99 protein-coding genes (2 of these 99 cut by a window edge) are annotated in these 113,211 nt (G+C 71.0%); 64 read left to right on the top strand and 35 right to left on the bottom strand.

Annotated features, from left to right (window positions below; genetic code table 11):
- Together ACFQU3_RS23670 and ACFQU3_RS23665 are read left to right on the top strand one after the other, a co-directional pair.
- On the top strand, positions 1-1,421 hold the 3' portion of the coding sequence (locus ACFQU3_RS23670; protein WP_385914400.1) for a TIM barrel protein. It extends 451 nt beyond the left edge of the window; the window shows 1,421 of its 1,872 coding nt (coding positions 452-1,872); its start codon lies off the left edge, out of view; it ends in the stop codon at positions 1,419-1,421.
- 184 nt (positions 1,422-1,605) lie between these two features.
- Complete coding sequence (locus tag ACFQU3_RS23665) at positions 1,606-2,886, top strand: glycoside hydrolase family 27 protein (RefSeq protein WP_385914397.1); 1,281 nt, start codon at positions 1,606-1,608, stop codon at positions 2,884-2,886.
- Positions 2,887-2,923: 37 nt separating this feature from the next.
- Here ACFQU3_RS23665 and ACFQU3_RS23660 read toward each other — a convergent pair whose 3' ends face one another.
- Positions 2,924-4,123, bottom strand: a complete 1,200-nt coding sequence (locus ACFQU3_RS23660) for an ROK family protein (RefSeq protein ID WP_385914394.1) — start codon at positions 4,121-4,123, stop codon at positions 2,924-2,926.
- A gap of 335 nt (positions 4,124-4,458) precedes the next feature.
- Here ACFQU3_RS23660 and ACFQU3_RS23655 point away from each other — a divergent pair, with 335 nt between their 5' ends.
- The 6 genes from ACFQU3_RS23655 (at position 4,459) to ACFQU3_RS23630 (ending at position 14,107) form a co-directional block, all read left to right on the top strand.
- Positions 4,459-5,760: an ABC transporter substrate-binding protein gene (locus tag ACFQU3_RS23655; protein WP_385914391.1), complete on the top strand. Its 1,302-nt coding sequence runs from the start codon at positions 4,459-4,461 to the stop codon at positions 5,758-5,760.
- A 4-nt stretch (positions 5,761-5,764) separates the two neighbouring features.
- A complete protein-coding gene (locus tag ACFQU3_RS23650) occupies positions 5,765-6,736 on the top strand; it encodes a carbohydrate ABC transporter permease (protein WP_385914389.1) in 972 nt (323 codons plus the stop codon).
- Positions 6,736-7,653 (top strand): carbohydrate ABC transporter permease, encoded by a 918-nt coding sequence (locus tag ACFQU3_RS23645; protein WP_385914386.1) that lies wholly within the window; start codon positions 6,736-6,738, stop codon positions 7,651-7,653. The genes ACFQU3_RS23650 and ACFQU3_RS23645 overlap by 1 nt, the downstream gene beginning before the upstream one ends.
- A 23-nt stretch (positions 7,654-7,676) precedes the next feature.
- A complete protein-coding gene (locus ACFQU3_RS23640; protein ID WP_385914384.1) occupies positions 7,677-10,409 on the top strand; it encodes a beta-galactosidase in 2,733 nt (910 codons plus the stop codon).
- 48 nt (positions 10,410-10,457) lie between these two features.
- The gene (locus ACFQU3_RS23635) at positions 10,458-12,254 is read left to right on the top strand and encodes a beta-galactosidase family protein (RefSeq protein ID WP_385914382.1); all 1,797 of its coding nucleotides are present in this window, start codon (positions 10,458-10,460) and stop codon (positions 12,252-12,254) included.
- A 131-nt stretch (positions 12,255-12,385) separates the two neighbouring features.
- The gene (locus ACFQU3_RS23630) at positions 12,386-14,107 is read left to right on the top strand and encodes a thiamine pyrophosphate-dependent enzyme (protein WP_385914379.1); all 1,722 of its coding nucleotides are present in this window, start codon (positions 12,386-12,388) and stop codon (positions 14,105-14,107) included.
- Between the two features lie 74 nt (positions 14,108-14,181).
- Here ACFQU3_RS23630 and ACFQU3_RS23625 read toward each other — a convergent pair whose 3' ends face one another.
- From ACFQU3_RS23625 to ACFQU3_RS23610, 4 genes are all read right to left on the bottom strand, one after another.
- Positions 14,182-14,925 (bottom strand): SDR family oxidoreductase, encoded by a 744-nt coding sequence (locus ACFQU3_RS23625; protein ID WP_385914376.1) that lies wholly within the window; start codon positions 14,923-14,925, stop codon positions 14,182-14,184.
- Positions 14,926-14,996: 71 nt separating this feature from the next.
- The gene (locus tag ACFQU3_RS23620; RefSeq protein WP_385914373.1) at positions 14,997-15,812 is read right to left on the bottom strand and encodes a carbohydrate ABC transporter permease; all 816 of its coding nucleotides are present in this window, start codon (positions 15,810-15,812) and stop codon (positions 14,997-14,999) included.
- Complete coding sequence (locus tag ACFQU3_RS23615) at positions 15,809-16,759, bottom strand: carbohydrate ABC transporter permease (RefSeq protein WP_385914372.1); 951 nt, start codon at positions 16,757-16,759, stop codon at positions 15,809-15,811. Before ACFQU3_RS23615 ends, ACFQU3_RS23620 begins: the two co-directional genes overlap by 4 nt.
- Positions 16,760-16,925: 166 nt before the next feature.
- On the bottom strand, positions 16,926-18,284 hold the full coding sequence (locus ACFQU3_RS23610) for an ABC transporter substrate-binding protein (protein WP_385914370.1): 1,359 nt from the start codon (positions 18,282-18,284) through the stop codon (positions 16,926-16,928).
- Positions 18,285-18,613: 329 nt separating this feature from the next.
- On the opposite strand from ACFQU3_RS23610, the gene ACFQU3_RS23605 reads away from it, so the two are divergent.
- Both ACFQU3_RS23605 and ACFQU3_RS23600 read left to right on the top strand, forming a co-directional pair.
- The gene (locus ACFQU3_RS23605) at positions 18,614-19,594 is read left to right on the top strand and encodes an AraC family transcriptional regulator (RefSeq protein WP_385914368.1); all 981 of its coding nucleotides are present in this window, start codon (positions 18,614-18,616) and stop codon (positions 19,592-19,594) included.
- 239 nt (positions 19,595-19,833) lie between these two features.
- On the top strand, positions 19,834-21,816 hold the full coding sequence (locus ACFQU3_RS23600; RefSeq protein WP_385914366.1) for a glycoside hydrolase family 43 protein: 1,983 nt from the start codon (positions 19,834-19,836) through the stop codon (positions 21,814-21,816).
- Between the two features lie 59 nt (positions 21,817-21,875).
- Here the strand turns inward: ACFQU3_RS23600 and ACFQU3_RS23595 are convergent, their stop codons facing one another.
- From ACFQU3_RS23595 to ACFQU3_RS23585, 3 genes are read right to left on the bottom strand one after another with little or no spacing between them, the layout of a single operon-like run.
- Entirely contained in the window at positions 21,876-22,727 is an 852-nt protein-coding gene (locus ACFQU3_RS23595) for a sugar phosphate isomerase/epimerase family protein (protein ID WP_385914364.1), read from the bottom strand.
- Positions 22,724-23,884, bottom strand: coding sequence for a dihydrodipicolinate synthase family protein (locus ACFQU3_RS23590; RefSeq protein ID WP_385914362.1), 1,161 nt, complete (start codon positions 23,882-23,884; stop codon positions 22,724-22,726). Before ACFQU3_RS23590 ends, ACFQU3_RS23595 begins: the two co-directional genes overlap by 4 nt.
- A complete protein-coding gene (locus ACFQU3_RS23585; protein ID WP_385914360.1) occupies positions 23,881-25,029 on the bottom strand; it encodes a Gfo/Idh/MocA family protein in 1,149 nt (382 codons plus the stop codon). The genes ACFQU3_RS23590 and ACFQU3_RS23585 overlap by 4 nt, the downstream gene beginning before the upstream one ends.
- A 15-nt stretch (positions 25,030-25,044) precedes the next feature.
- Here ACFQU3_RS23585 and ACFQU3_RS23580 point away from each other — a divergent pair, with 15 nt between their 5' ends.
- The 3 genes from ACFQU3_RS23580 (at position 25,045) to ACFQU3_RS23570 (ending at position 29,191) form a co-directional block, all read left to right on the top strand.
- Positions 25,045-25,911 carry a sugar phosphate isomerase/epimerase family protein gene (locus ACFQU3_RS23580; protein WP_385914358.1) on the top strand — a complete coding sequence of 289 codons (867 nt, stop codon included), beginning with the start codon at positions 25,045-25,047 and terminating at the stop codon, positions 25,909-25,911.
- A gap of 55 nt (positions 25,912-25,966) precedes the next feature.
- Positions 25,967-27,076, top strand: a complete 1,110-nt coding sequence (locus ACFQU3_RS23575) for a substrate-binding domain-containing protein (RefSeq protein WP_385914356.1) — start codon at positions 25,967-25,969, stop codon at positions 27,074-27,076.
- A 108-nt stretch (positions 27,077-27,184) separates the two neighbouring features.
- Positions 27,185-29,191: a DUF2264 domain-containing protein gene (locus ACFQU3_RS23570; RefSeq protein ID WP_385914354.1), complete on the top strand. Its 2,007-nt coding sequence runs from the start codon at positions 27,185-27,187 to the stop codon at positions 29,189-29,191.
- A gap of 17 nt (positions 29,192-29,208) precedes the next feature.
- Here ACFQU3_RS23570 and ACFQU3_RS23565 read toward each other — a convergent pair whose 3' ends face one another.
- From ACFQU3_RS23565 to ACFQU3_RS23555, 3 genes are read right to left on the bottom strand one after another with little or no spacing between them, the layout of a single operon-like run.
- On the bottom strand, positions 29,209-29,907 hold the full coding sequence (locus ACFQU3_RS23565) for a GAF and ANTAR domain-containing protein (RefSeq protein ID WP_385914352.1): 699 nt from the start codon (positions 29,905-29,907) through the stop codon (positions 29,209-29,211).
- A gap of 52 nt (positions 29,908-29,959) precedes the next feature.
- Positions 29,960-30,703 (bottom strand): ANTAR domain-containing protein, encoded by a 744-nt coding sequence (locus ACFQU3_RS23560; protein ID WP_385914350.1) that lies wholly within the window; start codon positions 30,701-30,703, stop codon positions 29,960-29,962.
- A 22-nt stretch (positions 30,704-30,725) separates the two neighbouring features.
- A complete protein-coding gene (locus ACFQU3_RS23555) occupies positions 30,726-31,034 on the bottom strand; it encodes a hypothetical protein (protein WP_385914348.1) in 309 nt (102 codons plus the stop codon).
- A gap of 193 nt (positions 31,035-31,227) precedes the next feature.
- Here ACFQU3_RS23555 and ACFQU3_RS23550 point away from each other — a divergent pair, with 193 nt between their 5' ends.
- From ACFQU3_RS23550 to ACFQU3_RS23535, 4 genes are all read left to right on the top strand, one after another.
- Positions 31,228-31,866 (top strand): hypothetical protein, encoded by a 639-nt coding sequence (locus tag ACFQU3_RS23550; RefSeq protein ID WP_385914346.1) that lies wholly within the window; start codon positions 31,228-31,230, stop codon positions 31,864-31,866.
- A 120-nt stretch (positions 31,867-31,986) separates the two neighbouring features.
- A complete protein-coding gene (locus ACFQU3_RS23545; RefSeq protein WP_385914344.1) occupies positions 31,987-32,436 on the top strand; it encodes a hemerythrin domain-containing protein in 450 nt (149 codons plus the stop codon).
- 151 nt (positions 32,437-32,587) lie between these two features.
- Complete coding sequence (locus ACFQU3_RS23540; RefSeq protein WP_385914342.1) at positions 32,588-34,996, top strand: molybdopterin oxidoreductase family protein; 2,409 nt, start codon at positions 32,588-32,590, stop codon at positions 34,994-34,996.
- A complete protein-coding gene (locus ACFQU3_RS23535) occupies positions 34,993-35,475 on the top strand; it encodes a hypothetical protein (RefSeq protein WP_385914340.1) in 483 nt (160 codons plus the stop codon). The genes ACFQU3_RS23540 and ACFQU3_RS23535 overlap by 4 nt, the downstream gene beginning before the upstream one ends.
- Positions 35,476-35,531: 56 nt before the next feature.
- Here ACFQU3_RS23535 and ACFQU3_RS23530 read toward each other — a convergent pair whose 3' ends face one another.
- Together ACFQU3_RS23530 and ACFQU3_RS23525 are read right to left on the bottom strand one after the other, a co-directional pair.
- On the bottom strand, positions 35,532-36,029 hold the full coding sequence (locus tag ACFQU3_RS23530; protein WP_385914338.1) for a hemerythrin domain-containing protein: 498 nt from the start codon (positions 36,027-36,029) through the stop codon (positions 35,532-35,534).
- Between the two features lie 107 nt (positions 36,030-36,136).
- A complete protein-coding gene (locus tag ACFQU3_RS23525; RefSeq protein WP_385914336.1) occupies positions 36,137-36,931 on the bottom strand; it encodes an SDR family oxidoreductase in 795 nt (264 codons plus the stop codon).
- A 224-nt stretch (positions 36,932-37,155) separates the two neighbouring features.
- Here ACFQU3_RS23525 and ACFQU3_RS23520 point away from each other — a divergent pair, with 224 nt between their 5' ends.
- The 4 genes from ACFQU3_RS23520 (at position 37,156) to ACFQU3_RS23505 (ending at position 39,773) form a co-directional block, all read left to right on the top strand.
- Positions 37,156-37,971 carry a hypothetical protein gene (locus ACFQU3_RS23520; protein WP_385914334.1) on the top strand — a complete coding sequence of 272 codons (816 nt, stop codon included), beginning with the start codon at positions 37,156-37,158 and terminating at the stop codon, positions 37,969-37,971.
- Positions 37,971-38,549: a phage holin family protein gene (locus ACFQU3_RS23515; RefSeq protein WP_385914332.1), complete on the top strand. Its 579-nt coding sequence runs from the start codon at positions 37,971-37,973 to the stop codon at positions 38,547-38,549. The genes ACFQU3_RS23520 and ACFQU3_RS23515 overlap by 1 nt, the downstream gene beginning before the upstream one ends.
- Positions 38,546-39,154 carry a DUF3618 domain-containing protein gene (locus ACFQU3_RS23510; RefSeq protein ID WP_385914330.1) on the top strand — a complete coding sequence of 203 codons (609 nt, stop codon included), beginning with the start codon at positions 38,546-38,548 and terminating at the stop codon, positions 39,152-39,154. The genes ACFQU3_RS23515 and ACFQU3_RS23510 overlap by 4 nt, the downstream gene beginning before the upstream one ends.
- Before the next feature lie 112 nt (positions 39,155-39,266).
- The gene (locus tag ACFQU3_RS23505) at positions 39,267-39,773 is read left to right on the top strand and encodes a DUF4383 domain-containing protein (RefSeq protein ID WP_385914328.1); all 507 of its coding nucleotides are present in this window, start codon (positions 39,267-39,269) and stop codon (positions 39,771-39,773) included.
- A gap of 112 nt (positions 39,774-39,885) precedes the next feature.
- On the opposite strand, the gene ACFQU3_RS23500 is transcribed toward ACFQU3_RS23505, so the two are convergent.
- Complete coding sequence (locus ACFQU3_RS23500) at positions 39,886-40,302, bottom strand: CBS domain-containing protein (RefSeq protein WP_385914326.1); 417 nt, start codon at positions 40,300-40,302, stop codon at positions 39,886-39,888.
- An 81-nt stretch (positions 40,303-40,383) separates the two neighbouring features.
- The gene (locus ACFQU3_RS23495; protein ID WP_385914324.1) at positions 40,384-40,692 is read right to left on the bottom strand and encodes a hypothetical protein; all 309 of its coding nucleotides are present in this window, start codon (positions 40,690-40,692) and stop codon (positions 40,384-40,386) included.
- Between the two features lie 144 nt (positions 40,693-40,836).
- Between ACFQU3_RS23495 and ACFQU3_RS23490 the strand changes: the two genes are divergently transcribed.
- The 5 genes from ACFQU3_RS23490 (at position 40,837) to ACFQU3_RS23470 (ending at position 45,766) form a co-directional block, all read left to right on the top strand.
- The gene (locus ACFQU3_RS23490; protein ID WP_385914322.1) at positions 40,837-41,664 is read left to right on the top strand and encodes a histidine phosphatase family protein; all 828 of its coding nucleotides are present in this window, start codon (positions 40,837-40,839) and stop codon (positions 41,662-41,664) included.
- Between the two features lie 7 nt (positions 41,665-41,671).
- Positions 41,672-42,568, top strand: a complete 897-nt coding sequence (locus tag ACFQU3_RS23485) for an NAD(P)H-hydrate dehydratase (protein ID WP_385914320.1) — start codon at positions 41,672-41,674, stop codon at positions 42,566-42,568.
- Between the two features lie 212 nt (positions 42,569-42,780).
- Positions 42,781-43,581, top strand: coding sequence for a GAF and ANTAR domain-containing protein (locus tag ACFQU3_RS23480; protein ID WP_385914318.1), 801 nt, complete (start codon positions 42,781-42,783; stop codon positions 43,579-43,581).
- 143 nt (positions 43,582-43,724) lie between these two features.
- Positions 43,725-45,323: a phytoene desaturase family protein gene (locus ACFQU3_RS23475; protein ID WP_385914316.1), complete on the top strand. Its 1,599-nt coding sequence runs from the start codon at positions 43,725-43,727 to the stop codon at positions 45,321-45,323.
- Positions 45,320-45,766: an SRPBCC family protein gene (locus ACFQU3_RS23470; protein ID WP_385914314.1), complete on the top strand. Its 447-nt coding sequence runs from the start codon at positions 45,320-45,322 to the stop codon at positions 45,764-45,766. The genes ACFQU3_RS23475 and ACFQU3_RS23470 overlap by 4 nt, the downstream gene beginning before the upstream one ends.
- Positions 45,767-45,835: 69 nt before the next feature.
- Here the strand turns inward: ACFQU3_RS23470 and ACFQU3_RS23465 are convergent, their stop codons facing one another.
- On the bottom strand, positions 45,836-46,075 hold the full coding sequence (locus ACFQU3_RS23465; RefSeq protein ID WP_385914312.1) for a hypothetical protein: 240 nt from the start codon (positions 46,073-46,075) through the stop codon (positions 45,836-45,838).
- 180 nt (positions 46,076-46,255) lie between these two features.
- On the opposite strand from ACFQU3_RS23465, the gene ACFQU3_RS23460 reads away from it, so the two are divergent.
- From ACFQU3_RS23460 to ssuE, 11 genes are all read left to right on the top strand, one after another.
- Positions 46,256-46,720 (top strand): SRPBCC domain-containing protein, encoded by a 465-nt coding sequence (locus ACFQU3_RS23460; protein ID WP_385914310.1) that lies wholly within the window; start codon positions 46,256-46,258, stop codon positions 46,718-46,720.
- The gene (locus tag ACFQU3_RS23455) at positions 46,717-47,049 is read left to right on the top strand and encodes an ArsR/SmtB family transcription factor (RefSeq protein ID WP_385914308.1); all 333 of its coding nucleotides are present in this window, start codon (positions 46,717-46,719) and stop codon (positions 47,047-47,049) included. Before ACFQU3_RS23460 ends, ACFQU3_RS23455 begins: the two co-directional genes overlap by 4 nt.
- 51 nt (positions 47,050-47,100) lie before the next feature.
- Positions 47,101-47,556, top strand: coding sequence for an SRPBCC domain-containing protein (locus tag ACFQU3_RS23450; protein ID WP_385914306.1), 456 nt, complete (start codon positions 47,101-47,103; stop codon positions 47,554-47,556).
- A 96-nt stretch (positions 47,557-47,652) separates the two neighbouring features.
- On the top strand, positions 47,653-47,862 hold the full coding sequence (locus ACFQU3_RS23445; protein WP_385914304.1) for a dodecin: 210 nt from the start codon (positions 47,653-47,655) through the stop codon (positions 47,860-47,862).
- Positions 47,863-48,304: 442 nt separating this feature from the next.
- The gene (locus tag ACFQU3_RS23440; protein ID WP_385914302.1) at positions 48,305-49,390 is read left to right on the top strand and encodes an ABC transporter substrate-binding protein; all 1,086 of its coding nucleotides are present in this window, start codon (positions 48,305-48,307) and stop codon (positions 49,388-49,390) included.
- On the top strand, positions 49,387-50,253 hold the full coding sequence (locus tag ACFQU3_RS23435; protein ID WP_385914300.1) for an ABC transporter permease: 867 nt from the start codon (positions 49,387-49,389) through the stop codon (positions 50,251-50,253). The genes ACFQU3_RS23440 and ACFQU3_RS23435 overlap by 4 nt, the downstream gene beginning before the upstream one ends.
- Complete coding sequence (locus tag ACFQU3_RS23430) at positions 50,229-51,023, top strand: ABC transporter ATP-binding protein (RefSeq protein ID WP_385914298.1); 795 nt, start codon at positions 50,229-50,231, stop codon at positions 51,021-51,023. The genes ACFQU3_RS23435 and ACFQU3_RS23430 overlap by 25 nt, the downstream gene beginning before the upstream one ends.
- Positions 51,020-52,381 carry an LLM class flavin-dependent oxidoreductase gene (locus ACFQU3_RS23425; RefSeq protein WP_385914296.1) on the top strand — a complete coding sequence of 454 codons (1,362 nt, stop codon included), beginning with the start codon at positions 51,020-51,022 and terminating at the stop codon, positions 52,379-52,381. The genes ACFQU3_RS23430 and ACFQU3_RS23425 overlap by 4 nt, the downstream gene beginning before the upstream one ends.
- Positions 52,378-53,742 carry an LLM class flavin-dependent oxidoreductase gene (locus ACFQU3_RS23420; RefSeq protein WP_385914294.1) on the top strand — a complete coding sequence of 455 codons (1,365 nt, stop codon included), beginning with the start codon at positions 52,378-52,380 and terminating at the stop codon, positions 53,740-53,742. Before ACFQU3_RS23425 ends, ACFQU3_RS23420 begins: the two co-directional genes overlap by 4 nt.
- Positions 53,739-54,782, top strand: coding sequence for an aldo/keto reductase (locus tag ACFQU3_RS23415; RefSeq protein ID WP_385914292.1), 1,044 nt, complete (start codon positions 53,739-53,741; stop codon positions 54,780-54,782). Before ACFQU3_RS23420 ends, ACFQU3_RS23415 begins: the two co-directional genes overlap by 4 nt.
- 23 nt (positions 54,783-54,805) lie before the next feature.
- Positions 54,806-55,360, top strand: coding sequence for an NADPH-dependent FMN reductase (ssuE, locus tag ACFQU3_RS23410; protein ID WP_385914290.1), 555 nt, complete (start codon positions 54,806-54,808; stop codon positions 55,358-55,360).
- A 268-nt stretch (positions 55,361-55,628) separates the two neighbouring features.
- Here ssuE and ACFQU3_RS23405 read toward each other — a convergent pair whose 3' ends face one another.
- Positions 55,629-56,201, bottom strand: a complete 573-nt coding sequence (locus tag ACFQU3_RS23405) for a TetR/AcrR family transcriptional regulator (RefSeq protein ID WP_385914288.1) — start codon at positions 56,199-56,201, stop codon at positions 55,629-55,631.
- A gap of 223 nt (positions 56,202-56,424) precedes the next feature.
- Between ACFQU3_RS23405 and ACFQU3_RS23400 the strand changes: the two genes are divergently transcribed.
- Both ACFQU3_RS23400 and ACFQU3_RS23395 read left to right on the top strand, forming a co-directional pair.
- Positions 56,425-58,611, top strand: a complete 2,187-nt coding sequence (locus ACFQU3_RS23400) for an MMPL family transporter (protein ID WP_385914286.1) — start codon at positions 56,425-56,427, stop codon at positions 58,609-58,611.
- Between the two features lie 228 nt (positions 58,612-58,839).
- A complete protein-coding gene (locus ACFQU3_RS23395; RefSeq protein WP_385914284.1) occupies positions 58,840-59,685 on the top strand; it encodes an aldo/keto reductase in 846 nt (281 codons plus the stop codon).
- 39 nt (positions 59,686-59,724) lie between these two features.
- Here the strand turns inward: ACFQU3_RS23395 and ACFQU3_RS23390 are convergent, their stop codons facing one another.
- The 3 genes from ACFQU3_RS23390 to ACFQU3_RS23380 form a co-directional block, all read right to left on the bottom strand.
- Positions 59,725-61,398: an LCP family protein gene (locus ACFQU3_RS23390; protein ID WP_385914282.1), complete on the bottom strand. Its 1,674-nt coding sequence runs from the start codon at positions 61,396-61,398 to the stop codon at positions 59,725-59,727.
- Between the two features lie 399 nt (positions 61,399-61,797).
- A complete protein-coding gene (locus ACFQU3_RS23385; RefSeq protein ID WP_385914280.1) occupies positions 61,798-63,213 on the bottom strand; it encodes a cation:proton antiporter in 1,416 nt (471 codons plus the stop codon).
- 335 nt (positions 63,214-63,548) lie between these two features.
- The gene (locus tag ACFQU3_RS23380) at positions 63,549-64,361 is read right to left on the bottom strand and encodes a sigma-70 family RNA polymerase sigma factor (RefSeq protein WP_385914278.1); all 813 of its coding nucleotides are present in this window, start codon (positions 64,359-64,361) and stop codon (positions 63,549-63,551) included.
- 196 nt (positions 64,362-64,557) lie between these two features.
- On the opposite strand from ACFQU3_RS23380, the gene ACFQU3_RS23375 reads away from it, so the two are divergent.
- The 4 genes from ACFQU3_RS23375 (at position 64,558) to ACFQU3_RS23360 (ending at position 67,433) form a co-directional block, all read left to right on the top strand.
- Complete coding sequence (locus tag ACFQU3_RS23375) at positions 64,558-64,965, top strand: hypothetical protein (RefSeq protein WP_385914276.1); 408 nt, start codon at positions 64,558-64,560, stop codon at positions 64,963-64,965.
- 81 nt (positions 64,966-65,046) lie between these two features.
- Positions 65,047-65,742: a DUF6766 family protein gene (locus ACFQU3_RS23370; RefSeq protein ID WP_385914275.1), complete on the top strand. Its 696-nt coding sequence runs from the start codon at positions 65,047-65,049 to the stop codon at positions 65,740-65,742.
- Between the two features lie 129 nt (positions 65,743-65,871).
- Positions 65,872-66,774, top strand: a complete 903-nt coding sequence (locus ACFQU3_RS23365) for an SDR family oxidoreductase (protein ID WP_385914273.1) — start codon at positions 65,872-65,874, stop codon at positions 66,772-66,774.
- 2 nt (positions 66,775-66,776) lie between these two features.
- Positions 66,777-67,433, top strand: coding sequence for a UdgX family uracil-DNA binding protein (locus tag ACFQU3_RS23360; RefSeq protein ID WP_385914271.1), 657 nt, complete (start codon positions 66,777-66,779; stop codon positions 67,431-67,433).
- Between the two features lie 16 nt (positions 67,434-67,449).
- Here ACFQU3_RS23360 and ACFQU3_RS23355 read toward each other — a convergent pair whose 3' ends face one another.
- A complete protein-coding gene (locus ACFQU3_RS23355) occupies positions 67,450-68,631 on the bottom strand; it encodes a zinc-dependent alcohol dehydrogenase (protein ID WP_385914269.1) in 1,182 nt (393 codons plus the stop codon).
- Positions 68,632-68,702: 71 nt separating this feature from the next.
- Between ACFQU3_RS23355 and ACFQU3_RS23350 the strand changes: the two genes are divergently transcribed.
- The 3 genes from ACFQU3_RS23350 (at position 68,703) to ACFQU3_RS23340 (ending at position 70,581) form a co-directional block, all read left to right on the top strand.
- Complete coding sequence (locus ACFQU3_RS23350; protein WP_385914267.1) at positions 68,703-69,689, top strand: SDR family NAD(P)-dependent oxidoreductase; 987 nt, start codon at positions 68,703-68,705, stop codon at positions 69,687-69,689.
- 93 nt (positions 69,690-69,782) lie between these two features.
- Positions 69,783-70,052, top strand: coding sequence for a Rho termination factor N-terminal domain-containing protein (locus ACFQU3_RS23345; protein ID WP_385914265.1), 270 nt, complete (start codon positions 69,783-69,785; stop codon positions 70,050-70,052).
- 55 nt (positions 70,053-70,107) lie between these two features.
- Positions 70,108-70,581 (top strand): VOC family protein, encoded by a 474-nt coding sequence (locus ACFQU3_RS23340; protein WP_385914263.1) that lies wholly within the window; start codon positions 70,108-70,110, stop codon positions 70,579-70,581.
- Here the strand turns inward: ACFQU3_RS23340 and ACFQU3_RS23335 are convergent.
- The 6 genes from ACFQU3_RS23335 to ACFQU3_RS23310 form a co-directional block, all read right to left on the bottom strand.
- Positions 70,533-72,215 (bottom strand): alpha-amylase family protein, encoded by a 1,683-nt coding sequence (locus ACFQU3_RS23335; protein ID WP_385914261.1) that lies wholly within the window; start codon positions 72,213-72,215, stop codon positions 70,533-70,535. The two genes, ACFQU3_RS23340 and ACFQU3_RS23335, sit on opposite strands and share 49 nt — an antisense overlap.
- Complete coding sequence (locus ACFQU3_RS23330) at positions 72,127-73,224, bottom strand: TIGR03885 family FMN-dependent LLM class oxidoreductase (protein ID WP_385914259.1); 1,098 nt, start codon at positions 73,222-73,224, stop codon at positions 72,127-72,129. The genes ACFQU3_RS23335 and ACFQU3_RS23330 overlap by 89 nt, the downstream gene beginning before the upstream one ends.
- A gap of 150 nt (positions 73,225-73,374) precedes the next feature.
- Entirely contained in the window at positions 73,375-74,388 is a 1,014-nt protein-coding gene (locus tag ACFQU3_RS23325; RefSeq protein ID WP_385914257.1) for an SGNH/GDSL hydrolase family protein, read from the bottom strand.
- A complete protein-coding gene (locus ACFQU3_RS23320) occupies positions 74,381-75,496 on the bottom strand; it encodes an alpha/beta hydrolase (protein ID WP_385914255.1) in 1,116 nt (371 codons plus the stop codon). Before ACFQU3_RS23320 ends, ACFQU3_RS23325 begins: the two co-directional genes overlap by 8 nt.
- Positions 75,487-78,828, bottom strand: a complete 3,342-nt coding sequence (gene lysX, locus ACFQU3_RS23315; RefSeq protein WP_385914253.1) for a bifunctional lysylphosphatidylglycerol synthetase/lysine--tRNA ligase LysX — start codon at positions 78,826-78,828, stop codon at positions 75,487-75,489. The genes ACFQU3_RS23320 and lysX overlap by 10 nt, the downstream gene beginning before the upstream one ends.
- A gap of 131 nt (positions 78,829-78,959) precedes the next feature.
- The gene (locus tag ACFQU3_RS23310; RefSeq protein WP_385914251.1) at positions 78,960-79,553 is read right to left on the bottom strand and encodes a TetR/AcrR family transcriptional regulator; all 594 of its coding nucleotides are present in this window, start codon (positions 79,551-79,553) and stop codon (positions 78,960-78,962) included.
- Positions 79,554-79,625: 72 nt separating this feature from the next.
- Here ACFQU3_RS23310 and ACFQU3_RS23305 point away from each other — a divergent pair, with 72 nt between their 5' ends.
- Positions 79,626-80,186: an NADPH-dependent FMN reductase gene (locus ACFQU3_RS23305; RefSeq protein WP_385914250.1), complete on the top strand. Its 561-nt coding sequence runs from the start codon at positions 79,626-79,628 to the stop codon at positions 80,184-80,186.
- Positions 80,187-80,271: 85 nt separating this feature from the next.
- On the opposite strand, the gene ACFQU3_RS23300 is transcribed toward ACFQU3_RS23305, so the two are convergent.
- Entirely contained in the window at positions 80,272-80,745 is a 474-nt protein-coding gene (locus tag ACFQU3_RS23300; protein WP_385914248.1) for a MarR family winged helix-turn-helix transcriptional regulator, read from the bottom strand.
- A gap of 72 nt (positions 80,746-80,817) precedes the next feature.
- Between ACFQU3_RS23300 and ACFQU3_RS23295 the strand changes: the two genes are divergently transcribed.
- Both ACFQU3_RS23295 and ACFQU3_RS23290 read left to right on the top strand, forming a co-directional pair.
- Positions 80,818-81,015, top strand: a complete 198-nt coding sequence (locus tag ACFQU3_RS23295; RefSeq protein WP_385914246.1) for a hypothetical protein — start codon at positions 80,818-80,820, stop codon at positions 81,013-81,015.
- Positions 81,016-81,120: 105 nt separating this feature from the next.
- The gene (locus ACFQU3_RS23290; RefSeq protein ID WP_385914245.1) at positions 81,121-81,447 is read left to right on the top strand and encodes a hypothetical protein; all 327 of its coding nucleotides are present in this window, start codon (positions 81,121-81,123) and stop codon (positions 81,445-81,447) included.
- 21 nt (positions 81,448-81,468) lie between these two features.
- Here the strand turns inward: ACFQU3_RS23290 and ACFQU3_RS23285 are convergent, their stop codons facing one another.
- From ACFQU3_RS23285 to ACFQU3_RS23275, 3 genes are all read right to left on the bottom strand, one after another.
- The gene (locus ACFQU3_RS23285; RefSeq protein WP_385914243.1) at positions 81,469-82,470 is read right to left on the bottom strand and encodes an aldose epimerase family protein; all 1,002 of its coding nucleotides are present in this window, start codon (positions 82,468-82,470) and stop codon (positions 81,469-81,471) included.
- A 102-nt stretch (positions 82,471-82,572) separates the two neighbouring features.
- A complete protein-coding gene (locus ACFQU3_RS23280) occupies positions 82,573-84,045 on the bottom strand; it encodes a family 43 glycosylhydrolase (protein WP_385914241.1) in 1,473 nt (490 codons plus the stop codon).
- A gap of 8 nt (positions 84,046-84,053) precedes the next feature.
- On the bottom strand, positions 84,054-86,606 hold the full coding sequence (locus ACFQU3_RS23275) for an alpha-L-arabinofuranosidase C-terminal domain-containing protein (protein WP_385914239.1): 2,553 nt from the start codon (positions 86,604-86,606) through the stop codon (positions 84,054-84,056).
- 279 nt (positions 86,607-86,885) lie between these two features.
- Here ACFQU3_RS23275 and ACFQU3_RS23270 point away from each other — a divergent pair, with 279 nt between their 5' ends.
- The 12 genes from ACFQU3_RS23270 (at position 86,886) to ACFQU3_RS23215 (ending at position 102,551) form a co-directional block, all read left to right on the top strand.
- The gene (locus ACFQU3_RS23270) at positions 86,886-87,881 is read left to right on the top strand and encodes an ABC transporter substrate-binding protein (RefSeq protein WP_385914238.1); all 996 of its coding nucleotides are present in this window, start codon (positions 86,886-86,888) and stop codon (positions 87,879-87,881) included.
- Between the two features lie 128 nt (positions 87,882-88,009).
- A complete protein-coding gene (locus ACFQU3_RS23265) occupies positions 88,010-89,632 on the top strand; it encodes a sugar ABC transporter ATP-binding protein (protein WP_385914236.1) in 1,623 nt (540 codons plus the stop codon).
- Positions 89,629-90,801 (top strand): ABC transporter permease, encoded by a 1,173-nt coding sequence (locus tag ACFQU3_RS23260; protein WP_385914234.1) that lies wholly within the window; start codon positions 89,629-89,631, stop codon positions 90,799-90,801. The genes ACFQU3_RS23265 and ACFQU3_RS23260 overlap by 4 nt, the downstream gene beginning before the upstream one ends.
- Positions 90,798-91,802 (top strand): galactofuranose ABC transporter, permease protein YjfF, encoded by a 1,005-nt coding sequence (gene yjfF, locus ACFQU3_RS23255; protein ID WP_385914232.1) that lies wholly within the window; start codon positions 90,798-90,800, stop codon positions 91,800-91,802. Before ACFQU3_RS23260 ends, yjfF begins: the two co-directional genes overlap by 4 nt.
- The gene (locus ACFQU3_RS23250; RefSeq protein WP_385914230.1) at positions 91,799-92,830 is read left to right on the top strand and encodes a LacI family DNA-binding transcriptional regulator; all 1,032 of its coding nucleotides are present in this window, start codon (positions 91,799-91,801) and stop codon (positions 92,828-92,830) included. The genes yjfF and ACFQU3_RS23250 overlap by 4 nt, the downstream gene beginning before the upstream one ends.
- A complete protein-coding gene (gene araB / locus ACFQU3_RS23245; protein ID WP_385914228.1) occupies positions 92,827-94,590 on the top strand; it encodes a ribulokinase in 1,764 nt (587 codons plus the stop codon). The genes ACFQU3_RS23250 and araB overlap by 4 nt, the downstream gene beginning before the upstream one ends.
- Positions 94,587-95,264, top strand: coding sequence for an L-ribulose-5-phosphate 4-epimerase (locus tag ACFQU3_RS23240; RefSeq protein WP_385914226.1), 678 nt, complete (start codon positions 94,587-94,589; stop codon positions 95,262-95,264). The genes araB and ACFQU3_RS23240 overlap by 4 nt, the downstream gene beginning before the upstream one ends.
- A 71-nt stretch (positions 95,265-95,335) precedes the next feature.
- Positions 95,336-96,874 carry an L-arabinose isomerase gene (gene araA, locus ACFQU3_RS23235; RefSeq protein ID WP_385914224.1) on the top strand — a complete coding sequence of 513 codons (1,539 nt, stop codon included), beginning with the start codon at positions 95,336-95,338 and terminating at the stop codon, positions 96,872-96,874.
- Between the two features lie 262 nt (positions 96,875-97,136).
- Entirely contained in the window at positions 97,137-98,231 is a 1,095-nt protein-coding gene (gene chvE, locus ACFQU3_RS23230; protein ID WP_385914222.1) for a multiple monosaccharide ABC transporter substrate-binding protein, read from the top strand.
- A gap of 85 nt (positions 98,232-98,316) precedes the next feature.
- The gene (gene mmsA, locus ACFQU3_RS23225; RefSeq protein WP_385914220.1) at positions 98,317-99,852 is read left to right on the top strand and encodes a multiple monosaccharide ABC transporter ATP-binding protein; all 1,536 of its coding nucleotides are present in this window, start codon (positions 98,317-98,319) and stop codon (positions 99,850-99,852) included.
- Position 99,853: 1 nt separating this feature from the next.
- Entirely contained in the window at positions 99,854-101,278 is a 1,425-nt protein-coding gene (mmsB, locus tag ACFQU3_RS23220; RefSeq protein WP_385914219.1) for a multiple monosaccharide ABC transporter permease, read from the top strand.
- Positions 101,279-101,303: 25 nt separating this feature from the next.
- Positions 101,304-102,551, top strand: a complete 1,248-nt coding sequence (locus ACFQU3_RS23215) for a D-arabinono-1,4-lactone oxidase (RefSeq protein ID WP_385914217.1) — start codon at positions 101,304-101,306, stop codon at positions 102,549-102,551.
- Between the two features lie 18 nt (positions 102,552-102,569).
- On the opposite strand, the gene ACFQU3_RS23210 is transcribed toward ACFQU3_RS23215, so the two are convergent.
- Entirely contained in the window at positions 102,570-103,808 is a 1,239-nt protein-coding gene (locus ACFQU3_RS23210; protein WP_385914216.1) for an AGE family epimerase/isomerase, read from the bottom strand.
- Positions 103,809-103,878: 70 nt separating this feature from the next.
- A complete protein-coding gene (locus tag ACFQU3_RS23205) occupies positions 103,879-105,486 on the bottom strand; it encodes a class I SAM-dependent methyltransferase (RefSeq protein ID WP_385914214.1) in 1,608 nt (535 codons plus the stop codon).
- A 100-nt stretch (positions 105,487-105,586) separates the two neighbouring features.
- On the opposite strand from ACFQU3_RS23205, the gene ACFQU3_RS23200 reads away from it, so the two are divergent.
- Positions 105,587-107,686 (top strand): glycosyltransferase, encoded by a 2,100-nt coding sequence (locus tag ACFQU3_RS23200; protein ID WP_385914213.1) that lies wholly within the window; start codon positions 105,587-105,589, stop codon positions 107,684-107,686.
- A 15-nt stretch (positions 107,687-107,701) separates the two neighbouring features.
- Here ACFQU3_RS23200 and ACFQU3_RS23195 read toward each other — a convergent pair whose 3' ends face one another.
- Positions 107,702-108,238, bottom strand: a complete 537-nt coding sequence (locus ACFQU3_RS23195) for a MarR family winged helix-turn-helix transcriptional regulator (RefSeq protein WP_385914211.1) — start codon at positions 108,236-108,238, stop codon at positions 107,702-107,704.
- Between the two features lie 133 nt (positions 108,239-108,371).
- Between ACFQU3_RS23195 and icmF the strand changes: the two genes are divergently transcribed.
- Together icmF and ACFQU3_RS23185 are read left to right on the top strand one after the other, a co-directional pair.
- On the top strand, positions 108,372-111,590 hold the full coding sequence (icmF, locus tag ACFQU3_RS23190) for a fused isobutyryl-CoA mutase/GTPase IcmF (protein WP_385914777.1): 3,219 nt from the start codon (positions 108,372-108,374) through the stop codon (positions 111,588-111,590).
- Positions 111,591-111,683: 93 nt separating this feature from the next.
- The gene (locus ACFQU3_RS23185; protein WP_385914209.1) at positions 111,684-112,448 is read left to right on the top strand and encodes a helical backbone metal receptor; all 765 of its coding nucleotides are present in this window, start codon (positions 111,684-111,686) and stop codon (positions 112,446-112,448) included.
- 124 nt (positions 112,449-112,572) lie between these two features.
- Here the strand turns inward: ACFQU3_RS23185 and ACFQU3_RS23180 are convergent, their stop codons facing one another.
- A protein-coding gene (locus ACFQU3_RS23180; protein ID WP_385914207.1) for a cupin domain-containing protein crosses the window boundary here: on the bottom strand, positions 112,573-113,211 show its 3' portion. Its footprint extends 609 nt past the window's final position; only the last 639 of its 1,248 coding nucleotides appear in the window; the start codon falls outside the window, past its right edge; its stop codon occupies positions 112,573-112,575.

The raw sequence follows: 113,211 nt of genomic DNA, 5'->3' as shown, positions 1-113,211 counted from the left end.
TCGTGGAGCTGGTCGACCGGTCCAACGTGGGCGTCGCCGTGGACACGTTCCACATGCTGGCGCGCGGCGACGGTGCCGAGGCACTCGCCGGTGTCGACGGCGACCGGATCGCCTTCGTGCAGATCGCCGACGCACACCGGCTCAGCATGGACGTCCTCGAGTGGAGCCGGCACCATCGCTGCTTTCCGGGACAGGGGGCGCTCGACGTCGAGAGCGTCGTCGGCGCGGTGGTCGAGGCCGGCTACCGCGGTCCGCTGTCGCTCGAGGTCTTCAGCGACATCGTGCGCGAGGCGAACCCGCGAGACACCGCCCGCGATGCGATGCGGTCGCTGCTGCACCTCGAGGAGCAGCTGCGCCGGAGGTGGCGGCACGAGCTCGGCCGGCACGACTCGACCGTCGTGGAGCGCCCGGCACGACCTCGCGTCGAGCTCTTCGACCCACCACCAGCCCCGGCGGCACCCACCGTCGGCCACGTGGAGCTCGCCGTCACTCCCGGAGACACGGCCATGCACCAGCTGTTCTCCAGCCTGGGGTTCGCGTCCGTCTCACCGACCGGCCCCGACACGGAGCAGGCCCGGCACACGGCCCGCACCGTCCTGCGCAACGGAGCGGCGACCGTCGTCCTCGACGCACGCTCAGACCTCGAGCTGCGCCGATCTGCGGCGGGGCAGCGCCCGCAGGTCGCCGCGGTCGCGGTGCACGGTGACGCCGACTCAGAACTGGCGGCGCGCGCGCATGCGTTCAACCTGCCCGTCATCGAGTCCCACCAGGCGGGCGGCCGCGTCCAGGCCACGCGCAGCCCGGCGGAGGTCGAGGTCCAGCTCGACGGCCCCTGGGCTGTCTCCAGCGACGGCGCCCAGGGCGGCTGGGGCCCCCTCGACCACCTCGGCATCGCCGTCGACACGGACCGCTCGGACGCCGAGGTGTCGTTCCACCGCACGCTGCTCGGCCTGCGACCCGGACCCGTCAGCGAGTTCATCGACCCCGTCGGTCGCCTGCGCAGTCGCGTCCTCGAGCCCGAGTCGGGAGCGTTGCGGGTCGTCCTCAACATCGCGGTGCGCCGCACGAGCCATGCCACGTGGACGGGGGTGAACCAGCTGGCGTACGCGTGCACCGACCTGCTCGCCGAGGCAGAGGCGCTGGCAGCGTCAGGTGCGGCTGTGCTGCCCGTCCCCGACTCCTACTACGACGACCTCGCTGCGCGGCTGGACCCGCCGAGCGGGCTGATCACACGGCTGCGACGGCTCAACGTCCTCTACGACCGGGACGAGCGGGGCGGCGAGCTGCTGCACCTCTACACCCCCCTCGTCGGAGGCCGCTTCTACATCGAGCTGCTCGAACGGCGCGCCGGGTACAGCGGATTCGGCGCGGCCAACACGCCGGTCCGCCTGGCCGCACAGGCGGCGACGCCCTGGCTCTGACCCCGGCCTCTCCCTGAGCTAGCCGAGGGCCCGGGCAGGACTGGAGACCCGGGCTGGTGTCACCAGTACCCGGCCTTCGTCAACCACGCGGCGATCACCCACGAGCGTGAAGCCACTCGAGGTGATGGGCGAGGACATCTCACGCGCAGCCATGCGCGGCCCGGGCGTGGGTAGTCTCTGCGCCATGGTGACGCCGGGCGCGCAGACGCCACCCATGGGGTGGAACAGCTGGGACTGCTTCGGGACGTCGGTCACCGAGGCCGAGGTCCTTGCCAACGCCGAGTTCATGGCCGAGCGGCTCCTGCCGCTGGGCTGGAACACGGTCGTGGTGGACATCCAGTGGCACGACCCGGGCGCGGTCGCCGGCACCTACAACGTGGACGCCGACCTCCGCCTGGATGCGTACGGGCGACCCGTCCCGGCGGAGAACCGGTTCCCCTCAGCAGGCGGCGGTGCCGGGTTCGGACCGCTTGCGGACCGAGTCCACGCGCTCGGGCTGCGGTTCGGCGTCCACCTGATGCGCGGCATACCTCGGCGGGCCGTCGCGGCCGGCCTCCCCGTCGAGGGGACCGGCAGCACGGCCGCCGACGTCGCCGACCCGTCCTCGACGTGCGACTGGAACGGCGACAACGTCGGGATCGACCACGACCATCCCGACGCGCAGGCGTACTACGACTCCGTCTGCGCCCTTCTCGCGCAGTGGGGAGTGGACTTCGTCAAGGTCGACGACATGCTCGGGCCCTACCACGAGCGGGAGATCGCGGCCTTCTCGCGCGCGGTGCGAGGCTGCGGGCGCCCGATGGTCCTGAGCCTGTCGCCCGGGCGCGAGCTGTCGGTCTCGCACGCAGACCACCTGCGTGGGCACGCCGACATGTGGCGCGTGTCCGACGACCTCTGGGACCGGTGGGAGGACGTGCACGACCAGTTCGCCCGCATGGCGTCCTGGACGGGCCACGCCGGGCCGGGCAGCTGGCCCGACGCGGACATGCTTCCCTTGGGCCACATCGGGATCCGCGCCGAGCGCGGGCCCGAGCGCCAGAGCCGTCTCACGCCCGACGAGCAGCGCACCATGATGACGCTGTGGTGCGTCTCCAGGTCGCCGCTCATGTTCGGCGGTCATCTGCCGAGCACGTCCGACGAGACGCTGAGCCTGCTGACGAACGACGAGGTGCTCGCCGTGCACCGCGCGAGCTCCGGCAACCGAGAGGTGATGCGGCGTGGCGACCAGGTCATCTGGGCAGCCCACGCCGAGGACCGGCAGGGTCGATACCTCGCGGCCTTCAACCTCGGCCCCGAGCCGACCGAGGTCGTCATCGACTCGGCAACCGTCGGCGATCGGTCGAGCGAGGTGCGGGACCTCTGGCTGCACGAACCACTGTCCCTCGGCGCCGACGGGTCCCTGACGCTGGAGCTCCCGTCGCACGGCAGCGCCCTGCTGCACGTCGCCGCTCGCGCGAGCGCGTAGCCAGACTGCATCCTGCTCGCTGCCCTCCTCAGGAGGGTCAGCGGGTGCCCTCCGTGTGGTCGTGCGTCAGGGCTGCCTCCAGCGCGAACGTGGCCGCTCCGCGTGCCACCGGGTTGCCGGTGCCCGACCGCACGCTGAACTCGACAGCGGCCAGCGGCCGGACGAGGGCGTGTGACTCGGCATCGCGACGCGCAGCCGCGAGCAGTGCGTCGCCGAGCAGGTCGCTGACCCAACCCACGAGGACGACGGCGTCGGGGTTGACCACGTTGACGAGGCTGCCGAGCCCGGCGCCCAGGTAGCGACCTCCCGCGTGGACGGCCGCGATCGCGGCCGGGTCTCCTGCCGCGAACGACCGGGCGAGCTCGGTGATCGCCTCGGTCTGGCCCAGGCGCAGGGCGCGGTGACGGGGGTCGGCCTCCTGGAGGTGGCGCAGCAGTCCGGGTGCCCCGACGTAGGCCTCGACGCACCCGCTCGAGCCGCAGCGGCAGGCCCATCCGTCGAGCACCACGGTCGTGTGGCCCCATTCGCCTGCACTGTTGGAGGTGCCGCGGTAGAGGTCGCCACCGAAGGCGAGACCGGCCCCGACGCCGGTACCGAGGTTGACGACGGCCAGGTTCTTGCCGCCGAGCCCCGGTTCGCGCCAGAGCTCGCTCACGACGAGCGCGCGCAGGGGGTTGTCGAGGTGCACCGGGTGGTTGAACTGCTCAGCGAGCATGCGGCGCACCGGGACCTGGCGCCAGGCCCAGTTGGGCGCGAACACCGAGACGCCGTCGGCATCGTCGACGAGCCCGGGCACGCAGATGCCCACTCCTCTGACCTGGTCGCCGTTCGCGCGGTCGGACAGCAGGCGCACGAGCTCGGCGATCTGCTGCACGACACCCGCCGGGTCGCCCACCGGTTCGACGACTGCCACGCGCTCGTCGGCGCGTGCGTCGAGCGCCGCGTCGAAGAGCGCCGCATGGATGTAGGTCTCGGCGACGTCGACGCCGATGAACAGGCCGAAGGCCGGGTTCACGGTCAGCCGGGTCAGCGGGCGGCCGGTGGCACGTCGGACGGTCTCCGACTCGGTCAGCAGGTCGAGCGCGATGAGCTCGGAGACGATGCTCGCCACGGTCGCCATGCTGAGGCTCGACGCCGTCACGATCTCCTGGCGGCTCACGGGGCCGCCGACGGAGACACGCCGGAGCACCTCGAAGAGGTTGCCGCGGCGGATGTCTGCTGCGGAACGGGCGGTCATGACCCTCCACTGGTGAGGCCGTGGACGGACCTCCGTTCGGCCGGCAGCGACTCGTCCGTGCCGTGCGTCGTCAGCCTAACCGCCGCCTGCGATCCCGTCCGGAGATGCCGGCGCGGCCCGTGGGACGAGGCCGGAGGGTGGCGGCGTTCCGAGCGGAACGGCATACGGCGTCCCTACCTTCTCCGGGTGCGGGCGCCTTCGCTCCGTCCGAGGAGCGGGGTCCCATCAGGTGGACCGCAGCTCTGGCGCGGTGATTAATTCCAATGGTAATAATAACCCACAGAGAAGGTCGGCGCACCGGCGCGTCCGACCTCCGGTCCGCAAGGAGGCAGGCCATGGCCATCGGAACGACGCACGTGACGCGCAGGGGATTCCTCGGGTTCGGCGCCGCGGCAGTCGGAGTCATCACGCTCACCGCGTGCGGCGCCGACAGCGACGCAGGGAGCAAGGGCGGCGGCGGGCCGCTCGTCATGACGGTGTGGGGTGGTGAACCCGACAAGAAGGCCTACCAGCAGCGCATCGACCTGCTCGTCAAGAAGTACCCGGACCTGTCGGTCAAGCTGCAGCTGATCCCTTCGGACGCGTACGCCCAGAAGGTGCAGACCATGATCGCCGGCGGGTCGGGGCCGGACATCATGGAGGTCGCCGAGAACGTCAACGTCTACTCGAGCAAGAACCAGCTGCTCCCGCTCGACGAGCTCGCCACGAAGGCGGGGCTCGACCTCGAGAAGCGTTTCGGCAGCATCGGCAAGCTGTACTCGTACCAGGACAAGGTCTACGCGATCCCCGACCGCTCGGGCGCGATGATCGTCTACTACGACAAGGCCGCCTTCGAGAAGGCTGGCCTCGGCACGCCGGGACCCGACTGGGACTGGGCGAAGATCCTCGGGGCGTTCGAGAGCGTCACCGTCCCCGGCAAGACCTGGGGCTACGCCGGCGCCGGCTGGTGGGCCCAGTGGTGGAGCTTCGTCTACCAGAACGGTGGCGCGATCATCGACCCGTCGACGGGCAAGCCCACGGTCACCAGCGACGCGGTCATCGAGGCACTCCAGTGGGCCGGTGACCTGACGTTCAAGAACAAGGTCGTCCCCACGAAGGAGCAGTACGCCGACATGGGTGCCGACATCGGCGGTGACCAGGCCTTCGCCGGCGGCAAGGTCGCCGTGAACACGACGGGCTTCTGGGCGATCAGCGGGCTCAAGGACAGCAAGGTCGACTGGGACATCGCACCGCTGTGGCGCGGCAAGGACCAGGCGGTGACCGCCTTCGGCAGCGGCCTTGCCATCTCGCGCACCTCCAAGAACCCGGATGCCGCCTTCAAGGCCATCGAGTTCCTCACCTCCGCGGAGGCGCAGAAGGTCATCATCGACACCGGCCAGGACGTGCCGGCCAACATCGAGGTGCAGAAGAGCGACGCCTTCCTCAAGCCCAGCTGGATGACGAAGCCGGTCGACATGACGGCCTTCGCGAAGTCGAGCGAGTTCGTCTACCGCGCCCCGTTCATCCCCGAGTGGAACGAGATGCAGAAGGCCTTCGACGACGGCCTGGCGGACTTCTGGCTCGGCAAGCAGGACGCCAAGAGCGCCCTGACAGCGATCCAGTCGCAGCTGGAGACCATCGTCAAGCCTGCGGGGTGAGGTCATGAGCGTCACCACGCTGGGGCGCACGCCGCCACCCGCCGTCGACGAGGGCCCCCCGCCCAAGCGCACCCGCCACCGGCTGAGCCCGCGCGCCCGCCGGGAGGCCATGTGGTTCTACCTCTTCGTCTCGCCGTGGCTGGTGGGTTTCCTCGTGTTCCTCCTCGGCCCCATGATCGCCTCGGTGTACCTCTCGATGACCGAGTGGGACACGTTCACCGAGCCGGTGTGGGTCGGCTTCCAGAACTACGTCACGCTCCTGCGGCACGACCCGGTCTTCTGGAAGGCCCTCTGGAACACGCTCTACTACGCGGCGATCTCCGTGCCGCTCGGGCTGGCACTCGGGCTGTGGCTGGCGAACCTGCTCAACAAGCAGGTGCGTGGGCAACGCGCCTTCCGGACGCTCATCTACCTGCCGACCCTCGTGCCGCTGGTCGCGACGGCGATGATCTTCAAGATGGTGCTGGCGCCGTCGGGGCCGCTCAACCAGCTCCTCGGGTTCTTCGGGATCTCCGGTCCGGCCTGGCTGCTCGACAGCACCTGGGTCAAGCCGGCCCTCATCGTGCTGTCGGTGTGGGGCGCGGGCGGCGCCACGGTGCTGCTGCTCGCCGCGATGCGCGGCATCCCGCGCGAGCTGTACGAGGCCGCGGAGGTCGACGGGGCAGGCCCCATCCGGCAGTTCTGGAGCATCACCGTGCCCCAGCTGACGCCCATCATCTTCTTCAACCTGGTGATGGGCCTGATCGGGGCCTTCCAGATCTTCTCGCAGGTGTACATCCTGACCAAGCCCGTGGGCGGGCCGAACAACTCGAGCCAGATGATGGTGCCGCTGCTGTTCAACGAGGCGTTCTCCTTCTACCACATGGGGTACGCGTCGGCGATCTCCTGGCTGCTGTTCGCCGTGATCCTGGTGTTCACGCTGCTCGCCTTCCGCACCACGCGGAAATGGGTGTTCTACGAGACGGAGGTGCGCTGATGTCAGTGCTGACCCAGGCCCAGACGACAGCGGCCGACGTGGCTTCGGGCCCCGGCAAGGGCACCCGGATCCTGCGTGCCTTCCGGGCGACGCCCTTCACCTACGCGACGCTGACCGTGGTGTCGGCGCTGCTGTCGGTGCCCCTGGTGTTCGTCGTGTCGATCGCCCTCTCCAGCGACGAGACGGTCAATGCCAACACCTTCACGGTGCTGCCCCACGAGTTCCACTGGGAGAACTTCGTGCGCGTGTTCGGCACGGACCTGCCGATGGGCCGGTTCCTGCTGAACTCGGTGCTCATCTCGGTCGGGGCGGTGGTGGGCCAGGTGCTCTCCAGCGGCCTCGTCGGGTATGCGTTCGCGCGCCTGCGCGCGCCGGGCAAGAACGTCCTCTTCATGGTCGTCATCGCCACGATGATGATCCCCGCCCAGATCACGATGATCCCGCAGTTCCTGCTCTTCAAGGAGCTCGGCTGGGTGAACACGTTCCTGCCGCTCATCGTGCCGAACTTCTTCTCGAACGCCTTCAACGTCTTCCTCGTGCGGCAGTTCGTCTCACGGCTGTCGAGCGACATCGACGAGGCGGCGATGGTCGACGGCCTGGGCTTCTTCGCCGTCTACTGGCGCATCATGCTGCCCATGCTGTGGCCGATCCTCATCGCCATCGGCATCTTCACCCTGACGCACGCCTGGGGTGACTTCATGGGACCGCTGATCTACCTCAACGACGAGTCGAAGATGCCGCTGTCGCTCGGCGTGCAGTACATCACCAGCACGTCGCAGGCCCTGCAGGCTCCACCCTGGAACTCCGTCATGGTCGGTTCCATCCTGCTGACCGTGCCGATGATCGCCGTCTACTACTTCGGCCAGCGCTACCTCTACGAGATGGACATCAGCGGCGGCAGCGCGGGTGTCAAGTGACGGCGGGGACGACGAGTCGTGCCGTGACCGACACGAAGGTTGACGCGAGCCCGGACACGGTGACGGTGCCGTCGGTGGCGGTCGACGCCGACGGCATCGCCATCGACGGCACGCCTCGCACCCTGCTCTGTGCATCGCTGTTCTACTTCCGCCTGCCGCGGCAGGAGTGGCGCCGGCGACTCGAGCAGGTGCGCGACTCGGGGTACCACTGCATCGACGTCTACCTGCCCTGGAACTTCCACGAGCTCGCGCCGGGTGAGTGGGCGTTCGAGGGTCGCCGGGACGCCGCCGCCTTCCTCGACCTCGCAGGCGAGGTGGGGCTCATGGTCATCGCGCGACCAGGGCCGTACATCTGCTCCGAGTGGGACGGCGGTGGTCTGCCGGCCTGGCTCGGCCTCGACCCGGACCTGCGCGTGCGCCAGAACGATGTGGCCTTCCTGGCCCACGTCCGGCGGTGGTTCGACCGGGTCATGCCGATGCTCGCTGCCCGTCAGCACCACGACGGCGGCCCGGTCGTGATGGTGCAGCTGGAGAACGAGCTCGACTTCTTCGACTGCTCGGACCGCGCCGGCTACATCGCGGCCCTGCGCGACCTGGCCCTCGAGCACGGGATCACCGTGCCGCTCGTCGCCTGCGCCGGGCAGGGCGACCTGCAGGGAGCCACCGGTGAGGTCCACGGGGTCATCCCCGCGTTCAACTTCTACCCCGCGGACGACAGCCCCGACATCGAGCCGGAGGTGCGCCACTACGCCGAGCTGGCGCGTGGCCGGGGCCTGCCGCTCCTCGTCACCGAGACCAACCGGAGCCACCGCACGCTGCGGCGGCTGCTGGCGAGCGGCGCCTCGTTCATCGCCCCGTACCTGCAGTCGTCGGGGTGGAACTTCGGCTTCACGCCGGCGACCGGAAACTGGGGCGAGCCGGGCAGCTTCATGAGCCACGGGTACGACTTCGGCGGCTACGTCTCGTCGACGGGGGCCACCCGAGCCGAGTACGTCGAGGCCCAGGTGCTCGCTCAGGTGATCGACACGCTCGGCCCCCGGCTCGCCCGGTCACGCCCCGCCGATCCCGTGACGGCGGTGCGGCTCAGCGCCGAGTTCCCCACGAGCAGTGCACCATCCGCGTTGGACCTGAGCGGGGGAGGGCGGCTGCTGGCCGTGCCGAACCTCGCAGACGAGGCCGGCACCGCAACCGTCCAGCTCCTCGACGGCGCCGCGACGTTCATCGTGGCGGGCGGTGCGGCGCCTCTCGTCCTGCTCGACCTCCCGCTCGACGGCTGGGGCGTCGACGCCACGATGGCGCTCGCCAGCGCGGACCTCGTCGCGGTGGCCGCAGAGCCGGGAAGGCTCGAGCTCACGTTCGCGTCGGAGGTGCCGGTGACGGTGGTGCTCCGCGGTCTGCACGAGGTCGTCGCCCCGAGCGGCGGCCCGGTGACGACCGCGGGGGACCGTGCCACTGTCACGCTGGCAGCGCCCGAGCCGGGCACCCCCGCGCACACGTTCGTCGTCGGCACCGACGGATCGGGCAGGGCGGTCGAGGTGCACCTGCGCGCGCGCACCATGCCGGGCACCCCGGCCGCTCCCGAGCCGGGGGCCGACGGGGGGCGCACTCGCCAGGACCCAGCCCTGACGGACGTCGTCGTGTCGCGGGTGAACGTCCGGACCGGCGGGCCCGAGGCGCACGTGACGTACGCCCCGGGCGTCCCACCGCCGTTGGAGGCGCTCGGCGTCCACCGTGGCCGAGGCACGTATGCCACCACCGCGGACCTCACCGACGTCTCCGAGCTGCTCGTGTTCGGTGCCTGCGACGTGCTCGACCTGAGCGTTGGCGACGTGAGCCTGCCGTCGGCCGCGACGTTCGGTGCGACACAGCGCGTGGATGTCGGTGCGGCACAAGGGGACACGGCCATCACGGCGGTCGTCGAGATCTGGGGCCACCCCAACTTCGACGACGCGCGGCTGCCGGCCCTGCGCCTCGGCGGGCTGCGAGGGCTCGGCTCGGTGTGGGCCGTCCGAGGCGTCCGCGAGGTCACCGCCCTGTGGCGCGTGCTCCCAGAGGGACAGTGGGCCGGGCCTCCCGCCCCGATCCGTGCGCTCGGCGGCTGGAGCAGCACCAGGGTCGGCGCCCCGGTCACCTACGAACGCGACCTCGGCCTCGACCCGGGGCACGAGCACGCCCTCCACCTCGAAGGGCTGCGGGAGCCGGCGCTCGTGCGTGTCGACGCAGGGACGCCGCGGACCGTGACGGCCGAGGACCCCTGGCTGCTCCTGCCCGCGGGCAGCGGGTCCAGCGTCGCCGTGACACTGCCTCACGACCCGAGCCGCCCAGCGCTGCGGGCACAGGTCCTCCGGGTGACCAACGTGGAGCGATGGTCCTGCGGCGCCGAGCCCGACACGGTGCTCACGCAGTACGCCGCCCGCCCGCCGGGGGACGGCGACGTGGTCGACCTGCCGCTGACCCTCGAACCCGGCACGGAGCTCTGGCTCGACGTCGACGTCCCCGTCCTGACGGGAGGGCACGTCATCGAGGTCGACGGCGACGGCCTGCGCGTCACCGCCTGGGCCGGTGGCGAGTGCCTCGGCCGTTTGTGGACCGGAGGCGCCGGGCGCCCGCGGTTCACCGGCGGCGACCCCGACCGCCTCTGGCTCCCGGCAGCCTGGACCGTCCACGCCTCACGTCTCACACTGGCGGTGCGTGGCACCCGCGGCAGCCACTCGTCCACGTTGAACGCCATCCGGCTCGCGCCTGCCCCCGGCTGAACGCGCGCGCCGCCCTGACATCCGACCGACTCGACCCGAGGACACCGCATGAGCGAGCGCGCTGCTGCGCCCGAGAACGCAGACCCCCGCCCACGACGATTCGAGATCGGCGCCGAGAGCTTCCTGCTCGACGGCGACCCGATGCGGGTCATCGCCGGTGCCCTGCACTACTTCCGGGTGCACCCGGGCCAGTGGGCCGACCGCATCGCGAAGGCGAAGATGCTGGGGCTCAATGCGATCGAGACGTACGTCCCGTGGAACGCCCACGAGCCGCAGCCGGGGCAGGTGAGCTTCGACGGCCAGCTCGACCTCCCGCGCTTCCTCGATCTCGTCGCGGAGGCGGGCCTGCTCGCCATCGTCCGGCCGGGGCCCTACATCTGCGCCGAGTGGGACGGCGGCGGCCTTCCCGGCTGGCTCTTCCGCGACCCGGCCGTGGGTGTTCGCACCAGCGAGGAGGTGTACCTGCGGGCCGTGCGCGCCTGGTTCGAGACGCTGCTGCCCGTCGTCGCGCAACGGCAGGTGACCCGCGGCGGGCCCGTGATCCTGCTGCAGGTCGAGAACGAGTACGGCGCCTACGGCGACGACGACGTCTACCTCAAGTCGATCGTGTCGATCATGCGCGAGGCCGGTATCGAGGTACCGCTGGTCACGTGCGACCAGGCCGACCCGACGATGTTCGACCGGGGTGGGCTCCGCGACGTGCACAAGACGGCGACCTTCGGGTCGCGCTCGCCCGAGCGTCTGGCCATCCTGCGCGAGGCCCAGCCCGACGGGCCGCTCATGTGCATGGAGTACTGGAACGGCTGGTTCGACCACTGGGGCGCTCCCCACCACGTCACCGACGCCGCCGCGCAGGCCGCCGACCTCGACGACCTCCTCGCCGCCGGCGCGTCGGTCAACCTCTACATGGTGCACGGCGGCACGAACTTCGGCCTGACCAACGGCGCGAACGACAAGGGCATCTACCAGCCCACCGTGACGTCGTACGACTACGACGCGCCACTGTCGGAGGACGGCTGGCCGACGGCGAAGTACTGGGCCTTCCGCGAGGCGATCGCCAGGCACGCGGCCGTGCCGGACGAGGCTCCCGGCACCCGCCCCGTCGCCCCGACCCCCGCCCTGCGCCTCGAGCGGGCGGCGTCCCTCGCCTCCGTCGTCGAGCGCCTCGGGGAGCAGGTCGAGACGCCGCACGTGCCCACGTCGGACGAGCTCGGTCACTACCAGGGCTTCACGCTGTATGCCGTCGACCTGCCGGCTCGCTCCGCCCCGAGGCTGCTCTCGGTCGCCGAGGTGCGCGACCGCGCGGTCGTCGCGGTGGACGGGGTGCCCGTCGGCACGCTCTCGCGGGCTGACAAGGCATTCGGCCTGCCGATCCCGGCGGGCGGACCCGGAGAGCTCACCCTGCTCGTCGAGGACCAGGGCCGGGTCAACTACGGCACGCGCATCGGCGAGGCGAAGGGCGTCTTCGGCCCCGTGCTGCTCGACGACGAGGAGCTGCGTGGCTGGCGCACCCGCCCACTGGGGCTCGACCCCGCCGCGGTGCTGCCTTACGCGACGCCCGCCACGACGTCGGTGACCGGCCCCGCCTTCGCCGTCGCCTCCTTCGACCTCGAGAACACCGCCGACCTCCACCTCGACACCGGGGCGTGGGGCAAGGGGGTCGCCTGGGTCAACGGCTTCTGCCTCGGGCGCTACTGGAGCCGAGGCCCACAGCGCACCCTCTACGTGCCGGGACCCGCCACGCACCCGGGCGCCAACACCCTGGTGCTCTTCGAGCTGCACGGGGGTCGTGCCGAGGACCTGTCGTTCCGGCCTGCCCCCGACCTGGGACCGACGGAGATCTGACCGGTCCCGCCCGACGCGTCGGCATCCGCGCGGAGGAGGCTCTTCGCTTGCTCGTCGCACGCCCTGGGTACGGACCCAGAACGAGCACCGAGCAGCGTTCAGCGGTGCCGGTCGACGCGGAAGGACAGCACATGACGACGGTGGCCGAGCACATCATCACCTCGCTGGCCGACGCGGGAGTGACCCAGGTCTGGGGCGTCGTCGGTGACGCGCTCAACCCCCTCACGGACGCGATCCGCAGGGAGCACCGGATCGAATGGGTCGGGGTCCGGCACGAGGAGGTGGCAGCGTTCGCCGTGAGCGCCCAGGCTCAGCTGACCGGGACGTTGGGCGTATGCATGGGGACGGTCGGTCCGGGCTCGATCCACCTGCTCAACGGCCTGTACGACGCGAAGAAGTCGCGAGCTCCGGTTCTCGCGATCTGCGGACAGGTGCCCGGCTCCGAGATCGGGACCGACTTCTTCCAGGAGGTCGACAACAACGCCCTCTTCGCCGACGTGGCCCTGTGGTCCCAGAGCCTGACCTCGCCCGCGCAGCTGCCCCATCTGCTCGAGCAGGCAGTGAATGCCGCGTGCGCGGGACGGGGTGTATCGGTGCTCACCCTGCCGGGTGACGTCGGCGACCTCGAGGTGGCCAAGGGCACCATGGCGTCCTCGTTCGCGCCCCCGGCCCTGCCGTCGGCCGCCCCGGACGCACAGGTCGGCGCCGCCGTCATCGCCCTGGCGCACGACGTCCCGGTGACGCTGCTCGTGGGGTGCGGTGCGCGTGAGGCGCGACGCGAGGTGCTGGAGCTCGCCGAGGCCCTCGGGGCGCCGATGGTGCTGACGCTCAAGGGCAAGGAGGGCCTCGAGCGCGACAACCCGTTCCAGGTCGGCCAGTCAGGTCTGATCGGCAACCCGGCAGCCGCCAAGGCGATGGACGAGTGCGAGGTCCTCGTGATGATCGGTACCGACTTCCCGTACCGGGACTGGTACCCGACGGGCAAGACCGTCATCCAGCTCGACTCCCGCGGGGAGCACGTCGGACGTCGGACCCCCGTGCAGCATGCACTCGTCGGTGACGCGGCGGCGACGCTCAGGCTGCTCCTCCCGCGCCTCGACCGGCGGACCGACCGCGGGCACCTCGACGCAGCCGTGACCGCATACGCCGACTGGTGCGAGCGGCAGCAGGCGCTGCTCGACCCCCGGCACGACCAGCGGCTGCTCGGCCGCGTGCGCGCCGTGTTCGACAACCCCGACGAGCGCATCCGGCCGGAGGCGGTGGCCGCCGCCATCGACCGGCTCGCCCCCGACACGACGATCTTCACGAGCGACACCGGCATGTCGACCGCCTGGGCCGCGCGCTTCGTGACGATGCGCGGCACCCGGCGGCTCCTCGGCTCCTACAACCTCGGCTCCATGGCGAACGCGCTGCCGATGGCGCTGGGCGCCCAGGCGCTCGACCGCGCGCGGCCGGTCGTCGCGCTCGCGGGCGACGGCGGGCTGATGATGCTGCTCGGTGACCTGCGGACGGCCGTCACGTACTCGCTGCCGGTGGTCGTGGTCGTCTTCGACAACGGCAGCCTCGGGATGGTCAAGCTCGAACAGGAGCAGGGCGGCCTGCCCGAGTTCGGCACGGCGCTGGACAACCCGGACCTGGCTGCTGTGGCAGCGGCCATGGGACTGGCCAGCCGACGGGTCACCGAACCGGCACAGCTCGACGACGCGGTCGGGTGGGCGCTCGGGCAGGGCGGGCCCGTGCTGCTCGACGTCGTGACCAACCCCGAGGAGGTGGCGGTTCCGCCGAGGCCGACGGTCGCGCAGGGATGGGGCTTCGCGATCGCCAAGGCGAAGGAGACCTTCGAGAGCCGCTAGACGTTCCGGGGCCGGGTGCGGTCGGGGCTCGGCGGGCAGCCCCCCGGCATCACGATGGTGCGCGACGGTCGGGACTAGTGCTCCTCGGACATGCTCCACATCGTCCAGAGCTCGGTCCGCATGCGGCGCGGCTGGCGCAGCGTGTAGACGACCGCCTCCGCGATGTCCCGGGGCTCCATGAAGGGACCCTGGGACGGCGCGCGGTCGCCGAACCGTCCGTCAGCGGCGGCGAAGGCGGTGTTGACGCCCGCTGGTGCGATCGTCGTCGTCCGGATGCCTTCGCTCCGCAGCTCGCGGTCGAGCGCGTAGCCCAGGTTGATCTGCGCGCCCTTGGTGGCCGCATACACGGCCTCCTTCCCCCCGCCGATCATCAGCCCGGCGACAGAGCCGATGATGACGATGTCGCCGCCGTCGCCCTGGGCCCGGAACTGCCGGACCGCAGCCCGGGCGAGCCACACCGTGCCCTTGACGTTGACGTCGACCATGAGCCCGACCTCGTCGGCGGAGTAGTCGAGGAGGCCGCCGTAGAACCCGATGGCCGCGTTGGCGACGACCGAGTCGACCCGGCCGAAGGCGTCGACGCCGGCCGCGACGAGGGCATCGCCCGTCGCCTCGTCGCGGACGTCCCCGACGCTGATGGCCACCCGGCTCTCGTCCCACTCCTCGCGGAGCGAGGCGAGCGATCCCGGCCGCAGGTCCCCGGCGACCACGCGGCCGCCCGCCTTGAGGACGAGCCGGGCGATCGCCCCTCCGATCCCGCCGCCGGCGCCGGTGACGACGACGACGGCATCCTGCAGGCTCTGACCGTGCTGGCGCATGCCGTTCCTTCCTTCGTTGTGCGGGTTCGCCTCGCTCACTTGATCGCTCACTTGATCGCTCACGTGATCGCTCACTTGATCGCTCCCATCGACAGGCCGCGGACGAGCTGCTTCTGGGCGACCCAGCCGGCGATGACGACGGGCAGGGCCGCGATGGTCGCCGCCGCGGACAGCACGGCGAGGAACTGGCCGCGTCCGTCGACGAAGCTGCCGAGGAACGGTGGTGTGGTGCGGGCCGAGGAGCTGGTCAGCAGCAGGGAGAGGAAGTACTCGTTCCACGAGAAGATGAAGCTGATGAGCGCGGCCGCCGCGATGCCGGGCAGGACCAGCGGCAGGACGATCCGAACGATCTCGCGGTAGAGCCCGGCACCGTCGACCCGGGCCGCCTCGATGATCTCGTAGGGCACCTCGAGGAAGAAGGACCGCATCATCCACACGGTCACCGGGAGGTTCATCGCGCCGTAGACGATCGCGAGCATGTAGATGTTGTCGAGCATCCCCATGGTCTTGAGGATCATGAACAGCGGCAGGACGATCGCCGCGAGCGGCATGAAGCGCGTCGAGATGAAGAAGGACAGGGCGCCCTCGACGTTCTTGACGCGGCGGATGCTCAGGGCGTAGGCCGCCGGCACGGCGAGCACGACCGAGATGATCGTGGCGGTGACCGAAGCTGTGAGGGAGTTCTGCAGGTAGCCGACCATGCCCCGGTCCATCGCGAGCCGGTAGCCGTCGATCACCGGGGTGAAGAGCACCGTGGGGTTGACCGAGGAGGCCACCGACTCCGGCTTGAACGCGTTGATGAACATCCAGAGGACTGGGAAGAAGAAGACGAGCACCAGCGCCCAGGTGAGGACGTTGACCAGTGCGTTCTTGAGTGGGGTGCTCATCGGCTGCCTCCTGCCATGAAGACCTTGAAGAGGGTTTTGAGGGCGACCGTCGCCACGATGACCGTGAGGATGACGGTGACGACGCCGTATGCCGCCGCCTGCCCGACGTCGAGCCCGATGAAGGCGCGCTCGTAGAGCAGGTAGGCGAGGGTCTTGGTGCCACCGGTGCCCTTGGTGAGGATCGCGATGGGGTCGAAGACCTGCAGGATGATCACCGAGCCGAGGAGAACACCGATCTCGATGTACATCCGCAGGTGCGGCAGCGTGATCCACGTGAAGGTCCGCCACGGGCCCGCGCCGTCCACCTGGGCGGCCTCGAGCGTCTCCTTGGACTGCCCCTGCAGACCGGCAAGCAGGATCAGCATCATGAACGGCGTGAACTGCCAGGTGAGCACGATGACGACGGTGGCGAGCGGGTAGTCGGTGCTCCAGGACACCGCGTCCAGCCCGAGGGTCCGCAGCACCCAGTTGACCATGCCGATGTTCGTGTCGAACATCGAGTACTTCCAGATCAGCGCGGCCGCGGCGGGCATGACGAGGAACGGGGTGATCATCAGCGTGCGCGCGATGGCGCGACCCGGCAGCTTCCGGTCCAGGAGCATCGCGAAGAGCAGGCCGAGCAGCAGCGACAGCACGACCGACAGCGCGGTGATGAGCACGGTCGCCACGACGGAGGGCCACAGCTCACCGGACGTCAGGGCGGTCCAGTAGTTGTCGAGACCGCTGAAGCCGCGGTCGTTGGGGTAGAGCAGGTTCCACTTCATCGTCGAGAAGCCGATGGTGACGAGGAACGGGATCTGCGTGAGCAGGACGAGGAAGATGACGGCCGGGAGGAGCAGACCGCGGTTGGTCCGCAGCTGCTTGCGCCGGACGCGGCGACGGTCTCTCGCGGTGGTCGCCACGACCTCGTCGAGGTCGGTGCGCGGGGTCTGGGTGGTCGTGGTCATGTCGACTCTCTTCGTGACCGGGGGATGAGGTGCGACCTGGAGGCAGGTCTGGGCGGTACCGGAGGAGGGTGGCGCCGGGCGCGGCCCATGACCGGGCCCGGCGCCACCACTCACCCGGTGCCGCTCAATCGGTGCGGCTCAGACGGTGCGGCTCAGACGGTGCGGCTCACTGGTGCTTGTCGCCGGCTGCCTGGGCGTCGGCCTGACACTTGCCGAGCGCGTCGTCGACGGAGGAGCGGTTGGCCAGGTAGTCCGCGACGTACTGCGCGCACTTGTTGCCGACGTCCTGGAACTCGGGGATCGAGACGTACTGGATGCCGACCCAGGGCTGCGGGTTGACGCCGGGCTGCTTCGGGTTGACCGAGCTCATGACCTCGAGGGTGATCGGGGCGTAGGCCTTGGCGGCCTCCTTGTACTCCGGGATCGCATAGGTCGAGGTGCGTGAGCCCGGCGGGACGTTGGACCAGCCGATCTTCTGCCCCACGAGCTTGATGTAGTCCTTGCTCGTCGCCCACTTGACGAACGTGAGCGCGGCATCCTTGTGCTTCGTCGTGGCAGGGATGGCGAGGTTCCAGCTCCACAGCCAGCCGGACTCCTTGGTCTTGTCGACCGGCATGTGGGCGTAGCCCATCTTGCCCTTGACCGGGGAGTCGTCCGCCTCGAGCATCGACGCGGCCACGGAGGCGTCGGCCCACATCGCGGCCTTGCCCTCCTTGAGGGCGGTGAGGCACTCGTTGAAGCTGTAGGACACCGGGTCCTTCTCACCCGACTCGTCGAGCATCGTCTTGTAGAAGGTCACGGCGTTCTTCCACTCCGGGGTGTCGACCGTGGCGTTCCACTGGTCGTCGTACCAGTTGCCGCCGAAGGTCTGCACGACCGTGGTGAGCGGGGCGAAGAGGTCGCCCCAGCCCGGCTTGCCGCGCATGCAGATGCCGGCGGTCCCGGCGGTGTTGACCTTCTTCGCCGCGGCGGCCACCTCCTGCCAGGTGGGGTTGGCTCCGAGCGTGACCCCCGCCTTGCCCAGCAGCTCCTTGTTGTACATGAGGATCGAGGACTCGCCGTAGAACGGGACGGCGTAGAGCTTGCCGTCGTGCGTCAGTGCGTCGCGCACCGGCGGCAGGATGTCGTCCACGTCGTAGGAGGAGTCGGACCTGAGGTCCGAGGTCAGGTCCTGGAGCCAGCCGTTGGCGCCCCACTGCGGCGTCTCGTACGCACCGATCGTGACGATGTCGTACTGTCCGGCGCCGCTCGCGACGTCGGCGGTCACGGCGCTGCGCAGGTCGCTCTCCTCCATGACCTGGAAGTTGACCTTGACGCCCGGGTTCGCCGACTCGTACTCGGTCTTGAGCTTCTCCATGTCCTTCATCTGGCCGTTGTTCACGGTGGCCAGGTTCAGGGTGACGGAGCCGCCGGCGGCCCCCGTGTCGGCACCCGTCGAAACGGCTCCCGACGAGCACGCGGCCACCGACATCGTGAGCGCCACGAGGCCGGATCCGAGCGTCAGCATGCGCTTTCTCGCAAGCATTCCTAACTCCTTTGGTAGGCATGTCATCTCGTTCCGTCCGGCCCGACGCGTGTGCACGTCCGGGACGGGGCCACGCGACCTGGATGAGATGTCCGCCGTGGTTCTTGACTGGAACTTCCCGGAACGGTAATGAGCCGCTCGACAGGCCAACAAGAACCAACAGCCACCTGTTGTTGGTACTATTTTTCGCGCAGCACCAGCAGGGTTTCGACGCCTGGGCGCGAGCCTCGCACCGAGGCGCCGGCAGCCTCGTCACCGCTGCGAAGGAGACGACGATTTCGTATCAGTCCGGCCCCGTCCCTCCCCGCGGTCCCGCTCGGACGCGAGAGATGCCGTCAGCCCGAGAGGTGCCTGCCGGCATCTCGCTGGGTCCGACCATGCGCCGCGAGGTCATCCCTCCGCACCCCCAGGCGTCCGTGCGGGTCCTCACCCACGACTTCCCGAGTGAGATCTGCGGCTGGGGCTCTCATCCCGAGTACGAGATCCACCTCATCACCAAGACCCACGGCAGCTTCATCGCGGGCGACCACATCGGCACCTTCGGCCCGGGCCACGTGAGCCTCATGGGGCCCAACCTCCCGCACGACTGGGTCAGCGACCTCGCGGACGGGCAGGTGGCCGTCGACCGCGACGCCGTGATCCAGTTCAGCGACGAATGGGTTCGTGGAGCCATGGAGCACCTGCCTGAGCTCGCCGAGGTCTCAGAGATGCTGCACCGGTCCACCCGGGGGCTGGTCTTCTCCGGGGCCACCGCGTGGCGGGCTGCCGAGACCATCCTCGCCTGCGTGCACAGCCAGGGCGTCGAGCAGCTCGCCCATCTCTTCAGGCTGCTCGGCCTCTTCGCGCACGCGCCGTCGGACGAGTTCGAGGTCGTTGCGAGCGAGTGGATGGGGCGACCCACGGACGCCGCCTCCCGTGACGCCGGAGAGGCAGGGCTGAGCTACATCTTCGAGAACCTCACCGGCGACATCCGCCTGTCGACCGCAGCCCGGCTGGCCTACATGTCCGAGCCGACCTTCTCCAAGTACTTCAAGGCCGCCACCGGGATGACGTTCTCGAACATGGTCAAGAAGCTGCGGATCGCCTACGCCCGAAGGCTTCTCGACACGACCGAGCATGCCGTGGCCCAGATCGCGGGGATGAGCGGCTATCACAACATGGCGAACTTCAACCGTCAGTTCCTGGCCGAGGTCGGCACGACCCCGACCAGCTACCGGCGCCTCGAGACGGACCAGAAGCCACCGCCGGAGCTGTTCAGCCTCAACCGCCGGGCGCCGTCGGGCTCGAGCCCTCCGCCCCCGGGCACCTGACGTCCGCGCGACCGGCGCGCGCCCTGCGGCGATGTTCGGCCGTGATCGAGTTCGCGTGTTTGTGTACGGGCTCTGGAACGCGCCGCGGGGATGCGTTTGCCTGTGTGTTGCCCTGTGGCGCCTCCCTCGGGCGTCACGTTTCCCAGAGGAGATCCGGTGACAACGTCGACACGGGAACGAGCCCGAACGCCCAAGAACCACAGTCCGGACCACAGCGCCACGCTGCCGTGGGGGCCCTCATGATCCGCCGCCGTCTCGCGCGTCGCGCCCGGGTCCTCAGCACGGTCGTGGCACTCGGCGTGCTCATCTCGGCGGTCGGTGCGGGAGCATCGAACGCCCTGGAGAAGGAGAGTGGCAGCATCAACCACCAGTACAGCTCCTTCCGCCCCGGAGAGGAGTGGCGCGACGCGTCCGGCGCCATCATCCAGGCCCACGGCGGTCAGGTGGTGCCCGCGGTCGACGACGACGGCCGGCGGATCTGGTACTGGTACGGCGAGGACCGGTCGAGGGGCTACTACGACAGCCCGGGCGTGCACCTCTACTCGTCCCACGACCTCTACAACTGGCGCGACGAAGGCCTCGCCCTGCGGGCCATGAGCTCCAAGGAGCAGTTCACCGACGACCCGTACTTCGCCTCGCTGTACCGCGGCTACACGCCGGACCAGCGTGAGGTCGTGTGGCGCGACCTGTCGACCAACAAGGTGCGAACCGACGGATGGGCGGCTCCCTCCATCCTCGAGCGACCCAAGGTCATCTACAACAAGGCCACCGGCATGTGGGTCATGTGGGTGCACTCCGACGGACCGTCCTCGCCGACCAGCACCTCCACGTACGCCCGTGCCGAGGCCGGTGTGGCCGTGAGCAGGTCGCCCAAGGGTCCCTTCCGGTGGATCGACTCCTACCGGCTCAACCGGGTGCCCAGTGACTCGGTGCCCTGGTGCGGCTCGTCGGCGGCGTTCGACCCCGCCGGCGGGATGGCGCGCGACATGAACCTCTTCGTCGATGACGACGGGACGGCGTACATCATCTACTCCTCCGAGGAGAACCGGACGATGTACATCTCCAAGCTCGACGCCGACTACACGTACCTGTCTGCCCCGCCCGACAAGGCCGTCCAGGGCAAGGACTTCGTGCGAACCCTGCCGTGCAGCCAGCGGGAGGCGCCCGCCATGTTCAGGTCCGGCGGGACCTACTACCTCGTGACCTCCGGGGCCACCGGCTGGGACCCCAACCCGGCGAAGTACGCCACGGCCACCGACATCCTCGGAACGTGGACGGACAAGGGCAACCCCGTCCTTCCCGCCGGCGCTGCCACCACGTTCCGCTCCCAGAGCACCAACGTGATCCCGCTCGACCGCGCCGGCAACCGGTTCGTGTTCATGGCCGACCGCTGGACCCCCAGCTCGCTCGCGACGGCGCCGTACGTGTGGATGCCGATGTCGTTCGGCGAGGGCGGCAGCCTCACGGTCGGCCCGGACGCGGAGTGGCGGCTGGAGGACCTGCAGCCGTACGAGCGGTGGACGATGGACACGACGGTTCCCGACCACGTGTGGCTGCGGGACACGAGCAGTCTCCCGTCCAGCGTGCAGGTGACGACGTCCGGCAGGACCGAGACGCTGGGTGTGACGTGGGACGCCACCACCGTCGCGCAGCCCGGCCCGGCCAAGGTGCGTGGGACGCTCTCCGACGGCCGGAGCTTCACACGCGACATCGTGGTCGTGCCCCACAACCTCCGGTACGTCGTGAACGCAGGGGGAGCGGCGACGGCCGACTGGACGCGGACGATGCAGGCCGCCGCCACCGAGGGAACCCTGCTCAACTCCGTGCCCGAGCAGCCCCTCGGGGTCGACCCGCAGACCGGCGCGACCTGGGGGTTCACGGGGACCAGCGGTACCTACGGCGGTGCGGGGGACGGCCTCTACAGCACCCTGCGCTGGGCCAAGAACAAGGAGAGCCTCGTCTACACGTTCAAGGGACTCGAGCCCGGCACCTACACGGTCCACGCCGGCTACTGGGACCCCTGGCCGTGGGCCAACCGCGCCGCTCGCGTGAGCATCAACGGCAGCATCGTCGACGAGCAGCGTTTGTTCACAAGCAGCTTCACCGCCGGAGAGTACGCCGACATCGTCGTTGGCGAGGACGGGACCGTCGTGGTCACCGTCGCGCCGACGCGGTCGCCGGACATCCAGCTGAGCTGGCTGATGGTCTCCCGCCAGGGCTGAGCCCGGTACGGCCGTGCGGCAGGTTCGGGGCCGATGCGCAGAGCGCGTCGGCCCCGAACTCACGCCCCGCCGGGTGAGCCGACGACGACGTCGAGGTAGCGCTGCTTCATCGTCGCGACGACGGCATCGGGGTCGGCCGCCCAGACGTCGGCGTTGAAGATCTCGACCTCGATGTCGCCCGTGTAGCCGGCGGCGGTGACGAGCTGGAGGTGGTGGCCGAAGTCGATGTGGCCGTCTCCCATCATGCCGCGCGAGAGGAGCGCGTCGGCGGGGAGAGGGGTGATCCAGTCGCAGACCTGGAAGCCGGCGATGCGGTTCGAGCGTCCCGCGCGTGCGAGCTGGGCCTCGAGCTGTGGGTCCCACCAGACGTGGAACGAGTCGACGACGACGCCGACCTGCTCGCTGGGGAACTGCTCGGCGAGGTCGAGCGCCTCGCCGAGCGTGGCGAGGACGCCGCGGTCGGCGGTGAAGATCGGGTGCATGGGCTCGAGCGCGAGCCGCACGCCGCGGTCGCCAGCGACCGGGGCGAGGCGGGCGATGCCCTCTGCCACGCGCGCGCGGGCCGCCGGCAGGTCGCGCGAGCCCTCGGGGAGTCCGCCGACGACCATGACGAGGCAGCCAGCGTCGAGAGACGCCGCCTCGTCGATCGCACGCAGGTTCTCGTCGATGGCGGACTCGAAGGCGGAAGCGTCTGTGGCGGTGAGGAACCCGCCGCGGCACAACGACGACACGCGCAGTCCCGCGTCGTCGATCAGGGCCCGGGCCCGCTCGACGCCGATCTCGGCGAGCGGTTCGCGCCACACGCCGATGGAGTGCAGGCCCGCGCGCACGCAGCCAGCAACCGCCTCGGGCAGGGTCCACGAATTGGTCGTCTTCTGGTTGAGCGACAGGCGTTCCAGCGAGGCGGTCATCGGGTGAGCCCTGCGGTCGCGAGGAGGCTGCCAAAGCGCTGCGCCGCGAGGTCGGGGTCGGGCAGGAGCCCTGCGGCGTCCGCGAGGCGGAGGGTCTCGGCCAGGTGCACGACGGAGCGTGCGCTCTGCAGGCCGCCGACCATGGTGAAGCCCGGCTGGTGCCCGCTCAGCCAGGCGAGGAAGGCGATACCGGTCTTGTAGTAGTACGTGGGGGCGGCGAAGACGTGCCGGGCGAGCGGGAGCGTCGGCTCGAGGTAGGAGTCGTATGCCGCCGCGTCGCCGTCGTCGAGCGCGTGCAGTGCCGCCCCTGCCGCCGGGGCGATGGCCGCGAAGATGCCGAGGAGGGCGTCCGAGTGGTGCGTGCCGTCGCCCTTGATGAGCTCGGGGTAGTTGAAGTCGTCGCCCGTGTAGAGGCGCACCCCCTCGGGGAGCGCTGCGCGCAGCGCCTTCTCGTGGTCCGCGTCGAGCAGGGACACCTTGACGCCGTCGACGACGTCGGCGTGGTCGGCGATGACGGTGAGGAGGTTCTTCGTCGCGACGTCGACGTCGTCCGAGCCCCAGTACCCGGCGAGTGCCGGGTCGAAGGCGGTCCCGAGCCAGTGCAGGATGACCGGACGCTCGGCCTGGCGAAGGAGCCGGTCGTAGACCCGGGCGTAGTCGTCGAACCCGGTCGCGACCCGGGCGAGCTGGCGGCTGGCCATGATGATGGCCTGTGAGCCCGTCGACTCGACGAACTCGAGCTGCTGCTCATAGCCGGCGAGGACCTCGTCGACGGACGACACGTCGGGGGACAGGTGGTCCGTCCCTGCGCCGGAGGCGATGCGGGCGCCCAGCTCGGCGGCCTGTCCGGCGGAGCGGCGGATCAGCTCCTGCGTCGTCGCCCAGTCGAGACCCATGCCCCGCTGGGCGGTGTCCATGGCCTCGGCGACGCCGAGGCCATGGGCGAACAGGTGCCGGCGGAAGGCCAGCGTCGACTCCCAGTCGACGACCGCGGGGGCTCCGGGCACGTTGTCGCCGAGCGGGTCGGCGACAACGTGGGCGGCCCCGAAGGCGACGCGCGTGGTGAACGGGATGGTGGTCGTCGGCCAGTCACGGGGTCCACGTAGCTCGAGCCGGTCCCAGGTCCCGTCGGCGCGAGGCACGTCGAGGGACGTCATGCCGACAGCCTCCCGAGCTCGATCCGGCGACCCTGCGCCGAGGACTGCAGGCCGGCCTCGGCGAGGCGCACGCCGCGTGCGCCGGCGAGGAAGTCGTACGCGTGCTCGCCCTCGCCGACCACGTACCGCAGGAACTGCTCCCACTGCGCCTTGAAGCCGTTGTCGAAGGCAGCGTTGTCGGGGACGGGGTGCCACTGGTCGCGGAACTGCGTCGCCTCGACGAGGTCGGGGTTCCAGACCGGCTTCGGGGTCTCGGCGCGGTGCTGGACCACGCAACGGTGCAGGCCGGCAACGGCGCTGCCCTCGGTGCCGTCGACGTGGAACTCGACGAGCTCGTCGCGATGCACCCGTGTCGCCCACGACGAGTTGATCTGGGCGATGACGCCACCCTCGAGCTCGAAGATGCCGTACGCCGCGTCGTCAGCCGTCGCGGCGTACCTGCGGCCCTGCTCGTCCCATCGCTCCGGGATGTGCGTCACCGTCCTGGCCGTGACGGCCTCGACCCGGCCGAAGAGGTTCTCCAGGACGTAGTTCCAGTGGCAGAACATGTCGGTCGTCATGCCACCGCCGTCCTCCTTGCGGTAGTTCCAGCTCGGCCGCTGCGCGGGCTGCCAGTCACCCTCGAAGACCCAGTAGCCGAACTCGCCCCGGACCGAGAGGATGCGGCCGAAGAAGCCACTGTCGATGAGCCGCTTGAGCTTGAGCAGCCCGGGCAGGTAGAGCTTGTCGTGGACGACGCCGTGCTTGACACCGGCCTCGGCGGCGGCCGAGGCGAGGCGCAGTGACCCCTCGAGCGACTCGGCGACGGGCTTCTCGGTGTAGACGTGCTTGCCGGCCGCGATGGCCTTGAGGATGGCCTCCTCGCGGACGGTGGTCAGCTGGGCGTCGAAGTAGATCGTGTCGTCAGGGTTGGCCAGGGCTGCGTCGAGGTCGGTCGTCCAGCGGTCGACCTCGTGGCGCTCCGCGATCTCCTTGACCTTGTCGGGGTTTCGCCCGACGAGGACCGGGTCGACCTGGAGACGCGAGCCGTCGCTCAGCTCGACACCACCCTGCTCCCGGATCGCGAGGATCGAGCGCACGAGGTGCTGCCGGTACCCCATGCGCCCCGTGACGCCGTTCATGATGATGCCGATCGATCGTGCCATGAGTGCTCCTGACGGATGACTAGGAAAGCGTTTTCCGTCAACTCTAGATGGAGGCTCGGACTGTGTGCAATAGTTGGTCGGTCAGTTTGGAATGCGTTTACCGAGAGGACGACTTTGCCGGCGCCGGGTCTGGTCTCCGTCACGTTGCGCCACCTCCCGCCCGAGGAGGTGGCGCTGGCGGCCGGCGCTGCGGGGCTGACCTGCGTCGAATGGGGGGCAGACGTGCACGCCCCGCCCCTCGACGCGCCACTCCTCGAACGGTGCCGAGAGGCCTCCGCCTCCGCCGGCCTGCGGATCGCCTCCTACGGTTCCTACTGGAAGGCGGGCAGCTCGAGCGCCGACGAGGGTGAGGCCGTGCTGGCCGCGGCGAGCATCCTGGGGGCACCGCGGGTCCGGGTCTGGGCGGGACAGCTCGGCAGTGAGCACACCGACGCCGAGACCCGCATGCACGTGGTGCACGCGCTCCGGTCGCTCGGGCGACGCGCGGCTGACCTGGGCCTCGAGATCGCGGTGGAGCATCACCCCGACACGCTCAGTGACACGGCTGCGATGACCCTTCGTCTCCTCGACGAGGTCGGCTCGGATGTCGTGACCACCTACTGGCAGCCGGACATCGGCCAGCCGACGCCCCTGGCGCTCGCGGAGCTCGACGCGCTTCTCGAGGCCGTCCCCGAGCGCCTCAGCGCGGTCCACGTTTTCGCCTGGTGGCCCGCCCATGAGCGTCACGAGCTGGCCACCCGGGAGGACCTCTGGGCGCCGGCGTTGGACCGGATCCGGGAGTCGGCACCGGGCTGCGACGTGATGCTGGAGTTCGTCCCCGGCGACTCCGTCGAGGTGCTCGTCGACGAGGCGCGGACCCTTCACCGGCTCCTCGCCACCTGAGCCGGTCAGGTCCGGAACCGATGCGGGCGAACCGAGCAGCGACTGGAGGTGTCAGATGGCCGACGAGAGGCTCTTCGCCGCGCAGCGACATGAGCGACTGCTCGACGAGCTGCGCCGTGCCGGTGCCGTGCGCGTCCGTGAGCTCGCCGAGCTGCTGGGCGTGAGCGAGCTGACGGTGCGTCGTGACATCTCCGCACTGGCTGCGCGAGGTGCGCTCACGAAGGTCCACGGTGGTGCGACCCTTCCGATGCAGGCCGAGCGGCCCGAACCACGGCGCGCCCGGTCGGCCACCCCTCGCTTCACCATCGGCATGGTCGTGCCGTCCCTGGACTACTACTGGCCCCCGGTCGTCACCGGCGCCCGTACGGCGGCGACCGCGCAGGGCGTCCAGATCCAGCTGCGCGGGTCGAGCTATGACCCCGAGGAGGACCGACGCCAGATCACGCGGCTCATCGAGTCGCAGCAGGTGCAGGGCCTGCTGCTGGCGCCCAACGTGGACTCCGAACGCGTCGACGGGCTGATCGAGTGGATCGGTGGCCTCCAGGTGCCCACGATCCTCGTCGAGCGCCAGGCGCCGCGGTGGACTCCGACGACGAGGCAGCTCGAGTGGGTGCGCAGCGACCATGCCCTCGGGTTGGAGCTGGCCGTGCGCCACCTCGTCGAGCAGGGCCATCGGCGCCTGGGTCTGCTGCTGTCGAAGGGCAGCCCGACGTCGGTGCACCTCGAGCGGGGCTGGGTGGCCGCCTGTGCCGACCTCGGGATCCCCGACGACTTCGTCGTCCGGGAGTCGGTGAGCCTGGACGCGCCGGGCCACCGCGCGATCATCGCGGGGGTGCTCGACCGCTGTCGGGAGTCGGACACCACTGCCCTGATCATCCACAGCGACCCCGACGCGCTGTCCGTCCAGCAGTACTGCGCGGAGGTCGGCATCCGGATCCCCGAGGAGCTGGCGGTCGTGGCCTACGACGACGAGGTCGCCAACCTGGCGCAGCCCGCGATGACGGCCGTCAGGCCGCCGAAGCACCAGGTGGGTCGACTGGCGGTCGAGATGATGGTCGCTCGACTGGTCGAGGGCAGGCGCCGGCCGACGCAGCGGGTGCTCGTCGTGCCGGAGCTCGTCATCAGGGCCTCCTCGGTCGTCCTCGCCGACGCCCTCAGGCTGTAGGTTGGTAAACGCTTTCCCAGTCGCCGTCCGATGGAGGCCTTCGCGTGACCACTCCCGCCGCCCCGGCACCCTCTCCCTCCGTGTCGACGCCTGTCGCGAAGGACCCCCGTGACCTCGACTGACCCGCTCCACCCTTCCGACCGCGACGACCACGACGACCGGTCGCCGATCACCGGCCTGACGCGCGCCCACTGGAGCGGCGCGGCCGACCGGATGCTCCTGTCCTTGAGGCCGTATGCGACGGCCGACCGCTCCGGGTTCCGTCTCCCCGGGCGCACCAGCCGCTACGGCGAGCGCAGCGACTCCCTCGAGGCGTTCGCGCGCAGCTTCATGCTCGCCGCGTTCCGCCTCAAGGGCGAGGACGGGACGGATGCCCACGGACTCGCCGAGTGGTACGCCGACGGGCTGGTCGCCGGGACGGACCCCACGTCGAGCACGCGGTGGCCCCGGCCCGACGAGCTCGACCAGGCCAAGGTCGAGGCGGCCTCGATCGCGCTGGGTCTCCACCTGACCCGACCCTGGATCTGGGACAGGCTGCAGGACGCGCAGCGGGCATCGATCGTCGACTGGCTCGAGTCGGTCGTCGGCGGCCGCTACCCGCCGATCAACTGGGTGTGGTTCCAGGTCGTCGTCGAGACGTTCCTGTGCTCGGTCGGTGCGCGCTGGTCGGCCGAGGACGTCGAGTCGGGCCTGGCCGTGCACGAGTCGCTCTACCGGGGCGACGGCTGGTACGCCGACGGTCCCGAGCGCGCGTACGACCACTACGCGGGGTGGGCGCTGCACTTCTACCCGCTCGTGTGGGCGGACATGGCCGGGCCGCAGCTGTGTCCAGCAACGCGCCGACGCGCGTATGCCGCCCGGTTGCGCCGCTTCCTCGACGACGCCGTGGCGCTCGTCGGCGCCGACGGCGCGCCGCTACTGCAAGGTCGCAGCCTGATCTACCGCTTCGCGGCGGCGGCCCCGCTCTGGGTGGGAGCTGCGACCGGGGAGAGCGACCTCGACCCCGGGCTGATCCGTCGGGCGTGCTCCGGCATGCTGCGGCACTTCGTCTCGCACGGGGCGCCCGACGACCGCGGCCTGCTGACGCTGGGGCTGCGGCACGCGTGGCCCCGGATGGCACAGGACTACTCCGGGTTCGGTTCGCCGTACTGGGCGGCGAAGGGGTTCTACGGCCTGTCCCTTCCCGAGACGCATTCCGTCTGGACCGCCGTCGAACAGCCACTGCCGCTCGAGCGCGCCGACACGAGTCGTGTCATCGCCGCTCCTGGCTGGCTGGTCAGTGGCACCAAGACCGACGGCATCGTGCGCGTCGTCAACCACGGGACCGATCACTCGACACCGGGGGACGACCGCACCGACTCGCCGCTCTACGCCCGTCTCGGCTACTCGACGGCCACGATCCCGCCACTGGTGGGCGCAACGCTCGGCTCGCCGTCCGACAACTCCGTCGGCGTCCTCGACGGAGCCGGGAACGTGAGTCATCGCAACGGTTTCGTCGCGCTGGGGACGTCGATGAGCGACGCGGTCGCCATCGGTGCGTCGCGGGCGCGTGCCCACTGGGTGGACGCCTCGGCCGACACGTCTCCGGACCACGGCTCCGGCCGGCCGGGTGTCGTGACCAGCGGCCCCTGGATCACGACCGCGTCCGCGGTGCACGGTGCGACCGAGGTGCGCGCAGTACGCGTCGACCCCTCCGACCGTGGCGGGTCGGACGAACGGGAGCTGACGCTGGAGGTCAGTGGGTGGCCGCTTGCCGGCGGGCTGGAGCAGAGGCCGCACAGGGAGGTCGACGTCGCCCATGTGCGCTCGGGGTCCCTGCTGTCGCAGGTGGTCCCGCTCTCGGACCCCGAACGATGGTCAGGCGGCGTGCGGGAGGAGCGGGGAACCAGCCCACTGGGTGAGGTCACGCTCGTCCCCGTCCTGTCGAGGCAGCTGCTGTCCGATGAAGCCGGCGTGCACGTGGTCGCGGTGACCCTGTGCGGATCCACGATGGATCCCGTGCCCCGAGAGGATCTCCCGAGCATCGTCGAGGTGTCCACGGGGCCGGTCGCTGACGTGGTACGCATCGCGTGGCGTGACGGCACCCTGACGGAGCTGTCGCTGCCCTCGCTGTGATCGGCCTGAGCACGCCCTCACGGTTCGTTGCGGTTGAGGCGGACGATCCAGTGGGCGAACTCGCTGACGGTGATGCCGGCGCGCATCGCCGAGTCGCGTAGTCGGGCGGCGGCAACCTCCGGTGTCACGTGCTTGGCCGCGGCAACGATGCCCGTCGCCATGTCGACGACGTGGAGGTCCTGCAACCGCTCCGGCGCCTTCACCGCCTCGCGCCGGGTGGCGAACGCCAGGTCGGCATTCGTGACCGCCTCGCTGCCCTCCGCGCCGAACAGGGATGCCAACGTCTCGTGGTGTCGTTCGAACGTGTCCGCTTCACTGCCGTAGAGGTTGACCCCCGCCACGACCCGGCCGCCGACGGTGACGGGAAGGGACAGACTGCTGCGCACACCCCGCGCCGCCGCGGCCTGCGCGAACACGTGCCATGCGCGCTCGTCCATGACGTCGGAGTCTGACGCGACCGTCTCTCCGGTCCGCAGAGACTCCTCACAGGGTCCGTCGTCGAGGTACTGGGCGGCGTCGAGGACGGCCAGGTCCGGATCAGAAGAGACGTACGTCATCGTGACGCCGTGCTGGACGAGCGTGAGGCTGAACCCGACCAAGCCGGGAACGACGTTCGCCAGGCTGTCAGCGACCTCCGCCGTGGCGAGGTCGAGCTCGTCGTCCTCGTACTGGGACAGCAGTCGCAACGCGTGACGTGTCTGAGGCAGCGGTTCCATGCTCTCCTGTTACCCACAGCGCGGTGCTCGACAGCGCGTGTGGACGCCTCTCTCAGCTGCGCCCGTGGGGCGTGACGTCCACGACGCCGGTGTCGATGACGTCCAGCGCGACGTCGTGCAGCTTGCGGTTGGTGTTCTGGCTCGCGATGCGGAGCAGATCGAAGGCCTGGTCCCTCGTGAGCTTGTGCTGCGCCATCAGCACGCCGATGGCCGCGCCGATGTCGCGGTTCGACTCGAGCGCACGTTCCAGGTGCTTCGCCTGTTCGCGCAGATGCGCCGCGGTGACGGCCTGGGCGGCGTGCGTGGTCAGGAGAAGACCTTCCGCGACGTCGCGCTCGTCGAAGGCGTCCACCTCCCGCGCGTACATGTTCATCCCGGCGATGGTCCCGGTCGACTCGAGGTTCATCCTGTAGGAGAGCATGCTGCGCATCCCGAGCTCACCCACGACACGTCTCCCGTACTCGGGCCAGCGGCCGTCAGAGCCGAGGTCCTTCGGCTGGTAGAGCGTCTGCTCGACGATGGCGTCGATGCACGGTCCCGAGCCGAGCTCGTACTGGATGGCGTCCGCCCGCCTCACCACGTCGTCGGTGGACCCTGCGGTGGTGAACCGGCCCTGCTTCAGGGTCGTGATGCTCGCCCCGGCCGCCGCCGGCACGCGTTCGACGGCCAGGCGCGTCACGGCGTCGAAGGGGTTCGGCTGCGACGAGCTGCTGAGCTGCTCTCCGAGCCGCTCGAAGTCCTCCGCCACACGGCGCAGGTGGCCGGCGACGTCCGACTCGATCGTCTTGTCATTCATGCGGTGACCTCGGAACCGTCGTTCAGCCCGGCTCTGCCTCTTCGGATGCACGCCGCCGGTCCTCCTCGGCATCGGCCGCCCCGACCGGAACGCCGTCGTCCTCGTCACCGTGGTCGGGCCAGGCTGCCGCGCCCGAGCCCTCGTCGAGGGCGTCCTCGGTGTCGTCATCGCCGCGAGCGCGTTCCTCGTCGGCGCGGACATCCTCCGCGCCGACCGGGACGCCCTGGTCCGTCGACCTCCCCGCGGTCTGATCCGCGTCGTCTGCTGAGCTCATCGCCGCGGCTGCCAGCCCGGCGCCGGGAGCGACGGGAAAGCCCGGTTGGTTCGTCATGTCTGCCTCCTTCGGGTGGCCGGACGGTGCCGACCCTGCCCTATTACCCGCTGGGCGACTGCGATCACCTCCGTCGGCCTCGCATCTGGGTTGAGCGCTCACTCTGGGCGTGGTTCGCGCACCGGTCGGGCCGCGGGCCGCGTGTCTGGCCGTTCTCGTTGCCGAGGCGGCTCCAGTGGAGAAGTCTGGGCTCATGATCACCGCGCTGCGCAAGGGCCTGGTCGACGGGTTGCGGGTCATCGTTGCCGGTGCTCGCTCGCTCGACGACGTGCCGCACGACGTCTACCTGGTCGACCTGGCACCGACGGCCGGGGCAGCAGCAGAGGGTCGGTTCGACGAGGTGCCCTACCTGGAGTGCCTCGAGCCGGTCCTCGAGCTGGCGGGCGGCGCGCCGTCGTGGGTCGTCGACGTCTCGCGAAGGCATCGCGGTGACCGCGCCGGTGTGGGGGAGGCGCACCTCTCGGTGCTCATCGCCGTGGGCGCCCCACCCGCCACGGGCGGGTGGGTGCCGGACCTGACGCCGGTGATGCGAAGCGCGTTCTCCCGCATGGTGGGTCAGTTCGCACCGGGCCCGCCGGTGGCGCTTCCACGCCCTGAGGCACTGGATGCGGCGGTTGCGGCGGTGGTGCATGCCTATCCCGATGTCGACCCGGAGACACTGTCCCTGACGGACGAGGAGCACCACGCCGAGGCAGGCCAATGGTCCTTCGGCCTGTCGGTGCCCGGAGCCACCCGGTTCCGCGTGTTGCTCGGTCTCGTACCGGGGCTGCCCGGCTCAGCCCACGTGCACCGTATGCCGCTGGGCGAGGTCGTCGACTCCGTGGGGCCGTGACGCGCCGCCCGTCCCCGACGTGATGGTCGAACGCCGACTGGGTACTTGAAGCGCGAAGGCGAGCTCCGCGGTCGACCGTGGTGGCTCGCACATCCGTACCGCGTAGGGGAGAGGCTGACCATGTCCGGTGTCATCACGCTCATCAAGGACGACCACGCCAAGCTGGAGTCCGTCTTCAAGAAGCTCGAGTCCGCCGAGCCCGACCAGATCCGCGACCTGCTCGAACAGGTCACGGAGATGCTCGTGCCGCACTCGAAGGCCGAGGAGGAGGTCGTCTACCCGGCGATCAAGGCCACCGTGCCCGACGAGGGCGAGGACGTCGACGACGGTCTCGAGGAGCACCACCACGTGGAGTCGACTCTCGCACAGCTGCGGTCCTCCGAGCCGGATGCGCCCGGCGTCGACGGGCTGATCGCCGCGATGATCGGCGAGGTGCGCCACCACGTGGAGGAGGAGGAGCAGCAGATCCTGCCGGCCTTCGCGAAGGCGGCGAGCAACCAGCAGCTGAGCGAGCTCGGTGAGCAGTTCACCGCCGCGAAGGAGCGCGCGCTCGCCGACCTGCGTCGGTGACCGCAGCAGCCGTCCCGGGGGCCTTGGTGACCAGGGCCCCCGCGGTCCTGCTCCAGCGGCCGAGCGGGTAAGGGGGCGCTGACGGCCGGGACGCCCGGTCCGGACCATTGAGCCGCTCGCCGACGGCATTCGCTCGACGAGGAGGACAGCAGTGAGTACCGAAGACCGCATCACCGACGTCTGGGGTGACCGAACGCCGTACGCCAGGGGTGACCGCTGGCCCGACCGTGTCGACCAGCATCTGGCCGCCGGCACCCGCGACGAGGACGTCGACCGCTGGGTGCAGAGCGCCTCGACACTCCACTCGAACGGGGACGCCTTCGACATCGCCGTCCGCGACGGCCGGATCGTCGGCGTGCGTGGCCGGTCCGGCGACCGCGTCAACCACGGGCGGCTCGGGCCGAAGGACCTGTTCGGATGGCAGGCCATCCAGTCGCCCGACCGCCTGACCAGCCCCCTCGTGCGCCGCGACGGGCGACTCGTCGAATGCTCCTGGGACGAAGCGATGGACGCCGTCGTACGCCGCACGCGCGAGCTGCTCGACGAGCAGGGACCCAGCGCCGTCGGCTTCTACACGACGGGTCAGCTCTTCCTCGAGGAGTACTACACGCTCGCGCTCGTCGCGCACGGCGGCATCCGGACCAGCCACGTCGACGGCAACACGAGGCTCTGCACGGCCACGGCGGCCGAGGCCCTCAAGGAGTCGTTCGGCAGCGACGGGCAGCCGGGCTCCTACACCGACCTCGACCACGCCGACGCCGTCGCGCTCTTCGGGCACAACGTCGCCGAGACCCAGACGGTGCTCTGGATGCGGATCCTCGACCGCCTCGCGGGGGAGGACCCGCCCGCCATCCTCTGCGTCGACCCGCGCCCGACCCCCGTCGCCAAGGCCGCGACGGTGCACCTCGCGCCACGGCCGGGCACCAACCTCGCCCTCATGAACGCGCTGCTCCACGAGGTGATCGCCCGCGGTCACGTCGACGAGGGATGGGTCCATGCACACACCGTCGGCTACGACGACCTCGAGAAGACGGTCAGCCGCTACTCGCCGGACGTCGTCAGCACCATCTGCGACGTGCCGGCGGCCGACATCCGCGCCGCCGCCGATCTCGTGGGAGAGGCGGAGGCACTCGTGTCGACCGTGCTGCAGGGCTTCTACCAGTCCCACCAGGCCACGGCCGCCGCGGTCCAGGTCAACAACCTCCACCTGCTGCGCGGCATGATCGGCCGGCCAGGCTGCGGCATCCTCCAGATGAACGGTCAGCCGACCGCACAGAACACCCGCGAGTGCGGCGCCGACGGCGACCTCGCCGGCTTCCGCAACTGGAGCAACCAGGCCCACGTCGCCGACCTCGCCCGCGTCTGGAACATCGAGCCGAAGCAGATCCCGCACGCGACGCCGCCGACGCATGCGATGCAGATCATGCGCTACGTCGAGGACGGATCCATCCGGCTGCTCTGGGTGTCGGGCACCAACCCCGTGGTCTCGATGCCGGAGCTCGCCCGAATGCGCTCCATCCTCGCGCAGGACCGGCTCTTCCTCGTCGTGCAGGACATCTTCCTCACCGAGACGGCCCAGCTCGCAGACGTCGTGCTCCCCGCTGCGGCGTGGGGCGAGAAGACCGGCACGTTCACCAACGCCGACCGCACGGTGCATCTGTCCGAGAAGGCGGTGGACCCGCCCGGCGAGGCGCGCTCCGACCTCGACATCCTCATCGACTTCGCGCGGCGGGTGGGCCTGCAGGACAAGGACGGTCACCCACTTGTGAAGTGGTCGACACCGGAGGACGCGTTCGACGCGTGGCGCGAGTGCAGTCGCGGCCGACCGTGCGACTACAGCGCGCTCAGCTACGACAAGCTGCGCGGCGGCGGCGTCCAGTGGCCGTGCACCGACGAGGCGCCGGGCGGGACGGAGCGGCTGTACGCCGGGGGTGTCTTCTGGGCGTCACCCGACGAGTGCGAGAGCTACGGTCGCGACCTCGTGACGGGGGCGCCCGTCGAGGAGCAGGAGTACCGCGCGCTCAACCCCTACGGGCGCGCCGTGATCAAGGCGGCCGACTACCGGCCGGCGCACGAGCTGCCCGACGAGCAGCACCCGCTCCAGCTCGTCACCGGCCGCACCGTCTACCACTTCCACACCCGCACGAGGACGGCTCGGGCCCCCGAGCTGCAGGCCGCCGCGCCCGAGGTGTGGGTCGAGGTGTCACGGCACGACGCAGCCACCCACGGCCTGCGCGAGGGGGACCTCGCAGAGGTCCGGACCCCGCGCGGAGAGGTGCAGGCGCGGGTACGGGTCAGCGGCATACGGCCCGGGGTCGTCTTCCTGCCGTTCCACTACGGCTACTGGGACACTGGGGAGGGCTGGCGTCCGGGCGACCACGGTCGGGCTGCGAACGAGCTCACCGCCACCGACTGGGACCCGGCGTCCAAGCAGCCGATCTTCAAGACCGCCGCGTGCTCGGTGCGCAAGGTCGCGGACGGCGACGGCACACCCGCACCCGCCCCACGCACGACGGCATCCGCACCGCTGGCCGACGCGACGGAAGGAGAGCGCCGATGAAGATCGGGACGGTGCTGAGGGACCTGCACAGCGACGAGAACGAGCTCGCCCGCACCCTGCTGAGGGTGGCGGACCAGCACCGCGCGGACCACGAGGTCTTCCACCTGGGGCGTGACCTCGCCGAGTGGTCGGTCCGGCACGTGCGCGAGATCGCGGCCATCGCCGGGGCCTTCGGGGAGGAGCTCGACCCGGCACCCGACGGCACCCCGTCGCTCCTGGACGAGGCCCGCCGCTGGATCTCTGAACGGGGCGGCCGGTCGAGGGCGACCGAGCTGGTCATGGTGCGCGACCTCCGCGAGGTGTACCTGCGCGCCTCCAGCGTGCTCACCGACTGGGAGATGATCGGCCAGGCAGCGCAGGCGATCGGGCACGACGACCTCCTCGAGCTGGCGACGCGGTGCCAGGCGGAGACGAAACGGCAGGCCACGTGGGCGAACGCCAAGATCAAGGAGGTGTCGACCCAGGCACTCGTCGTCTGAGCCCGACGAAGGCCCGACCGTCGCATGGTGGTCGGGCCGTCGTCCCGGGCGCGAGGTCAGGAGACGACCGCGTCGACGGCCTTCTTCATGGCGCTCGGCTGCTCCGGCCGGCGCGGAGCGCGCCGCTTCGCCTCGAGCAGCTCCTCACCGAGCTCCTGCAGCTGCTTGCGCCCGAGACCCGCGCGGACCCTGGGGAACCACTCCTGCTCCTCTTCCTCCATGTGGTGCTCGACGTTCTCGATGAGCACCGTGGTCTTGGCGTCGAACCGCTCGTCGGTGGCGTCCATGGCCGCCAGCTCGACGCAGAGGACGTCGGCGACGTGGTGCTCCTCGTACGACTCCAGCACGTCGTCCTCCAGGTCCGGCAGCAGCTCGCGGACCCGGGGGTACATGACCTCGTTCTCGACGTAGGTGTGCACGGTGAGCAGCTCGAGGATCGTGTCGACGACGGTCTGCTTCTGCACCGGCGTCTGGTCCGGCTTGCGGAAGGCGCGGAACTGCCTGCGCACCTCCTGGTGGTCTTCCCTCAGCAGGACGATGGCGTCCTTCGACATGGCACTCCTCTTCGATCACGACTGGGACGGTGAACATCTCGCCCGGCAGGGCGATGTCGGCTCCTCCGTACCCAGCACGCGTCCCTGGTGCACCGGGAACGCAGGCATCACAGCCGGCGCCAGCCCGGGTCCGCGTCGTCGTGACCGTGGGCGCTCATGAGCATGAGCCCGCCGTCGACGGCGTACGACGAGCCGGTCACGTAGGTCGAGCGCGGGGAGGCGAGGAAGCCGACCACCGACGCCACCTCGTTGACGTGACCGGGCCGGCCGAGAGGGTTGCCGGGACGAGAGGTGCGGTAGGCGTCCTCCTCGTCCTGGCCGGTCATCTCCGTGGCGATCTCGCCCGGGGCGACGGCGTTGACGGTGATGCCGTGCTCGGCGAGCTCCAGGGCCAGCACCTTCGTCAGCATGCCGAGCCCGGCCTTGGCCGCGCAGTAGGCGGCAGCCCCGAGCCGCGGCACGTGCTCGTGGACGCTCGTCACATTGATGATGCGCCCGCCGCGTCCCGCCTCGACCATGCGCCGTGCGGCGTGGCGGGCGCAGAGGAACGGGCCGGTGAGGTCCGTGGCGAGGACCTGGTTCCACGTGGCGAGGTCGAGCTCGAGCGCCGCGGTCGAGTGGCCCGTCCCGGCGACGTTGACGAGCACGCCGATGCCGCCCAGCTCGTCGGCGAGGCGGTCGACCGTCTCGCCTGCCGCCGACGAGGCCGCGTCGAACGGCTCCACCGCGCAACGCTGCCCACGTTCCTTGACGTCCGCGGCAGTGCGCCGCGCGCCCTCGTCGTCCTCGTGCACGGTGAGCCCGATGTCGAAGCCCTCCGCGGCCAGCAGCAGTGCGGTGGCGCGGCCGATTCCGGAGTCGGCTCCGGTGACGACGGCGATGCGGGGGAGCGTTCCGCTCATGGTCGGTCTCCTTCGGTGGGTTGTCGATCTGTCTGGTTCCTACCCGAACCGGACGACCGCGCAGCCAAGTGACGTACCCGTTTCCCCGCGGCCCCACCCACCCCGACGCCGGGTGGTTCGGCCGGGTGCGCGGTGGGTACCCATGAGTCGCAACACCTGCTCACGCGGGCGGCTCGAGACAGGGGCCAGACCCGGGCGAGCGCGCACGAAAGGGACATCACCCCATGACCGAACGACCCTATGAGACAACTGTGCCCGACGACCTGACCGCAGGCGCAGCGTCCACGTCGACCGCCACCAGCGGTGCTTCACCGACAGGCACCACGTCCCAGTACCAGGGCACGACAGAGGGGACCGGCACCAGTGTCGGCGCCGAGGCGAAGTCCGTGGCCTCCGACGCCAAGGACAGCGGGCGCCAGGTGGCGCAGACCGCGGCCTCCGGCGTCAAGGACGTCGCCTCGGAGGCGAGCACGCAGCTGCGCCAGCTCTTCGACCAGCTCCGCACCGAGCTGGACGGCCAGGCGTCGTCACAGGGACAGCGGGCCGCCAGCGGACTGCGCTCGCTCGCCAACGAGCTGCGCCAGATGGCGTCCAGCACCCAGCAGCAGGGACTCGCAGGCGAGGCTGCCCAGCAGGCAGCGGACCGCGCCGGATCCTTCGCCGACTGGCTCGAGAACCGTCAGCCCGGAGACATGCTCGAGGAGCTCCGCTCACTCGCTCGTCGCCGACCCGGCGCCTTCCTCCTCGGCGCCGCAGCCCTTGGTCTGCTCGGCGGCCGGATGACCCGTGGACTCACGGGTGACAGTGGCACGAGCCGTGCGGGATCGATGGGCGGCGCGCGCACCGCGGGCTACCCGACGAGCGGCACGGGTGCCGCCATGCCGGCGCCGGTCGCACCGGCTACGTCGCCGGTGCGCAGCGAGCCGTACACGGTGGGTGTGCGCGACAGCGACACCCACGCGGTCACCTCGATGACCGGAGGCGTGACGTCCGACCCGCTCGACGAGACGCTCACCGAAGGCCGAGGCGGGGTGCGCTGATGAGCACCGTGCCCGAAGGCGACACCGGCCGAGACGCACTCGGGTCGCCCACAGCCATGGGCGCCGGGTCGACCGGCGCGTATGCCGCGGCCGATCCGACGGTCACGACCACCTCCTCTGCGCCGAGGGAGCGAGCCGACGACACGGCATACGCCCCACCCCGGTACACCGAGGAGAGCTCGCACGAGAAGGCGGAGCACGCCTCCATCGGTGAGCTGGTCGGTGACATCAGCCAGGGGCTGACCACCCTGCTGCGGCAGGAGGTCGAGCTGGCCAAGGCGGAGGTCCGTGAGTCCGCGACGCGGGCCGGAAAGGCCGCCGGTCAGTTCGGCGCCGCTGCCCTCGCGGGATGGATGACCCTGCTCTTCCTCTCGATCGCCGTGTGGGAATGGCTGTCCGGCGTGCTGGACAGCCGGGGTTGGGCCGCCGTCATCGTCATGGCCGTCTGGGGGATCGCCGCGGCGATCCTCGCAGCGATGGGACGTCGCACGACACAACAGATCCAAGGACTGCCGCGCACGACGGAGACCGCCAAGCGGGTCCCGGACGCGCTGAAGGGAAACGAGGAAACCCGATGAGCACGAACTACCCGACCACGAACGACCCGGATGCCATCCGGGCAGACATCGAACGCACGCGTGAGGAGCTGAGCCGGGACGTCAACGCCCTGGGTGAGTCGGTCAGCCCGGGCCACATCGCGCAACGGCAGGCCGACAAGGTCAAGGGCCGTGCAGCCGCGCTGCGGGAGCGCGTCATGGGCACGGCGTCGGACGCCGGCGACCGCGCCTCGGGCATGGCCCACGGTGTGGGTGGCGCCGCCTCCCAGGCGGGCTCCGCCGTGGAGCGCAAGACCCAGGGCAACCCGCTGGCTGCCGGAGTCATCGCCCTGGGCGCCGGCTGGCTCGTCGGCTCGCTCCTGCCGGCGTCGCAGAAGGAGCGTGAGCTCTCGCAGGCCATCAAGGACAAGGCGGAACCGGTGATCCAGGAGGCACAGAGCGTCGCCAAGGACGCGGCCAGCGAGTCGGCCGAGCACCTCAAGCAGCCGGCGCAGGAAGCCGCCGAGGCGGTCAAGGAGAAGGCGAAGTCAGCCGCCGACGACGTCAAGCAGGAGGGGCAGCAGGCCGCGAGCGACGTGCGCGAGAGCGCCTCCGAGTCCGCCGGCACCGTCAGGAACCAGCCGTAGCAGCGATGATCCCGCTGCCCGACTGGGTGAGCCGGGTGTGGAGGGTCGGCAGGACGTCCTGTGGACTCTCCGCCCTGACGCTGGAAACAGCTTGCAAGAGAAAGGTATTCACATGGATCGCACGACAACTCGCGCCCCTGCCGGAGGTCTGACGCGGACCAGGGTGCAGCGTGCTGCCCTCGCTGTCGGCATCGTCTTCCTGCTCGTCGGCATCGCCGGCTTCATCCCCGGGATCACGTCCGACTACAGCGACCTGGGATTCGCCGGACACGAGTCCGACGCGAAGCTGCTCGGCATCTTCCAGGTCTCGATCCTGCACAACCTCGTCCACCTGCTCTTCGGCGTCGTGGGAGTCGTGGCGGCGCGCAGGTGGAGCACCTCACGGAGCTACTTGATCTGGGCCGGGGTCATCTACGTCGTGCTGTGGGTCTACGGCCTCGTCATCGACAAGGAGTCGGGCGCCAACATCGTCCCCGTCAACAACGCGGACAACTGGCTGCACCTCGTCCTCGGGCTCGGCATGATCGCGCTCGGTCTCGTCCTGGGCAGGCAGCATGCCGGAGCTGTGGGTCATGACGACACCGTGGCCGGTCGCGGCGGCGCCCGTGGGGTCCGTTGACCGCCGTGGAGTGAGTCCGCTCCTGCCACACGCTGGGCCGCTCACGCTCGAGGCCCCGACCGTCCAGGTCGGGGCCTCAGCCTTGGCGCGTCAGGAGCGCGTCAGTAGCGCGTCAGCGGCCGGAGGAGATGGCCTGGATCAGGTCACCGGCCGACTCGTCAGGGAGTGACTTCGCGAGATCTGCCTGGCTGAGCATCCCGACGAGGTCGTGCCCGTCGATGACGGGCAGCCGGCGCACCTGGTACTGGCTCATCGTCCGCAAGGCCTCCTCGAGACTGTCGTCGGCCCCGATCGTGACGGGTTTGCCCTCGCCGAGCTGGCCGGCGGTCACGGTGTTCGGGTCGTCACCGCGAGCCAGCACCTTCACGACGATGTCTCGGTCGCTGACCATGCCCTTGAGCCGGTTGTCCTCGCCGCAGATCGGCAGGGCGCCGACGTCGAGGTCGGCCATCTTGCGTGCCGCGTCGACGAGCGTCTCGTTCTCGCCCACGCACTCGGCCCCGGCCGTCATTGCGTCTCGTACTTTCATGCTGTGTCCTCCTTCGGACGTTCGGTGCTCTACGACCACCCGTCGACCAGCCACTGACACGTCGCGGGAAGTCGCCGTTGGTCAGGAGCCGGCGCGCGCGCGGTGACTGTGCCGGCCGCCCTCGGCGGCCCGCGCGCAGTGCGAGCAGCAGAAGACGGTCCCGTCCTCCTCGACGCCGTGGCCGAGGACGCGGCAGCCGCAGTGGCCGCACGCGGGCGCCCAGTCGGTGACGGCGCACTCGAGGCTGTCGTACGTGCCGGACCGGTCTCCCCGGGTGATCGTGAAGCTCCGGTCGTAGTCGTTGCCACACATGTCGCACACGCCCATGAGTGCCCTCTCCTTCGTCGCGGAGCGGATGCGCTCCTGCGTCGGAGATACCCGCACCTGCACCACCGAAACGTCGACACCGGCGGTGCTGGGCGGATCCCGTCGGCTCCCGGGCGCCGGCGGATGGTGCGACGGATGGTGCGTCGGGTGTTGCGTCGGCCACGACGCTGGGTATCAGCCTCCTGTCGGCCGAGAGAAGGAGACCGGGTGTCGATCGAACCGAGCAGTGCGCCGGTGCGCACGCACGTCGAGGAGCTCGTCCTGGTCCGTCACGGCGAGAGCATCGGCAACCTCGCTGACGCAGAGGCGCGCCGGCGCGGGGCCGGGCGGCTGGACCTGGAGACGCGGGACCCGGACACGCCTCTCTCGCGGCGTGGGGAGCACCAGGCGGACGTCCTGGCGCGCCACGTGGCCGGGTTCGGCGAGCAGCAGCGGCCCCAGGTGGTCCTCAGCTCGCCGTACGCGAGAGCCGCGCAGACCGCGCGGATCGTGGCGGACGCGCTCGACCTCGAGCCCGCACTGGACGAGCGCCTGCGCGAGCGCGACCTGGGGGTCTTCGACGGACTGACGGGACTCGGCATCCGGGAGCACCACCCCGAGGAGGCCGAACGGCGTTCTCGGCTCGGCAAGTTCTACTACCGCCCGCCGGGTGGCGAGAGCTGGACCGATGTGGCCCTGCGCGTGCGTCAGGTGCTGATCGACGTCGCCGCGCTCCACGCCGACCGGCGGGTGTGGGTCTTCACGCACCAGGCAGTCATCATGAGCTTCCGGCTCGTCCTCGAGGGTCTCGACGAGCGGCGCCTCCTCGACGTGGAGAGGGACGAACCGCTCGGCAACTGTTCGATCACGCGTTACGTACGCCGCGAGGACGGCGCGCTCGAGCTGGTCTCCTTCGCCGACACGACGCACCTCGAGACCTCCGAGGTGGAGGAGACGCACGAGGAGCCGGCCGAGCCGGATGCCGGTGGTGCCCACGGGGTCGATCGGCCGCAGGGTGCGGGCACAGGTGCCGGCCGAGCCGGTGACGAGAGGTAGGGCTGACGTGCCTCGAGACACCCCGACCCCCATCGACGCGGAGCTGCTCCGGTCGTGGCCGCTGCCGTCCGAGGACGGCGACAAGACCGAAAGGGGTACGGTGCTCGTGGTCGGCGGGGCTCGACAGACCCCGGGAGCGGTCCTGCTGGCTGCCGAGTCGGCCCTTCGCGTCGGCGCGGGCAAGGTGCAGGTCGCGACCGCGTCCGACACGGCGGCCGCCCTGGCCGTGGCCCTGCCGGAGGCTCTGGTCGAGGGGCTGCCGGCACTGCGCAACGGCGAGCTGGCGCTCGCGGGCGCCGACCGGGTCGTGGAGATGGCGGAGCACGCCGACGTCGTGCTCATCGGTCCGGGCCTGAGCAGCCCGGAGTGCGCGAGCCTCCTCGTCGCGCAGATCGTCCCCCGGCTCGACACCTCCCTCGTGGTCGACGCGCTGGGGACGGCCTACCTGACCGACCACCTCGACGGTGTGCGCCACCTCGCGGGGCGTGTGCTGCTGACGCCGAACGTCTCGGAGGCGGCGGCGATGCTGGGCCGGCCCGAGGAGGAGGTCGAGCATGACCAGCTCGGAGCCGCGCGACGGCTCGCCGACGCGACGGGTGCCGTCGTGCTGAGCGGCGGCGTGGTGTCGTACGTCGTGACGCCGGGCGACGAGTCGTGGTCCCACGACGCCGGCCACGCCGGCCTGGCCACCGCCGGTTCAGGTGACGTGAAGGCCGGTGCCGTCGCCGGACTCGTCGCCCGCGGGGCGCTGCCCGAGCAGGCTGCAGCCTGGGGTGCGTGGGCGCACGCGAGTGCCGGTGAGCGACTCGGCCGCGAGGTTCCCGGCTTCCTCGCCCGTGACGTGCTGCGCGCGATCCCGCGGGAGCTGGCTCGGGTCGAGGGCCACCGCGACGCCTCTCCGTGATGGCTCCTCCTGACCCGGGTGTGAGCACGTCGCCGACCGCGGATGCGCCGAGCGCGGACCGAGGCTCGCAGACCGCCGCGCGCCCTCCGCCCGGTGTACCGTCGGATTGACCACGGGCACGTGACTCCGAGCCGCAGCGACCGGCCGAGGCTCGACGTCACGCAGGCACCTTCAGCCGAGAGGGGGACGGCCGCGCCCGCGAGGGGGTTTCCATGACTCTCACGTCACGACGTCCAGAGCACTCCGGACCGATGCCCGGAGGGCTCCATCCCGCATCGCGCTGCCCGGACGCCGACATCCCGGTAGCCGCCGTCGAGGCAGTCCTGCTGGCCAGCACGAAGGCGGTGCCGGGCGTGCGCCACGTGTCGATCGGCGTCCTCGACAGGGGTGGAGCGCCGCGGACCCTCGCTGCTACGGGGCCCCTGGCGCGGCGCCTCGACGAGATCCAGCGCGCGCTGGGTGAGGGCCCGGCCATCGACGCCGTGCATGGTCCCGTCCCCGTCGTGATGCTCGACCGGGATGAGCTCGAGCACGGGGTCCGCTGGCCCGAGGTGAGCACCTGGGCCGCCAGCCTGGGGCTGACGGCGGCGGTCGCCGTCCGGCTTGCCTGGGAGGACAGGACGCTCGGCGTGCTGACCCTGAGCTCCGACGACGGCGAGCCGATGCCCGAACGCACCGTCGAGCTGGCGACGGCCTTCGCCGCGCATGCCGCCGCCACCATCGCCATCGCTCGCAAGGTGGGGCAGCTCGAGCTGGCCATGGTCACCCGTCAGGAGATCGGGCAGGCGATGGGCATCCTCATGGAACGTCATGGGCTCACGGCGGAGTCGGCGTTCGCCTACCTGCGTCGTCTGTCGCAGAACTCCAACGTGAAGCTGAGAGACCTCGCCGAGGTGCTCCGGCTCACTGGCCGCCTGCCGGACGGTGGGCGGAGCCCCGTCCGCCCCACCGCTTCCGAACCGGTCGAGCCAGGTCCAGAGCCGCCCCTGCTCCCGACCCGTGACCACCGGTGAGGCGGACGACCGGCAGGCCCTCCGGCATACCCGCCCCGACGGTGGATGGGCGTGTCGACGCCGGGTAGCGAGACGTACGAGACGTGCAGTCCGGGTGGACGGTCGAGCGGGTAGGGCAGCAGAACGGAAGACGAGAGGACATCGTGACGACGACGGATGCCGTGGTCATCGGCAGCGGACCCAACGGGCTCGTGGCTGCCAACCTGCTCGTCGACGCGGGATGGTCGGTGGTCGTGCTCGAGGAGCAGGAGCGGCCCGGCGGGGCCGTGTGGAGCGACGACTCCGTGGCCCCCGGGCACGTCCACGACACGTTCAGCTCGTTCTACCCGCTGGCGGCCGGCTCGCCGACCATTCGCAGCCTTGGCCTGGAGGACCATGGCCTCGAGTGGGTGCAGGCTCCAGCGGTCGTGGGCCACTCGTTCCCGGACGGACGGTGGGGCCTGCTGCACCGTGAGCGCGACGCCACGGCCGCGGCGCTCGACGCCCAGGCGCCGGGTGACGGCGAGGCCTGGCTCGCCCTGTGCGACACGTGGGACCGTGTCGGCGACGACGTCATCCGGTGCCTGCTCACCCCGTTCCCACCGGTACGCGGTGGGGCGGGCCTCGCCCGGCACGTGCTGCGTCCCGGCGGACTGGAGCTGCTGCGTGAGCTGATGATGCCTGCGCGAAGCCTCACCGAGCGGCTCTTCCGGGGCGACGCGGCCCGGCTGCTCGTCGCGGGAAACGCCGCCCACGCCGACATCGGCCTCGAGGCGCCGGGCTCGGCCGCGATGGGACTCCTGCTCGTCCTGCTGGGGCAGACGGTGGGCTTCCCCGTGCCGCGCGGCGGCGCGGGCCGCTTCTCGGGGGCGATGGTCCGGCGCCTCGAGGCGAACGGCGGGCAGGTCTGCCTCGGCGAGCGAGCCGTGGGCGTACGCGTGGAGGGCGGGCGCGTGGTTGCCGTGCGGTCTGCCGCACGTGAGCTCAGGGTCAGGCGCGCCGTGCTGGCCGACGTCTCTGCGCCTGCCTTGTACGGCGGCCTCGTGTCCTGGGAGGACCTGCCTGCTCGGCTGTGCCACCGGATGGGCCGGTTCGAGTGGGACCCGTCGACGTTCAAGGTCGACTGGGCTCTCGACACTCCCGTCCCCTGGGCCGGTGCGCCTGAGGCGGCCCCCGGCACCGTGCACGTCGCGGACTCGCTGGACGAGATGACGCTGAGCACCGGACAGGTGGCCGCTGGTCTCGTGCCGGAGCGCCCGTTCCTGCTCGTCGGTCAGATGGGGGTGGCCGACCCCTCCCGGGTGCCCGAGGGGCGTGAGGCGCTGTGGGCGTACACCCATGTGCCACAACACGTTCGCGGGGACGCCGCCTCCGGACGCTTCGGGGTGCGAGAGGTGATCGGCACGTGGGACGAGGCCGACCTCCAGGCGATGGCCGAGCGCGTCGAGGCGCGCATCGAGGACCGCGCTCCCGGCTTCCGGGACCGCATCACGGCCCGGCGCATCCTCGGCCCGCACGAGCTCGAGGCGCTCGACCGCAACCTCGTCGGAGGTGCGATCAACGGTGGCACGGCCGGCCTGCACCAGCAGCTCGTCTTCCGGCCCGTCGCCGGCTCCGGTCGGCCGGAGACGCCCGTCAAGGACCTCTACCTGGCATCCGCCTCGGCGCACCCGGGAGGCGGGGTGCACGGGGCGTGCGGCGCCAACGCCGCCCGAGCCGCCTTGTGGCACAACAAGGCCCGACTCCCATGGAGGCGCTCATGAGTACCACGACCCGCATCATCCACGGCTCGCCGGAGGCCGTCTTCGAGGTGCTCGCAGACGGGTGGAGCTACAGCCAGTGGGTGGTCGGCGCCTCCCGCATCCGAGAGGTCTCGGAAGCCTGGCCGGCGGTGGGTGCGGAGATCCACCACTCCGTGGGCGCCTGGCCGCTGCTCCTCGACGACACGACGACGGTTCGGCGGTCGGAGCGTCCGAGCCTGCTCGAGCTCACCGTGCGGGCGTGGCCGTCCGGCGAGGGTGTCGTGCGGATCACCTGCCGGCCCGAGGGTGCGGACACCGAGGTGACGATGGAGGAGGATGCGGTGAAGGGCCCTGCCGTGCTGGTGCCCCGGCCGGTGCGCGACCTCGCGCTCGACCGGCGCAACCGGGAGGCGTTGGCACGCTTGGCGATCCTCGTCGAGCGAGCCGGGTCCCACGCTGTCTGAGTCACCCCGTCGCCGGCGGCATCGGCGAGCAGGGGCACGCCGACCGTAGGGGCGACGAGGGTGCCGATGTCACCCGCGGCCTCGTCGGTTGCGGATCGACCGTGCCGCGACGACGCCCCCGACGATCGCGCCCACGAGCGGGGTGCCGAAGCCGATGAGGACCGCCAGCGCGAGATCCTCCATGCCTCCTGCGCGGCCGGGCATCGTCACGATGAACTGGATCGCCATGTAGCCGAAGCCCAGGCCGGCGGCGCCGCCGAGGACGACACCGAAGAGGATGGTGAGGGCGGTGACGACAGGTCGTGGCACGGCAGCTCCTCCTCGGACGGTGAGGACACCGTAGGGCACCGGCCGTGTGTCGCGGGCGCGACTTCGGAGGCGGGGCAGCGAGAGAGTCGAGATGAGCCAGTGCAACCGATGGTTGCGCTTTGCGTGCCATTGCCGCTACCTTGATGTGCAACCAAAGGTTGCTATATCGAGGAGGTTCCGATGGAGTACGCCAGCATCGAGCGCGAGATCCACGTCGACGCCCCGCCCGAGGTCGTGTTCGAGGTGATCAGCCAGCCCGAGCACGTCCGCGACTGGTGGTACGCCGAGTCCGACGTCCAGCCCGTGGCGGGCGCCACCGGCGAGCTGGTCTGGGCCGACGGGGACAACCCGCGCGCCAACGTCGTGCCGATGACCGTCGTGACCGCCGAGCCGCCTCGAGTCTTCACGTTCCGCTGGACGCACCCTGCGGGGAAGGAGGCGGTCGGGGCCAACTCGCTGCTCGTGACGTTCGAGCTGGTCCCCTCGGGTGCGGGCACCCTGCTCCGTCTGACGGAGACCGGCTTCCGCGAGCAGGGGTGGGAGGTCGCGAAGCTCGAGCAGCAGTACAACGAGCACGTGGTCGGCTGGGACACCTTCGTGCCTCGCATCGCGTCAACGGCCGTCGGGCTGGTCTCGGCACGATGAACGTCGCCGTCGACGACGAGCTGTGGTCGGCGATCGGGGACCCCACCCGGCGCCGGATGCTCGACCTGCTGCTGGCGACGGGCGAGGGAAGCGCAACCTCGCTCAGCGAGCAGCTCCCGGTGACGCGCCAGGCCGTGGCCAAGCACCTCGTCGCCCTCGACCGCGTCGGACTCGTGCGTGCGGCCGCGGCCGGTCGTGGGAAGCGCTATCGCGTCGACGAGGCCCAGCTCGCCCGCGCAGTCGCCCAGCTCAATGCGGTGGGCCACGCCTGGGACGCCCGGCTGCGGCGGATCAAGCAGATCGCCGAAGCCATCCAGAAGAACACGTGACGACCTCCCGGCCGCGACCGCGGCCGGGGAAGAACAGAGGGGACGAGAACAATGGTGGACATCCTGCACCGCGTCGGGACCACCGCATCGAAGGATGCGGTGTACGAGGCGCTGACGACTCCCGAGGGCCTGGCCGGCTGGTGGACCAAGGACACGCTGGGCGAGGGCGCGCCGGGCGGACTCCTCGAGTTCCGCTTCGACCTGGGCACCGACGAGCCCGGTGGGTTCGACATGAGGGTCCTGGAGGCCGAGCCGGGCGAGCGCGTGATCTGGGAGGTCGTCGACGGCCCGGAGGAGTGGATCGGCACCCGGATCCACTGGGAGCTGCGCACCGACGGGGAGTGGACGATCGTGCTGTTCGCCCATCGCGGGTGGCGAGAGCCGGTCCCGTTCATGAACCACTGCAGCACCAAGTGGGCCACGTTCCTGATGAGCCTCACGTCGTTCGTCGAGACCGGCGCCGGCGCTCCGGCGCCGCACGACGTGAAGGTCAGCAACTGGCACTGACCGCCACGTTCGCCTTGACGGCCGCCGTCGATGCGGGTCTAGCGTGAGTCGACGCGACTCGGATCGGCCGGGTGGCTCCATGCGAAGCGAGGGATCATGGCCAACCACGTCTACGCCATCTCAGAGGTCGTCGGCTCGTCGCCCGACAGCATCGAGGACGCCGTCGGCAACGCGGTCGCGAAGGCGAGCACGACGGTGCGCAACCTCGAGTGGTTCGAGCTCCAGAGCGTCCGCGGCCAGCTCGCCGACGGCGCGGTCGCCCACTGGCAGGTCACCGTCAAGCTCGGCTTCCGCCTCGAGGACTGACCGCGCCACGAGCGCTTCCCGCCGTATGCCGTCCGGTGCACCGGACGGCATACGGCACAGGTGTGTCCGTCCAGCTCGGGCGCCAGGGCCCGGCCGAGGGCTGATGTCTGTCTCAGTGTGCGGACCGAGGTTGTAATTCCTACTGATCCAGAATGAAATACGTGTCATGCACCGCCACCAGATGCTGACCAAGCGTCGGGCGATCGACCACATGGGGACCGCCAGCGCGATCTGTCGCTGAGCCTCGCCCGGGAGGGCCGCCGCGCCCCTCCCTCCCCGCGCACATCGATGCGCACTGACGCGCGGTGGCGCGTCTTGACACGCACCCGACGCCGACGCGAATCGCATCGCGTGACCCGGTCATCACCAGTTCTTCTCTGCCGCAGTCCGTTCCGGTCTCCGGCGGCTTCCGCACACCTGCCCTCGAAAGGTTCATCTCACCATGCCCAGCACCGCGCACTCGCACCCGCCCCGCCGTCGATCCGTCGTGATCGCCCTGACCGCTGCCCCGCTCGTGGCCCTGCTCGCGGCGTGCGGGGGCAGCTCGAACGCCGCAGACGGTGGTCCGGCCCTCGCCCTCACCGCTGCCCTGCCCGCCGCCGTGCCGAAGGGCACGACGCTCGTGGTCGGCGACCCCCAGGTCGAGCAGGCCCTCAAGCTCTCCGGCGAGCTCGACAACTTCACGTTCCCCGTGACGTTCGCCAACATCAGCGGCGGTCCGCAGACCCTGGAAGCCTTCCGCGCCAAGGCTCTTGACCTGGGATCGGTCGCCGACATCCCGCCGCTGCAGGCCGAGTGGACCGGGGTCGACACGCGCATCGTCGCCGCACAGTTCCGTCTGCAGCCCGAGGCCCATCCGCTCTACCAGCTCGGCGTGGCGCCCGGTGTCGCGGTGAGGTCCATCGCCGACCTGCGTGGCAAGAAGATCGCCTACAGCCCCGGCCAGGCGCAGGGCGCGCTCGTGCTTCGGGTCCTCCAGAAGGCGGGGCTCACGAAGGAGGACGTCGAGCTCGTCGAGCTGCCCAGCACGGGCGACGTCTACCCGACTGCCTTGGCCTCCAAGCAGATCGACGTCGCACCCATCGGCGGCGTCCAGGTCAAGCGCTACCTCTCGAAGTACGGCAGCGACGGCGCCACCGTCATCGCACACGGCCTGCGCGACGACCCCGGCCACCTCTACGCGCTCGAGACCTCGTTGCAGGATCCCGGAAAGGCCGCAGCCATCCGCGAGTACGTCGCCCACTGGGGCGTCGCCCTCAAGTGGGTCGACGAGCACCCGAAGGAGTGGATCGAGGGCTACTACGTCAAGAACCAGGGCCTGACGACCGCCGACGGCGAGTACCTCGTGAAGGCCGCCGGTGTCCGTGACGTGCCGACCGACTGGACCGACGCGATCAGGCGCCACCAGGCGACGGCCGACCTGCTCGCCACCGAGCAGGACCGACCGCACCTCGACGTCACGACGCTCTGGGACCGCCGCTTCGAGAAGGTCGGCGGCACGGCATACCGGACGGGGAAGGCATCATGACGACACTCACCGACATCGCCCGACCACGGCAGTCCTCCACTCTCGCAGAGGCTCCCGTCTCGCTCGCCAGCGACGAGCGGCCCCTTGCGAAGCGGCTGGGCCCCGGTCGCCGGCGACAGGGTGCCGCCGCGCTCGGCCCCCTCGTCCTCCTCGCCGCATGGGTGGCGGGCTCCGCCTCCGGAGTGCTCGACCCCCGAACGCTCTCGGCGCCGTGGACCGTCGTGACCACGACGGCGGAGCTCGTCGCCGACGGGCGGCTGCAGAGCAACCTCGCGGTGTCGACGCAACGGGCCGGGCTGGGGCTGCTCCTCGGCATCCTGTTCGGCGCGGCTCTCGCGCTCGTCTCTGGCCTGAGCCGCGTCGGTGAGTCGCTCGTCGACGGTCCCGTGCAGATCAAGCGCGCGATCCCGTCGCTGGCCCTGCTGCCCCTTCTGATCCTCTGGCTGGGCATCGGCGAGCCGATGAAGGTCATCACGATCACCCTCGGCGTCTTCGTGCCCATCTACATCCAGACCCACTCCGGGCTCCGCGGCATCGAGAGCAAGTACGTGGAGCTCGCCCAGACCGTCGGCCTGAGCCGGGCTGCCTTCGTGCGCAAGGTGATCCTGCCGGGCGCGCTTCCGGGGTTCCTCCTCGGCCTGCGGTTCGCGGTCACGGCCGCCTGGCTGTCCCTCGTCGTCGTAGAGCAGATCAACAGCACGAGCGGCATCGGCTACATGATGGAGCTCGCGCGGACCTACGGGCAGACCGACGTCATCGTCGTCGGACTCGTGCTCTACGGCCTGCTGGGTCTGCTCTCCGACGGCGCCGTCCGGCTCCTGCAGAGGAGGGCCCTGTCATGGCAGCGCACCCTGAACTCCTGACCACCGAGCGGCCGACCGTCACGATCGAGCGACTCGTGCGCGGCTACGGCCCCAAGGGCGTGCTCAACGGCGTCACGCTCGACATCGCCCCCGGCGAGTTCGTCGTGCTCCTCGGGCGCAGCGGCTGCGGCAAGAGCACCCTGCTGCGCGCCCTCGCCGGCCTCGACGCCGACGTCAGCGGCACCGGCCGCATCCGCGTGCCGGAGCGCGTGTCCGTCGTCTTCCAGGACTCGCGCCTGCTGCCGTGGGCCACGGTCCTCGACAACGTCGTCCTCGGGCTGGGTGGCGACGACCCGCGGGCCAGGGGCCTGCGAGCCCTTGAAGAGGTCGGCCTCCACGGGCGCGAGCACGCGTGGCCGTACGAGCTGTCCGGCGGTGAGCAGCAGCGAGTCGCCCTCGCCCGCTCGCTGGTCCGCGACCCGCAGCTGCTCCTCGCGGACGAGCCGTTCGGTGCCCTCGACGCGCTGACCCGGATCCGGATGCACGGTCTGCTGCGCGAGCTCTACGACCGTCATCATCCGGCGGTGCTGCTCGTCACGCACGACGTCGACGAGGCGATCACGCTCGCCGACCGCGTCATCGTGCTCGACCACGGGCGGATCGCCCTCGAGCGCCGCATCGACCTCGTCGAGGCCTCGGGTCGCGGCCGGAACCCGTCCGACCCCGGGTTCGCCGCGATCCGCACCGAGCTGCTCCGCGCCCTCGGTGTCACGAACGAGGCCGCACCCGACTCCCACGACCAGCCCCGCCCCGAAAGGACTCCGTCATGACCTCGCCCGCCCGACGAACCCTCCACCTGAACGCCTTCCTCATGAGCACGGGCCACCACGAGGCGTCGTGGCGGCTCCCCGAGAGCAACCCGTTCGCCAACACCGACGTCGCCCACTACCAGCGGCTGGCCCAGACAGCCGAGCGCGGACACCTCGACTCGATCTTCTTCGCGGACAGCCCGGTCCTCTGGAACGACATCGGCCGGCGCCCCTCCGGCGCCATCGAGCCGACGGTGCTGCTCACGGCGATCGCGGCCGCGACGAGCCGGATCGGCCTCATCGCGACGGCGTCGACGACGTACAACGACCCCTACAACCTGGCCCGCCGGTTCGCGTCCGTCGACCACGTCAGCGGTGGCCGCGCCGGCTGGAACGTCGTGACCACCGCCGGGCCCGACGCGGCCCGCAACTTCGGCCTCGACGACCAGCCCGCGCACCGGACGCGGTACGAGCGGGCCGCCGAGTTCCTCGACGTGGCCCAGAAGCTCTGGGACAGCTGGGACGACGACGCGCCGACGGGCGACAAGGCCTCCGGCCGGTGGGGCGACAACGACCGGGTGCGGCCGATCGACCACGTCGGCACGCACTTCCGCGTCCGCGGGCCGCTCAACCTGCCGCGGTCGCCGCAGGGCCACCCGCTCATCGTGCAGGCCGGCTCGTCGGAGGACGGCAAGGCGTTCGCGTCACGCTACGCCGAGGCTGTCTTCACCGCCCACCAGACGGTCGACGACGCCCGCGGCTTCTACGCCGACCTCAAGGCTCGGACGGCGGCGCTCGGCCGGGACCCCGACGGCATCAAGATCCTCCCCGGCATCGTCCCCGTCATCGGGTCGACCGAGGCGGAGGCGCTTCGGCTCGAGGCCGAGCTCGACGAGCTCATCCGCCCGGAGTATGCCGTCGCCCAGCTCGCGCGCACCCTGCGCCTGCGCCCGGAGGACCTCCCGCTCGACCGCGAGCTGCCGGCGGACCTGCCGGCCGAGGACGAGATCGAGGGTGCCAAGAGTCGCTACACCCTCATCGTCGAGCTGGCCCGGCGCGAACGGCTCACGGTCCGCCAGCTCATCGGACGGCTCGGGGGAGGGCGGGGCCACCGTACCTTCGCCGGCACTCCGGAACAGGTCGCGGACGCGCTCGAGGAGTGGTTCGTCGCCGGCGCCGCAGACGGCTTCAACATCATGCCGGCCGTGCTGCCGTCGGGTCTCGAGGCCTTCGTCGACCACGTCGTGCCGATCCTCGTGCGCCGAGAGCTCTTCCGTGCCGACTACACCGGGACGACGCTGCGCGACCACTACGGTCTGCCGCGCCCCGTCAACCGCTACTCGGACGCCGAGGCCAGCCCGCAGGCGGTGACGGCATGACCGACCGCCGGCTGAGGCTCAACCTCTTCGTCTACCCGGGCGGCCACCACGAGGCCGCGTGGCGCCACCCGGACTCCGAGCCCGACCGGGTGCTCGACATCTCCTTCTACCAGGAGCTGGCGCGCACGGCCGAGGCAGCGAAGCTCGACGCCGTCTTCTTCGCCGACGGCCCCTCGCTCGCCGACAACATCCGCTACGCCAGCCGCTTCCGGCTCGAGCCGTTCACCTGGCTCTCGGCGATCGCGGCCGTGACGGAGCGGATCGGGCTCATCGGGACGGCGTCGACCACCTACCTCGAGCCGTACAACGCCGCACGCCTCTTCGCCTCGCTCGACCACCTGAGCCGGGGCCGGGCCGGGTGGAACATCGTCACGACCGGCGCACCGGACGCCGCGCACAACTTCGGACTCGACGAGCACCCCGTCCACGCCGAGCGCTACGACAGGGCAAGGGAGTTCGTCGACGTCGTCACCGACCTGTGGGACTCGTGGGAGGACGACGCCCTCGTCGCCGACCGCGAGAGCGGGGTCTTCGCCGACGCCGACCACATCCATCGCATCGACCACGTCGGGCGCCACTTCCGGGTGCGTGGCCCGCTCAACACACCGCGTACGCCGCAGGGCCGGCCGGTCTACGTGCAGGCCGGGTCGAGCGAGGACGGCCGGTCGTTCGCGGCGCGCTACGCGGAGGCGATCTTCACGGCGCACCAGACGATCGAGAGCGCGCAGGAGTTCTACGCCGACATCAAGCGGAGGGCATCCGGCCTCGGCCGGGACCCCGGGCAGCTCCTCGTTCTCCCGGGCATCAGCCCGTTCATCGGGTCGACCGAGGCCGAGGCCAGGGCGCTGCAGGAGGAGTTCAACGACCTCACGCAGCCGGCATACTCCGTCGACCTGCTCCGCCGACTGCTCGGCGTCGACCTCACGGGCCACGACCTCGACGGGCCCTTCCCGCGCGACCTCATCGCCCTCCAGGGCGACCGGGTGAACAGCAGCCGCAGCCAGCTCGTCGTCGACATCGTCGAGCGCGAGGCACCGACGATCCGACAGCTGCTCCACCGGCTCGCCGGCGCGCGCGGCCACTGGACCGTGGCCGGCACGCCCGAGCAGGTCGCCGACCGGATCACCGAGTGGTTCACGCAGGGTGCCGCCGATGGCTTCAACCTCATGCCGCCGTGGCTGCCGGGTGGGCTCGACGCCTTCATCGAGCACGTCCTGCCGATCCTGCGTGCCCGCGGCCTCTTCCGGGAGGACTACACGGGCACGACCCTGCGCGAGCACTACGGGCTCACGCGTCCCGACAGCTCCTGGACGGCGGCCCGCACGGCCGGGTCCACCTCCCGAGAGAGGCATCCCGCATGACCGACCACCGCCCCCTGGGCCGCACCGGCGTCAAGGTGAGCCCGCTGACCCTCGGCGCCATGAACTTCGGCGCCCAGGGCAACCCCGACCACGACGACAGCATCCGCGTCATCCACGCGGCCCTCGACGCCGGGATCAACGTCATCGACACGGCCGACGTCTACTCGCAGGGGGAGTCGGAGGTCGTCGTGGGCAAGGCCCTCGCCGGTGGCCGCCGCGACGACGTGATCCTCGCGACCAAGGTCCACGGCAGGCTGGGGGAGGACGTCAACCGCTTCGGCAACTCGCGCCGCTGGATCATCCGGGAGGTCGAGGACAGCCTGCGGCGCCTGCAGACCGACTGGATCGACCTCTACCAGGTGCACCGGCCCGAGCCCGACACCGACATCGACGAGACCCTCGGCGCGCTCTCCGACCTCGTCCACCAGGGCAAGATCCGCTACATCGGCACGTCGACGTTCCAGCCGAGCCAGATCGTCGAGGCGCAGCACGTGGCGCTGACCCGCCATCGCGAGCGACCGGTCACCGAACAGCCGCCGTACTCGATCCTTGCGCGCGGCATCGAGCGTGAGGTCCTTCCCGTCGCCCAGCTGCACGGCCTCGGGGTGCTCCCGTGGTCGCCGCTCGCCGGCGGCTGGCTCTCGGGCCGCCACCGCCGCGGCGAGACGGAGGCGCCCTCGCGGCGCGAGCACCGCAACCCCGGCCGCCACGACCCGACGCTCCCGGCCAACCAACGCAAGCTCGAGGCCGTCCACGCCCTCCACGACCTCGCCGAGGACGCCGGGCTCTCCCTCGTCCACCTCGCCCTGGCCTTCGTGCTCGAGCACCCGGCGGTGACGTCGGCCATCATCGGGCCGCGCACCTTCGAGCACCTCGAGTCAGCGCTCGGGGCGGACAAGATCACGCTCGACCCGCACCTCCTCGACCGCATCGACGAGATCGTGCCGCCCGGGACGACGCTCAACGACGCCGACGGCGGCTACCAGCCGCCCGCGCTCACCGACGCCGGCCTGCGTCGACGCACCCGCCGGCACGCCTGACCACGCCCCCGAAAGGACCCGCCATGTCCCGCATCCTCACGGTCTCCGGCTCGCCGAGCGTCGTCTCGCGCTCTGCCAAGCTGCTCGACCACGTCTCCCGTTCCCTCGTGCGCAGCGGCCACGACGTCACGCACCTCAACCTGCGCGACCTGCCCGCCGAGGCACTGCTCCACGCCCGCTTCGACGATCCGGAGATCATCGAGGCGGCCCGGCGGCTCGACCTGGCAGACGGGGTCGTCGTGGCGACCCCCGTCTACAAGGCCGCCTACACGGGGCTGCTCAAGGCGTGGCTCGACCTGCTCCCGCAGTACGCGCTCACCGACAAGACGGTGCTGCCGCTCGCGACGGGCGGCAGCGTCGCGCACGCGCTCGCCCTCGACTACGGGCTGCGGCCCGTGCTGTCCTCGATGGGCGCGCGGCACATCGTCCAGGGCTTCCTCGTCGTGGACCGCTACCTCGAGACCTCGCCCGCCGGGGTCCTGACGATCGACCCCGAGGTCCAACCCGGGCTGACTGCCGTGGTCGACGGGTTCCTGTCCGCCCTGCCGTCCCCGGTCGCGGCGCGCCTGAGCGCCTGAACCCGTCCCTAGACCGAATCGTGACGTCCGATTTCTGCCGATTGCCTGACGCGCACGCCCGCGCAGGAAACGATGGGGACGTGTCGCCGCACGGCCAGGTGCCCTCCCCCCGGGACTAATCCGGGCGACGACGCGGAGCGCCCGGACATCTCCCACCCGGCCGGGCGCGGGCGCTGCCGGCGCGCAGGCGGGGAATCTCGCGTCGGCAGCGCCCCTCAGCGCTCCTCAGCGCCCCTCTGCGCCATCGAGCGGCACGTGGGCTCGTGGGCTACGCGCCGCGCCACGAGGCGACGAGCACGGACGGCCCGAGCTCGAGCAGCTGCGCGCGCAGGGTCTCGTCGTCGACGTCCGCGAGCAGCGGGTCGATCCCGGTGTTCGCCACGCCGGCGCCGACGAGCGAGACGGCGACGCGGCGACGCAGGTCGGGGGCGGGGCCGAGGAGGAGGGCCATGAGCCGGCCGATGAGCGAGTTGAGGTCCTCGTCGGCGGCCCGGATGCGTTCGACCTCGGGGTCGCGCATGATGGCGGCGACGACCTGGCGGTGGCTGATCATGACGTCGACGAGGCCACGCAGCGCGACGAGCGCGGCCTCGTCGGGTCCGTCGACCTTCTCCGCCGCGGACACGAACACCGCGAGGTCCTCGACGGCCGGCTCGATGGCCGCGAGGACGATGTCGTCCTTGGCGTGGAACTGGTAGTAGACGGCCGCCTTCGTCACGCCGAGGTGGTCGGCGATCATCTGGAGCGACGTGCCGCTCACGCCGTGCTCGGCGAAGAGCTCGACGGCGGCGTCGATGACGCGCCGGCGGCCGTGGCCGCGCGGCGACCGCGGTCTGGCCATGGGCTGCCTCGTCTCTCGGAGGGGTGCCTCGGGGACGTCTGCGTATGCCGTGTGCCGGGGCGGGTGCGCGGCCACCCTAACCGAACCGGCCAGAGGGGACTGGCGCGAAGTTAGTCGATCGGCTAACTTTAGGCCCGCGGGTCAGCGTCGGCAGACCGCACCGCACCACGCGCCGACCGTCGCGCCCACCCCTCACGTCCCCCTCACGCCTCCGGAGTCACCCATGGCCACCGTGCTCTACCGAATCGGACGCTTCGCCTACGGCCGCCGCGGCCTCGTCGCGTCCGCCTGGCTCGTCCTGCTCGCCGCGCTCGCGGGGGTGCTGCTGACGCTGGGCACGTCCCCCACCTCGAGCGTCACGATCCCGGGCACCGAGTCGCAGCGCGCCCTCGAGGCGCTCGCGACGGAGTTCCCGCAGGCGAGCGGGGCGTCCGGCGCCGTCGTCGTCCGCGCGCCAGAGGGTCAGACGGTCCTCGCACCAGCGGGGAAGGCCACCGTCGAGGGCGTCGTGGCGCGCGCCTCGAAGGTCCCCGGCGTCGTCGGAGCGGTCGGCCCCTACGACACCAAGGCGATCAGCCCCGACGGCCGCTACGCCCTCGTGACCGTCCAGTTCGCCCAGACGGCCGACGAGCTGACCGCGGACCAGCGCGCCGCCTACGAGGCGCTCGGCCGCGGGGCGCCCGTGGGGTGGACCGTCGCGCCCGGCGGAGAGCCGCTGAACGCGACGCCCGAGATCGGCTCGACCGAGGGCATCGGCGTCGTCGTCGCGCTCGTCGTCCTCGTCCTCACGTTCGGCTCGCTCGTCGCCGCCGGCATGACGATGGTCAACGCACTCGTCGGCGTCGGCGTCGGCATGATCGGGGTGCTCCTCATCGGCCACGCGGTCGAGCTGTCCAGCGTCACGCCGGTCCTCGCCCTCATGCTCGGCCTCGCGGTCGGCATCGACTACTCGCTCTTCATCAGCTCGCGATACCGGCACAACCTCGCGATCGGTCTCGACCGCGAGGAAGCCGCCGGACGGGCGGTCGGCACTGCAGGTACGGCCGTCGTCTTTGCCGGGCTCACCGTCATCATCGCTCTGGCCGGTCTCTCCGTCGTCGGCATCCCGTTCCTCACCGCCATGGGCCTTGCGGCTGCGGGCACGGTCCTCGTCGCCGTGCTCGTCGCAGTGACGCTGCTCCCCGCCCTGCTCGGCTTCGCCGGCGACCGCGTGCTCTCACGCCGGCAGCGCACCTCCGGGGGGTCGCAAGCCGACCCTGAGGAGGCCGCCGGCAGCCGCGGCTTCGCCTGGGCACGTGTCGTGGTCCGGCACCGTGTGCCAGTCCTGCTCGCAGGCGTCGTCCTCCTCGGCGCGGTCGCGATCCCGGCCGCGGACCTGCGTCTCGCCCTGCCCGACGACGGCACCGCGCCGACGTCGAGCAGCAAGCGCACGGCATACGACCTCATCTCCGAGGGCTTCGGGGAGGGCTTCAACGGACGCCTCGTCATGGTCGTCCACGGCGACGGCGAGCAGCAGGTGCAGCAGGCGACGACCGCGGCCGCGACGGCCGCCACGCGACTCGACGGTGTGCTCGCCGTCGCGCCCGGGCAGGCCAGCGCCGACGGCCGCACCGCGATCCTCGCTGTCATCCCGAAGTCCGGCCCGACCGACGAGGCCACCGTCGACCTCGTCCGCGGCCTGCGCTCGGCGCTGGCCGACACGGCCTCGTCGACGCGCACCGACATCTCGGTCACGGGCGTCACCGCCGTCGGCGTCGACGTGTCCGACAAGCTCGCCGACGCCCTGCCCGTCTACCTGCTCGTGGTCGTCGGTCTGGGCTTCGTGCTGCTGATGCTGATGTTCCGGTCGGTGCTCGTGCCGCTCAAGGCGACGCTCGGGTTCCTGCTCACCATCGGCGCGGCGTTCGGCGCGACCGTCGCGATCTTCCAGTGGGGCTGGCTCTCGGGGCTCGTCGGGCTCGACACAGCCGGCCCGCTCGTCAGCTTCCTGCCGATCCTGCTCATCGGAATCCTCTTCGGGCTCGCGATGGACTACGAGGTGTTCCTCGTGTCGCGGATGCGCGAGGACTTCGTCCACGGTCACGCCGCGCGCGAGGCGGTCGTCGCCGGCGTCGGACACGGTGCGCGGGTCGTCGTCGCAGCGGCGCTCATCATGGTGTCGGTCTTCGCCGGCTTCGGCCTCGTCGAGGACCCGGTGATCAAGTCGATGGGCTTCGCGCTCGCGTTCGGCGTGGCCGTCGACGCGTTCGTCGTGCGTCTCTCGCTCGTGCCGGCGGTCATGTCCTTCCTCGGAGACCGCGCGTGGTGGCTGCCGCGTTGGCTCGACCGCGCGCTGCCCGACATCGACATCGAGGGCGAGAAGCTGCGCGCGGCCGAGGTCGTGGAGCGCGACCTGCAGCCGACCCACTGACGGCGCCGGTCCGACAGCAGCCGGCTCGAACCCGACGAGTCGGCCGACGACTTCGCGCGGCGGTGTGCGCGGCTGCGCCGGTGGGGCCTGGGCCACGCCGTCGTCAGCACGCCCGGTCCATGGACCTCGGAGCCGCTGGCCATCCTGACGCGGGCTGCGCAGCTCGTGGCACCCGTGAGCTGGATCGAGCCTCGCCAGCCCTCGGATGTGGTGCGTAGGTTTGGAAGCATGACGACGACGACGGTCCCGACGCACACGCTCATCGACGGCACGACGCTGCCTGCCATCGGCTTCGGCACCTACCCGCTGACGGGGGAGAACGGCATACGCGCCATGGTCTCCGCGCTCGAGGCGGGCTACCGCCTGCTCGACACGGCGGTCAACTACGGCAACGAGACCGAGGTCGGTGAGGCGATCCGGCGGTCCGGGGTCGCGCGCCACGAGCTGCGCATCCAGACGAAGGTTCCGGGGCGAGACCACGCGTTCGACCAGGCGGTCGCGTCGGTCGAGGGGTCGCTCGAGCGGCTCGGCCTCGACCAGATCGACATCGCCCTCATCCACTGGCCCAACCCGAGCGTCGGTCTCTACGTCGACGCGTACCAGGCGCTCGTCGCATGCCGCGAACGCGGGCTCGTGCGCTCGGTCGGCGTCAGCAACTTCACCGAGAAGCACCTCGACGAGATCATCGACGCCACGGGCGTCGTCCCCGTCGTCAACCAGATCGAGCTGCACCCGCTCTTCCCCCAGGCCCGGATGCGCGAGGTGCACGCCGAACGCGGCATCCGCACCGAGGCGTGGAGCCCGCTCGGCAAGCGCAGCGCCCCGTTCGGCGCCGACCCGGTCGCCGCGGCGGCCGAGGCGCACGGCGTGACGCCGGCCCAGGCGATCCTGCGCTGGCAGGTGCAGCTGGACGTGCTCCCGCTGCCGAAGTCGGCCGACCCCGAGCGCCAGCGCTCCAACCTCGACGTCTTCGGCTTCGAGCTGACCGACGACGAGGTCGACGCCATCTCGGGCCTGGCACGCGAGGACGGCCGGCTCTTCGGCGGCGACCCGGACACCCACGAGGAGATGTGAGGGCCTGACCGGTCACGCCGGGAGCTCATGCCCCCGGTCTCAGCACTGGGAGTACGGCGTCGACGTCGGGCTCGGCGTGGCCTCCGCAGTCGTCGTCGCGGAGCTCGGGTCGTCCCCTGGCGTCGTCGTCGCGGAGGGCGCGGGCTTCGACTTGGGCTTCGCGATGCCCTTCTTCACGAGCTTGCGGATCTTCGCGTAGTCGGGGTCCCACGACTCGACGCCGTCCTCGGCGGTCAGGGTGACGCTGCTGACCGCCGACCGCTGGGCACGCTCGACGAGCTCGACGAACGCCGGCAGGCTCTGCGCGGGGATGTCGGTGAAGATGTTGTCGCGGGCGATCCGTGCCAGCTGCGGGTACTGCCCCACCATCTCGGCGGGGTTGACCTGCTCGACGATCGCCTCGACCACGCAGCGCTGCCGGGCCTGCCGGTAGGTGTCGCTGTCGGCAGCCCTCGAGCGGGCGTACCAGAGTGAGTGCCACCCGTCGAGGTGCTGCAGCCCCGGCTTGAAGTACTCCTTCACGCCGTAGATCTGGTGGTCCGGACCGACCTTCCCGCCGATCGGCAGCGGCTGCCCGGTGCCCGCGTTCTTGACGTTGATCTCGAGCCCGCCCATCGCGTCGATGAGCAGCGAGAAGCCCTTGAGGTCGATGACGACCACGTGGTCGATGTCGAGGCCGACGATCTGCTCGACGGCACCCCGGATCTCCTCCCGGCCCGGCACGACGTCCTCCGGGTATGCGTCGGGGTGCGACGCGGCATACGTCTCGGCCTCGTTGTAGAGGTTGGTCAGCATGCACTGACCGGTCACGCCGGGGCTGTTCTGGCTGCACGTGTACTCGGGCTGGCCGAAGTGCCCGGACGGGTAGCGGGCGAGGAGGGGGCTCTCCTCGGCGAGCGGGGCGTGGAGCAGGTTGCGGGGCATCGAGATGAGCGTCGTGCGCCCCGACCTCGTGTCGATGCTCGCCACGATCATCGAGTCGGTGCGGGTGCCGATGCGGTTGGATCCCGCGTCCGAGCCGAGCAGCAGCAGGTTGACGCGGGTCTGCTTCGCCCACGGGTCCTCACCCTGCACGACCTCCGCCCCCTGGCCCGGCCCGGGCGCCGGCGCCGAGAAGACCTCGGTGACGGTGTCCTGGGTGATGAACGCGTACTCGGCCGCCTTGTACGAGCCGCCACCGATGAGCGCCACCATCACCGTCGTGAACGCGGCGAGCGTGCGGGTGCGCGCGCGGTCGAGGGTCCGGGGCCGCGCCTGTACGGCCGTGAGCACGATCGACGCGCACCAGATCGCGCCCCAGACCGCGATGACGACGACGGCCGTCTTGAGCAGCTCCGGGCGGGCGACGACGGACAGGGCCGCGGCCGTCACGCCGGTCGTCAGCACGGCGTACGCACCGGCGGCCGCGGCGAGGAGCGTGACCCCGAGGACGATCCAGCCGAGGAGGCGACTGCGGGTCTGGGTCAGGCCCGCCCCCGGCAGGACCGTGCCGAGCGCAGTGAGACCGACCGCCTTGCGCAGCCCCGCCCCGAACTCCCGGCGCAGCTGGCTGCGCCGCCGGGTCTCGGTCCCGGCTGCCGGCCCCGGGCTGGATGTCGAGCTGCGTGCCGAGGCGGGAGTCGAGGTGTGGACCGGGTCCGGCGGAGGGAACCACAGCGGATCCGGCGGTGAGATCACAGGCAGGTCGAGCGCTTCGGCACCGTCGGCCTGCATCGTGCTCCTCCCTGCCTGCGCGGATGCAGGTCGCCGTGCGACATTGTGCCCAAAGCGGGCAGCGTCGGGAAGTACCCAGCAGGTCCGGACCTGCGCGGTGCCGCGATCCGGGCTCGCCGGCCGACGACGGCGACGGCCGTTGCACTTCCGGCAGGGTGGGTAGAGGAGGACTGGCGCCATCGTCGCTCTTCAACCAGCCAGGGGCGGCGGTGACGTCGCCCTTCCGGGTGACGTCACGCTCTGGCTCGAGGAGGACCGGGCGCCCGCGGCTGTCCGGTCGAGGTCGCCTCGGCAGGGAGACGGCACCCGCTCGGGGGATCGGGTGCCGCCTCACCCACACCATCGCGGGGACGTCGGGACCGTTACACCTCCGCGCCCGGAGCGACGCCGGGCGCGTCGTCACACGGACTCGCTGACACCCGCCCGCTCCCGACGCCGCTCCAGCGAGCGCATGACCGGCGTCGCGAGCGTGCCGTGGACCGTGACGGACAGCAGGATCGTGAAGGCCACTGTGGACCACAGCCAGCGCTCGTCGGAGAAGGTGTGCTCACCTGCAGCGAGCGCGAGGTAGTAGAGGGAGCCGACCCCGCGCACGCCGAAGAACGCCGTGGCGAGCATCTCCCGACGCCCCAGCCCCCCGGGCAGCCGCGCCCGGCGGGGCCGGGACCTGAGGCTCACCCACCCGGCGAGGGGACGCACGACGAAGACCAGCGCCAGGCTGATGACGACACCCCGCCAGTCCAGCTCACCGAGCACGCCCTTGGTCACAGCCATGCCGAGAACGAGCAGGATGAGCAGCGTCAGCAGGCGTTCGAGGCGCTGCACGACCTCGTGCATCGACCGGTGGTAGTGGTGGTTGCGCTCGGCGGCTCGCAGCGTCAGGGCGCAGACGAACACCGAGACGAATCCGTAGCCGCCGCAGAGCTGGCTCACGCCGTAGGTCAGGACGAGCGCGGCGACGGCGAGGAGTGCCTCCCCCTGCTCGGCGAGCCGGAGCGAGCGCCGCGGCGAACGGAAGGCGATGCGGGCCAGGCCCGAGCCGACGGCCACCCCGACGACGACGCCGACGACGACCTTGGCGACGAGGTCCCATGCGACCCAGCGCAGCCCCCACTCCGAGACGCTGCCGGCCGAGGCGAGCAGGACGGCCGCCGTGACGAAGGGGAGGGCGAGTCCGTCGTTCAGGCCGGCCTCCGACGTCAGGGCGAAGCGCACGTCGTCCTTCTCGTCGACCGGCTCACCGAAGGCCGCGCCGTCCTCCTCGTCGTCGTCGCCGTCGCGGTCGTCCTCGTCGTCCTGCTCGTCCTCCCGGTGGCCCGCCGCGACGCCTGCGCGGCCGGCGTCGCCGGCGGCCTCGACCTTCGGCCCCTCCACCTGCACGTCGCTCGCGAGCACCGGGTCCGTCGGAGACAGCGCGGCGCCGAGCAGCAGAGCCGCGGCCGGCCCGACCCCCAGCGCCCACCCGAGCAGCGCCACCGACGCGATCGTCAGCGGCATGGCGACCGCAAGCAGCCGCCACGTCGGCGACCACGACGCCCACGCCGTGCGGGTGCGCCAGTCGAAGGAGCGGTCGATGGCCAGGCCCACGCCCATGAGCGCCACGAGCACGGTGAACTCCGTGATGCGTTCGACCTGGGGTCGGATGGCGACGGGGTCGAGGCGCATGCCCTCCGGCAGGGGGAGCAACCCGATCGCCATGCCGAGGACGAGGAGCACCATCGCGGCCGACACGGCATACCGGTCGAGGACTGCCGGGAGGACGAGAGCGAGCAGCATCGCCGCGCCGGCGATGAGGTAGATCAGGCTGGTCGACATGGTGGTCGACCACGTGGTCGACGGGGCGAGCTCATGGGCGGTCTCCTCGAGTGGATGCTTCAGTGCACCTACCCGACACCGCGGCGCCACGATCGACTGGAGCCGGACGCCCGGGTGCGTGGATGAAGCGAACAGCCGGCAGCCGCAGGGGAAAGGCCCCGCCCCGCGGCCTGCCGGCGCCTGTTTTGACCGGCAGACCTGCGAACCAAACACCCCGGGACGTATGGCTCGGTCATCCCATTGGACTCCGGTTGCCGGACGACGGCAAGCGCTGGCCGGGCTCCTCCCCGTGGCAGGCCGACCCCGACCTCCATGCCCGCGAGGTCCGCGTGGCCTCAGGAGGCGGTGCTGATGTCCTCCTCGGCCGACGACTCCGCCAGGTGGTCGTGCAGCCGCACCGTGATCCTGCGCAGGGTGCGGGACACCTGCATCTGGCTCACGCCCCGCGCCTCGCCGATCTCGCGCTGGGTCAGCCCCTCGACGTAGCGCAGGAGGAGCAGCTCACGCTCGTCGTCGTCGAGCTCGACCAACGCCTCGGCCAGGCACACGCGGTCGTCGGCCATCTCCATCTCGCCGTCGGGACAGGCCAGGAAGGCGGACAGCCCCGGTCGATCGTCGTCAGAGGGACCGCAGTCGAGTGACAAGGGCCTGAACCCCGTTGCGGCAGAGGCGGCCTCGCGGATGTCGTTGACGGACGCGCCCGTCGCCTCGGCGAGGTCGGCGTCCGACGGCGTCGCGCCGAGCTCCTGCTCGAGCCGCTCGCGCACGGACTGCACGTCCGCTCGCAGCTCCTGCAGGCGGCGCGGCGGTCGCACGACCCAGCCGCGGTCCCGGAACCACCGCTTGAGCTCGCCACTGATCGTCGGCACTGCATAGGCGGCGAACGACGGGGCGTGCCCCGGCTCGTAACGCCGGATGGCCTTCACGAGCGCGAGACGTGCGACCTGGACGAGGTCGTCGTGCTCGATGCCGCGACCTTCGTAGCGGCCGGCCATGGTCGAGCAGAGGTCGAGGTAGAGGTGGACGATCTGTTCGACGATCTGCTCCGACTCCTCGGGGCCGGCGGTGGCGAGGCGACCGAAGAGCTCGGTCGTCTCGGCGTCACGCTCGGCGAAGGAGAGGCGAGGGTGGGTCGGGTACTGCGCCATGACTCATCTCCGTTTTCGATGCGGATGACGGAGTCGGCGCTGTGATTGGACCGCTCTGACTTGACCAAAGTGCCACGGCATCGCGGAAGTTGCAATGGTTGGCGGTTCCCCCGCCGGGACTCCGTTCTCCGGCCAGTCGGTCGACGTCTTCGTTTGCGCGTGTTCAGTCGTGGTCGCCTCTGGGTACATCCACCACATGCCCCGTCGTCGTGCCGTGCCAAGCCTGCTCGTCCCCCTGGCTGTGGTCCTCGGGGGGTGCTCCGCGGGCGAGGAGCCGGCAGCGGCCGACGCCGCCCGCTCGTTCCTCGCGCTTGTCCGCTCGGACCCCGCACGGGCATGTGACCTCCTCGCTCCGCGGACGTTCGAGCACCTGGCGGAGGACGGCGACGGCGAGTGCACGAAGGGCCTCGACGACTCCGAGCCACCTCCGGGAGGCGATGTCCGTGGCGCCACCGTGGCGGGTCGCTCCGCCCAGGTGGTCCTCGGCGACCAGGTCGTGTTCCTCGCCCGGTTCGACGTGGGCTGGCGGGTAACCGCGGCCGGGTGCGAGCGGCAGTCGACCGACGCCGCCGTGCCCTACCACTGCACGGTGGAGGGAGACTGACGTGAAGGTGATGTTCGTCCTGTATGCCGTCGTGATCGCCGCCGGGCTCGCGCTGGCGTTCGTCGTTGGGCTGGCGGGCCGATGACGGGACAGGAGCGCGGTGCCCGCGCGGCGTGGCGACACAACGGCCTCACCATCGTCTTCGGCCTGCTCCTGCTGCTCTTCGTGGCCGGGCAGGCGGTGTGGGGCCTCGCCGGCTACAACGAGTCCGCGAGAACCGCTGGCTTGCAACAGATCTCGCTGGTGACCTACGTGACGTCGTCGCAGTTCGCGGTCGACCTCGTCGAGAACTGGCAGTCCGAGTACCTCCAGTTCGTGCTCTACATCCTGCTCACGGTCTGGCTCGTGCAGCGCGGGTCGTCCGAGTCGAAGCAACCGGGACAGGAAGGTCGTGAGACCGAGGAGAAGCAGCTGCTCGGCCGGTTCGCCCGTCCCGACTCGCCCCGGTGGGCGCAGCTGGGCGGCTGGCGTCGGTCCGTCTACTCGCACTCGCTCGTCCTCGTCATGGGGACGGTCTTCGTGCTCTCGTGGCTCGCGCAGGCCGTCACCGGCCGGGTGGCCGACAACGAGGAGCGCATGCGGGAGCTGCTCGACCCCGTCGGCTTCGGGGAGTACCTCATCAGCCCCGACTTCTGGTCTCGCACGCTGCAGAACTGGCAGTCGGAGATGCTCGCCATCGGCTCGATGGCCGTCTTCGCCATCTACCTGCGCGAGCGTGGCTCGCCGGAGTCGAAGCCGGTCGGTATGCCGCACCACGTGACGACGTCCGACGAGTGAGCGAGCACCGACCCTGAACGCCGACCGGCGGGCCGAGGCGGACACGCGTCCGAGCCGAGCGTGCGCCTCCCGAGGTCATCTGGGTAGGTGCAGAACGCAGGCACAGCACCCGAACGGAAGGGATGACCGATGTCCGAGATCGCCGACCGCGCCGAAGCGCTCGTGCGCCACGACGACAAGGGCGGTTTCCCTGCGCAGCAGCAGGAGCCGCCGGGGCTGACGAGCGAGATGACCCCCGTGCCAGACCACGGGGAGGAGACCTACGTGGGTCATGGACGCCTCCAGGGCAAGCGCGCCCTCATCACGGGCGGAGACTCCGGCATCGGTCGCGCCATCGCCATCGCGTACGCGCGGGAGGGAGCTGACGTCGCCATCAGCTACCTGCCCGCGGAGCAGTCGGACGCCGAGGACACCCTGGCGTGGGTGACGAAGGCGGGCCGTCACGGCGTGCTCCTGCCTGCCGACCTCGTCGGCCGTCAGGAGTGCCTGCAGGTCGTCGCCGACGCCGTGCGCGAGCTCGGCGGACTCGACATCCTCGTCAACAACGCGGGCTACCACTGGGACCGCGGCCCCGAGGGCCTCGAGGGCCTGCAGCCCGAGCACGTCGAACGCGTCATGCGCACGAACCTGCACGCGGTGATATGGCTGTGCCAGGCGGCCCTTCCGCACCTGGCCCCGGGGTCGTCGATCATCAACACGACGTCCATCCAGGCCTACGACCCATCGCCGGCGCTGCTCGACTACGCCGCGACGAAGGCAGCACTCAACAACCTGACGGTCAACCTGGCGGCTTCCCTCGGCCCCAAGGGGATTCGTGTCAATGCTGTTGCCCCCGGTCCGATCTGGACGCCGCTGCAGCCGGCGACGCGAGACGCGGAGAAGATCGAGACGTTCGGCTCGGAGACGCCGCTGGGCCGGGCCGGACAGCCCGGAGAGGTCGCGCCCGCCTACGTCTTCCTCGCCTCGCCCTCCGACGCGAGCTACGTGTCGGGCACCGTCCTGGGTGTCACGGGCGGTGGAGCGGTCTTCTGACCATGGCTGCGACGGGTAGGGACGGTCCCGGAGCCGCGGAGTGGGTGCCCGAGCACCCGCGGTCGGTGGCTGAGCTCGACGACGCCGCGCAGGCCTGCCGCGGTTGCGGGCTCTTCCGCGACGCCACCCAGGCTGTGATGGGCGAGGGACCGCTCAAGGCCGACCTGCTGCTGCTCGGTGAGCAACCGGGCGACCGCGAGGACGTCGAGGGCAGGCCGTTCGTCGGCCCCGCGGGCAGGTTGCTCGACCAGGCCCTCGACGCGGCGGGCGTGGCCCGCGACCGGGTCTACCGGACCAACGCCGTCAAGCACTTCCGCTACGAGCGCCGCGACTCGAAGCGCATCCACAAGTCACCCTCGCGCTGGCACGTGGCGGCCTGCGAGCCGTGGCTGCTCGGCGAGCTCGAGCTGATCGCGCCGCGCGGCGTGGTCGTCCTGGGCGCCACCGCGGGCCAGGCGCTGTACGGGCCCTCGTTCCGTGTGGGCAGTCAGCGCGGACGGCGGCTGGAGTGGCCGACGGGCACCTGGCCGGTGCCGCGACCGCCGGAGTTCGTCGTCGCGACAGCCCACCCGTCGTCGGTGCTCCGCTCGCGGCAGCGGGACGCCGACCTCGAGGCCCTCGTCGCCGACCTCGGCGTCGCTCGACAGCTGCTCACCTGAGGAGCGTGCGAGCCCGTCACGGCCTGAGCACGACCTTGAGACACTGGTCCCGCTTCTCCTGGAACAGGCGGTACAGGTCGGGGGCGTCGGCGAGGGGGGCCCGGTGGGTCGCGAGCCCCTCGAGCCCGAGCACGTCCGCGTCGGCGCTGACGATGTCGAGCAGCTCGTCGCTCCAGCGCCGCACGTGGCACTGGCCCATGCGGATCGTCAGGCCCTTGTCGAACAGCTCCATCATCGGCATCGGGTCGGCCATGCCCCCGTAGACCCCGCTGATCGACAGCGTGCCCCCGCGGCGCACCGCTGCGATCGCGGTGTGCAGGGCCGCGAGACGGTCGATGCCGAAGTGCTCGATGGCGCCCCGGGCGAGCGGCTTCGGCAGCCGTCGGGTCGCGTTGATGACCTTCTCCGACACCGCGTTTCCGTGGGCCTCCATGCCGACGGCGTCGATGACGGCGTCGGGTCCGCGGCCCTCCGTGAGGTCACGCAGCGCCTGCACGACGTCGGTGTCCGAGGCGTCGAGCACCTCTGCCCCGTGGCGGCGTGCGAGCTCGATGCGGTCGGGGACGAGGTCCACGCCGATGACGCGTCCGACTCCGCGGTGCAGGGCTGAGCGCACCGCCAGCTGGCCGACAGGGCCCAAGCCCAGCACGGCGAGCGTGTCGTTGCCGTTGACGTCGGCATACTCCACCGCCTGCCACGCCGTCGGGAGGATGTCGGAGAGGTAGAGCAAGCGCTCGTCGGGCCTCTCGCGCGGGATCTGGATGGGGCCGAAGTCCGCGTGCGGCACGCGTACGTACTCGGCCTGCCCGCCCGGCACGGCCCCGTAGAGGCTCGTGTAGCCGAAGAGGCTGGCTCCCTTGCCGGCGTCGGTGTTCTGCGTCGTCTCGCACTGCGCGAACAGCCCGCGCTGGCACATCCAGCACCGGCCGCACGAGATGTTGAACGGGACGACCACCCGGTCGCCCTCCGCGAGCGTTGCGACCTCCGGACCGACCTGCTCGACGATCCCCATGAACTCGTGGCCGAGGATGTCGCCCGGTTCGAGGTAGGGCGCCAGCACCCCGTAGAGGTGCAGGTCCGAGCCGCAGATCGCCGTCGACGTCACCCTCACGATGGCGTCGGTCGGGTTGGCGATCTTCGGGTCGGGTACGTCGGAGATGCGGACGTCCTCGATGCCGTGCCAGGTCAGTGCCTTCATGCTGCTGCACCTACCCACCGGCTCACCGATCCACCGCAGGTCCGCCAGACGACTCGACGACGAGGAGCACCATGGTCGACGCATACGACGCACAGGCGCCCACGGGCAGCAGTGCCACCGGCCGGGCCGACACCGCACCGGTGGCGGTCGTCCTCGGAGGCTCGCGAGGGCTCGGTCTGCTCATCTCGCGCGAGCTGCTCCGTCGGGGGCACCGCGTCGTCGTCGGCGCCCGTGACGTGGACGAGCTCGCCTCGGCCCGTGAGCTCCTCGCTGACCACGGCACGGTGGTGGTCGAGGTGTGCGACGTCCGGGACCGCCACGAGGTGGGAGCCCTCGTCGGCATGGTCGAGCGCGACATCGGGCCGATCGAGGTCATGGTCACGGTCGCGGGGATCATCCAGGTCGCACCCCTCGAGTCCCTCACGCTGCAGCACTTCGAGGATGCCGTCGACACGATGGCGTGGGGCCCGATCCACGCAGCGATGACGGTGCTGCCGGCGATGCGGCGACGTGGACGTGGACGGATCGGGACCATCACGTCGATCGGGGGGATGGTGTCACCGCCCCACCTGTTGCCGTATGCCACGGCGAAGTTCGCCGCGGTCGGGTTCTCCGACGGGCTGGCCGCGGGTCTGAGCGGCACCGGCGTGACGGCCACGACCGTGGTCCCGGGCCTCATGCGAACCGGAGGGCACGTCCACGCGCAGTTCGGCGGCGAGGCGGACCAGGAGTACGCGTGGTTCGCGCCGGCGGCGTCGCTGCCGTTGCTCTCCATGGACGCCGAGCGGGCCGCGCGTCGGATCGTGCAGGGGATCCTCTCCGGCCGGCCGATGGTCGTGCTCACTCCGCTTGCCTGGGCGGGGATCCGTGTCCGTGGCCTGGCGCCAGGGACGACGACCCGCCTCATGGGGGTCGCGGGCCGGCTGCTCCCCGGCTCGCCGGACCGTGGTGGGGCGGCTCTTGTCGAGGGCCGGGCCGCGCGTCGGCAGCTGGGGTCACGCATCGTCGACCGGCTCACGAGGCTGGGTGACCGGGCCGCGTCACGCACCAACGAGTGAGACGCAGGGACGGGTTCGGGCGTCACCCGCCGGGTGACGCCCGTGCCGAGGTGGGTATGTGCCGATTGGAGACCGTCCGACAAGGAGGAACCCATGCCACGCCGCAACCCCGGACCATCGGTCAAGGACAAGCACCTCTACGAGTCGTTGCGCGACGAGGGGGCGAGCAAGGAGAAGGCCGCCCGCATCTCCAACGCCGCCGCCGCGACCTCTCGCTCCTCGGTCGGCCGCAAGGGCGGCAAGGCCGGCGACTACGAGGACATGACGAAGGACCAGCTGATGAAGCGGGCGCGCGAGATCGGTATCGAGGGTCGGTCCTCGATGAACAAGTCCCAGCTGATCTCGGCGCTGCGCAACCACTGATGCCCGACAGAGGGGCGCCCCGACGGGGCAGGGCGTCGCTCGAGGGTCGCCCGACATGAGAGCCCAGCTCGAGAAGCCGGTCATCGACTGTCCCGACCCGCGTGCCCTCGCGGCGTTCTACGCCCGTTTCCTCGGTATGCGTGTCCTCGAGGACGCGCCGGACTGGGTCGTGCTCGGCCGCGCTGCCGGTATGCGTGAGCTGGCCTTCCAGCGCGCCGCCACGTGGGTGCCCCCGGAGTGGCCCGACCCCACGCACCCCCAGCAGGTGCACCTCGACATCCGGGTCGACGACGTCGACGTCGCCGAGGCACGCGTCTTGGCGCTCGGTGCGCGGCGGGCGCCGGGGTCGCCGGAGACCGGTTACCGCGTCTTCCTCGACCCCGTCGGTCACCCCTTCTGCCTGGTCTACGGGAAGTCGCCCCTCGCCGATCCCCGCATCGACTTCGACACGAGGACCGGGGGCGGGGCCGGGCCTCGGCGTCACACGAGCGGGTCCTCCCCCGGGCGGGCCACGAGGAGCCAGCGGTAACCGTAGGGGCCGATCTCCACCTCGACTGCGCCCGAGCGGTCGACCGGCGTCTCACGGCGTTCGCCGAGGACGTCGACGAGCCGTGCGCCGTCGGGCAGGTCGGGCACGGTCAGGGGCACCACTGCGCCGTCCGGGCCCAGGTTGTGGACCGCGAGCATCATCCAGTCGTCACTGCGGCTCACGTGGGCGAGCACCGACGGGGCCGGGTGGTCGAGCACCTCGATCGCGGCCCAGCCGCTCTGAGGAAGCTGCCGGTACCGCCGCACGAGGCCGCGGATGAACCACCAGAGCGAGCCGGAGTCGCGCCGCTGGTCGGCGACGTTGACCCGGTCAGGGCCCCACAGCCCGTCCGGCATGGGGCGCGTGAGCCGGCGCGGGGTCCCCGACGTGAACCCGCCGTACGGGCCGGGAGCCCACTGCATCGGCGTGCGCACGGCCAGTCGGCCGGGGACGTCGAGGTTCTCACCCATGCCGATCTCCTCGCCGTAGAAGAGGACCGGCGTGCCGGGCAGCGAGAACATGAGGGAGTAGACCAGGCGGATGCGTCGCTCGTCACCACCGAGCATCGTGGGCAGTCGGCGTCGCAGTCCGCGGTCGTAGAGCTGCATGGCCGGGTCGGGCCCGAACGCGTCGAAGACCTCGCGGCGTTCACTCATCGTCAGCTTGTCGAGCGTGAGCTCGTCGTGGTTGCGCACGAAGCTCGCCCACTGGCTCGTGATGTCGAGGGCGGGCCGTTCACGCAGCGCGTCGGCCAGCGGACCGGCGTCACCGCGCGCCAGCGACAGGTAGAGCCGCTGCATGCCGATGAAGTCGAACTGCATGGTGAGGCCGTCACCGTCGTCACCGCCGAAGAAGCGGCGCTGCTCCTCGTACGGCAGGTTCACCTCGCCGAGCAGCATGGCGTCGCCGAGGCGTCGGGTGACGAAGGACCGCACGTCTCCGAGGTAACGGTCGGGGTTGAACGCGTCGGGGTCCTCGACGCCGGGCACGCCGTCGCGTGCGAAGAGGAACGGCACGGCATCGACCCTGAAGCCGGAGACACCGAGCTCGAGCCAGAAGCCAAGGGTGCGGGAGATCTCTTCCTGCACAGCGGGATTGGCGACGTTGAGGTCGGGTTGGTGCTTGTAGAAGTGGTGCAGGTAGTAGTCCCCGGTCTTCTCGTCGCGGTCCCAGATGCTGTCCTCCTGGTCCGGGAAGACGACGTCCTTCTTGCTCGACTTCGGCCGCGTGCGGCTCCACACGTAGTAGTCGCGGTAGGGGTCGTCGCGGCTGCGGCGTGCAGACCTGAACCACGGGTGCCGGTCGGACGTGTGGTTCATGACGAAGTCGATGATGACCCGGATCCCGTGGGCGCGCGCCGTCCGGACGAGCTCGACGACGTCGCCGAGGGTGCCGAGCTTCGGGTCGACGCCGTAGAAGTCGGTGATGTCGTAGCCGTCGTCCTTGCGGGCGGTCGGGTAGAACGGCATGAGCCACAGGCAGGTGACGCCGAGGTCGGCGAGGTACTCGATCCGGTCGGTCATGCCGCGCAGGTCGCCGATGCCGTCACCGTTCGAGTCGTGGAACGTCTCGACGTCGGCGCAGTAGACGACCGCGTTCTTCCACCAGATGTCGCCGGTGTCGCTCATCTTCATGACGTGACCTCCTTGGGCGCGTGGTCGAGCGGTGCTGCGGCGCGGGGGAGCCGGGAGCGAGCTGCGGCAGCACGTGTGTGCCGAACGCCTCGATGAACGGTGCCTGGTGCTGTCCGACGAAGTGCAGGTACAGCTCGTCCCACCCCATCTCGACGTACTCGTGGAGCCACTGCGCGTGGCGGTCCAGCTCGGACGAGACGAGCACCGACTCGCGCACCTGCTCGGGGGAGACGGACTCGCCGATGAGGTCGAAGGCCTCGACGGTCTCGGTGTCCCAGGCGACCGGCGGCCCGAGCACGTTGCTACGCCACTGGTCGTGGGCCACGTGGAGCGCCTCCTCCTCCGTCGTCGCCCAGCTGAGGTGGATCTGCAGGCGTGCCGGTCCCCGTCCGCCGGCGTCGCGGTACGCCCCGAGCACCTGCCGCAGGGTGTCGTGCGGCTGGTTGACCGTGATGAGGCCGTCGGCCCACGACGCGTGACGCGCGGCGGTCGCCGGTGTGACGGCCGGCCCGACGAGGTCCGGCACCGGGTCGGCGAGCGTCCACAGCCGGGCGCGGTTGACGGTGACGAGTCCGTCGTGGCTGACCTCCTCGCCCGCGAGAAGGCGTCGGATGACGTCGACGCACTCGACGAGCCGCGCGTCGCGCACCTCCTTGCGTGGCCACACCGCGCCCGTGACCCGCTCGTTCGACGCCTCACCGGAGCCGAGCGCCGCCCAGAACCGGCTGGGGAACATCTGTCCCAGCGTCGCGATCGACTGGGCCGTGACGGCAGGGTGGTACCGCTGGCCGGGGGCCGTGACGACACCGAAGGGCAGGGACGTCGTGGCCAATGCCGCGCCGAGCCAGCTCCAGGCGTACCCCGACTCGCCCTGACGGCTGCTCCACGGGGACAGGTGGTCGGAGGACATGCCCGCCGTGAACCCGGCGGCCTCCGCCGCCTGCACGTCGCGCAGCAGCTGGGCGGGGTCGATCTGCTCGTGGGAGCAGTGGAATCCGATGACCGTCATGTCCACCCACGCAACCGTACGAGGGCCTCCCCGTCAACGGTCGCCGAGCCGGCTCGCCTGTGGGAGTTGAAGACCCGCGAAATGGGGTATGGGATCGGGGTCCCGTCGACGTTGCGGGCAGCCGGGCCGGCGCGTTTGACGCGCGACGGGTCAGGAGCGCTGCCAGGTCGGGACGGCCCCGGCATGCTCGAGGCTGTCGACGACGGCCGTCGTGAGGAGGGTGTGCCCGCTCGCGTTGGGGTGGTCGCCGTCGTCGAGGAGGTCGCCCGTGGGGTCGCGCGTGCCGTCGACGCCCTTGAGCGGCGTGTACGCGTCGACGTAGAGCGCGCCGGTCGACGAGGCCACGGCCGCGACGGTGGAGTTGACGAGGCGCGTCAGGGCGTCGCTGCCCAGGACGAAGTCCTCGCCGAGCGCCGTGCCGACCGCCCCGTCGACCGTGACGTTCCAGTAGCCGAGGACGGCGACGCGGAGGTCCGGCCGCGCGTCGAGGTGCCTGATGGCGTTGATGATGCGTGTCAGACCGTCGCGCAGACCCTGCAGCGTCGCCGACCAGCAGCCGGAGTTGGAGGCGGGAAGGCAGTCGGGGTCGTCGACGCGGTCGAGGTCGAAGTCGTTGGCACCGACCTCGACGACCACGAGGTCGGCCCGCCCGAGGTCGTCACGCGTCGGGGGGGCCTGCAGGTCGTCCTCGACGTCGGCAGTGGTCCACCCGCCGTTGGCGTCGTTGTGGACCACCCAGTGGCGGCCGGTGAGCGTCGCGAGCCTGGTGCCGAGCAGCTCCACGAAGCCGTTGCAGTCGCACGTCGTCGCGGCAGGCACCGAGTCGCCGAGCCCGACGAGAGTGAGTGGTCCTCGCTTCGGTGTGGACGCTGCGCTGGTCGGCGGCGTGCTGCCGTGTGCCGTCCCGCCGGTCCGTGCGGGAGCCGTGACCGAGCCGCTCCCACCGGCTGGAGGCCCGGGGGCTGACGTGCCGGGTCCGACCGGCACGTCGGTGACGGCCAGGACCATGTAGACGAGGGCACCGACGAGCAGGACGACGCCGTGGTGCGGGCCGGCGCCGTGTCCTCTGCGTCCTTCGTGTCTCTCTCGGGTGGTGCCGTGACGGCGACCGGCCCGGCCCGCCGGGAGCCGACCGGACGGCATACGGCGTCGGGCGTCAGCCACGGAAGGCCGGCATCGTCCGGGCGAGCCACAGCAGCGACGCGGGGACGAAGGGGGTGAAGACGGAGTCGCGGTGGCCGCCGTGGGCGAGGACGGTCGCGGTGACGTCGAGCGGCGCTCGGGCGACGCTGAGGAACTTCGACGTCGTCGGGTAGGACAGCGGGTCCTCGCGCGAGGTGAGCACCCACATCGCAACGGGCGGTGGAGCGGTGTGCGACAGGGAGACGAGGTCGTATCCCTCCTGGGTGGCACTCGTGAGCGGGTCGTAGGCCGGGCTGAAGTCCGGACGGAAGTAGCCGAGCAGGACGACCGCGGCGCCGAGAACGTCCGGGTGGCGCATGGACAGGGACGCTGCGCACCAGGCGCCGTATGAGTAGCCGAGGGCGGCCCAGGCCGTCCGGGTGCGCTCGACGCGGAAGTGCCGCACCACCCACGACGGGATGTCGTGGGAGAGCCACGTGTCGGTCTGCGGCTCTCCGGGACCACCGTTGACGCACTCCGTGTCGAGGCTCGCGGGAGTGTCGATGCGTGGGACGACGACGATCGAGGGCGCGAGCCGGTGCTCGGCGGTCAGCGCGTCGATGGTGCGGAGGAAGTTGAGCCGGAGGAAGCCCTTCGGGCCGCTGGGGAAGCCGTGCAACCCGAGGATGACCGGGTAGGTGCGCGGCGAGTGCGGGTCGTAGCCGACGGGAAGGTGGACGTAGACCTGTCCCTCCGCCGCCGCGCGGGCGTCGACGACCGTGTACGTCTGCAGCCGGGAGTGCGGCTGCGGCAGCGGGGGCAGGACCTTCGGCGTCAGGATGCCGTGCAGGCCGGGTCCGTGCACGGCCGCCGCCTCGACCTCCGGGGCGCTGCCGCCGTGGTGCACCTGCACGGACGCCGAGCCCGAGCCGGCCAGGTCTCCCCAGCTCGAGTAGAAGAGGTACTCGTCGTTGAGCGCCGCCCCGCAGAGGGCGACGACGAGGAGGTTGAGCACGATCACCTGGCCGCCTCGCACGACGGCCCGCACGGCGGTGCTGCCCCGACGGGGCAGGCCTGCGACGACGAGCACGAAGACGGTGAGGGCGAGACCGGCGAGAACGACGAGCAGGCTCGTGTCGGTCAGCTCCATGCCACGCTCACCTCCCGGTCGGTGCCGGCCCCGGGGAGCGGCCGCACGAAGGGGAAGGTCAGCACCGAGCGGATCGGGGTGTTGGTCAGCAGCATCACGAGCCGGTCGACCCCGACGCCGAGGCCACCGCTCGGTGGCATCCCCAGCTCGAGCGCGTGCAGGAAGTCCTCGTCGACCTCCATCGCCTCAACGTCTCCCGCCGCGGCCCTGAGCGACTGCTCGGTCAGCCGTGCGCGCTGGTCGACCGGGTCGGTGAGCTCGCTGTACGCGGTGCCGACCTCCATGCCCGCGACGACGAGGTCCCAGCGCTCGGCGAGACCCGCCTCGGTGCGGTGCGGCCGCGTCAGCGGCGAGGTCTCGACCGGGAAGTCGGTGTAGAAGGTGGGGCGCAGGGTGACGGGTTCGACGAGCTCGGCGTAGAGCTGCTCGATGACGGCCCCGCCGCGCATCTCGGGCCTCAGGGCGATGCCGTGGCCCTCGGCCAGGCCGAGGAGCACGTCCAGGTCGGTGTCGACCGTGATGGCGCGACCGACCGCCGCCGACACCGCGTCGAGGACCTTCACGACGGGCCACTCGCCACTGACGTCGACGAGCGCCACGCCGTCCGTCCCGGCGCGCACGGTGTCGGCGCTCGGCAGCGGGATGACCTCCCGCCCGTGGACGCTTCGCGCGGCCGCCTTGACGAGTCGCTCGGTGAGGTGGCGCATCGTCGTGTAGTCGGCGTGCGGCTCGTAGACCTCGAGCGAGGTGAACTCGGGGTTGTGCGTCGCGTCCGCGCCCTCGTTGCGGAAGTTGCGGCCCAGCTCGAAGACCGGCCCGAACCCGGCGACGAGGAGCTTCTTGAGGTGCAGCTCCGGTGCGATCCGCAAGGACAGGTCGACGCCGTACGCGTTGCTGAACGTCCGGAACGGCCGCGCGCTCGCGCCGCCGTGGACGGTGTGGAGCATCGGCGTCTCGACCTCGAGGAAGCCGGCGTGGTCCAACGTGCGGCGGATCGAGGCGACGACGGCCGAGCGTCGGCGCAGGAGTGCGACATCGCCCGGGTGGACGAGCAGGTCCGTCGTGCGCTGCCGAGCACGCGCCGTGGGATCCCCGAAGGACCGGAACGGCACAGGGTGCAGTGCCTTCGCCTCCATGCGCCACGTGGTCGCGAGCAGGCTCGGGGTGCCGGAACGCGACACCCCGGTGGCACCGTCGACACGCACGAGGTCACCGACGTCGGCGAACGAGGTGAAGGCCTCGAGGCACGGCCGACCCATGCGGGACGCCTCGAGGACGGCCTGCGTCGCGCCGGCTCCGTCGACGAGCGTCACGAACACCACGCCGCCGTGGTCACGCAGGTCGCGGACGCGTCCGACGACGGACAGCTGCCGGTCGGTGGGGGCGGTCTCGTGCACGTGGGCGATCGGCGTGGTCCGCACCGCAGTGGCGCCGGCGGGATAGGCCTCGATTCCGGCTGCGCGCATCCGGTCCAGGGTTGCGATGCGGTGGCGGACCTGTTCGGTCCGGCGTGGGCCGCTGGGCTCCATGCCGACGGGTTCGCTTGTGGCCCTGGCGAGCTGGGCCAGGTGCTCGGCGTCGAGGTCGATCCTGGCGGGGCTCCGGGACGGCCAGGGAAGGAAGCCCTCGACGGCGCCGGCCGCGAAGGCGACCTGGGGCAGCGACACGGCGTCGTCGTAGCAGAGGAACCGCGGCTGCCACGACGGCGCGTACCTCTCGTTGGACCGGTAGAGCCGCTCGAGCTGCCAGAACCGGTCGAGCAACCCGAGGACCGACGCGCCGACCCGGGTGAGGGAGCCGGACCCGATCCGCTCCGCGTCCTCGAAGACGGCCCGGAACATGCAGAAGTTCAGCGAGATGCGGCGCAGGCCGAGCTGCCCGCACCTCTGCATGAGCTCGGTCACCATGAGCTCCGTGACGCCGTTCGGTGCGTCGGGGGACCGGCGCATGACGTCGAGGGACGCACCTGACCGGCCCCACGGGACGAGGGAGAGCACTCCGACGAGGTCGCGGCTGTGCGTTGGCTCGGCCGTGTGGGCCGTGACGTGGAGGACGTCGCCGTCGGCGGGGTCGGCGGTGCGGCCGAGCGCCATCGAGAACCCCCGCTCGGTCTCGCCGGCCCGCCACGCCTCGGCACGGTCGGCGATCTCGGCCAGCTCGCCACGGCCGATCTCGTGCTGGCGCCGTACCTGGACGACGATGCCGGCGCGCGCGGCGCGCCTCACGGCGTGCCGGGTGGGTGACATGGACGTGCTCCGCACGTCGAACCGCGCGGGGTCGAGGACGGCCTCGTCGCCGAGGCGGAGCACCCGCATGCCTCCGGCGGCGGCATAGGCTCTCGCCCCCTGCTCGCTCGCACCGAGCACCGCTGTGACCCACCCGAACTCGCGTGCCTCGGCGCGCCACGCCTCTATCGCCCCCTGCCAGCTGTCGCGGTGACCGACGGGGTCGGAGGACGCCAGCGAGACGCCGGCGACGACGCGGTAGGTCACCGCGGCCCGGCCGTCGGGGGAGAAGACGGACGCCTTGTCCCGGCGGGTCGCGAAGTAGCCCAGGGAGTCGGCGGCGCCGTGCCGAGCGAGGAGCCCGCGCAGCGCGACCTCGCGGTCGGGCGACCAGCGGCTGCGCGGCCGGGCGGACCCGAGGAAGAGCACGACCCCCGCGACGATGGTCAGGCCCGCGCATCCCGCGACGACCTCGGCGACCCATTCCGGCACCCGGACCAGCGCGCGGCGGCTGACCCCGCCGAACGCCTCCAGCACGGTCCCGACGAGAGTCTCCACCTGTGACCCCGGTGCGCCGACAGCGCCCAGGAGCAGCCACGCGAGACCGAGGGTGACGCCGGCCCCGACAAGCAGGGCGCCGAGTGCCAGCCACCACGAGCCGCGCTGGAGCCGACCGGTGAAGTCGTTCCGGATGCGCCACAGCCACCAGAGCGCGACGGTGGCGACGCCCATCGCCACGACGTCGAGCCCGCGGCCCAGGTCACCCCGGCTCTCCCACATTCGCGTGAAGGGCAGGCGCAGCCCGGGTGCAGCTGCAACGAGGCCGACGTACATGCCGAGCACCTGGAAGGCGGCGACGATCCACAGTCCGATGCGCTTGCGCCCGAGCAGTGCCCGAGTCGCGAGCGCCAGCACGACGACCGACACGACGGTCGGCGCGACCGGGACGTTGACGAGCCCGAACACCTCTTCGCCGAGGAGGGGGTGTGGCCGGCGGCGGGCCAGCACCGTGAGGGCCAGGGCCACGAGGGTGGCGAGCGCGTACACACCGGTCAGCAGTCGAGCGGGACGCTGTGGAGCCGGCGCCCCTGCTTTTCGGGTGCCCATGGCCGAGACGATCCCCCTCGACGCTGGACAACGGCTGCACGGCCGCTGGGACCGCCTCCCAGCGGGCGTCCAGCCCGCGCACAGGCGCTCGGCGGCGGTGGTCGAGAGCCCGCGCTCGGGACGCGTCGACGTCAGCCGGCGCGGACGACCCGCTCGACGACCTCGGCCCACGTGGCGAGGATGCGCTCGCGCTCGACGCCCGCCTCGAGCTGCGGGAGCACGATCGTCACCTCGAGCGGCGCGAGCAGGGCCGTCGCGAGCAGGGGCAGGTCGCCCGTCACGCGGAGCTCGGCCAGCAGGTGGCGTACGTGGGCGGTCCAGAACGCGACGGCGGGCAGCGAACGTCCGTGCGTGCCCGCCGCGGCCACCATGAGGTCGGCGTTGCGCAGGGTCTGGTCGAGCCGGGACGCACCGAACGCCAGGAGGCGCTCGAGCGGCGGCGCGCCGGGTCCGAGTGGAGGCGGGCCCGAGATGACCTGGGCCTGCCAGCGTGCCTCGCCGTCGTCGAGCAGGGCGGTCATCAGGCCCGCTCGGCTGCCGTAGCGCCGAAAGACCGTGCCCTTGCCGACGCCGGCCTCGGCGGCGACGGCGTCCATCGTCACCGCCGGCACGCCGCGGTGCTCGACGAGCCGGTGGGCGGCCTCGAGCAGCAGCTCGCGGTTGCGCGCCGCGTCACGCCGCTCAGGGCGTGCGTGCAGGTCGAACAGCTCGCGTTCGGTGGACACGGTCGTGATCCTAGGTCGGTGGCACTCGGCCGCGTCGGGAATATAAACGGACCAGGGTCCGTTTTGCACGGCATGACTACTGCTGCCAGCCCGCGCACCCGCGTCGCCGTCCTCGTCGGAAGCCTGCGCACCGACTCCGTGAACCGCCGCATCGCCGAGTCCCTGCGCGACCAGGCGCCCGAGGGCGTCGAGGTCCAGATCATCGACGGCCTCGGTGCCCTCCCGTTCTACAACGAGGACCTCGACGGCGCCCACGTGCCTGCGCCCGCGGCCGACCTGCGGGCGGCCGTCGCCGGCGCGGACCGCGTCCTCGCGATCACGCCGGAGTACAACGGCACCATGCCTGCCGTGCTCAACAACGCCATCGACTGGCTCTCGCGGCCCTACGGTCAGGGCGCCATCACCGGCAAGCCCTTCGCCGTCGTGGGTGCCACGCCGACGCCCTACGGGGGCAAGTGGGCGCACGAGGACGCGCGCCGCTCGGCCGGCGTCGCCGGCGCCGTCGTGCTCGACGGCATAGCGGTCTCGCAGACGACGATCGACACCGACGTGCTCGGCGACCCGCAGGTGTTCGGCCGCCTTCGGGAGGCGCTCCGCGCTCTCGTCGACCACCCCCTCGTCGACGCCGCCTGACCCGACTCCCACCGACCGACGCGCGCAGGGCCCGGACCGAATGGTCCGGGCCCTGCCGCATGTGCGCCTCGAGGTGCGCGCGACCTCAGCCCGATGGCGTGGTGGCCGCGATGACGCGGGTCAGTGCTGCGCGCAGGGCCTCGAGCTCCTCGAGCCCCATCCCGAGGCGCTCGACGACCTGCGGCGGCACGTCGAGCGCCTTCTCCCGCAGCCGGCGCCCGCGGTCCGTCAGCGTGATGGCGAGGGCTCGGTCGTCGTCGGGGTGGCGCTCGCGGGTCACGAGCCCGGCGGCCTCGAGGCGCTTGAGCAGGGGCGAGAGCGTCGCCGGCTCGAGGCTGATGAGCCGCCCGAGCGCGCGGACGGTGACGGGTGAGTCCTCCCAGAGCGCCAGCATGACGAGGTACTGCGGGTGCGTCAGCCCCAGCGGCTCGAGCACGGGTCGGTAGAGGCCGATGACGTTTCGGGCGGCGACGGCGAGCGCGAAGCAGACCTGGCGGTCCAGCTTCAGCAGGTCGTCGGGTGCGGCGTCGGTGGGGCTGGTCGCTGTGGTCTGGCTCATCTCGCCTCGGTCTCGGGTCCGGCAGAATGCGTGTAGACTAACAGTTAGTGTACTAACAATTGGAGGCGCCATATGTCGAGCCAGCGGTCCAGCGAAGGGCTGTCCATCGGCTATCGGATCGGTTACCAGCTGCGCATGCTCGGACTGTCGATCTTCGGGCCGGCCCAGCTCGGCGAGAACAACGACCCCAAGGCCCGGCTCGTGCGCGAACGAGAGGCCCGCGTCGCGCGCGCCCGCGCCACCCGACAGCGCGACGCCGACCAGGACTGAGGGTCCACGCCCTCGGGCCGGTGGGGCGAGCGCCACACGCGTTCGCCGCCGCTCCACGCCCGACCGGAGTACGTTCGACCTATCGGATCTGACCCGGGAGGTGCCATGGGTGATCAGGTAGGACTGTTCGTCCTGTTGGGCGTCGTCGTCATCCTCGTCGTCGGCTTCATCATGGTCGAGCCGAGAAGCTCACGCCGTGGGGGTGACACCATGGACTCGGTCAACTCGCACCGCGACGAGACGGAGCGCGCCCGGCGGGACCACCCCGAAGGTGCCGAGCGCTCGCACCTCGTCGGCAACCCGCCCGTCGACACCATCACGCCCGACGGGTGGGGTGTTGCACGCCCGGGCGAGGGTGCCGAGCCGGAGGAGCTGCCCGAGGACGTCCACCCCGAGCTGCACGAGGAGCGCGGCCACCGCCGACGCCACTAGGCGCCGGCGGGCGCCCGGGCCTCAGTCCTCGCGGCCGAGGCGCCAGGTCGTCGTGCTCGCGTAGGTGTCGCCGGCGCGCAGCACCGTCGAAGGGAAGCCCGCGTGGTTGGGAGCGTCCGGGAAGCCCTGCGTCTCCAGCGCGACCCCCGCCCGCGCGCCGTATGCCGTGCCCGATGTCCCGACGACCGTGCCGTCGAAGTGTGCCCCGGTGTAGACCTGGACGCCGGGCTGGTCGCTCTCGATGACGAGGGTGCGGCCCGACGTGCCGCGCACAGTCGCCACGTGGCGCAGACCTGAGCCGCGGACGACGAGGTTGTGGTCGATGCCGCCCCCGAGGACGAGCTGCTCGTCGTCGGCGGCCAGCGCGTCACCGATCCGGGTCGGGCGACGGAAGTCGAACGGCGTCCCGGTGACGTCGCGCAGCTCGCCGGTGGGCAGCAGCTGCGGACCCGCGACGGTGAAGGCGTCGGCCGACACGGTCAGCTCGTGGTCGTCGACGGGACCCGATGCGTCGCCGTCGAGGTTGAAGTAGGCGTGGTTGGTGAGGCTGACGACGGTGTCGCGGTCGGTCGTCGCGGCGTAGTCGATGCGGACGAGGTTCGGACCGAGCGAGTACGTCACCGTGACGTCGAGGGCGCCCGGGAAGCCCTGGTCGCCGTCAGGGCTGTGCAACGCGAGCCGCACGAGCCGGTCGTCCTGCTCGACGACGTCCCAGGCGCGTTGGTCGAAGCCCTCGGCGCCGCCGTGCAGCGTGTTGCCGTTCTCGTTGGGGGTGAGCCGCTGCTCGGCGCCGTCGAGCGTGAACCGGGCACCGGCGATGCGGTTGCCGTACCGCCCGATCGTCGCGCCGAGGTAGTCCAGGCCGGTGCCGTACGCCGTCGGGTCGGCGAAGCCGAGCACCACGTCGACCGGTTGCTCCTCGTCGGTCAGGACGAGTCGCCGCACGGCGGCACCCGCGGTGACCACCTCGAGACGGATGCCGTCCGCGACGAGCTCGATCGACGTGGGTGCGGTCCGGGCCATGAGGTGCTCCTGCGGTGTGCGGTCGGGTGGGTGGCCGAGGGTGGCCGCGCTTGTCCGGCGCGGCCACCCGCGGGTGGTGCTCGAGCGTGGTGGTGCGGCCGCTCAGCTGAGGAAGAACGTCGACTTCGAGCCGGAGGGCGAGCCCACGACGAGGCGACCCCTGTCGTGGCGAAGGTATGACCCCGAAGCCGAGACCGACTGCAGGGACACACCCTTCGGGCTTGCGAGACCGGGCTCGCGCCGGAAGCTCGCCTCGGCGGCATACGTGCTGTTGTCCGCCTCGACGGGGTCGATGCGCACTCCGGTGCTCGTCACGCGGACGAACCGGTCGGGCAAGTTCACGGACTGCAGCGAGACCGTGCCGTCACCGGAATGGCCCGGGACGAAACGGAACTGGCTGTCGGCCAGCTCTCGCACGTCGGCGTCGACCCGCAGGTCGTAGGCGAAGTGCCGGACGAAGGACGTCGCCGAGTCCGCGGGGGAGAGCCGCACGATGGGCCCGCCGACCCCGACCGGCACCCCGAAGAGGGGCGTGCCGTCCGGGTGCCAGTAGAGCCGCTGCGCCCGGGCGTGCCGGTTCGGGTCGTAGAGCGGGTCGCCGACGATGTCGCGGTAGTCACGGGCGTGGTAGACCATGACGTCCGTGACGCCGTCCTCGGCCACGGTGAAGCTGTTGTGGCCCGGACCGTACTGCCGCGTCTGCTCGTTCGTCGTGAAGACCGGGTCGGCGGTCTTGCTCCACGAGCGCCAGTCGAGCAGGTTCGCTCGCGCGTCGGCCGTGAGCAGCCCCATGCAGTACCGCGAGTCCGTCGCGCTCGCCGAGAAGGTGATGAAGACCCTCCCGTTGCGCACGAGCACGGCAGGACCCTCGTTGACCTTGAACCCCTGGACCTCCCACGACCGCGTCGGCGTGGCGATGCGCACCGGTGCGGTGGCGAGCTCGAACGGCGAGGCCATCTCGGCGATGTAGAGGCTCGTGTTGACCGCGATCTCCGGCTCGCTCTGGGCCCACACGAGGTAGCGCCGGCCGAGGTGCTCGAACGTCGTCGAGTCCAGGGCGAAGGACGACCACGGCGTGACGATCTGCCGCGGCGCGCTCCAGCCCGAGGCCTCGCGCGGGTCGGCGAGGGCCGACTCGATGACGTACATCCGGATGTTGAAGACGTTGCCCGCGTCGCCGGCCGCGAAGTAGATGTACCAGCGGCCGTCGATCCGGTGCAGCTCGGGCGCCCAGATGTGGCCACCCGTCTGACCGGTGCTCGGGCGGCGCCACACGACCGACTCGGCCGCGGAGCCGAGGCCTGCGATCGTGTCGGACCCGCGGACGATGATCCGGTCGTACTCCGGCACGGACCCGGTGAAGTAGTACATGCCGTTGACGGGCAGGGTGACGAACGGGTCGGCCCGCTGCCACACGAGAGGACTGACCGTCGGCGCGCCGTAGACCTGCGCGTCGGTCAGCGGTCCGCTCGGCGCTGCGAGCGCCGACCCGGCGACGGCCGGCAGCACGAGTCCGCCTGCGGCCAGGCCGAGTCCACCGCAGAGCAGGCTGCGTCGGGAGAATGCGTGGGACATGGCTGCTCCTACTTCATCTGGACTCGGAGGAAGGTCACCGAGTTCGGCTCGAAGGTGCGGGTGAAGGTCGACGCGATGCCCTTGACGGTCGTCGTGACCGGTGCGATGGGCTGGGCCGTCCGCGTGTTCTGGGCCTCTGGGTCGCCCGAGATGACGGTCATCTCCGCCCTGCCGAGGACGCGGGCACCCCCGAGGTGGACGGTCGTGCGTGCCGGGGTGCTCTGGGCGTTGACGACCTTGACGATGAGCTGGTTGCGTGCGACGTCACGGGTGACGACCTGGGCGAACGGCTCGGTCACGGCGTCGTCGCGGAAGCTTCCCCACAGGGCGCCGTCGAGGTAGAGCTCGACCTGGCCGCCGCGGACCTTGACGGTGACGTCGTAGGTCCGGCCGGTGGTGATCGTGTTGGGCTTCGCGATGAGCGTCTGCTTGGCCCCGTTGACCGCCTTCTCCACCGCGCCCTGGCTGTTGTTCCAGCCGCCGAGGTTCCACCAGTAGTAGTTGCCGGAGTCCTTGACGCCGAAGCCGATGAGGAAGCCCTCGGCCCCTGCGGTCTTCGTCGCCTTGAGGTGGAGGTCGTAGTCGTGCCAGCCGACGTCACCGGCCCTGACGAGCGTGTCGAGGGCCGCGGTGTCGGACTGGACGTACGCGCCGTCCTGTACCGACCACGCGCCGCGGTTGGCGAGTGGGGTCCACCTCGAGGCGTCCCCGGAGAAGTCGTCGTTGAACAGCTGCCCGCCGTCGGCACCCGTCACGGTGACGTCGTCGAAGCGTGCGGCCGTCGCCCACGTGGAGAGGCCGACGGCGCCCGTGATCGGCTTCGCCTGTGCGACAGAGCCGGTCGCCGTGCTCGGCACGACCTGGTCACCGACGTTGTTCATGAAGAGCTTCTGCACCTCGTAGCTCGTGGAGCCCCACGAGCCGGCGTTGTCGAACCAGATCATGTCGGGCTTCCACTGCACGTAGTCGACGTTGGCGAGCAGCGGCGCGTACGACGCCATCTTGACGACGTCGGCGTTGCGCTCGAGGCCCGTCATGTACGCCGCCTCGGCGAGGGAGTTGCGCAGCTTGTTGTCGAGCGAGGCGTACTCACCGAGGAAGACCTTGGGTCCCTGCCGGTCGTACGTGTCGTAGCGCTTGTTGTTCTGGAGGAACCAGTCCGGGCTGTTGTAGTAGTGCTCGTCGAGCATCTCGGTGCCGTGCGAGGTGTTGAGGTCCCAGAGCCGGTCGAACGTCGAGCCGGTGTCGTCGGGACCCGAGTTCGAGATGACCGTGATGTCGGGGTGCGCGGCCTTGATCGCGGCCTCGAACTTCACGTAGTTGGCGAAGTACGCGTCGGGAAGGTTCTCCTCGTTGCCGATCGCGATCCGCTTGAGCCCGAAGGGTGCCGGGTGACCCATGGCCGCCCGCTTGGCGCCCCATTCGCTCGTCACCGGACCGTTGGCGAACTCGATGAGGTCGAGGGCGTCCTGGATGTGGCGCTGGAGCAGCGCGTCGTCGACCGTGGCGCGGTTCTGCCCGCATCCCGTGACGAGGGCGGGCAGGACGGGCACGGGCTGGGCGCCGATGTCCTCGGAGAACTGGAAGTACTCGTAGTAGCCGAGGCCGTACGACTGGTTGTAGCCCCAGAAGTTCGAGTTGGTCGCGCGCTCCTCGACGGGGCCGATGGTGTCCTTCCACTGGTAGCTGCGTGCCCGCGGGTAGCTGCTCGCGGCGTCGTACGCGTACATGCTGCCCGTGTTGACGAGGCAGCCACCCGGGAAGCGGACGAAGCCCGGGTGAAGAGCGGCGACCTTCTCGGCGAGGTCCTTGCGCAGCCCGTTCGGACGACCGTTGTACGTGTCGCGCGGGAACAGCGAGACCATGTCGAGGCGCAGCGTGCCTGTGCCACCGGCCTCGACGGCGAGGCGGCCCGCGGTCGTCGAGGTCGTCGCCACGAACGTGCCGGAGTACTTCGTCCACGCGTCGCCCCGGACGTCGATCGTCACGGGCGGGGCGTATGCCGTCGTGCGGGCTGCGTCGCGGAGGGTGACCGTGAGCGGGGTGCCCGACGCGGCATCCGTGCGGGCCCACACGCTGAAGTCGTACGTCTTGTCGGCCTCGAGCCGCACGCCCGTGTTGTAGCCGGCGTTGCTGACGCCGAAGGTGGCGCCCTGGGGGTTGGTCAGGGACAGGCGCAGGTACGTGCGGTTGCGCTCTCCGAGGCGGGCGTCGTCGTCGACGGTGGCCGCGGTCCCGGAGCCGCCGGCGGTCGCCGACGTCGCCCACGAGGTCAGGCCCGTGTAGCTGCGGTTGTCGACGCTCGAGTACTCGAACGAGCGGTTCTGGACGAGCTCCGCGTAGAGGCCGCCGTCCGCTGCGCGGTTGATGTCCTCGTAGAAGACGCCGTACATCGAGTCGTCGATGGTGGGTCCGGTGGCCGCCGTGTCGACGGCGATGGAGTAGTCGAGGGGAGCGGGGGTGGCGGGGGCATCCGCGGCCTGAGCCGTCGGGAGGCCGGCGAGCAGTCCGACGCCGAGGACGCCGGTCGCCAGACCCGCCACGACACGTGCGTGTGCCATGGGTGAGGCCTTTCGTGGAAAGGGGGCTGTGGTTCGGGTCCGGGTGTCCTCCGCGCAGGGGCAGCACCGGTCAGGAGCAGCCCTGCTCGCGAAAGTGAGCGCTAACATAGCATTCGGGACATCGGCGTCAAGCCCCTCGGAAAAATCGCGACCAGGGCTTGACGGGGCGCGATGTTAACGCTCACACTCTTGCCTCAAGTGACCTGACGGTCACGGCGGACGAGGAGGTCGGCCGCATCACGGCGCCAATGACGGCGTCCAGAGTTTGGAGGAATTCCAGTGCTGAACAAGATCCTTCCGGTGGCCGTCAGTGCCGTGGCCCTCGCGGCCCTCACCGCCTGTGGAAGCACGAGCGGCCCCGGGGCGGGTGCTGCTGCGTCGGGCGGCGCCGCAGGTGGCGACGCGATCGTCATGGGCTTCTCCCAGGTCGGTGCCGAGAGCGGATGGCGCACGGCGAACACGAAGAGCGTGCAGGAGGCGGCCAAGACCGCCGGCGTCGAGCTGAAGTTCTCCGATGCGCAGCAGAAGCAGGAGAACCAGATCAAGGCGATCCGCAGCTACATCCAGCAGAAGGTCGACGTCATCGCCTTCAGCCCCGTCGTCGAGACCGGTTGGGACACCGTGCTGCTCGAGGCCAAGCGGGCCAACATTCCTGTCATCCTCACCGACCGCGCGGTCGACTCCGAGGACAAGACCCTCTACAAGACCTTCCTCGGCTCGGACTTCGTGCTCGAGGGCAAGAAGGCCGGCGAGTGGCTCGTCGAGAACAGCAAGGGCGAGAGCGCGGTCAACGTCGTCGAGCTGCAGGGCACGACCGGCGCCGCGCCGGCCATCGACCGCAAGGAGGGCTTCGCCGAGGCGATCAAGGCCGCTCCGCAGATCAAGGTCGTCGCTTCGCAGACCGGTGACTTCACCCGCTCCGGGGGCAAGCAGGTCATGGAGGCCTTCCTCAAGTCCAACCCGGACATCGACGTCGTCTACGCCCACAACGACGACATGGGCCTGGGCGCCATCGAGGCCATCGAGGCCGCGGGCAAGGTCCCGGGCAAGGACATCAAGATCATCACCGTCGACGCGGTCAAGGACGGCATGCAGGCCCTGGCCGACGGCAAGATCAACTTCATCGTCGAGTGCAGCCCGCTGCTCGGTGACCAGCTGATGGACCTCGCGAAGAAGGTCCTCGCCGGCGAGACCGTGCCCGAGCGGGTCGTCACGGAGGAGACCACGTTCACGCAGGAGCAGGCCAAGGCGGCCCTGCCCGACCGCAAGTACTGAGCCCTCCCCCCGAGGGCCGCGGCCCACACGCCGGGCCGCGGCCCTCACCAGAACGACGGCCCCCGCCACCCTCCGGGTGTGGTGGCGGGGGTCGTCCACCCCACATCGGAAGCGAAGGACAGGACGCCATGACCGACACGCCGAGCACGACGGCCGCCCAGCCGGGCGGGCCCGTCAGCACCGGCGATCCCGTGGTCGCCATGCGGGGGATCTCGATGGAGTTCCCCGGAGTCAAGGCGCTGCAGGACGTCGACTTCCGCCTCTTCCCCGGCGAGGTGCACGCCCTCATGGGCGAGAACGGCGCCGGCAAGTCGACCCTCATCAAGGTGCTCACCGGGGTCTACACCGCGACGGCCGGCGCGACGCGGCTGCGGGACGAGCAGGTCGCCTTCTCCGGCCCCGCCGAGGCCCAGGCCGCCGGGGTCAGCACGGTGTACCAGGAGGTCAACCTCTGCCCCAACCTGTCGGTTGCCGAGAACATCCTGCTCGGTCGCGAGCCGCGCCGCTTCGGCTCGATCGACATCGCGGCCATGCGCACGCGCGCCGAGGAGCTGCTCAGGCGCATGGGCCTGACCATCGACCCGGGCTCGATCCTCGCCGAGCACCCCATCGCCATCCAGCAGCTCGTCGCCATCGCCCGTGCCGTCGCCGTCGACGCCCAGGTCCTCATCCTCGACGAGCCGACCTCGAGCCTCGACCAGGACGAGGTCGCCGAGCTCTTCCGCATCATGCGCCACCTGCGCGACGAGGGCGTGGCCATCCTCTTCGTCTCACACTTCCTCGAGCAGGTCTACGAGATCGCGGACCGCATGACGGTCCTGCGCAACGGGCGGCTCGTCGGCGAGCACCTGACCAAGGACCTGAGCCGGCTCCAGCTCGTGTCGGCCATGATCGGCCGTGAGCTCGGCGTCCTGGAGGAGGTCGAGCGGCTCGCCGCCGACGCCTCGGACGAGACCGGCGGCACCCCGGTCCTCGAGGCGACCGGCCTCGGTCGGCGTGGGTCGATCGCCCCCTTCGACCTGCGCATCGGCGCCGGCGAGGTGGTCGGTCTCGCCGGTCTGCTCGGCAGCGGACGCACCGAGCTCGCCCGGCTGCTCTTCGGCGCCGACCGCGCCGACTCGGGGCAGGTACGCGTCGGTGGCCGCGAGGTCCACCTGCGCACGCCTCGCTCAGCGATCTCGGCCGGCATCGCGTTCTGCTCCGAGGACCGCAAGGGCGAGGGCATCCTCGCCGACCTCAGCATCCGCGACAACCTCGTGCTCGCCATGCAGGCGGCGCGCGGCTGGGCGCGACCGATCCCCAGGCGCACCAAGGACGAGCTCGTCGAGAAGTGGATGACCGCCCTCGACATCCGCCCGAACAACCCGGACGCCCTCGTCGGCAAGCTGTCCGGCGGCAACCAGCAGAAGGTGCTGCTCGCCCGGTGGCTCGTGACGCAGCCCAAGCTGCTCATCCTCGACGAGCCCACCCGCGGGATCGACATCGGCGCCAAGGCCCAGATCCAGAAGCTCGTGGCCGAGCTCGCCGCCGAAGGCATGGCCGTCGTCTACATCTCGGCCGAGCTCGAGGAGGTGGCGCGCCTCGCGCACCGCGTCGTCGTGCTCAAGGACCGTGCCAAGGTCGCCGAGCTCGACGGCTCCGCCTCGGTCGACGACATCATGCACCTCATCGCCACGTCCGAGGGTGACTCCTCCCGACCGTCCGGGTCGTCGCTGGGCGACGGCTCCCTCTCCGAGCAGGTGGCCTCATGAGCACCGTCCAGACGGCAGTCGTCCCTGGCGTCCTCGAGCGAGTCCGGGGGAGCCGGTTGCTGTGGCCCCTCGTCGCGCTCGTCGCGCTCGTCGCGGCCAACGCCGCGCGCAATCCCGGCTTCCTGTCGATCCGGCTCCAGGAGGGCCACCTCTACGGCAGCCTCGTCGACATCCTCAAGAACGGCGCACCGACGCTGCTCATCGCGCTCGGCATGACGCTCGTCATCGCGACGCGAGGCATCGACCTCTCCGTCGGCGCCGTCGCCGCCATCGCCGGCGCGGTGACCTGCACGACGATCGTCGGTTCGTCCGACCCGACGAGCCCCGCCGCCGCGATCACCGGTATCGGGCTCGCGCTCGCACTCTGCCTCGTCCTCGGCCTCTGGAACGGCTTCCTCGTCTCCCTGCTCGGCATCCAACCGATCATCGCGACGCTGGTGCTCATGACGGCCGGCCGCGGCATCGCGATGCTCATCACCGACGGTCAGATCATCACGGTCCGCAACGGCTTCTACCGAGAGATCGGCGCCGGCTTCCTCCTCTTCCCGATCTCGATCCTCATCTCGCTGGCCGCGCTCGTCGCCGTCGCCCTCGTGACGCGTCGCACGGCACTGGGCCTGCTCATCGAGTCGGTCGGCATCAACCCCGAGGCCAGCCGCCTCGCGGGTCTTCGTTCACGCACCATCATCTGGACCGTCTACGTCTTCGCCGCCCTGTGCGCGGGCGTGGCGGGCCTCATGATCAGCTCCAACGTCAGCGCAGCCGACGCGAACAGCGCCGGGCTGTGGATCGAGATGGACGCGATCCTCGCGGTCGTCATCGGCGGCTCGTCGCTCGCCGGTGGCAAGTACTCCCTGTCCGGCACGCTCGTCGGCGCGCTCATCATCCAGACGCTGACGACGACGGTCTACTCGATGGGCATCGCACCGGAGGTGACGCTCGTCTTCAAGGCGCTCGTCGTCATCGCGGTCTGCCTGCTCCAGGCGCCCAAGGTCCGTGAGCGCTTCGGACGCCGTCGGCGCAGCCAGGGCCCGACCTCGCCGTCGTCGCCGTCCTCCCCGTCGTCCTCGGACTCGCTTGCGCCTGAGGAGGACCCGCACGCCACGACGGCCCACGAACCCGCCGCGGATGCGGCATCCCCCTCGAAGCAGAAGGTGGCCCAGTCATGACCACGACCACCCCCACCAAGCGCACGGTGCCCGGGCTGTCGAGCCTGCCCGGCATCCCCGGACGCGTCCTGCCCGTGATCGCGACGTTCGTCCTCTTCGTGCTCCTCTTCGGGGCCGGCTCCGTGCGCTACGAGGGCTTCACGTCGGGTCAGGTCTTCGCGAACCTCTTCATCGACAACGCCTTCCTCATCGTCCTGGCCGTCGGGATGACCTTCGTCATCCTCACGGGCGGCATCGACCTGTCGGTCGGGGCGGTCGTCGCACTCTCGACGATGGTGGCCGCCGCCGCCCTGCGCGCCGGGCTGCCGGCCCCCGTCGTCATCCTGCTCGTCCTCGCCATCGGCACCGGCCTCGGCGTCCTCATGGGTGTGGTCATCCACCACTTCGAGCTCCAGCCGTTCATCGTGACGCTCGCCGGCATGTTCATGGCCCGGGGCCTGTGCTTCGTCATCGGGGTCGAGTCGATCTCGATCAAGGACCCGTTCTTCCGGGCCATCGCGACGGGCACCATCGAGCTCCCCGGCGGCGTCGTCATCACGTGGAGCGTCGTCATCGCCCTGGCCATCGTCGCGGCGGCCGTCTGGGTGCTGCACCGCACGCGTTTCGGCCGCACCATCTACGCCATCGGAGGCAGCGAGAGCTCGGCCACCCTCATGGGGCTGCCGGTCGGCCGGGTCAAGGTGGCGGCGTACGCCATCAGCGGCCTGTGTGCGGCGGTCGCCGGGCTGCTCTTCTCCGTCTACATGCTCTCCGGCTACGGGCTGCACGCCGTCGGCATGGAGCTCGACGCCATCGCGTCGGTCGTCATCGGCGGCACGCTGCTCTCCGGCGGCGTCGGCTACGTCCTCGGCTCGCTGCTCGGCGTGCTCGTCCTGGGTGTCATCCAGACTCTGATCTCGTTCCAAGGCACGCTGAGCTCATGGTGGACAAAGATCGCGATCGGAACCCTGCTCCTGCTCTTCATCGTGATGCAGCGGCTGTTCATGAGGAGAACCCCATGAGCGACACCGTGTCACGTGCGCCCGTCATGCAGGACGTCGCCCGGCTGGCCGGCGTCTCGCACCAGACGGTCTCGCGCGTCATCAACGGTGCATCGAGCATCCGGCCCGAGACGCGCGAGCGCGTGCTCCAGGCCATCGAGCGGCTAGGCTACCGGCCCAACACCGCGGCGCGCACCCTCGTGCGTGGCCGGTCGGCGACGATCGGCATCATCACGACGGCCTCGACCCTCTTCGGGCCGACCAGCGTGCACCGCACGGTCAACACCGCCGCCCGCGAGGCCGGCTTCTTCGCCTCGTCCGTCTCGCTCGCCGAGATGACCCGGGAGGGTTTCGACGCCGCTGTCGACCACCTCGACCGACTGGCCGTCGAGGGCATCGTCGTCATCGCCGGCCACGACGAGGCTCTCGAGGTGGCCCGCTCGCGCAGCGCCCGGCTGCCCTTCGTCATCGTCGAGGGCGACCTGACCCGCGCGCGCCGCACCGTCGGGGTCGACAACGTCGCCGGCGCCCGCCTCGCGACCCGGCACCTCATCGACCTCGGCCACGTCGAGATCGCTCACGTCACCGGACCACTCGACTGGGCGGAGTCACGCGCCCGGGCCGAGGGCTGGCGAGCCGAGATGGTCGCCGCCGGGCACCGGCCGATGGAGCCGGTGTCGGGGGACTGGAGCGCCGGGAGCGGATACCGAGCGGGTCTCGCGCTGGCCGAGAACCCTGAGGTCACAGCGGTGTTCGCCGCCAACGACCAGATGGCGATCGGTGTGCTGCGTGCCCTGCACGAGGCCGGCCGGTCCGTGCCGGGCGACGTGAGCGTCGTCGGCTTCGACGATGTGCCCGAGGCGGAGTACCTCATCCCGCCGCTCACGACGGTCCGACAGGACTTCGCCGCGATCGGCCGCGCGGCGATCGCGATGCTCACCGACGCGATCTCCGGCGAGACCGACCAGGTCCCCAGCCTCATCGACCCCGAACTCATCGTCCGGGCGAGCAGCGCGCCGCCCGGCCAGACCAGGAGCGAAGCCCCATGACCCAGCCCGCGACTGCAGGCGACCGGCCGCAGTACGTCATCGGCGTCGACTACGGCACTCTCTCGGGGAGGGCCCTCGTCGTCCGCGTCTCCGACGGCGCCGAGCTCGGCTCGGCGGTCCACGAGTACAGCCACGCCGTCGTCACCGACCGGCTGCCGGGCGCGGCGACCGACGCCCCGGCGCTCCCGCCCGAGTGGGCGCTGCAGGTGCCGCAGGACTACCGCGACGTGCTGCGCCACGCCGTGCCCCAGGCCGTCGCCGCCGCGCGCATCGACCCCGCGGAGGTCATCGGCATCGCCACCGACTTCACCGCGTGCACCGTGCTTCCCACGACGGCCGACGGCGTGCCGCTCTGCGAGCTGCCCGAGTGGTCCGCCCGTCCGCACGCCTGGGTCAAGCTGTGGCGCCACCACGCCGCCCAGGGCCAGGCCGACCGGATCAACGCGCTGGCCGCCGAGCGCGGCGAGTCGTGGCTGCCGCGCTACGGCGGTCTGATCAGCTCCGAGTGGGAGTTCGCCAAGGCGCTGCAGGTCCTCGAGGAGGACCCCGAGGTGTATGCGGCAACGGAGCGCTGGGTGGAGGCCGCCGACTGGATCGTGTGGCAGCTGTGCGGCACCTACGCCCGCAACGCCTGCACGGCCGGCTACAAGGGCATCCGCCAGGACGGGGAGTACCCGTCGCGCGAGTTCCTGGCGGCGCTCAACCCCGACTTCGAGTCGTTCGTCGACGACAAGCTCGACCAGCCGATCGGTGAGCTCGGCTCCGTCGCAGGGCGGCTGACGGCCGAGGCGTCGGCGTGGACGGGCCTGCCCGAGGGCATCGCGGTCGCCGTCGGCAACGTCGACGCGCACGTGAGCGCTCCGGCCGCGCAGGCGACCGCGCCCGGGCAGATGGTTGCGATCATGGGCACGTCGACGTGCCACGTCATGAGCAGCGACGTGCTCCGCGAGGTGCCGGGCATGTGCGGTGTCGTCGACGGCGGCATCATCGACGGGCTCTACGGCTACGAGGCGGGTCAGTCCGGCGTCGGCGACATCTTCGGGTGGTTCACGCGCACCGGCTTCCCCGCGGACTACGCGGCGGAGGCGTCCCGTCGCGGGCTCTCCGCGCACGAGCTGCTGACCGAGAAGGCGGCGGCCCAGGCCGTGGGGGAGCACGGGCTCGTCGCCCTCGACTGGCACAGCGGGAACCGCTCCGTCCTCGTCGACCACGAGCTGTCGGGCGCCGTCGTGGGGCAGACGCTCGCCACGCGTCCCGAGGACGTCTACCGGGCCCTGCTCGAGGCGACGGCCTTCGGCACGCGCGTCATCCTCGAGACGTTCCGCGACAGCGGCGTGCCCGTGACCGAGCTCATCATCGCCGGCGGTCTCGCGAAGAACCGCCTCCTCATGCAGATCTACGCCGACGTGACCCGGCTGCCCCTCTCGGTCATCGGCTCCGCACAGGGACCCGCCCTGGGTTCGGCGATCCACGCCGCGGTCGCGGCCGGGGCCTACCCCGACGTCGCCACGGCTGCCACGAGCATGGGACGGGTCGAGCGCGCGGCGTTCGTGCCCGACGAGGCGGGCGCAGCGGCATACGACCCGCTGTTCGAGGAGTACCTGCGTCTGCACGACTACTTCGGGCGCGGCGCCAACGACGTCATGAAGCGTCTGAAGGCCCTGCGACGCAAGGCGATTGCCGAGAAGGCGGGCTCCGTCGACGCCACGGACACGACCACATCCGAGCAGGAGTCGACCGAAGGCGGTGAGGCGGCATGAGCGTGTCCGTCGATGTGAACGCAACCATCACGAAGCTGCGGCACGAGGTGTGCGCGCTGCACGCCGAGCTGACCCGCTACCAGCTCGTCATCTGGACGGCCGGCAACGTGTCCGCGCGCGTGCCCGGCCGCGACCTCATGGTCATCAAGCCCAGCGGCGTCTCGTATGACGACCTGACGCCGGAGAACATGGTGCTCTGCGACCTGCAGGGCCGCGTCGTCGAGGGCGACCTCGCGCCGTCGTCCGACACCGACGCACAGGCCTACGTCTACCGGCACATGCCGCACATCGGCGGCGTCGTGCACACCCACTCGACCTACGCCACCGCGTGGGCGTCACGCGGCGAGGCGATCCCGTGCGCGCTGACGATGATGGCCGACGAGTTCGGTGGGGAGATCCCGGTCGGGCCGTTCGCCCTGATCGGTGACGACTCGATCGGGCGCGGCATCGTCGACACCCTCACGGCGAGCCGGTCGGCCGCGGTGCTCATGCGCAACCACGGCGTCTTCACCATCGGCAAGAACGCCCGATCGGCTGTCAAGGCGGCCGTCATGTGCGAGGACGTCGCGCGCACCGTGCACATCGCCCGCCAGCTCGGCAACCCCATCCCCATCGACCAGGCCGACGTCGACTCGCTCTTCGACCGCTACCAGAACGCCTACGGCCAGCGCTGACCGGCGCTCGGGCTCAAGCCTGATCAGCCAGCTGCACTGCGCCACAACGGATCCCACGAAGGAGACCCATCATGACCGCGACCACCACCTCAACGACGGCCGGCGCCACTGCCGGTACCGCGCGAGAGGTCTGGTTCCTCACCGGCAGCCAGCACCTCTACGGCGAGGAGACGTTGCGGCAGGTGGCCGACCAGTCGCAGGCGATCGCGAAGGAGATCGACGCGAGCGGCGTGCTGCCCGCGCGGGTCGTCTGGAAGCCGATCCTCGCCGACGCGGCCGCCATCCACGCGGCGATCCTGGAGGCGAACGCCTCGCTGGGCTGCATCGGCGTCATCACGTGGATGCACACGTTCTCGCCGGCCAAGATGTGGATCACGGGACTCGATGCCCTGCGCAAGCCGATGCTGCACCTGCACACGCAGGCGGGGGCCGAGCTGCCGTGGTCGACCATCGACATGGACTTCATGAACCTCAACCAGGCCGCCCACGGTGACCGCGAGTTCGGGTTCGTCGGCGCCCGCCTCGGCGTGGCCCGCAAGGTCGTCGCCGGGCACGTGAGCAACCCCGCCGTGATCGAGCGGATCGGCGCGTGGGGCCGCGCGGCCGCCGGAGTGGCCGAGCTGCGCACGATGCGGCTGGCGCGGTTCGGCGACAACATGCGTGATGTCGCTGTCACCGAGGGCGACAAGGTCGAGGCCCAGCTGCGGTTCGGGGTGTCGGTCAACACGTACGGCGTCAACGAGCTCGTCGAGGTCGTGGACGCGGTGGCCGACGCCGAGATCGACACGCTGGTCGCCGAGTACGAGCAGACGTATGCCGTCGTCCCCGAGCTGCGTCGCGGCGGCGAGCGGCACGAGTCGCTGCGCTACGGCGCGCGCATCGAGGCGGGTTTGCGCGCGTTCCTGACCGACGGCGGCTTCCGGGCGTTCACGACGAACTTCGAGGACCTCGGCGGGCTGCGGCAGCTCCCGGGTCTGGCGGTGCAGCGGCTGATGGCCGATGGCTACGGCTTCGGCGGTGAGGGGGACTGGAAGACCTCGGTCCTGCTGCGCACCGCGAAGGCGATGGCCCAGGGCATGCCGGGCGGCACGAGCTTCATGGAGGACTACACGTACCACCTCGTGCCGGGCGAGGAGAAGATCCTCGGCGCGCACATGCTCGAGGTCTGCCCGACGATCGCGAGCCGGCAGCCGAGCCTCGAGATCCACCCGCTGGGCATCGGCGGCCGCGAGGACCCGGTGCGCCTGAAGTTCACGGCCGCCCCCGGGTCGGGCGTGGTCGTCGGCATGAGCGACCTCGGGGGCCGGTTCCGGCTGACCCTCAACGAGATCGACGTCGTCGAGCCCGACGAGGACCTGCCGCGGCTGCCCGTCGCCTGCGCCGTGTGGGAGCCGCGACCGAACCTCTCGACGTCGGCCGAGTCGTGGCTGCTGTCCGGCGGCCCGCACCACACGGTCCTGTCGACCGCGATCGGCACGGAGGAGTTCCGCGACCTCGCGGAGATGATCTCGACCGAGCTCGTCGTCATCGACGCCGACACGACACCGGAGAGCCTGCGCCAGGAGCTGCGCTGGAGCGCGGCCTACCACCGCCTCGCCGCACGCCTCTGACCCCACAGACCCCCGGCGGCGCGGGCGCCAACCGCGTACCGCCTGCGCCGCCGGGAGCATGCCGTCAGGTCAGACAACTCAAGACCTGGGCGCGGGTGCGGCAGGAGGGGACCGACATAGTCGGCCGCCGCACCCGAACGTTCCTCGCAGGGTCGATGACCCGGGCGAGGACCGCGACCCACCGCTGGCTCACGACGCCGGCACCACACGATCAGCCGGCCGAGCAGTGCAGGTTGACACCCGAAGGAAATGGAGAACACCCGTGATTCGCAGAACTGTTGCGGCGATTGCCGTGGGGGCACTGGCTGTGAGCCTGAGCGCCTGCGGTCGCCAGACCGAGCCTTCCGCGGCGGCCGGCGGAGCCACCGAGAAGGGCACGATCGGCGTCGCCATGCCGACGAAGACCTCCGAGCGGTGGATCAAGGACGGTGACTACATCAAGCAGCAGCTCGAGGCCGCGGGATACAAGGTCAACCTCCAGTACGCCAACGACGACATCCCGACCCAGGTCGGCCAGGTCAACGACATGGTGACCAAGAACAACAAGATCCTCGTCGTGGCCTCGATCGACGGCACCGCCCTCAAGGGTGCGCTCCAGGAGGCGAAGGACGCCGGGATCCCGGTCATCGCCTACGACCGGCTGCTGCGCGACACGAACGCGGTCGACTACTACACGACCTTCGACAACCTGAAGGTCGGAAAGCTGCAGGCCGAGTCTCTTCTCAAGGGCCTCGAGGCGAGCGGCGCCCCGAAGCCGTGGAACGTCGAGCTCTTCGCCGGGTCGCCCGACGACAACAACGCGACGTTCTTCTTCAACGGCGCCATGGAGGTGCTGAAGCCGAAGATCAACTCCGGCGACCTCGTCATCGCGTCCGGTGAGACGGACTTCAAGACGGTCGCGACGCTGCGCTGGGATGCGGCCGTGGCGAAGAAGCGGATGGAGAACCTCCTGACGAAGGCCTACTCGACCAAGGACGTCAACGGCGTGCTGTCGCCCTACGACGGCCTCTCGCGCGGCATCATCGCTGCACTCAAGGGCAGCGGCTACGGCTCCGGCGGCAAGAAGCTCCCGGTCGTCACGGGCCAGGATGCCGAGCTCGAGTCGGTCAAGGCGATCCTCGCCGGCGAGCAGTACTCGACGGTCTTCAAGAACACTCGCGACCTCGCCCAGGCGACCGTGAAGATGATCCAGGAGATCGACACGAAGAAGACCGTCACCGTCAACGACACGACGTCGTACAACAACGGCATCAAGAACGTCCCGACCCAGCTGCTGGAGCCGGTCGACGTCGACAAGGCCAACGTGACGGATGTGCTGGTCAAGGCGAAGTACTACACGGCCGACCAGCTGAAGTAGCCGAGCCCCGGCCCTTGGTGCGGCGGACGCCGACGCGGCCGCCGCACCAAGGGCCTTCTCGGACGAGAGAGAGACACGAGTGACCATGAACACGACGATGCTGTCGATGCGCTCCATCACCAAGGAGTTCCCCGGGGTGAAGGCGTTGTCCGACGTCAACCTCGAGGTGCAGCGCGGCGAGATCCACTCCATCTGCGGCGAGAACGGTGCCGGCAAGTCGACGCTGATGAAGGTGCTCTCCGGGGTCTACCCGCACGGGACGTACACCGGCGAGATCCACTTCGACGGGCGGCTGTGCGAGTTCAAGGGCATCCGCGAGAGCGAGGCCGCGGGCATCGTCATCATCCACCAGGAGCTGGCCCTCGTCCCGGAGCTGTCGATCCTCGAGAACCTCTTCCTCGGCAACGAGCAGGCCTCCGCAGGCAGGATCGACTGGCTGGTCGCGCGCCAGCGCGCGCTGGAGCTGTTCGCCCGGGTCGGGCTGCACGAGGACCCGGACACGCAGATCAAGAACATCGGCATCGGCAAGCAGCAGCTGGTCGAGATCGCCAAGGCGCTGGCGAAGGACGTCAAGCTGCTCATCCTCGACGAGCCGACGTCGGCCCTCAACGACACCGACTCCCGCCACCTGCTCGACCTGCTCCTCGGCCTCAAGGCCAAGGGCATCACCTCGATCATGATCAGCCACAAGCTCGCGGAGATCGAGGAGGTGTCGGACTCGATCACCATCATCCGTGACGGGCGCACCATCGAGACCCTCGACGTCCGACGGGGCGAGGTCAACGAGGACCGCATCATCCGCGGGATGGTCGGCCGCGACCTCGACCACCGGTTCCCGCCACACGAGTCGACCGTCGGAGACGTGCTGCTCGAGATCCGTGACTGGACCGTGGCCCACCCGCAGGACGCGTCACGCCTGATCGTCAAGGGTGCGAACCTCACGGTGCGCCGCGGAGAGATCGTCGGCCTCGCCGGCCTCATGGGCGCTGGGCGCACCGAGCTGGCCCGCAGCGTCTTCGGCGAGTCCTACGGTCACAAGCTCAGCGGCGAGCTGGTCAAGGAGGGAACGACGCTCCAGGCCAACACGGTCAGGCGGGCGATCGACGGCGGGCTGGCCTACGTCACGGAGGACCGCAAGAGCCTCGGACTCAACCTGCTCGACTCCATCCGGGTCTCGATCACGGCTGCCGGCCTGAAGTCGATCCGGGGCCGCGCCGGCGCGGTGGACGAGCGGCAGGAGGTCCTCGCCGCCGAGCGCTACCGCAAGAGCATGAACATCAAGACGCCGTCGATCGAGACGGGGGTCGCCAAGCTCTCCGGCGGGAACCAGCAGAAGGTGGTCCTCGGCAAGTGGATGTTCACCGAGCCCGACGTGCTGATCCTCGACGAGCCGACCCGGGGGATCGACGTCGGCGCCAAGTACGAGATCTACGAGATCATCAACCGTCTCGCCGACAGCGGACGCGGCGTCCTCGTGATCTCCTCCGAGCTGCCCGAGCTGCTCGGGCTCTGCGACCGCATCTACACGCTCAGTGCAGGGGTCATCACCGCGGATGTCCCGCGGGAACAGGCTAACCAGGAAGTACTCATGCGATACATGACCCAGCGAAAGGCTGACTGAGATGGCGATCGAGACCGCCCCCGCACCCGGCAGGCAGAGCGCCCCCGAAGACACCTCCATCGTCCGCGACATCCGCAACGCGCTCAGTGGCAACATCCGCCAGTACGGCATGATGATCGCCCTGCTGCTGCTCGTGGCGATGTTCCAGATCCTGACGGACGGACTCTTCCTCCAGCCGCGCAACGTCACGTCGCTGCTCGTGCAGAACGGCTACATCCTCATCCTCGCGATCGGCATGGTCATGGTGATCATCGCCGGTCACATCGACCTGTCGGTCGGTTCGGTGTGCGCCTTCGTGGGGGCGACGGTCGCACTGGCGATGGCGAAGTTCGACCTGCCCTGGCCAGCGGCCATCCTCCTCGGCCTGGCGCTCGGAATCCTCGTCGGCATCTGGCAGGGCTTCTGGGTCGCCTACGTCGGCATCCCGGCCTTCATCGTCACGCTCGCCGGCATGCTCCTCTTCCGTGGCCTCGACCTCATCATCCTCAACGCCGAGTCGATCCCCGTGCCGGAGAGCTTCCAGAAGATCGCCAACGGGTACATCCCGGAGATGGGCCCCGTGACGGGGTACCACAACCCGACGCTCGTGCTCACCCTCCTGGCGGTGGCGGTCATCGTCTACCTCGAGCTGCGCAAGCGCGCCGACCTGCGCAAGTACGGCATGGAGGTGCCGCGGATGGTGCTGAGCGTGCTGAAGCTCGTCGTCATCTGTGGCCTCTTGCTCGGCTTCGGTCTGCTCCTCGCCTCGTACAAGGGTGTGCCCGTCGTCGGTCTCATCCTCGGCGCCCTCGTGGTGCTCTACACCTACATCACCCAGCGCACGGTGCTCGGACGCCACATCTACGCCGTCGGCGGCAACTCGAACGCCGCCCGGCTCTCCGGGGTGGACACCCGCCGCATCGACCTCTTCGCGATGGTCAACATGGGCTTCCTGTCCGCGATCGCGGGCATGGTCTTCACGGCCTACCTCAACGCCGCGAACCCCAAGGACGGCGTGGGCTTCGAGCTCGACGCGATCGCCGCCGTGTTCGTCGGCGGCGCCGCCGTGGCGGGCGGTGTCGGCACCGTCACCGGCTCGATGGTCGGCGGGCTCGTGATGGGCGTGCTCAACCTCGGGCTGGCCAACCTCAGCGTCGACTCCAACTACGTCCAGATCATCAAGGGACTGGTCCTGCTGGGAGCGGTGGCCCTGGACGTCCTCTCCAAGTACCGAGGGCGCCCGAGCTTCATCGGCATGATCATCAACGGGATCAGCCGTGGACGCGGCACGCCCCCCGGACCCGCCAGCCCCACGCCGGTGCGAGCGGACGAGGCCGTCACCCCGACAGGTGTCGTGCATGTCGCTCGAACGCACCAGGACGACGTGCCCGAAGGCGTCCAGAAGCTGCCACCTCCCGACCGCGTCGAAGACGCCGAAGCGAGATGAGACGACACGAGCCAGACTGCTGCTCATGAGCATCGAGACGAACTGGGCCGGCAACCACACCTACCGCGCTCGCATCGAGAGCCCTCGGTCGGTCGACGAGCTCCAGGAGGTCGTGGCGCGTGAGACACGGGTGCGGGCCATCGGCTCCCGTCACTCGTTCACCGATCTCACCGACATCACGGACAGCGACGCCGGCGTGCTCGTCTCGCTCGCCGACATCCCGACCGCAGTGGAGATCGACGAGAGCACCCGCACGGCGCGTGTGACGGGCCGGGCGGCATACGGCGAGGTGGCGACCCAGCTGCACGCGGCCGGCTGGGCGCTGGGCAACCTCGCGTCGCTGCCGCACATCTCCGTCGCGGGTGCGGTCTCGACGGGGACGCACGGCTCGGGGGTCGAGAACGGTTCTCTCGCAACGTCCGTCGCGTCCCTCGACATCGTGGGTCCCGACGGCGAGATGCGTACGACCAGCCGTGGTGACGCCGACTTCCACGGAAGCGTCGTGGCGCTCGGTTCGCTCGGTGTCGTGACGGCCGCGACGCTCGACGTCGAGCCCACCTTCGACGTCCGCCAGGACGTCTACACCGGCCTGGCGTGGGACGCGCTGGTCGGCGACCTCGAGACGATCACGAAGAGCGCCTACAGCGTCAGCCTCTTCACCCGCTGGACCGATGCGGGGGTCGAGCAGGTGTGGCTCAAGAGCCGGGCTGGCGACGCGCCCACCGAGCTCTTCGGAGCGCTCGCGGCCACGACGACGATGCACATGCTCGAGGGTGGTGCGACCGAGTCGGTGACGCAGCAGGGAGGCGTGCCGGGTCCGTGGCTCGACCGCCTGCCGCACTTCCGGATGGAGTTCACGCCGAGCCGCGGCGAGGAGCTGCAGAGCGAGTACCTGCTGCCACGCGAGCACGCGCTCACCGCCATCGAGCGGCTCCGCGCCCTCGGCGAGCGGATGGCCCCGGTGCTGCAGGTGTGCGAGCTGCGCACCGTCGCGGCCGACGAGCACTGGCTCAGCAGCGCGTACGGCCACGACGTGCTCGGGGTGCACTTCACGTGGCTGCGCGACGTCGAGCGGGTGTATGCCGTCCTGCCCGCGATCGAGGCGGCGCTGCTGCCGCTCGGGGCGCGTCCACACTGGGGCAAGTGCTTCGTCGCGGAGGCCGTCGACCTGGCGCCGATGTACCCGCGGATGTCGGACTTCCGGGCCCTGCGCGACCGGGTGGACCCGGACCGCACGTTCGGCAACGCCTTCCTCGACCGCGTCCTCGGCTGACCACCGCCGTCGGCGGTGTCAGCGCAGCCCGCCCTCCCGCAGCGCCCCGGCGAACGACGTGATCTCGCCGAGCGCACCCGACAGGCATGCCTGGTAGGCGTGGTAGACGTCGGGCCGTCCACGCCACACCGTGCTCGACGGCGTGAGGTCGGGCGTCAGCTCATGGCGCCACGAGCCGTCCGCGGGGTCGACGAAGTGGTCGCGCGCGTGCTGCCACCAGCGGTCGTACCACGCCGCATACGTGGGGTCGCCCGTGGCGAGGTGGAGCGTGCGGGCGGCAGCGATCGCCTCGGTGACGACCCAGTGCAGCCGGTCGCGCACGACGGGGCGGCCCTCGAAGTCGGTTGTGTAGACGAAGCCCTCCTGCCCGTCGGCGTGCCAGCCCTCGTGCACGGCGACGTCGAAGAGGGACCGCGCGTCGTCGAGCAGCCACGCGGGCGCCTCCGCGCCGAGGGCTCGCCGCAGCTGCAGCGCCAGGCGCGACCACTCGAGCAGGTGCCCGGGGGTCACGCCGAAGGGGCGGAACGGGTCCGCAGGCAGGTCGCGGTTGTACTGGTGTCGCGGTCGCCAGCCGGCGTCGAAGTGCTCGGGCAGCCGGTAGTGCTCGTGCCGAGCGAAGCCGTGCACGACGCGCTCGGTGATCCGCAGCGCGTGGCTCAGCCACCGCGGGTCGCGGGTGACGTCCCAGGCTGCGAGGAGCGCCTCGAGCGAGTGCATGTTGGCGTTGACGCCGCGGTAGTCCTCGAGGACGGTCCAGCTGCGGTCCCAGACGTCGAGCGCCAGGCCCTCCGACTCGCTCCAGAACCGTTGCTCGAAGGTCTGCAGCGCCGCGTCGAGCAGGTCGTCGGCACCGGGCCGGCGGGCCGCTGACGCGCTCGAGGCGGCCAGGACGACGAACGCGTGCTCGTAGGCCCGCTTGTCGTCGACGTCGGGCGACCCGTCTGCGCGGACCGACGTGTACCAGCCGCCGTGCTCGGGGTCGTGGAGCAGGCCGCCGGGTGCGAACGTGGCCACGCCATGGTCGACGACCTCGGCGTATGCCGTGTCGTCCTCGAGCACGGCCAGGGCCGCGACGTGCGTCATCCGGGCCGTGATCCACACCTCGACGCCGCGCGACGGGTCGATCTGGCCGTCGTCGGTCAGCCAGCCGAAGCCGCCACCGGGTCGCTGTGCGTGGCGCAGCAACGCGGCGAGCCGGCGGCGCTGCTCCTCGAGCCAGGTGAGGTGGTCAGCGGACGGAGGGGGAGTGTCTGGCATGCTCCCCAGTCTGTCGAGGCTCCGGCCGGACCGTCTCGGGTGTCGTGGAACGAGACGCTCCCGGCGGTGCTCAGCCCCGGCGGAAGCGTGAGGCGTCCTTCTGCAGCGAGAGCCGGGTGAGGGTGAAGTCCGGGAGGATCGCGGCCCAGCGGCTCGTGACCTCCTGCTCGGCGGCGCGTACGACGTCGTCGAGCAGGACGCTCGCGCGCGGAGCGAGCCGGTCCTTGAGGAGCGGCACGGCCGGCAGCCGTACGAGCGGGCCGGTGGCGTCGGGAGGCCCGTCGACGAAGAGCAGGCCGATGTCGTGGAGGTCCTCGATGGACTCGAGGGCGTACCACGGGGTGTCGTGCCCGGGCAGGCCCGTGGGCGTCAGGGGGGCGTCGCGGACCTCCGCGACGTGGGCCACGCCGTGGTCGCGCAGCGTCTGGCGGGTCTGCTCGGCGTAGGCGGGGTCGTGGTCGAGCGACACGATGCGCGTCTCGAGCCCGAAGTGGTCGATGACGAGCGACATCCACAGCGTCGAGACGCCGCTGCCGCACTCGACGACGAGTGCCGGACGGCGGCTCAGGACCTCAGCGACGAGCGTGAGGACGAGGTCGGGGGAGGCGGCCCAGCCGCCCATGAAGGGGATGACGCCACGGACCGGCACGAGCGCGAAGAGGTTGGCGACGGCCTGGGTCTGGTGCATGGCCGTGAGCTCGTGCGGGTCGGTGAACATCTCGGGCGTCCGCGGTTCGGGGAGCCGGCGTGCCGTCTCGAGGGTCGAGGCCGACACGACGTGGAGCTCGCGCTCGAGGACCGCCAGTCGCTCGTCCAGGGCCTCGGTGCGCGCCTGCATCGACGACGTCGCGGCGGTGAGCTGCTTCTGCGCCTTGGCCCGGGCCGCGCGGTCCTTGTCGCGGTGGCGGCCGAGTGTGGCCTGAACCTTCTTCGTGCCGCGCTGTTGCAGCCAGGCCAGGGCCGCGACTCCGCCGAGCAGGACGAGGGTCACGAGCGTCACGGCGAAGCCCACGTAGCCGGTCGTCGTCACGAGCGCCACTACGACCGCGACCGTTACGGCAGCGACGGCGGCGACGGCGGCGACGGCGCCGAGGGCGAGCAGCCGGCTGCGCCGTGACGTGGATCCGGGGGGAGGCGCCGTCGGCGCCGCCGTGGGGGCGGGGGAGGCGGCGGGCTGGGGGGGAGTGCCGGAGGCCGGCGTCGCCGTGGGGTCAGGGGCCGCGCCCCGGTCCGCCGCCGGCGCGGACGGCGGTCCATCGCCGGATGCCGTCGACAGCACGGGCGCCGACGCCATGGCGTGGTTGCTCGTCACCGAAGAGGTGGCTCCCGCGGCCCCGGCGGCATCACCTCGACCCAGCTCGACGAGCCGGAAGCCATCGGCGTCCAGCCGACGCAGCGCATGCCAGCCGGCGACCGCCGGCTCGGAGGCACCGCTCGACTCGACGAGGAGCGTGGCGTCGTCGGCGAGGCGGGGGAGCAGCTCCGCCAGCGCCTGGTCAGCATCCGACCCGGCGAGCACGACGAGCCGCGAGGCGCGCGGCGCGCCAGGCGGCGAGACGCGGTCGGCCCCCGGGTGGGTCAGGTACGCGTCGGGGAAGTGCGCGGCGACCACGGCCGCGCGCGCTTCGTCATCCGACACCACGATCGCGGGGCCGGGCGGCCACTCCGAATCCGTCACGCGTGCACCCTAGAGTAATCCGGGCGGTGCTGTCCGGGTGGACGAGCCGCACCCTCGACCCGCGCCGGTGATCCGAGCCGGCAGACCCGTGGAGAGACTCGTGGACCGCACGTTCGACAGACCCGAAGTGTCCGTCATCGTCCCGACCGACCGCGGGTCGGCGTGGGTCGGCGCCTGCCTCCGCACGCTGGCCGACCAGACCCTCGAGCACGAGCGGTACGAGGTGGTCCTCGTGCAGCACGGTCCCGACGACGGCACCGTCGCTGCCGTGTCGCGCGCCCGCTCCAGCCACCCAGGGCTCCGGCTGCGGCACCTCACGCTCGACGCCTGCACCCGCGCCGCGGCCAAGAACGTCGGCCTCGCAGCCGCACTCGGGGACTGGGTGACCTTCGTCCACGACGACGACCGCGTCTCGCCGAACCTGCTGCGCGCACTCCGCGACCGGTGCGGCGACGGACGCGTCGCCGTCGCGTTCCACGTCGACACGCCGCCGAGCGGGCGCCCCGCCGTCTTCAGCGCGCCGAGGCTCGAGCGGCAGATCCCGTGCCAGGGCCAGCTCGTGCCCTTGGGTCGCGCCCCCTCCGCCCTCGGCAGCCTCGCGGCCACCATGCTCCCGGTCGACCTGGTCCGGCGGACGGGCTTCGACGCCGACCTGCCGACCGGCGAGGACGCCGTCCTCTGCGGCCGGATCCTCCTCGCCGGGGAGCCCGGGCTGTCGTTCTGCTCCACGGCCGACGACGCGGTGCACTACCGCTCGGTGGCGGCACGCGGCATACGCCAGGAGAGCCCCGGCGCCGTTCTCTCGGGCATCGAGCGGCTCCTCAGCCTGCCGCTCACGGACCGCACGGCGCTCGCCGCACGCGCGTGGATGGTGGTCGAGGAGACCGACCAGCTGAACCGCCACCTCCGGGCCCACCCGGAGGCGCACGGCGACGTCGTGGCCGAGCGACGCGCGCATGGCCTGTGGGCGGTGCAGCCCGCCCGGCTCAACCGCGGCGTGGCCCGCGACCTGGCGATCCTGCAGTATGCGGTCCCCGTCGTCGACACGTCGGCCAACGTCGCTGCCCGGCGGATCCGCGACGCCGGCGCGGTCGTCGACGTCCTCACGACCCAGCGCGACGACGAGCACGCCGTCGACCAGTCGTCGGACCTGGTGTGGTCCGAGTACGTCGACCAGGTGCGGACCGTCCCGACCAAGCCGGTGTGGTTCTGGTGGCCGGGTGTGACGGCCTTCGCGCGCCGCGGGGTCGAGCTGCTCGAGCGGCAGGGCCTCGCCGGCCGCTACCGCTCCGTCTACAGCCGCAGCACGCCCGTCGCGCCGCACGTCGTCGCGGCCCTCTACACGCTGCGACACCCCGGCGTGCGGTGGGTGGCGGAGTTCTCCGACCCGGTGCTGCACGACATCGACGGTTCGGTGCGCGAGAGCTCGGGACCTGCGGACCCGGCCCTGCTGGCCGAGTTCCGGGCCGCACTGGAAGCCCGCGGGGTCGTGCCACCCGCGTCGGACAACCTCTACCTGTGGAGCGTCACGCTGGCCTTCGCCCTTGCCGACGAGGTCGTGTTCACCAACGAGCACCAGCGCGACTACATGCTCGAGGACTTCCCCGACCCCGCTCTCGCTGCGCGGGCCCGGGAGGTCGCCGCCGTGCGGCCGCACCCGGTGCCGCCGGCCGAGCTCTACCGCCTCGTGCCGAGCGGCTACGACCTCGAGCCGGGGCGGGTCCACATCGGCTACTTCGGCGTCCTCTACGGCACTCGGACCCTCGGCGAGGTCCTCGAGGCCCTCCGGCGGCTCGACCCCTCGCTCCGAGACCGCCTCCGGCTGCACGTCTTCTCCCGCAGACCGGACGACCTCGCCGCCGACGTCGCCCGGGGCGGGCTCACCGGCGTCGTCGTCGCGCAGCCCTTCGTCGACTACCTCGAGTACCTCAGCCTCTGCACGCGCCTCGACGTCCTGCTCGTCAACGACGCCAGCACGAGCGAGACCCACTCGCGCAACCCGTACCTGCCGTCGAAGTACTCCGACTACGTCGGGTCGGGCACGGACGTCTGGGGCGTCGTCGAGCCCGGCAGCATCCTCAGCGGCCTGCCGATGGCCCACCGGAGCGAGATCGGGGACGTCGAAGGGGCACTCACCGTGCTCGAAGACCTTGCCCGACGGGCGACGTCGAGCGAGCCGGTTCGTTCTGCCCACGCCTGACGCGGGCGAGCATGCTCAGAAGTCGCCGGCGCGACCGCGCAGGCGGGTCAGCACGTCGACGAGCGAGCGCACGTCACGGGAGCCGAGGTCGGGCCGCTCGAAGACCTCCGCGTTGAGGGCCTTCGTCGCGCGTTCGGCGAGCTCGCGCCCGGCAGGCGTCAGGGCGACGAGCATGGCTCGTCGGTCCTCCGGGTGTGTCGAGCGGGTGACGAGCCCGGCGTCCTCGAGACGGTCGACGGCGTTCGTGACGCTCGTCGGATGCACCTGCAGGCGTGAACCGATGACCTTCATGGGCAGGGACCCTCGCTTGCTGAACCACAGCAGCATGAGCACCTCGTAGCGGGCGAACGTCACGCCGAGCGGCCTGAGCGTCGCCTCGACCCGGGCCAGGACGATCTGGTGGGCCCGCATGAGCGAGGTGATCGCGGCCATGCCGTCGGCCGCGGCATCCCAGCCCTGCTCCACCCACTGCTCGCGGGCGCGCGCGATCGGGTCGAAGCCGAGGCCCGCTCCTGCGGCGACGCCAGTGGCCGCGTTCGTCTCCGCACTCATGGCGCCATCGTAGGACCACGACGCGTTGACGTCCATTAGTAGGAAGTCCTAGTATTTTGGCGTCAACGTCGCACCCCGGAGGCCAGTCGTGACCGCGCAGTCGTCCCAGCAGCACCAGCCCGCCGAGCCCGCCATGCACCGGCCGAGGCACCACGTCCGGCTCGTCACGGCGAGCAGCCTCTTCGACGGGCATGACGCGTCGATCAACATCATGCGGCGCATCATGCAGACGCAGGGCGCCGAGGTCGTCCACCTCGGCCACAACCGCTCGGTCCAGGAGGTCGTCGACGCGGCCATCGAGGAGGACGTGCAGGGCGTCGCCGTGAGCTCGTACCAGGGCGGCCACGTCGAGTACTTCGAGTACCTCGTGCAGCTGCTCGAGGAGAACGGCGCCGGCCACGTCCGCGTCGTCGGCGGAGGAGGAGGCGTCATCGTCCCCGACGAGATCGCCCGGCTGCGCGACTCGGGGGTCACCATCTTCAGCCCGGAGGACGGCCAGCGCCTCGGTCTCGCCGGCATGATCAACCAGGTCGTCGCCGACTGCGACTTCGACCCGTGGGAGATCGGGGCACCGACGCTCGAGGCGGTCCTCGCCGGCGAGCGCGCAGCGGTCGCGCGTGCGATCACGGGCGCGCAGGAGGGCGACATCGACGAGGCGACCCTCGCCGCCGTCCGCGAGGCCGCCGCCCGCCGCCGGATGCCCGTCCTCGGCATCACCGGCACCGGCGGCTCCGGCAAGTCGAGCCTCACCGACGAGCTCGTCCGCAGGCTCCGCCTCGACCAGCAGGACAAGCTCCGTGTCGCCGTCCTCGCCGTCGACCCGACCCGCAGCCGCGGTGGCGGCGCCCTCCTGGGCGACCGCATCCGCATGAGCTCTCTCGACGGAGACCGCGTCTTCTTCCGCAGCCTCGCCACACGGGGCGGATCCCAGGTGCCGACGCACCTCGACGACGTCCTGTCCGTCGTCAAGGCCGCCGGCTTCGACCTCGTCGTGCTCGAGACGCCGGGCATCGGCCAGGGCGACGCCGCCATCGTCGACTACGCAGACGTCTCGCTCTACGTCATGACGCCCGAGTTCGGCGCGAGCAGCCAGCTCGAGAAGATCGACATGCTCGACCAGGCCGACGTCGTGGCCATCAACAAGTTCGAGCGCCGCGGCGCCGAGGACGCCCTGCGTGACGTCGGCCGCCAGATGGTCCGCAACCGCGAGGCCTTCGGCAAGAGCCCTGCCGACATGCCCGTCTACGGCACGTCGGCCGCCACCTTCAACGACGACGGCGTCACCGCGCTCTACCAGGAGCTGCGAAAGCTCCTCTCCGACAAGGGCATGCCCGTCGAGGAGGGCGTCCTGCCGCCCGTGGCGACCAAGCAGTCGACTCGCATCGCGACGATCGTCCCCGCGGCCCGGGTGCGCTACCTGGCCGAGATCAGCGAGACGGTCCGCGGCTACCACGACAAGACCGAGGCGTATGCCGCCGCCGCCGCGCGCGTGCAGCGGCTCGAGTCCGTGCGGGGCGAGCTCGCCGACGCCGGGGCATCCTCAGACGGCGTCGAGTCCCTTCTCGAGGCGGCCCGCAAGGACGTGCCGGCCGAGGTCGGCGAGGCCCTCGATGCGTGGCCGTCAGTCGTCGAGTCCTACTCCGGCGACGAGCAGGTCGTGCGCATCCGCGACAAGGAGATCCGCAACCCGCTGACGCGAGAGTCCTTGTCGGGCAACAAGATCCCGCGCGTCGCACTGCCGCGTTACCGCGACCACGGCGAGCTCGTCAGCTTCCTGCGCCGCGAGAACCTCCCCGGCTACTACCCGTTCACCGCCGGCGTCTTCCCGTTCAAGCGCGAGGGGGAGGACCCCGCCCGCATGTTCGCCGGAGAGGGCGACCCGTTCCGCACCAACCGCCGCTTCAAGCTGCTGTCCGCGGGGCAGCCGGCGACCCGCCTGTCGACCGCCTTCGACTCCGTGACCCTCTACGGCCGTGACCCCGACCCGCGCCCCGACGTCTACGGCAAGGTCGGCACGTCGGGGGTCTCCATCGCGACGCTCGACGACATGAAGGCCCTCTACGACGGGTTCGACCTCGTCTCGCCGACCACCTCGGTGTCGATGACGATCAACGGCCCCGCGCCGACGATCCTCGCCTTCTTCCTCAACACCGCGATCGACCAGCAGGTCGACGCCTTCACGGCGCGGGAGGGCCGCGAGCCCAGCGACGACGAGCGCGCCGAGCTCACGGCATACGCCCTCGCCAACGTCCGGGGCACGGTGCAGGCCGACATCCTCAAGGAGGACCAGGGCCAGAACACCTGCATCTTCAGCACCGAGTTCAGCCTGAAGATGATGGCCGACATCCAGCAGTGGTTCATCGAGCACCAGGTGCGCAACTTCTACTCGGTGAGCATCTCCGGCTACCACATCGCCGAGGCCGGGGCCAACCCCATCAGCCAGCTCGCCTTCACCCTGGCCAACGGGTTCACCTACGTCGAGAGCTACCTCGCGCGCGGCATGAAGATCGACGAGTTCGCGCCCAACCTCTCGTTCTTCTTCAGCAACGGCATGGACCCCGAGTACTCCGTGCTCGGCCGCGTCGCGCGCCGTATCTGGGCGGTCGCGATGAAGGAGAAGTACGGCGCCAACGACCGCAGCCAGAAGCTGAAGTACCACGTGCAGACGTCAGGCCGCTCGCTGCACGCGCAGGAGATGGACTTCAACGACATCCGCACGACGCTGCAGGCGCTCATCGCCATCTACGACAACGCGAACTCCTTGCACACCAACGCCTACGACGAGGCCGTGACGACGCCGTCGGAGGAGTCGGTGCGCCGCGCGCTCGCCATCCAGCTCATCATCAACCGTGAGTGGGGTCTCGCGATGAACGAGAACCCCCTCCAGGGCTCCTTCGTCATCGACGAGCTGACCGACCTCGTCGAGGCGGCCGTCCTCAAGGAGTTCGACCGCATCACCGAGCGCGGCGGCGTGCTCGGCGCGATGGAGACCGGCTACCAGCGTGGCCGCATCCAGGACGAGTCGATGCTCTACGAGCACCGCAAGCACGACGGCAGCCTTCCCATCATCGGCGTCAACACGTTCCGCAACCCGCACGAGGGCGAGACCCCGCGCAAGGTCGTGCTCGCGCGGGGCACCGAGGAGGAGAAGCAGAGCCAGCTCTCCCGCGTCCGCGCCTTCCGCAAGGAGCACGAGGTGGAGGCGAAGGCCGCGCTGGAGGAGCTGCGCGCCGTGGCGATCGAGGGCGGCAACGTCTTCGACGTCCTCATGCGCGCCGCTCGGGTCTGCTCGCTCCAGCAGGTCACCGAGGCCTTCTTCGAGGTCGGCGGCCAGTACCGTCGCAACGTCTGACCCGATCTCCACCGTCGAGAGGCCAGGACCTGCGGCCCCCTCACCGTCGAGAGGCCAGAAGTTGCTGCCCTGTCACCGTCGAGAGGCCAACACATGCGACCCGTGACGCTGGTCGACGACCTGGCGTATGCCGTGTCGTTGCCGACGCCGCCGCGCCGGGTCGTGTCTTTGGTGCCGTCGATCACCGAGGCGCTCGCGACGAGCTGCCCTGAGCGGCTCGTCGGCGCCACCGACTGGTGCACGCACCCGGAAGGCATGGCGGTGCGACGGGTCCGAGGCACGAAGAACCCCGACCTCAAGGCCGTCGCGGCCCTCGGGCCTGACCTCGTGGTGGCGAACAAGGAGGAGAACCGCGAGCTCGACGTGCGCCGGATGCGGGAGGCCGGGTTGGCGGTGTGGGTGACCGACATCGAGACGGTGCCGGGTGCCCTCGACTCACTCGGACGGCTGTTCGGTGAGGTGCTCGAGGTGGGCACACCCGCCTGGCTCGCGGCGGCTCGTGACGAGTGGGCGGGTCCCGTGCCCGAGCCGTCCCGCGAGGTCGCGGTCGCGATCTGGCGTGACCCGTGGATGGCCGTCGGCCGCGACACGTTCACAGGCGACGTCGTGGCCCGGCTCGGCTGGCGCAACGTCCTCGCCGACCACGCCGATCGCTATCCGCACGTCGAGCTGGCCGACCTCGACCGCGCGGGTCTCGTCGTCCTGCTGCCCGACGAGCCCTACGTCTTCACGGCCCACGATGGACCGGAGGCGTTCGCGCACGCCCGCACGGCACTCGTCAGCGGACGTCTGCTCACGTGGTACGGCCCCTCGCTCGTCGGCGCCAGGAAGGCCCTCACCGACGCCGTCGACGCCTGAGCACCGCGCAGGGAGTGGCCTCTCGACGGTGAGCACACCGCAGAACGTGGCCCTTCGACGGTCAGCACCCCGCAGAACATGGCCTCTTCGACGGTCCAAACCGTCGAGGGGGCAGTCTGCGCGGTCAGTCCTCGGCGACGACGAGCAGTCCGGCGAGCATGAGAGCCCTGGCGAGCTCGATCCCGACCATGTCGGCCCGGAGCACGCCGTCGTCGATGAGGGCGACGAGAGTGCCGACGTCGTGCGGCTCGACCGCCACGTGGGCGATCCGGCTGTGCAGCGTGACCGAGCCGTCCGAGTCCTGGACGAGCCGGGCTGCCACGTGGGGCCGCAGACGCAGCCCCGTGTCAGGAGTGAGCGCCTCGGCCGCGGCGACCTGCGCGAGGGGGCTGATCGGGGAGGGCCGCTGAGCGCCAGATGCTCGGACCTCGAGGGCGTCGACGACGTCTCCGGGCTCGATCTCGCGCATCGCCTGCACGAGCGCCTCGCGGACGATCTCGACGTCGGGGGCGAGAGCGGTTCGGTCGAAGCCGGACGGGGTCACGTCGAGGGACGCCCGCACCCGCTCGTCCCGGCTCGCCGTGGCGAGCGCGATCGAGACCAGCTCGTCGGCGACGTGGCGCCGGGTCCAGACGTGGATGCCGAGGGTCAGGTGGGTGCTGACGCCGCCGAGGGCGGTCGCCGAGTGCACCCAGCCACGCGGCAGGTACAGCACGTCGCCCGGATGCAGCGTGAACTCGTGCTCCGGGGGGTGCTGCGCCGC

The organism is Terrabacter sp. GCM10028922 (assembly GCF_042666095.1).
GTDB lineage: Bacteria > Actinomycetota > Actinomycetes > Actinomycetales > Dermatophilaceae > Terrabacter.
This window is presented reverse-complemented; position numbering and strand designations above follow the sequence as displayed.

What these genes read in the sequence shown, in the direction of transcription:
- ACFQU3_RS23195 (WP_385914211.1), bottom strand. Translation starts at nt 108,238, where the DNA reads ATGAGTGCGGAGACGAACGCGGCCACTGGCGTCGCCGCAGGAGCGGGC.
- ACFQU3_RS23320 (WP_385914255.1), bottom strand. Translation starts at nt 75,496, where the DNA reads ATGGAGCTGACCGACACGAGCCTGCTCGTCGTTCTCGCCGGTCTCGCC.
- ACFQU3_RS23505 (WP_385914328.1), top strand. Translation starts at nt 39,267, where the DNA reads ATGGATCGCACGACAACTCGCGCCCCTGCCGGAGGTCTGACGCGGACC.
- ACFQU3_RS23430 (WP_385914298.1), top strand. Translation starts at nt 50,229, where the DNA reads ATGGCAGCGCACCCTGAACTCCTGACCACCGAGCGGCCGACCGTCACG.
- ssuE (WP_385914290.1), top strand. Translation starts at nt 54,806, where the DNA reads ATGTCCCGCATCCTCACGGTCTCCGGCTCGCCGAGCGTCGTCTCGCGC.
- ACFQU3_RS23630 (WP_385914379.1), top strand. Translation starts at nt 12,386, where the DNA reads ATGACGACGGTGGCCGAGCACATCATCACCTCGCTGGCCGACGCGGGA.
- ACFQU3_RS23560 (WP_385914350.1), bottom strand. Translation starts at nt 30,703, where the DNA reads ATGAATGACAAGACGATCGAGTCGGACGTCGCCGGCCACCTGCGCCGT.
- ACFQU3_RS23620 (WP_385914373.1), bottom strand. Translation starts at nt 15,812, where the DNA reads ATGAGCACCCCACTCAAGAACGCACTGGTCAACGTCCTCACCTGGGCG.
- ACFQU3_RS23635 (WP_385914382.1), top strand. Translation starts at nt 10,458, where the DNA reads ATGAGCGAGCGCGCTGCTGCGCCCGAGAACGCAGACCCCCGCCCACGA.
- ACFQU3_RS23295 (WP_385914246.1), top strand. Translation starts at nt 80,818, where the DNA reads ATGTCGAGCCAGCGGTCCAGCGAAGGGCTGTCCATCGGCTATCGGATC.
- ACFQU3_RS23460 (WP_385914310.1), top strand. Translation starts at nt 46,256, where the DNA reads ATGGAGTACGCCAGCATCGAGCGCGAGATCCACGTCGACGCCCCGCCC.
- ACFQU3_RS23360 (WP_385914271.1), top strand. Translation starts at nt 66,777, where the DNA reads ATGGCTGCGACGGGTAGGGACGGTCCCGGAGCCGCGGAGTGGGTGCCC.
- ACFQU3_RS23530 (WP_385914338.1), bottom strand. Translation starts at nt 36,029, where the DNA reads ATGTCGAAGGACGCCATCGTCCTGCTGAGGGAAGACCACCAGGAGGTG.
- ACFQU3_RS23525 (WP_385914336.1), bottom strand. Translation starts at nt 36,931, where the DNA reads ATGAGCGGAACGCTCCCCCGCATCGCCGTCGTCACCGGAGCCGACTCC.
- ACFQU3_RS23345 (WP_385914265.1), top strand. Translation starts at nt 69,783, where the DNA reads ATGCCACGCCGCAACCCCGGACCATCGGTCAAGGACAAGCACCTCTAC.
- ACFQU3_RS23240 (WP_385914226.1), top strand. Translation starts at nt 94,587, where the DNA reads ATGAGCGTGTCCGTCGATGTGAACGCAACCATCACGAAGCTGCGGCAC.
- ACFQU3_RS23545 (WP_385914344.1), top strand. Translation starts at nt 31,987, where the DNA reads ATGTCCGGTGTCATCACGCTCATCAAGGACGACCACGCCAAGCTGGAG.
- ACFQU3_RS23515 (WP_385914332.1), top strand. Translation starts at nt 37,971, where the DNA reads ATGAGCACCGTGCCCGAAGGCGACACCGGCCGAGACGCACTCGGGTCG.
- ACFQU3_RS23395 (WP_385914284.1), top strand. Translation starts at nt 58,840, where the DNA reads ATGACGACGACGACGGTCCCGACGCACACGCTCATCGACGGCACGACG.
- ACFQU3_RS23390 (WP_385914282.1), bottom strand. Translation starts at nt 61,398, where the DNA reads ATGCAGGCCGACGGTGCCGAAGCGCTCGACCTGCCTGTGATCTCACCG.
- ACFQU3_RS23280 (WP_385914241.1), bottom strand. Translation starts at nt 84,045, where the DNA reads ATGTCCCACGCATTCTCCCGACGCAGCCTGCTCTGCGGTGGACTCGGC.
- ACFQU3_RS23300 (WP_385914248.1), bottom strand. Translation starts at nt 80,745, where the DNA reads ATGAGCCAGACCACAGCGACCAGCCCCACCGACGCCGCACCCGACGAC.
- ACFQU3_RS23575 (WP_385914356.1), top strand. Translation starts at nt 25,967, where the DNA reads ATGGCCGACGAGAGGCTCTTCGCCGCGCAGCGACATGAGCGACTGCTC.
- ACFQU3_RS23450 (WP_385914306.1), top strand. Translation starts at nt 47,101, where the DNA reads ATGGTGGACATCCTGCACCGCGTCGGGACCACCGCATCGAAGGATGCG.
- ACFQU3_RS23290 (WP_385914245.1), top strand. Translation starts at nt 81,121, where the DNA reads ATGGGTGATCAGGTAGGACTGTTCGTCCTGTTGGGCGTCGTCGTCATC.
- ACFQU3_RS23595 (WP_385914364.1), bottom strand. Translation starts at nt 22,727, where the DNA reads ATGACCGCCTCGCTGGAACGCCTGTCGCTCAACCAGAAGACGACCAAT.
- ACFQU3_RS23615 (WP_385914372.1), bottom strand. Translation starts at nt 16,759, where the DNA reads ATGACCACGACCACCCAGACCCCGCGCACCGACCTCGACGAGGTCGTG.
- ACFQU3_RS23400 (WP_385914286.1), top strand. Translation starts at nt 56,425, where the DNA reads ATGGCCACCGTGCTCTACCGAATCGGACGCTTCGCCTACGGCCGCCGC.
- ACFQU3_RS23215 (WP_385914217.1), top strand. Translation starts at nt 101,304, where the DNA reads ATGAGCATCGAGACGAACTGGGCCGGCAACCACACCTACCGCGCTCGC.
- ACFQU3_RS23655 (WP_385914391.1), top strand. Translation starts at nt 4,459, where the DNA reads ATGGCCATCGGAACGACGCACGTGACGCGCAGGGGATTCCTCGGGTTC.
- ACFQU3_RS23375 (WP_385914276.1), top strand. Translation starts at nt 64,558, where the DNA reads ATGCCCCGTCGTCGTGCCGTGCCAAGCCTGCTCGTCCCCCTGGCTGTG.
- ACFQU3_RS23455 (WP_385914308.1), top strand. Translation starts at nt 46,717, where the DNA reads ATGAACGTCGCCGTCGACGACGAGCTGTGGTCGGCGATCGGGGACCCC.
- ACFQU3_RS23365 (WP_385914273.1), top strand. Translation starts at nt 65,872, where the DNA reads ATGTCCGAGATCGCCGACCGCGCCGAAGCGCTCGTGCGCCACGACGAC.
- ACFQU3_RS23260 (WP_385914234.1), top strand. Translation starts at nt 89,629, where the DNA reads ATGAGCACCGTCCAGACGGCAGTCGTCCCTGGCGTCCTCGAGCGAGTC.
- ACFQU3_RS23350 (WP_385914267.1), top strand. Translation starts at nt 68,703, where the DNA reads ATGGTCGACGCATACGACGCACAGGCGCCCACGGGCAGCAGTGCCACC.
- ACFQU3_RS23510 (WP_385914330.1), top strand. Translation starts at nt 38,546, where the DNA reads ATGAGCACGAACTACCCGACCACGAACGACCCGGATGCCATCCGGGCA.
- ACFQU3_RS23420 (WP_385914294.1), top strand. Translation starts at nt 52,378, where the DNA reads ATGACCGACCGCCGGCTGAGGCTCAACCTCTTCGTCTACCCGGGCGGC.
- ACFQU3_RS23340 (WP_385914263.1), top strand. Translation starts at nt 70,108, where the DNA reads ATGAGAGCCCAGCTCGAGAAGCCGGTCATCGACTGTCCCGACCCGCGT.
- ACFQU3_RS23355 (WP_385914269.1), bottom strand. Translation starts at nt 68,631, where the DNA reads ATGAAGGCACTGACCTGGCACGGCATCGAGGACGTCCGCATCTCCGAC.
- araB (WP_385914228.1), top strand. Translation starts at nt 92,827, where the DNA reads ATGACCCAGCCCGCGACTGCAGGCGACCGGCCGCAGTACGTCATCGGC.
- ACFQU3_RS23650 (WP_385914389.1), top strand. Translation starts at nt 5,765, where the DNA reads ATGAGCGTCACCACGCTGGGGCGCACGCCGCCACCCGCCGTCGACGAG.
- ACFQU3_RS23250 (WP_385914230.1), top strand. Translation starts at nt 91,799, where the DNA reads ATGAGCGACACCGTGTCACGTGCGCCCGTCATGCAGGACGTCGCCCGG.
- ACFQU3_RS23445 (WP_385914304.1), top strand. Translation starts at nt 47,653, where the DNA reads ATGGCCAACCACGTCTACGCCATCTCAGAGGTCGTCGGCTCGTCGCCC.
- ACFQU3_RS23335 (WP_385914261.1), bottom strand. Translation starts at nt 72,215, where the DNA reads ATGAAGATGAGCGACACCGGCGACATCTGGTGGAAGAACGCGGTCGTC.
- ACFQU3_RS23645 (WP_385914386.1), top strand. Translation starts at nt 6,736, where the DNA reads ATGTCAGTGCTGACCCAGGCCCAGACGACAGCGGCCGACGTGGCTTCG.
- ACFQU3_RS23265 (WP_385914236.1), top strand. Translation starts at nt 88,010, where the DNA reads ATGACCGACACGCCGAGCACGACGGCCGCCCAGCCGGGCGGGCCCGTC.
- ACFQU3_RS23275 (WP_385914239.1), bottom strand. Translation starts at nt 86,606, where the DNA reads ATGGCACACGCACGTGTCGTGGCGGGTCTGGCGACCGGCGTCCTCGGC.
- ACFQU3_RS23610 (WP_385914370.1), bottom strand. Translation starts at nt 18,284, where the DNA reads ATGCTTGCGAGAAAGCGCATGCTGACGCTCGGATCCGGCCTCGTGGCG.
- ACFQU3_RS23600 (WP_385914366.1), top strand. Translation starts at nt 19,834, where the DNA reads ATGATCCGCCGCCGTCTCGCGCGTCGCGCCCGGGTCCTCAGCACGGTC.
- lysX (WP_385914253.1), bottom strand. Translation starts at nt 78,828, where the DNA reads ATGGGCACCCGAAAAGCAGGGGCGCCGGCTCCACAGCGTCCCGCTCGA.
- ACFQU3_RS23550 (WP_385914346.1), top strand. Translation starts at nt 31,228, where the DNA reads ATGATCACCGCGCTGCGCAAGGGCCTGGTCGACGGGTTGCGGGTCATC.
- ACFQU3_RS23425 (WP_385914296.1), top strand. Translation starts at nt 51,020, where the DNA reads ATGACCTCGCCCGCCCGACGAACCCTCCACCTGAACGCCTTCCTCATG.
- ACFQU3_RS23305 (WP_385914250.1), top strand. Translation starts at nt 79,626, where the DNA reads ATGACTACTGCTGCCAGCCCGCGCACCCGCGTCGCCGTCCTCGTCGGA.
- ACFQU3_RS23660 (WP_385914394.1), bottom strand. Translation starts at nt 4,123, where the DNA reads ATGACCGCCCGTTCCGCAGCAGACATCCGCCGCGGCAACCTCTTCGAG.
- ACFQU3_RS23370 (WP_385914275.1), top strand. Translation starts at nt 65,047, where the DNA reads ATGACGGGACAGGAGCGCGGTGCCCGCGCGGCGTGGCGACACAACGGC.
- ACFQU3_RS23565 (WP_385914352.1), bottom strand. Translation starts at nt 29,907, where the DNA reads ATGGAACCGCTGCCTCAGACACGTCACGCGTTGCGACTGCTGTCCCAG.
- ACFQU3_RS23580 (WP_385914358.1), top strand. Translation starts at nt 25,045, where the DNA reads ATGACTAGGAAAGCGTTTTCCGTCAACTCTAGATGGAGGCTCGGACTG.
- ACFQU3_RS23415 (WP_385914292.1), top strand. Translation starts at nt 53,739, where the DNA reads ATGACCGACCACCGCCCCCTGGGCCGCACCGGCGTCAAGGTGAGCCCG.
- ACFQU3_RS23625 (WP_385914376.1), bottom strand. Translation starts at nt 14,925, where the DNA reads ATGCGCCAGCACGGTCAGAGCCTGCAGGATGCCGTCGTCGTCGTCACC.
- yjfF (WP_385914232.1), top strand. Translation starts at nt 90,798, where the DNA reads ATGACCACGACCACCCCCACCAAGCGCACGGTGCCCGGGCTGTCGAGC.
- ACFQU3_RS23435 (WP_385914300.1), top strand. Translation starts at nt 49,387, where the DNA reads ATGACGACACTCACCGACATCGCCCGACCACGGCAGTCCTCCACTCTC.
- ACFQU3_RS23585 (WP_385914360.1), bottom strand. Translation starts at nt 25,029, where the DNA reads ATGGCACGATCGATCGGCATCATCATGAACGGCGTCACGGGGCGCATG.
- ACFQU3_RS23210 (WP_385914216.1), bottom strand. Translation starts at nt 103,808, where the DNA reads ATGCCAGACACTCCCCCTCCGTCCGCTGACCACCTCACCTGGCTCGAG.
- ACFQU3_RS23405 (WP_385914288.1), bottom strand. Translation starts at nt 56,201, where the DNA reads ATGGCCAGACCGCGGTCGCCGCGCGGCCACGGCCGCCGGCGCGTCATC.
- icmF (WP_385914777.1), top strand. Translation starts at nt 108,372, where the DNA reads ATGCACCGGCCGAGGCACCACGTCCGGCTCGTCACGGCGAGCAGCCTC.
- ACFQU3_RS23520 (WP_385914334.1), top strand. Translation starts at nt 37,156, where the DNA reads ATGACCGAACGACCCTATGAGACAACTGTGCCCGACGACCTGACCGCA.
- ACFQU3_RS23605 (WP_385914368.1), top strand. Translation starts at nt 18,614, where the DNA reads ATGCCGTCAGCCCGAGAGGTGCCTGCCGGCATCTCGCTGGGTCCGACC.
- mmsA (WP_385914220.1), top strand. Translation starts at nt 98,317, where the DNA reads ATGAACACGACGATGCTGTCGATGCGCTCCATCACCAAGGAGTTCCCC.
- ACFQU3_RS23330 (WP_385914259.1), bottom strand. Translation starts at nt 73,224, where the DNA reads ATGACGGTCATCGGATTCCACTGCTCCCACGAGCAGATCGACCCCGCC.
- ACFQU3_RS23285 (WP_385914243.1), bottom strand. Translation starts at nt 82,470, where the DNA reads ATGGCCCGGACCGCACCCACGTCGATCGAGCTCGTCGCGGACGGCATC.
- ACFQU3_RS23470 (WP_385914314.1), top strand. Translation starts at nt 45,320, where the DNA reads ATGAGTACCACGACCCGCATCATCCACGGCTCGCCGGAGGCCGTCTTC.
- ACFQU3_RS23500 (WP_385914326.1), bottom strand. Translation starts at nt 40,302, where the DNA reads ATGAAAGTACGAGACGCAATGACGGCCGGGGCCGAGTGCGTGGGCGAG.
- ACFQU3_RS23385 (WP_385914280.1), bottom strand. Translation starts at nt 63,213, where the DNA reads ATGTCGACCAGCCTGATCTACCTCATCGCCGGCGCGGCGATGCTGCTC.
- ACFQU3_RS23535 (WP_385914340.1), top strand. Translation starts at nt 34,993, where the DNA reads ATGAAGATCGGGACGGTGCTGAGGGACCTGCACAGCGACGAGAACGAG.
- mmsB (WP_385914219.1), top strand. Translation starts at nt 99,854, where the DNA reads ATGGCGATCGAGACCGCCCCCGCACCCGGCAGGCAGAGCGCCCCCGAA.
- ACFQU3_RS23590 (WP_385914362.1), bottom strand. Translation starts at nt 23,884, where the DNA reads ATGACGTCCCTCGACGTGCCTCGCGCCGACGGGACCTGGGACCGGCTC.
- ACFQU3_RS23480 (WP_385914318.1), top strand. Translation starts at nt 42,781, where the DNA reads ATGACTCTCACGTCACGACGTCCAGAGCACTCCGGACCGATGCCCGGA.
- ACFQU3_RS23185 (WP_385914209.1), top strand. Translation starts at nt 111,684, where the DNA reads ATGCGACCCGTGACGCTGGTCGACGACCTGGCGTATGCCGTGTCGTTG.
- ACFQU3_RS23440 (WP_385914302.1), top strand. Translation starts at nt 48,305, where the DNA reads ATGCCCAGCACCGCGCACTCGCACCCGCCCCGCCGTCGATCCGTCGTG.
- araA (WP_385914224.1), top strand. Translation starts at nt 95,336, where the DNA reads ATGACCGCGACCACCACCTCAACGACGGCCGGCGCCACTGCCGGTACC.
- ACFQU3_RS23555 (WP_385914348.1), bottom strand. Translation starts at nt 31,034, where the DNA reads ATGACGAACCAACCGGGCTTTCCCGTCGCTCCCGGCGCCGGGCTGGCA.
- ACFQU3_RS23665 (WP_385914397.1), top strand. Translation starts at nt 1,606, where the DNA reads ATGGTGACGCCGGGCGCGCAGACGCCACCCATGGGGTGGAACAGCTGG.
- ACFQU3_RS23380 (WP_385914278.1), bottom strand. Translation starts at nt 64,361, where the DNA reads ATGGCGCAGTACCCGACCCACCCTCGCCTCTCCTTCGCCGAGCGTGAC.